At 61.7% G+C, this 112,169-nt stretch carries 111 protein-coding genes, 2 tRNA genes, 1 pseudogene and 1 riboswitch (2 of these 115 cut by a window edge); of the genes and pseudogenes, 58 read left to right on the plus strand and 56 right to left on the minus strand.

Going from position 1 to position 112,169, the window contains the following annotated elements; all coding sequences use genetic code 11:
- The 3 genes from OIM99_RS13060 to OIM99_RS13070 all read right to left on the minus strand — a co-directional run.
- Window positions 1–534, minus strand: the 5' portion of a protein-coding gene (locus tag OIM99_RS13060; protein WP_311850851.1) for a hypothetical protein. Its footprint begins 321 nt before the window's first position; the window shows 534 of its 855 coding nt (coding positions 1–534); its start codon is at window positions 532–534; the stop codon falls past the left edge of the window.
- Window positions 535–610: 76 nt separating this feature from the next.
- Window positions 611–1,897: an Nramp family divalent metal transporter gene (locus tag OIM99_RS13065; RefSeq protein ID WP_311850852.1), complete on the minus strand. Its 1,287-nt coding sequence runs from the start codon at window positions 1,895–1,897 to the stop codon at window positions 611–613.
- A 236-nt stretch (window positions 1,898–2,133) separates the two neighbouring features.
- Window positions 2,134–3,639, minus strand: a complete 1,506-nt coding sequence (locus tag OIM99_RS13070) for an MFS transporter (RefSeq protein WP_311850853.1) — start codon at window positions 3,637–3,639, stop codon at window positions 2,134–2,136.
- A gap of 93 nt (window positions 3,640–3,732) precedes the next feature.
- On the opposite strand from OIM99_RS13070, the gene OIM99_RS13075 reads away from it, so the two are divergent.
- Both OIM99_RS13075 and OIM99_RS13080 read left to right on the plus strand, forming a co-directional pair.
- A complete protein-coding gene (locus tag OIM99_RS13075; protein WP_311850854.1) occupies window positions 3,733–4,659 on the plus strand; it encodes a LysR substrate-binding domain-containing protein in 927 nt (308 codons plus the stop codon).
- A 438-nt stretch (window positions 4,660–5,097) separates the two neighbouring features.
- A complete protein-coding gene (locus OIM99_RS13080) occupies window positions 5,098–5,940 on the plus strand; it encodes a tetratricopeptide repeat protein (protein ID WP_311850855.1) in 843 nt (280 codons plus the stop codon).
- A 29-nt stretch (window positions 5,941–5,969) separates the two neighbouring features.
- Here the strand turns inward: OIM99_RS13080 and OIM99_RS13085 are convergent, their stop codons facing one another.
- The 3 genes from OIM99_RS13085 to OIM99_RS13095 all read right to left on the minus strand — a co-directional run bounded on the left by OIM99_RS13085 (window position 5,970) and on the right by OIM99_RS13095 (window position 9,969).
- The gene (locus OIM99_RS13085) at window positions 5,970–8,240 is read right to left on the minus strand and encodes an adenylate/guanylate cyclase domain-containing protein (RefSeq protein WP_311850856.1); all 2,271 of its coding nucleotides are present in this window, start codon (window positions 8,238–8,240) and stop codon (window positions 5,970–5,972) included.
- Window positions 8,241–8,248: 8 nt separating this feature from the next.
- Complete coding sequence (xth, locus tag OIM99_RS13090) at window positions 8,249–9,025, minus strand: exodeoxyribonuclease III (RefSeq protein WP_311850857.1); 777 nt, start codon at window positions 9,023–9,025, stop codon at window positions 8,249–8,251.
- A gap of 71 nt (window positions 9,026–9,096) precedes the next feature.
- Complete coding sequence (locus OIM99_RS13095) at window positions 9,097–9,969, minus strand: hypothetical protein (protein WP_311850858.1); 873 nt, start codon at window positions 9,967–9,969, stop codon at window positions 9,097–9,099.
- Window positions 9,970–10,106: 137 nt separating this feature from the next.
- Between OIM99_RS13095 and OIM99_RS13100 the strand changes: the two genes are divergently transcribed.
- On the plus strand, window positions 10,107–11,150 hold the full coding sequence (locus tag OIM99_RS13100; protein WP_311850859.1) for an AEC family transporter: 1,044 nt from the start codon (window positions 10,107–10,109) through the stop codon (window positions 11,148–11,150).
- A 241-nt stretch (window positions 11,151–11,391) separates the two neighbouring features.
- Window positions 11,392–11,901: a DUF1963 domain-containing protein gene (locus OIM99_RS13105; protein WP_409371514.1), complete on the plus strand. Its 510-nt coding sequence runs from the start codon at window positions 11,392–11,394 to the stop codon at window positions 11,899–11,901.
- Between the two features lie 11 nt (window positions 11,902–11,912).
- On the opposite strand, the gene OIM99_RS13110 is transcribed toward OIM99_RS13105, so the two are convergent.
- Window positions 11,913–12,731, minus strand: coding sequence for a helix-turn-helix transcriptional regulator (locus OIM99_RS13110; protein WP_311850861.1), 819 nt, complete (start codon window positions 12,729–12,731; stop codon window positions 11,913–11,915).
- A 136-nt stretch (window positions 12,732–12,867) separates the two neighbouring features.
- Here OIM99_RS13110 and OIM99_RS13115 point away from each other — a divergent pair, with 136 nt between their 5' ends.
- Window positions 12,868–13,572 (plus strand): class I SAM-dependent methyltransferase, encoded by a 705-nt coding sequence (locus OIM99_RS13115; protein WP_311850862.1) that lies wholly within the window; start codon window positions 12,868–12,870, stop codon window positions 13,570–13,572.
- Window positions 13,563–14,309 (plus strand): siderophore-interacting protein, encoded by a 747-nt coding sequence (locus OIM99_RS13120; RefSeq protein ID WP_311850863.1) that lies wholly within the window; start codon window positions 13,563–13,565, stop codon window positions 14,307–14,309. The genes OIM99_RS13115 and OIM99_RS13120 overlap by 10 nt, the downstream gene beginning before the upstream one ends.
- On the opposite strand, the gene OIM99_RS13125 is transcribed toward OIM99_RS13120, so the two are convergent.
- From OIM99_RS13125 to OIM99_RS13150, 6 genes are all read right to left on the minus strand, one after another.
- Window positions 14,276–15,517, minus strand: coding sequence for a UbiH/UbiF family hydroxylase (locus OIM99_RS13125; protein ID WP_311850864.1), 1,242 nt, complete (start codon window positions 15,515–15,517; stop codon window positions 14,276–14,278). The two genes, OIM99_RS13120 and OIM99_RS13125, sit on opposite strands and share 34 nt — an antisense overlap.
- A gap of 96 nt (window positions 15,518–15,613) precedes the next feature.
- Window positions 15,614–15,961 carry a PilZ domain-containing protein gene (locus OIM99_RS13130; RefSeq protein ID WP_311850865.1) on the minus strand — a complete coding sequence of 116 codons (348 nt, stop codon included), beginning with the start codon at window positions 15,959–15,961 and terminating at the stop codon, window positions 15,614–15,616.
- Between the two features lie 208 nt (window positions 15,962–16,169).
- Entirely contained in the window at window positions 16,170–16,658 is a 489-nt protein-coding gene (gene cynS / locus OIM99_RS13135; protein ID WP_311850866.1) for a cyanase, read from the minus strand.
- Between the two features lie 29 nt (window positions 16,659–16,687).
- Window positions 16,688–17,566 (minus strand): ABC transporter ATP-binding protein, encoded by an 879-nt coding sequence (locus OIM99_RS13140; protein WP_311850867.1) that lies wholly within the window; start codon window positions 17,564–17,566, stop codon window positions 16,688–16,690.
- Window positions 17,567–17,570: 4 nt separating this feature from the next.
- Entirely contained in the window at window positions 17,571–18,410 is an 840-nt protein-coding gene (ntrB, locus tag OIM99_RS13145) for a nitrate ABC transporter permease (protein WP_311850868.1), read from the minus strand.
- A gap of 4 nt (window positions 18,411–18,414) precedes the next feature.
- Window positions 18,415–19,785 (minus strand): CmpA/NrtA family ABC transporter substrate-binding protein, encoded by a 1,371-nt coding sequence (locus OIM99_RS13150; protein WP_311850869.1) that lies wholly within the window; start codon window positions 19,783–19,785, stop codon window positions 18,415–18,417.
- Window positions 19,786–19,940: 155 nt separating this feature from the next.
- Between OIM99_RS13150 and OIM99_RS13155 the strand changes: the two genes are divergently transcribed.
- From OIM99_RS13155 to OIM99_RS13165, 3 genes are all read left to right on the plus strand, one after another.
- Entirely contained in the window at window positions 19,941–21,839 is a 1,899-nt protein-coding gene (locus OIM99_RS13155) for a sigma 54-interacting transcriptional regulator (protein WP_311850870.1), read from the plus strand.
- A gap of 63 nt (window positions 21,840–21,902) precedes the next feature.
- Window positions 21,903–22,625 carry a phosphatidylcholine synthase gene (locus OIM99_RS13160; RefSeq protein ID WP_311850871.1) on the plus strand — a complete coding sequence of 241 codons (723 nt, stop codon included), beginning with the start codon at window positions 21,903–21,905 and terminating at the stop codon, window positions 22,623–22,625.
- Between the two features lie 8 nt (window positions 22,626–22,633).
- Window positions 22,634–24,322 (plus strand): FAD-dependent oxidoreductase, encoded by a 1,689-nt coding sequence (locus tag OIM99_RS13165; RefSeq protein WP_311850872.1) that lies wholly within the window; start codon window positions 22,634–22,636, stop codon window positions 24,320–24,322.
- Here the strand turns inward: OIM99_RS13165 and OIM99_RS13170 are convergent, their stop codons facing one another.
- On the minus strand, window positions 24,323–26,038 hold the full coding sequence (locus tag OIM99_RS13170) for a sulfate permease (protein ID WP_311850873.1): 1,716 nt from the start codon (window positions 26,036–26,038) through the stop codon (window positions 24,323–24,325). It abuts the gene before it with no gap.
- 143 nt (window positions 26,039–26,181) lie between these two features.
- Between OIM99_RS13170 and OIM99_RS13175 the strand changes: the two genes are divergently transcribed.
- The gene (locus OIM99_RS13175; protein WP_311850874.1) at window positions 26,182–27,156 is read left to right on the plus strand and encodes a quinone oxidoreductase; all 975 of its coding nucleotides are present in this window, start codon (window positions 26,182–26,184) and stop codon (window positions 27,154–27,156) included.
- 66 nt (window positions 27,157–27,222) lie between these two features.
- Entirely contained in the window at window positions 27,223–27,951 is a 729-nt protein-coding gene (locus OIM99_RS13180; RefSeq protein ID WP_311850875.1) for a transporter substrate-binding domain-containing protein, read from the plus strand.
- A gap of 9 nt (window positions 27,952–27,960) precedes the next feature.
- On the opposite strand, the gene rimO is transcribed toward OIM99_RS13180, so the two are convergent.
- The 7 genes from rimO to OIM99_RS13215 all read right to left on the minus strand — a co-directional run bounded on the left by rimO (window position 27,961) and on the right by OIM99_RS13215 (window position 35,522).
- Window positions 27,961–29,292: a 30S ribosomal protein S12 methylthiotransferase RimO gene (gene rimO / locus OIM99_RS13185; RefSeq protein ID WP_311850876.1), complete on the minus strand. Its 1,332-nt coding sequence runs from the start codon at window positions 29,290–29,292 to the stop codon at window positions 27,961–27,963.
- 140 nt (window positions 29,293–29,432) lie between these two features.
- Window positions 29,433–30,281, minus strand: coding sequence for an outer membrane protein (locus tag OIM99_RS13190; RefSeq protein WP_409371515.1), 849 nt, complete (start codon window positions 30,279–30,281; stop codon window positions 29,433–29,435).
- Window positions 30,282–30,515: 234 nt separating this feature from the next.
- A complete protein-coding gene (locus OIM99_RS13195; protein WP_311850878.1) occupies window positions 30,516–31,340 on the minus strand; it encodes an outer membrane beta-barrel protein in 825 nt (274 codons plus the stop codon).
- Window positions 31,341–31,600: 260 nt separating this feature from the next.
- Entirely contained in the window at window positions 31,601–32,290 is a 690-nt protein-coding gene (locus tag OIM99_RS13200; protein ID WP_311850879.1) for a porin family protein, read from the minus strand.
- Window positions 32,291–32,587: 297 nt separating this feature from the next.
- Complete coding sequence (locus OIM99_RS13205) at window positions 32,588–33,277, minus strand: outer membrane protein (RefSeq protein ID WP_311850881.1); 690 nt, start codon at window positions 33,275–33,277, stop codon at window positions 32,588–32,590.
- A 267-nt stretch (window positions 33,278–33,544) separates the two neighbouring features.
- Window positions 33,545–34,417, minus strand: coding sequence for an outer membrane beta-barrel protein (locus OIM99_RS13210; RefSeq protein ID WP_311850882.1), 873 nt, complete (start codon window positions 34,415–34,417; stop codon window positions 33,545–33,547).
- Window positions 34,418–34,574: 157 nt separating this feature from the next.
- Entirely contained in the window at window positions 34,575–35,522 is a 948-nt protein-coding gene (locus OIM99_RS13215) for a VOC family protein (protein WP_311850883.1), read from the minus strand.
- Window positions 35,523–35,663: 141 nt separating this feature from the next.
- Between OIM99_RS13215 and OIM99_RS13220 the strand changes: the two genes are divergently transcribed.
- Window positions 35,664–37,298: a hypothetical protein gene (locus OIM99_RS13220; RefSeq protein ID WP_311850884.1), complete on the plus strand. Its 1,635-nt coding sequence runs from the start codon at window positions 35,664–35,666 to the stop codon at window positions 37,296–37,298.
- A gap of 22 nt (window positions 37,299–37,320) precedes the next feature.
- Here the strand turns inward: OIM99_RS13220 and OIM99_RS13225 are convergent, their stop codons facing one another.
- Together OIM99_RS13225 and OIM99_RS13230 are read right to left on the minus strand one after the other, a co-directional pair.
- The gene (locus tag OIM99_RS13225) at window positions 37,321–38,025 is read right to left on the minus strand and encodes an alpha/beta hydrolase (RefSeq protein ID WP_311850885.1); all 705 of its coding nucleotides are present in this window, start codon (window positions 38,023–38,025) and stop codon (window positions 37,321–37,323) included.
- Window positions 38,026–38,115: 90 nt separating this feature from the next.
- A complete protein-coding gene (locus tag OIM99_RS13230; RefSeq protein WP_311850886.1) occupies window positions 38,116–38,997 on the minus strand; it encodes an alpha/beta hydrolase in 882 nt (293 codons plus the stop codon).
- 95 nt (window positions 38,998–39,092) lie between these two features.
- Between OIM99_RS13230 and OIM99_RS13235 the strand changes: the two genes are divergently transcribed.
- On the plus strand, window positions 39,093–40,100 hold the full coding sequence (locus OIM99_RS13235) for an NAD(P)-dependent alcohol dehydrogenase (protein WP_311850887.1): 1,008 nt from the start codon (window positions 39,093–39,095) through the stop codon (window positions 40,098–40,100).
- Window positions 40,101–40,158: 58 nt separating this feature from the next.
- Window positions 40,159–41,460, plus strand: coding sequence for a glycosyltransferase family A protein (locus OIM99_RS13240; RefSeq protein ID WP_311850888.1), 1,302 nt, complete (start codon window positions 40,159–40,161; stop codon window positions 41,458–41,460).
- A gap of 9 nt (window positions 41,461–41,469) precedes the next feature.
- Here the strand turns inward: OIM99_RS13240 and OIM99_RS13245 are convergent, their stop codons facing one another.
- Complete coding sequence (locus OIM99_RS13245; RefSeq protein ID WP_311850889.1) at window positions 41,470–42,411, minus strand: NAD(P)-dependent oxidoreductase; 942 nt, start codon at window positions 42,409–42,411, stop codon at window positions 41,470–41,472.
- Between the two features lie 153 nt (window positions 42,412–42,564).
- On the opposite strand from OIM99_RS13245, the gene OIM99_RS13250 reads away from it, so the two are divergent.
- Window positions 42,565–43,497, plus strand: coding sequence for a fumarylacetoacetate hydrolase family protein (locus OIM99_RS13250; RefSeq protein ID WP_311850890.1), 933 nt, complete (start codon window positions 42,565–42,567; stop codon window positions 43,495–43,497).
- Between the two features lie 198 nt (window positions 43,498–43,695).
- Here the strand turns inward: OIM99_RS13250 and OIM99_RS13255 are convergent, their stop codons facing one another.
- Window positions 43,696–44,625, minus strand: a complete 930-nt coding sequence (locus tag OIM99_RS13255; RefSeq protein ID WP_311850891.1) for a LysR family transcriptional regulator — start codon at window positions 44,623–44,625, stop codon at window positions 43,696–43,698.
- Between the two features lie 149 nt (window positions 44,626–44,774).
- Between OIM99_RS13255 and OIM99_RS13260 the strand changes: the two genes are divergently transcribed.
- From OIM99_RS13260 to OIM99_RS13280, 5 genes are all read left to right on the plus strand, one after another.
- The gene (locus tag OIM99_RS13260) at window positions 44,775–45,797 is read left to right on the plus strand and encodes a 2OG-Fe(II) oxygenase family protein (RefSeq protein WP_311850892.1); all 1,023 of its coding nucleotides are present in this window, start codon (window positions 44,775–44,777) and stop codon (window positions 45,795–45,797) included.
- 91 nt (window positions 45,798–45,888) lie between these two features.
- Entirely contained in the window at window positions 45,889–46,686 is a 798-nt protein-coding gene (locus tag OIM99_RS13265; protein ID WP_311850893.1) for an ABC transporter ATP-binding protein, read from the plus strand.
- Complete coding sequence (locus OIM99_RS13270) at window positions 46,683–47,468, plus strand: ABC transporter permease (RefSeq protein WP_311850894.1); 786 nt, start codon at window positions 46,683–46,685, stop codon at window positions 47,466–47,468. Before OIM99_RS13265 ends, OIM99_RS13270 begins: the two co-directional genes overlap by 4 nt.
- Before the next feature lie 21 nt (window positions 47,469–47,489).
- Window positions 47,490–48,503: an ABC transporter substrate-binding protein gene (locus OIM99_RS13275; RefSeq protein ID WP_311850895.1), complete on the plus strand. Its 1,014-nt coding sequence runs from the start codon at window positions 47,490–47,492 to the stop codon at window positions 48,501–48,503.
- Window positions 48,504–48,627: 124 nt separating this feature from the next.
- Complete coding sequence (locus OIM99_RS13280) at window positions 48,628–48,927, plus strand: DUF1330 domain-containing protein (RefSeq protein WP_311850896.1); 300 nt, start codon at window positions 48,628–48,630, stop codon at window positions 48,925–48,927.
- 10 nt (window positions 48,928–48,937) lie between these two features.
- Here OIM99_RS13280 and OIM99_RS13285 read toward each other — a convergent pair whose 3' ends face one another.
- From OIM99_RS13285 to OIM99_RS13305, 5 genes are all read right to left on the minus strand, one after another.
- Complete coding sequence (locus OIM99_RS13285) at window positions 48,938–49,897, minus strand: UDP-glucuronic acid decarboxylase family protein (protein ID WP_311850897.1); 960 nt, start codon at window positions 49,895–49,897, stop codon at window positions 48,938–48,940.
- 85 nt (window positions 49,898–49,982) lie between these two features.
- The gene (locus OIM99_RS13290) at window positions 49,983–51,020 is read right to left on the minus strand and encodes a glycosyl transferase family 90 (RefSeq protein ID WP_311850898.1); all 1,038 of its coding nucleotides are present in this window, start codon (window positions 51,018–51,020) and stop codon (window positions 49,983–49,985) included.
- A 67-nt stretch (window positions 51,021–51,087) separates the two neighbouring features.
- Entirely contained in the window at window positions 51,088–55,275 is a 4,188-nt protein-coding gene (locus OIM99_RS13295) for an autotransporter domain-containing protein (protein ID WP_311850899.1), read from the minus strand.
- A 283-nt stretch (window positions 55,276–55,558) separates the two neighbouring features.
- Complete coding sequence (locus OIM99_RS13300; protein WP_311850900.1) at window positions 55,559–56,023, minus strand: SRPBCC family protein; 465 nt, start codon at window positions 56,021–56,023, stop codon at window positions 55,559–55,561.
- Window positions 56,020–56,361 carry a metalloregulator ArsR/SmtB family transcription factor gene (locus OIM99_RS13305; protein WP_311850901.1) on the minus strand — a complete coding sequence of 114 codons (342 nt, stop codon included), beginning with the start codon at window positions 56,359–56,361 and terminating at the stop codon, window positions 56,020–56,022. The genes OIM99_RS13300 and OIM99_RS13305 overlap by 4 nt, the downstream gene beginning before the upstream one ends.
- Window positions 56,362–56,573: 212 nt before the next feature.
- Here OIM99_RS13305 and eno point away from each other — a divergent pair, with 212 nt between their 5' ends.
- The 9 genes from eno to OIM99_RS13350 all read left to right on the plus strand — a co-directional run bounded on the left by eno (window position 56,574) and on the right by OIM99_RS13350 (window position 62,912).
- Window positions 56,574–57,857 (plus strand): phosphopyruvate hydratase, encoded by a 1,284-nt coding sequence (gene eno, locus OIM99_RS13310; RefSeq protein WP_311850902.1) that lies wholly within the window; start codon window positions 56,574–56,576, stop codon window positions 57,855–57,857.
- A gap of 127 nt (window positions 57,858–57,984) precedes the next feature.
- A complete protein-coding gene (locus tag OIM99_RS13315) occupies window positions 57,985–59,034 on the plus strand; it encodes an alkene reductase (protein ID WP_311850903.1) in 1,050 nt (349 codons plus the stop codon).
- A gap of 198 nt (window positions 59,035–59,232) precedes the next feature.
- Window positions 59,233–59,535, plus strand: coding sequence for a hypothetical protein (locus OIM99_RS13320; RefSeq protein WP_311850904.1), 303 nt, complete (start codon window positions 59,233–59,235; stop codon window positions 59,533–59,535).
- 22 nt (window positions 59,536–59,557) lie between these two features.
- Window positions 59,558–59,851 carry a hypothetical protein gene (locus OIM99_RS13325; RefSeq protein ID WP_311850905.1) on the plus strand — a complete coding sequence of 98 codons (294 nt, stop codon included), beginning with the start codon at window positions 59,558–59,560 and terminating at the stop codon, window positions 59,849–59,851.
- A gap of 31 nt (window positions 59,852–59,882) precedes the next feature.
- The gene (locus OIM99_RS13330; RefSeq protein ID WP_311850906.1) at window positions 59,883–60,242 is read left to right on the plus strand and encodes a hypothetical protein; all 360 of its coding nucleotides are present in this window, start codon (window positions 59,883–59,885) and stop codon (window positions 60,240–60,242) included.
- Between the two features lie 42 nt (window positions 60,243–60,284).
- Window positions 60,285–60,782: a GFA family protein gene (locus OIM99_RS13335; RefSeq protein WP_311850907.1), complete on the plus strand. Its 498-nt coding sequence runs from the start codon at window positions 60,285–60,287 to the stop codon at window positions 60,780–60,782.
- A 69-nt stretch (window positions 60,783–60,851) separates the two neighbouring features.
- Window positions 60,852–61,733 (plus strand): AEC family transporter, encoded by an 882-nt coding sequence (locus tag OIM99_RS13340; protein WP_311850908.1) that lies wholly within the window; start codon window positions 60,852–60,854, stop codon window positions 61,731–61,733.
- Between the two features lie 93 nt (window positions 61,734–61,826).
- On the plus strand, window positions 61,827–62,402 hold the full coding sequence (locus OIM99_RS13345; RefSeq protein WP_311850909.1) for a TIGR00645 family protein: 576 nt from the start codon (window positions 61,827–61,829) through the stop codon (window positions 62,400–62,402).
- A 9-nt stretch (window positions 62,403–62,411) separates the two neighbouring features.
- A complete protein-coding gene (locus OIM99_RS13350; RefSeq protein ID WP_311850910.1) occupies window positions 62,412–62,912 on the plus strand; it encodes a GNAT family N-acetyltransferase in 501 nt (166 codons plus the stop codon).
- Here OIM99_RS13350 and OIM99_RS13355 read toward each other — a convergent pair.
- The 5 genes from OIM99_RS13355 to OIM99_RS13375 all read right to left on the minus strand — a co-directional run bounded on the left by OIM99_RS13355 (window position 62,909) and on the right by OIM99_RS13375 (window position 67,126).
- Window positions 62,909–63,610, minus strand: coding sequence for a class I SAM-dependent methyltransferase (locus tag OIM99_RS13355; RefSeq protein ID WP_311850911.1), 702 nt, complete (start codon window positions 63,608–63,610; stop codon window positions 62,909–62,911). The genes OIM99_RS13350 and OIM99_RS13355 overlap by 4 nt on opposite strands.
- A gap of 52 nt (window positions 63,611–63,662) precedes the next feature.
- A complete protein-coding gene (locus tag OIM99_RS13360; protein ID WP_311850912.1) occupies window positions 63,663–64,913 on the minus strand; it encodes an MFS transporter in 1,251 nt (416 codons plus the stop codon).
- Window positions 64,914–64,975: 62 nt separating this feature from the next.
- Window positions 64,976–65,497 (minus strand): CoA-binding protein, encoded by a 522-nt coding sequence (locus OIM99_RS13365; RefSeq protein ID WP_311850913.1) that lies wholly within the window; start codon window positions 65,495–65,497, stop codon window positions 64,976–64,978.
- A 13-nt stretch (window positions 65,498–65,510) separates the two neighbouring features.
- Window positions 65,511–66,305, minus strand: coding sequence for a hypothetical protein (locus OIM99_RS13370; protein WP_311850914.1), 795 nt, complete (start codon window positions 66,303–66,305; stop codon window positions 65,511–65,513).
- Window positions 66,302–67,126, minus strand: coding sequence for an enoyl-CoA hydratase (locus tag OIM99_RS13375; RefSeq protein WP_311850915.1), 825 nt, complete (start codon window positions 67,124–67,126; stop codon window positions 66,302–66,304). Before OIM99_RS13375 ends, OIM99_RS13370 begins: the two co-directional genes overlap by 4 nt.
- 55 nt (window positions 67,127–67,181) lie before the next feature.
- Between OIM99_RS13375 and OIM99_RS13380 the strand changes: the two genes are divergently transcribed.
- Together OIM99_RS13380 and OIM99_RS13385 are read left to right on the plus strand one after the other, a co-directional pair.
- Complete coding sequence (locus OIM99_RS13380; protein WP_311850916.1) at window positions 67,182–67,652, plus strand: PaaI family thioesterase; 471 nt, start codon at window positions 67,182–67,184, stop codon at window positions 67,650–67,652.
- A gap of 98 nt (window positions 67,653–67,750) precedes the next feature.
- Complete coding sequence (locus tag OIM99_RS13385; protein WP_311850917.1) at window positions 67,751–68,653, plus strand: GNAT family N-acetyltransferase; 903 nt, start codon at window positions 67,751–67,753, stop codon at window positions 68,651–68,653.
- 67 nt (window positions 68,654–68,720) lie between these two features.
- Here OIM99_RS13385 and OIM99_RS13390 read toward each other — a convergent pair whose 3' ends face one another.
- The gene (locus OIM99_RS13390) at window positions 68,721–71,132 is read right to left on the minus strand and encodes a heavy metal translocating P-type ATPase (protein WP_311850918.1); all 2,412 of its coding nucleotides are present in this window, start codon (window positions 71,130–71,132) and stop codon (window positions 68,721–68,723) included.
- A gap of 79 nt (window positions 71,133–71,211) precedes the next feature.
- Here OIM99_RS13390 and cueR point away from each other — a divergent pair, with 79 nt between their 5' ends.
- Entirely contained in the window at window positions 71,212–71,622 is a 411-nt protein-coding gene (gene cueR / locus OIM99_RS13395) for a Cu(I)-responsive transcriptional regulator (RefSeq protein ID WP_311850919.1), read from the plus strand.
- A gap of 4 nt (window positions 71,623–71,626) precedes the next feature.
- Window positions 71,627–72,457: an aminoglycoside phosphotransferase family protein gene (locus OIM99_RS13400; protein ID WP_311850920.1), complete on the plus strand. Its 831-nt coding sequence runs from the start codon at window positions 71,627–71,629 to the stop codon at window positions 72,455–72,457.
- On the opposite strand, the gene OIM99_RS13405 is transcribed toward OIM99_RS13400, so the two are convergent.
- Window positions 72,454–73,119 (minus strand): dihydrofolate reductase family protein, encoded by a 666-nt coding sequence (locus tag OIM99_RS13405; RefSeq protein WP_311850921.1) that lies wholly within the window; start codon window positions 73,117–73,119, stop codon window positions 72,454–72,456. The two genes, OIM99_RS13400 and OIM99_RS13405, sit on opposite strands and share 4 nt — an antisense overlap.
- Before the next feature lie 235 nt (window positions 73,120–73,354).
- Between OIM99_RS13405 and OIM99_RS13410 the strand changes: the two genes are divergently transcribed.
- Both OIM99_RS13410 and OIM99_RS13415 read left to right on the plus strand, forming a co-directional pair.
- Window positions 73,355–73,729 (plus strand): VOC family protein, encoded by a 375-nt coding sequence (locus OIM99_RS13410; protein WP_311850922.1) that lies wholly within the window; start codon window positions 73,355–73,357, stop codon window positions 73,727–73,729.
- Window positions 73,730–73,828: 99 nt separating this feature from the next.
- Complete coding sequence (locus OIM99_RS13415; RefSeq protein ID WP_311850923.1) at window positions 73,829–74,527, plus strand: glutamine amidotransferase; 699 nt, start codon at window positions 73,829–73,831, stop codon at window positions 74,525–74,527.
- An 82-nt stretch (window positions 74,528–74,609) separates the two neighbouring features.
- Here OIM99_RS13415 and OIM99_RS13420 read toward each other — a convergent pair whose 3' ends face one another.
- Complete coding sequence (locus OIM99_RS13420) at window positions 74,610–75,326, minus strand: riboflavin synthase subunit alpha (protein WP_311850924.1); 717 nt, start codon at window positions 75,324–75,326, stop codon at window positions 74,610–74,612.
- Between the two features lie 108 nt (window positions 75,327–75,434).
- Between OIM99_RS13420 and OIM99_RS13425 the strand changes: the two genes are divergently transcribed.
- Window positions 75,435–76,730, plus strand: coding sequence for an NAD(P)/FAD-dependent oxidoreductase (locus OIM99_RS13425; RefSeq protein ID WP_311850925.1), 1,296 nt, complete (start codon window positions 75,435–75,437; stop codon window positions 76,728–76,730).
- Between the two features lie 4 nt (window positions 76,731–76,734).
- On the opposite strand, the gene OIM99_RS13430 is transcribed toward OIM99_RS13425, so the two are convergent.
- A complete protein-coding gene (locus OIM99_RS13430) occupies window positions 76,735–77,640 on the minus strand; it encodes a LysR family transcriptional regulator (RefSeq protein ID WP_311850926.1) in 906 nt (301 codons plus the stop codon).
- A gap of 142 nt (window positions 77,641–77,782) precedes the next feature.
- Here OIM99_RS13430 and gstA point away from each other — a divergent pair, with 142 nt between their 5' ends.
- Window positions 77,783–78,424, plus strand: a complete 642-nt coding sequence (gene gstA / locus OIM99_RS13435) for a glutathione transferase GstA (protein WP_311850927.1) — start codon at window positions 77,783–77,785, stop codon at window positions 78,422–78,424.
- A 7-nt stretch (window positions 78,425–78,431) separates the two neighbouring features.
- Window positions 78,432–78,761, plus strand: coding sequence for a multidrug efflux SMR transporter (locus OIM99_RS13440; protein ID WP_311850928.1), 330 nt, complete (start codon window positions 78,432–78,434; stop codon window positions 78,759–78,761).
- A gap of 34 nt (window positions 78,762–78,795) precedes the next feature.
- Here OIM99_RS13440 and OIM99_RS13445 read toward each other — a convergent pair whose 3' ends face one another.
- Window positions 78,796–79,422 carry a glutathione S-transferase family protein gene (locus tag OIM99_RS13445; RefSeq protein ID WP_311850929.1) on the minus strand — a complete coding sequence of 209 codons (627 nt, stop codon included), beginning with the start codon at window positions 79,420–79,422 and terminating at the stop codon, window positions 78,796–78,798.
- A 127-nt stretch (window positions 79,423–79,549) separates the two neighbouring features.
- Here OIM99_RS13445 and OIM99_RS13450 point away from each other — a divergent pair, with 127 nt between their 5' ends.
- Together OIM99_RS13450 and OIM99_RS13455 are read left to right on the plus strand one after the other, a co-directional pair.
- The gene (locus OIM99_RS13450) at window positions 79,550–79,855 is read left to right on the plus strand and encodes a plasmid stabilization protein (protein ID WP_311850930.1); all 306 of its coding nucleotides are present in this window, start codon (window positions 79,550–79,552) and stop codon (window positions 79,853–79,855) included.
- Window positions 79,856–79,905: 50 nt separating this feature from the next.
- The gene (locus tag OIM99_RS13455; protein ID WP_311850931.1) at window positions 79,906–80,886 is read left to right on the plus strand and encodes an SDR family oxidoreductase; all 981 of its coding nucleotides are present in this window, start codon (window positions 79,906–79,908) and stop codon (window positions 80,884–80,886) included.
- Between the two features lie 20 nt (window positions 80,887–80,906).
- Here the strand turns inward: OIM99_RS13455 and OIM99_RS13460 are convergent, their stop codons facing one another.
- Complete coding sequence (locus OIM99_RS13460; RefSeq protein ID WP_311850932.1) at window positions 80,907–81,092, minus strand: hypothetical protein; 186 nt, start codon at window positions 81,090–81,092, stop codon at window positions 80,907–80,909.
- A gap of 215 nt (window positions 81,093–81,307) precedes the next feature.
- Between OIM99_RS13460 and OIM99_RS13465 the strand changes: the two genes are divergently transcribed.
- The 4 genes from OIM99_RS13465 (at window position 81,308) to OIM99_RS13480 (ending at window position 85,136) form a co-directional block, all read left to right on the plus strand.
- Window positions 81,308–81,685, plus strand: coding sequence for a hypothetical protein (locus OIM99_RS13465; protein WP_311850933.1), 378 nt, complete (start codon window positions 81,308–81,310; stop codon window positions 81,683–81,685).
- 96 nt (window positions 81,686–81,781) lie between these two features.
- Complete coding sequence (locus OIM99_RS13470) at window positions 81,782–82,774, plus strand: MerR family transcriptional regulator (RefSeq protein ID WP_311850934.1); 993 nt, start codon at window positions 81,782–81,784, stop codon at window positions 82,772–82,774.
- A gap of 43 nt (window positions 82,775–82,817) precedes the next feature.
- A complete protein-coding gene (locus tag OIM99_RS13475) occupies window positions 82,818–83,825 on the plus strand; it encodes an NAD(P)-dependent oxidoreductase (RefSeq protein ID WP_311850935.1) in 1,008 nt (335 codons plus the stop codon).
- Window positions 83,826–83,930: 105 nt separating this feature from the next.
- Entirely contained in the window at window positions 83,931–85,136 is a 1,206-nt protein-coding gene (locus tag OIM99_RS13480; protein ID WP_311850936.1) for an MFS transporter, read from the plus strand.
- A 5-nt stretch (window positions 85,137–85,141) separates the two neighbouring features.
- Here OIM99_RS13480 and OIM99_RS13485 read toward each other — a convergent pair whose 3' ends face one another.
- The gene (locus OIM99_RS13485) at window positions 85,142–85,516 is read right to left on the minus strand and encodes a chlorophyllide reductase (RefSeq protein WP_311850937.1); all 375 of its coding nucleotides are present in this window, start codon (window positions 85,514–85,516) and stop codon (window positions 85,142–85,144) included.
- Between the two features lie 101 nt (window positions 85,517–85,617).
- Here OIM99_RS13485 and OIM99_RS13490 point away from each other — a divergent pair, with 101 nt between their 5' ends.
- Window positions 85,618–86,187: a DUF2975 domain-containing protein gene (locus OIM99_RS13490; protein ID WP_311850938.1), complete on the plus strand. Its 570-nt coding sequence runs from the start codon at window positions 85,618–85,620 to the stop codon at window positions 86,185–86,187.
- A 7-nt stretch (window positions 86,188–86,194) separates the two neighbouring features.
- Window positions 86,195–86,410: a helix-turn-helix transcriptional regulator gene (locus OIM99_RS13495; RefSeq protein WP_311850939.1), complete on the plus strand. Its 216-nt coding sequence runs from the start codon at window positions 86,195–86,197 to the stop codon at window positions 86,408–86,410.
- A gap of 6 nt (window positions 86,411–86,416) precedes the next feature.
- Here OIM99_RS13495 and OIM99_RS13500 read toward each other — a convergent pair whose 3' ends face one another.
- The 5 genes from OIM99_RS13500 to OIM99_RS13520 all read right to left on the minus strand — a co-directional run bounded on the left by OIM99_RS13500 (window position 86,417) and on the right by OIM99_RS13520 (window position 92,434).
- Window positions 86,417–86,965: an EF-hand domain-containing protein gene (locus OIM99_RS13500; RefSeq protein ID WP_311850940.1), complete on the minus strand. Its 549-nt coding sequence runs from the start codon at window positions 86,963–86,965 to the stop codon at window positions 86,417–86,419.
- 143 nt (window positions 86,966–87,108) lie between these two features.
- Window positions 87,109–88,401, minus strand: coding sequence for a cytochrome c (locus tag OIM99_RS13505; protein ID WP_311850941.1), 1,293 nt, complete (start codon window positions 88,399–88,401; stop codon window positions 87,109–87,111).
- A gap of 5 nt (window positions 88,402–88,406) precedes the next feature.
- Window positions 88,407–88,940 carry a 2Fe-2S iron-sulfur cluster-binding protein gene (locus tag OIM99_RS13510; RefSeq protein ID WP_311852262.1) on the minus strand — a complete coding sequence of 178 codons (534 nt, stop codon included), beginning with the start codon at window positions 88,938–88,940 and terminating at the stop codon, window positions 88,407–88,409.
- Between the two features lie 8 nt (window positions 88,941–88,948).
- Window positions 88,949–91,768, minus strand: a complete 2,820-nt coding sequence (locus tag OIM99_RS13515; RefSeq protein WP_311850942.1) for a molybdopterin cofactor-binding domain-containing protein — start codon at window positions 91,766–91,768, stop codon at window positions 88,949–88,951.
- Between the two features lie 126 nt (window positions 91,769–91,894).
- Window positions 91,895–92,434, minus strand: a complete 540-nt coding sequence (locus OIM99_RS13520; RefSeq protein ID WP_311850943.1) for an NADPH-dependent FMN reductase — start codon at window positions 92,432–92,434, stop codon at window positions 91,895–91,897.
- A 184-nt stretch (window positions 92,435–92,618) separates the two neighbouring features.
- On the opposite strand from OIM99_RS13520, the gene OIM99_RS13525 reads away from it, so the two are divergent.
- The 4 genes from OIM99_RS13525 (at window position 92,619) to OIM99_RS13540 (ending at window position 97,097) form a co-directional block, all read left to right on the plus strand.
- Window positions 92,619–93,188, plus strand: a complete 570-nt coding sequence (locus OIM99_RS13525) for a peroxidase-related enzyme (protein ID WP_311850944.1) — start codon at window positions 92,619–92,621, stop codon at window positions 93,186–93,188.
- Window positions 93,189–93,337: 149 nt separating this feature from the next.
- Window positions 93,338–93,727, plus strand: a complete 390-nt coding sequence (locus tag OIM99_RS13530; protein WP_311850946.1) for a DoxX family protein — start codon at window positions 93,338–93,340, stop codon at window positions 93,725–93,727.
- A 22-nt stretch (window positions 93,728–93,749) separates the two neighbouring features.
- Entirely contained in the window at window positions 93,750–95,375 is a 1,626-nt protein-coding gene (locus tag OIM99_RS13535) for an acyl-CoA dehydrogenase family protein (protein ID WP_311850947.1), read from the plus strand.
- Between the two features lie 165 nt (window positions 95,376–95,540).
- On the plus strand, window positions 95,541–97,097 hold the full coding sequence (locus OIM99_RS13540) for a sensor domain-containing diguanylate cyclase (RefSeq protein WP_311850948.1): 1,557 nt from the start codon (window positions 95,541–95,543) through the stop codon (window positions 97,095–97,097).
- 7 nt (window positions 97,098–97,104) lie between these two features.
- Here the strand turns inward: OIM99_RS13540 and OIM99_RS13545 are convergent.
- Window positions 97,105–98,262, minus strand: a pseudogene (locus tag OIM99_RS13545) (multidrug effflux MFS transporter); the annotation flags it as partial.
- 358 nt (window positions 98,263–98,620) lie between these two features.
- On the opposite strand from OIM99_RS13545, the gene OIM99_RS13550 reads away from it, so the two are divergent.
- The 4 genes from OIM99_RS13550 to OIM99_RS13565 all read left to right on the plus strand — a co-directional run bounded on the left by OIM99_RS13550 (window position 98,621) and on the right by OIM99_RS13565 (window position 101,954).
- On the plus strand, window positions 98,621–98,788 hold the full coding sequence (locus OIM99_RS13550; RefSeq protein ID WP_311850949.1) for a Flp family type IVb pilin: 168 nt from the start codon (window positions 98,621–98,623) through the stop codon (window positions 98,786–98,788).
- A 366-nt stretch (window positions 98,789–99,154) separates the two neighbouring features.
- Entirely contained in the window at window positions 99,155–99,421 is a 267-nt protein-coding gene (locus tag OIM99_RS13555; RefSeq protein WP_311850950.1) for a hypothetical protein, read from the plus strand.
- Between the two features lie 108 nt (window positions 99,422–99,529).
- The gene (locus tag OIM99_RS13560) at window positions 99,530–100,234 is read left to right on the plus strand and encodes a class I SAM-dependent methyltransferase (protein ID WP_311850951.1); all 705 of its coding nucleotides are present in this window, start codon (window positions 99,530–99,532) and stop codon (window positions 100,232–100,234) included.
- Window positions 100,235–100,343: 109 nt separating this feature from the next.
- Window positions 100,344–101,954, plus strand: coding sequence for an EAL domain-containing protein (locus OIM99_RS13565; protein WP_311850952.1), 1,611 nt, complete (start codon window positions 100,344–100,346; stop codon window positions 101,952–101,954).
- Here OIM99_RS13565 and OIM99_RS13570 read toward each other — a convergent pair.
- Together OIM99_RS13570 and OIM99_RS13575 are read right to left on the minus strand one after the other, a co-directional pair.
- The gene (locus OIM99_RS13570; protein WP_311850953.1) at window positions 101,951–103,381 is read right to left on the minus strand and encodes a sulfatase-like hydrolase/transferase; all 1,431 of its coding nucleotides are present in this window, start codon (window positions 103,379–103,381) and stop codon (window positions 101,951–101,953) included. The two genes, OIM99_RS13565 and OIM99_RS13570, sit on opposite strands and share 4 nt — an antisense overlap.
- A 47-nt stretch (window positions 103,382–103,428) precedes the next feature.
- Entirely contained in the window at window positions 103,429–104,217 is a 789-nt protein-coding gene (locus OIM99_RS13575) for an alpha/beta hydrolase family protein (RefSeq protein ID WP_311850954.1), read from the minus strand.
- 105 nt (window positions 104,218–104,322) lie between these two features.
- Between OIM99_RS13575 and OIM99_RS13580 the strand changes: the two genes are divergently transcribed.
- Window positions 104,323–105,153: a helix-turn-helix domain-containing protein gene (locus OIM99_RS13580; RefSeq protein WP_311850955.1), complete on the plus strand. Its 831-nt coding sequence runs from the start codon at window positions 104,323–104,325 to the stop codon at window positions 105,151–105,153.
- Between the two features lie 40 nt (window positions 105,154–105,193).
- Here the strand turns inward: OIM99_RS13580 and metE are convergent, their stop codons facing one another.
- On the minus strand, window positions 105,194–107,563 hold the full coding sequence (gene metE, locus OIM99_RS13585; RefSeq protein ID WP_311850956.1) for a 5-methyltetrahydropteroyltriglutamate--homocysteine S-methyltransferase: 2,370 nt from the start codon (window positions 107,561–107,563) through the stop codon (window positions 105,194–105,196).
- Between the two features lie 102 nt (window positions 107,564–107,665).
- A riboswitch (cobalamin riboswitch) is annotated at window positions 107,666–107,899 on the minus strand.
- 230 nt (window positions 107,900–108,129) lie between these two features.
- Between metE and OIM99_RS13590 the strand changes: the two genes are divergently transcribed.
- The gene (locus OIM99_RS13590) at window positions 108,130–108,498 is read left to right on the plus strand and encodes a GCG_CRPN prefix-to-repeats domain-containing protein (RefSeq protein ID WP_311850957.1); all 369 of its coding nucleotides are present in this window, start codon (window positions 108,130–108,132) and stop codon (window positions 108,496–108,498) included.
- Between the two features lie 71 nt (window positions 108,499–108,569).
- On the opposite strand, the gene OIM99_RS13595 is transcribed toward OIM99_RS13590, so the two are convergent.
- The gene (locus OIM99_RS13595; RefSeq protein WP_311850958.1) at window positions 108,570–109,607 is read right to left on the minus strand and encodes a hypothetical protein; all 1,038 of its coding nucleotides are present in this window, start codon (window positions 109,605–109,607) and stop codon (window positions 108,570–108,572) included.
- Between the two features lie 67 nt (window positions 109,608–109,674).
- Window positions 109,675–110,034 (minus strand): helix-turn-helix domain-containing protein, encoded by a 360-nt coding sequence (locus OIM99_RS13600; RefSeq protein WP_311852263.1) that lies wholly within the window; start codon window positions 110,032–110,034, stop codon window positions 109,675–109,677.
- A gap of 135 nt (window positions 110,035–110,169) precedes the next feature.
- Here OIM99_RS13600 and OIM99_RS13605 point away from each other — a divergent pair, with 135 nt between their 5' ends.
- On the plus strand, window positions 110,170–110,904 hold the full coding sequence (locus OIM99_RS13605) for an SDR family oxidoreductase (protein WP_311850959.1): 735 nt from the start codon (window positions 110,170–110,172) through the stop codon (window positions 110,902–110,904).
- 114 nt (window positions 110,905–111,018) lie between these two features.
- On the opposite strand, the gene OIM99_RS13610 is transcribed toward OIM99_RS13605, so the two are convergent.
- A tRNA-Asn gene (locus OIM99_RS13610) sits at window positions 111,019–111,094 on the minus strand.
- Window positions 111,095–111,323: 229 nt separating this feature from the next.
- Between OIM99_RS13610 and OIM99_RS13615 the strand changes: the two genes are divergently transcribed.
- Window positions 111,324–111,397, plus strand: a tRNA-Cys gene (locus OIM99_RS13615).
- A 106-nt stretch (window positions 111,398–111,503) separates the two neighbouring features.
- On the opposite strand, the gene OIM99_RS13620 is transcribed toward OIM99_RS13615, so the two are convergent.
- A complete protein-coding gene (locus tag OIM99_RS13620) occupies window positions 111,504–111,932 on the minus strand; it encodes a hypothetical protein (RefSeq protein WP_311850960.1) in 429 nt (142 codons plus the stop codon).
- 136 nt (window positions 111,933–112,068) lie between these two features.
- Window positions 112,069–112,169: the end of an MFS transporter gene (locus OIM99_RS13625; protein ID WP_311850961.1), read on the minus strand. It continues 1,297 nt past the right edge of the window; 101 of the gene's 1,398 nt are visible here — the last part of the coding sequence; its start codon lies off the right edge, out of view; its stop codon occupies window positions 112,069–112,071.

Here is a 112,169-nt window from a genome sequence, read left to right on the forward strand (position 1 = left end):
GCCAAAGCCGGTTTCATAATCGACGTTCAAAGCCACCAGCATCGTGTCGGGCACGATCTCCTTGTCGAAGCGGGCGAAGAAGGATGTGACGAATTCGCTGGATCGCAGCCCCGCTATACCATCGATGCGCGCGAAGGTTGGCTTGACGCCAATTGTGAGACCGAAGCCATGTTCGTCGCGGCGCCACAGCCTGTATTTGAATTCGAGTTCCGCGCCTTCAGGCGCGATGGCGCCGCGATTGGGCAGGCCTGGAACGCCGGAGATGTCGTGGCGGGCGATGAAGAAACCGGGCGCGATGCGGAAATCATCCGTCACCGAATATTTCGCCGAGATGCCGCCGGAGAGTGCGGAATAGCGGCCGCGTGCCCGGCCCAAGCGGCCGAAGGCCGAATATTCGATCTCCAATTCGTCCTTGCCGCCGAAGTCGCTGCCTTCGGTAAAGCCGAACATATGTTCGCTGTCGATGTCGGCGGCTGCAACCGGCAGCGGGCCGAGGCAAAGGCTGGAAAGCAAGGCTGCGCGAAGTGAACGCATCGATAGGCACGTCTTTCCCGTGCCACCGGCAGGAGCCGGCAGAGCGGATCGTTGGTAGGGAAGGAAGCTGTGGCGGTTAGCCCGTCACGGCATCGAACAGGAGTTTGAAATTAAGGGCGAGGATGAGCGCCGCGATCGCGAAAGCGACAAAGGACAGCGCGCGCGGTGCGACGAGATCGCCCAGCATGCGGCGCGAGGCGGTGAACCACACGAGCGGTACCACGGCGAAGGGCAGGGCCAGACTGAGAATGACCTGGCTCAGCACAAGCAGCTTGCCAGTCAAGGCTTCGCCGGCCCAGATCGTAACGAAAGCCGCTGGGATCAGAGCCAGACCGCGCGTGATGAGCCGTCGCACCACCGGGCTCACCTTGAACTGGATGAAGCCTTCCATGACGATCTGACCGGCGAGCGTTGCGGTCACGGTCGAATTGAGGCCGCATGCCAGCAAGGCGATGCCGAACAGATGCGCGGCGAGCACCGTGCCGAGCAGCGGCGTGATCAGCCGATGCGCGTCTTGCAACTCGGCCACTTCATGATGTCCGCGCGTATAGAAGGTGGCGGCGGCGAGGATCAGGATCGAGCCGTTGATCAACAGCGCGAAGGCGAGCGCGATGGTCGAATCCCATACGGCGAATTTGATCGCTTCGCGCTTTTCAGGAACCGTCGGCCCGATCTGCCGGGTCAGCACCACGCCGGAGTGCAGATAGAGATTGTGCGGCATGACGGTCGCGCCGAGAATGCCGAGCGCGATGTAGAGCATTTCCGGATTGGTGGCGATATCGACGGTCGGGATCAGGCCTTTGGCGATGGCTGCCATGGAGGGCTGCGCCAGGATGAGCTGGCCGGCGAACGCCAGTGCGATGATGATCAAAAGCGCGATGACGAAAGCTTCGAGTTTGCGGAAGCCGAGATTTTGCAGCGCCAGCACGAGGAAGACGTCGAGGGCCGTCAGGATCACGCCGATGGCCAGCGGAATGCCGAACAGCAATTGCAGGCCGATGGCCGTGCCGATCACTTCGGCAAGGTCGGTCGCGACGATGGCCGCTTCCGCGATCAGCCAGAGCACGAAGGAAACGGAGCGGGGGAAGCGCTGGCGGCAGGCCTGGGCGAGGTCCATGCCCGTGCCGATGGCGAGGCGGGCCGAGAGCGCCTGCAAAACGATGGCCATCAAGCTGGAGAGGACCGCGATGAACAGCAAAGCGGTGCCGAATTGCGAACCGCCCGCCAAGGCCGTCGCCCAATTGCCGGGGTCCATATAGCCGGTGGCGACCAGATAGCCCGGGCCAAGGAAGGCAATGAACCGCCTGATAGCGGAACCCGATACCGCGACGCTGCCGTGGGATTCTGGGAGGGACGGGCGCATTCCAAAGCGCTGCGGGCCAGCGCCCGGTCCAAAACTTTCTGCCGAAGACATAAACCCAGAAACCCTCAAATTAGTGTCGTTCGATATGTAGCATAGGCTACAAATAGGGCGCAAGGCTTGAAAGTCTAGGGGTGGCAAAAAGTTTCACCACCGGCTGCGGCGGTTCTTGTATATGGAACAGCAAATGGCAGACGCGCGGCGGGGCCGGCATCTGCCATTTCGAGGGATGGAACGGATCAGGCTTCCGCTTGGGCGCACTGCGTCTTCGGCCGGGCACCGAAAGCCAGCAGGCTCAGGCTCGCCATGGCGAAGGCGCCCAGCACGCCATAAAGCATCACCCAGCCGAAACCGTCGATGAGAGCGGCTTGCAGACCGGCGGCGGGCAGGGTGCCGCCATGCAGCTTTCCGGCGGCCACCTCTTCGGCGAGGGCGCGCAAGGGTGCGCCCGTCAACGCGCCGCCGAGCTTGTCGCGCAGGGAAGCAAGCGTGCCCTCGGTGAGGATGAGCCCCATGACGGCGATATTGATGGCAAGCGTGATCATGCGCGCCGACAGATCGATGCCCGAGGCCATGCCGGCGCGTTCGCGCGAAACCGAGCCCGTGGTGGTGTTGGTCACCGGCGTATTGACGCTGCCAAGTCCGGCGCCGGCGATCGCCGCGCCGAAGAGGACCAGCGCGGCATTGGTCTTGAGGCCGAGGAACATGATCAGGAAGCCAAGCCCGATGATCGCCAGCGCGGCGGGAATGACGCGCGCCGCCCGATAGCGCAGCGCCAGCCATTCGCCGATCGGCGGGAAGATCAAGGTCGGCAGCGTATAGGCCAGGAGCGCCAGACCGGAAGCGACAGCGCTATAGCCGAGGCCGTAGTTAAAATAGAGCGGCAGATAGATCATGAACGGCCAGAAGGCGAAGTTCATGCCCATGCAGCCAAACAGCGCGCCGGAAAAGGCGCGAATGCGGAAGACCGAAAAGTCCACCATCGGCCGCTCGACTGTGGTTTCGACATACAGGAAGAGCGCGAAAGCCAACACCGCACCAGCGAGAATGGCCAGCGCCGTAAGGCTGCCAAAGCCGAGGCTGGCGCCTTGCGTGATGTAGAAGGCGAGACCGAAGACCGCGAGAGACAGTGTCACGATGCCGGCGAGATCGAGCCGCCCAGCGTCGGGATCGCGCGATTCCTTCACGGTGGCATAAGCCAGCGCGATGGAGACGATGGCGACAGGACCGTTGACCAAAAACACCCAACGCCAATTGGTGAACTCCACCAAGAGCGATCCGACCATCGGGCCAAAGCCGATGCCGGCGCCGGCGATGACGCCCCAGACGCTGAAAGCGATGCCACGCTCACGCGCATTTTCGAACTGATGCGAGATCACGGCCAAGGTGGCGATCAGCATCGTGCTGCCGCTCATGCCTTGCAGGGCGCGGCCGATGATGAGGGTGGCGGTGTCGGGGGCAAAGCCGCAGACCAGCGAGGTCAGCCCGAACAAGGCCGTGCCGATGATGAACAGGCGCCGCCGGCCGAAGCGGTCCGCCAGGGTGCCCGCCGCCATCAGCATGGTGTTCACGGCGATGGTGTAGGCGTTCATGATCCATTGCATGTCCGTAAACGACGTCTGCAAGGCGTTTTCGATGCCGGGCAGGGCGGCGGGCACGGCCGAAATCTCAAGGCCGAACATGAATGAGCCGAAACAGACGGCGACGAGCGCCGTCAGGCTTCTTCCAGAAAAACTTTGGGGCATGGGGTGGTCCTTTCGCCCTCGCATGTAAAACTTGGACGAAAGGACAGAAGCTGGCAGTAATAGAACCTTATGTCCTAAAAATTGGACGATGCGATGCTTGACCTCAACGATCTCAGATTATTCGTGCAAGTGGCCGATCACGGCGGATTCGCTGCTGCGGGGCGGGCCCTCGCCATGCCGAAGTCGACCTTGGCCAAGCGCATCGGCGACTTCGAGACCCGGCTCGGCCTGCGCCTGTTCCAGCGCCATGCCCGTCAGTTTGCCTTGACCGAGATCGGCCGTGAGCTTTACGAGCGCGCCCAGGCCATGCTGGTCGAGGCCGAGACGGCGGAGGCGTTGATCCAGGGCCGGCTGCATGAGCCAGCGGGCCTGGTACGGTTCACCGCGTCTGTCCTGGAAGCCCAAACCCTATTGACCGATCTGCTGCCGGAATTCGCCGTCGCCCATCCAAAAGTGTTTCTGGAGCTTGATGCCACCGATCGTCTCGTCGATGTCATCGAGGATGGCTTCGACTTGGCCTTACGTACGCACTACGGGCCCTTGCCGGATTCAAGCCAGGTGCAGCGGCGGCTTGGCGTCTCGTTCAACCATCTGGTCTGTGCGCCGTCCTATCTAGAAGGCCGGCCACGGCCCAACTCTCCGGCGGAGCTGGGCGGACATCTGGGCATCTGGTTCGCCTTGAAGACCAAGGCGCTGCCCTGGCGATTCTACGATGATCAGGGGCGGTCATTCGAGGATGCTGCCGCCATGCCGTGCTGGCGCTTTGTCTCCAACGATCCGGCGACCCTCTTGAATGCCGCCATCGCTGGGCTCGGCATCGCCTCCTTGCCGGCGCGCATGTGTGCCGGGGCGCTCGCCAGCGGCCAGCTCGTTCGCTTGCTGGAGGGCTGGCATCCAGGCGGCCCAACGCTGACCCTTTTGACGCCCCATCGGCGCGGGCAACTGCCGGCCGTACGGGCCTTGTCCGACTTTCTGGCGGCGCGGCTCACGCCCCTGTTGGCGAAAACGCATGTTTCCTAATTGTTTGGAAAGATGTCGCGCCACCGGCGCATGTTTCGCGGCAATGCGAAATCTAAGGTGAAGGAACCCTTTCGGATCGCAGCATCCCTGTTGCGTCCGTGCAACAGCCTGAAAATGATTCAGATTACGACGCGAAACGCCCTGATCTATGCCCCGTTTGTGCCATAAACCGCTCGCTAATCAGTAGGGTGCAGTGAGAGCGGTAGTTGATCGCATCGTCAAGGCAATGAAACACTCATTCGGCGCGGAATCGCGTGGCGATAGATCAATTGGAATTGGGACAGCGTTGATGGACGCGTGTGGGTTCAGCAAGACGGAGTTTCCTATTCGGTCCGGGCGCGAGGGATCGACCCGCGAAGGATCGGCCTTTGTGTCGCGCCGTTCTCATTTCATTGCGATGGGCTGGGGTTGGGTCAACGTTTGCGGGGATCTGCCATGATGGCTTTTCCGGCTCACCACTCCATCCGTTTCTATTGCAGCATCGCGCTGCTTGGCGCGTCGGTCGTCATTACGCCGGCTCGTGCGCTCGATTCCGAACCGACGCCGCCGGGCTCGGCCACCGCCGCTCTGCCGGTGTTCAAGGATCCGATGGCGGCGCTGCGCGAAGGTCTTGCTGGCTATCGCGCCGGCAATTTCGACGCCTCCGTACGCGCGCTGCGTTATGCTGCCGAAGGCGGTCAGTCGATGGCGCAATGGAAGCTCGGCCAGATGTACGCGGCTGGCGACGGCGTGCCCCACGACGACATCAAGGCCTTCCAATATTTCTCGCAGATCGTCGCCTCCTACGACGAGGACGCTTCCGACCCGCGCGAGATTCCGTTCGTCTCGAGCGCCTTCGTCTCGGTCGGCAATTACAATCTGCATGGCTTGCAGACGTTGAAGCGCAATCCGCGCCGCGCCTTCCAGCTTTTCCATTACGCCGCCACCAATTTCAGCGACGCCAACGCCCAGTACAATCTGGCGCGCATGTATCTCGACGGCGACGGCATCCCGGCCGATCCGCGCCAGGCGACCCGTTGGCTCAGCAACGCCGCCGAAAAGAACCACATGGAAGCGCAGGCGTTGCTGGGCAACATGCTCTTCCAGGGCCTCAACGGCCTGCCGCGCCAGCGCCATCGCGGCCTCATGTATCTGACCCTGGCGCGCGAAGCGGCGGGCGACCGGCCGGAGAACCGCTGGATCGTCGATCTCTACGACACCGCGATTCGCACCGCCGATGACTTCGACAAACAGGCGGCGCATATCGAGCTGAGCCGCCAGCTCGCCAAGCGCTCCCGTTAAAAAGCGCTCCCTTTAATTCATTCGTTTTATCAAGAGCCTCCGGGCGACTTCTCGCCCTCGATTTCAATGGCTCGTCCGTCACCGATCTTGCCGCTGATCTTCTTGTAGAACGTGAGATAGCGCGCGCCATCCGGCGTTGCGACCGCCGCAGCGATACGTTCAGGCAGATCGGGCGCGCCACTGGCGAGACCTTGCAGCACCGCCGCGTGCAACGTCGCGAAGCGCTGGAAATCCGCGCCGAGCTGGTCCTGCCGGCCATGCAGGGCATAGAGCGGCTGCGGCTCGCTTTTGCCCTTCAATGCAAAGGCGCCGAGTTCGACAAACCGATGCGCTGACGCGGCGGCCCGGATTGCCGCCGAGGCGACGATCGATACGCCCAATTCCTTGGTCGCCGTCTCCAGCCGCGCCGCGACATTTACCGGATCGCCGACGATCGAATAATCGAAGCGCTGGTCCGATCCCATATTGCCGACGAAGACCGGTCCGGCGTTGAGGCCGATGCCGACGGCCAGCGGCACATGCGAACGGCCTTCGGCCTCGGCCTGTGCCTGCAACACCGCGTCGATGTCGGGAATGGCCGCCTGCATGGCAAGCGCCGCCGCGCAGGCCCGGTCGGCATGATCGGTCACGATCAGCGGCGCATTCCAGAACGCCATCAGCCCGTCGCCGATATACTTGTCGATCGTGCCACGCTCAGCGAGTACGGCGCCCGTCAGCGGCGTGTGCAGGGCGTTGAGAAAACGCACCACGCCCTCGGCATCGAGCGTCTCGGCACGCGCGGTGAAATCGCGCGCGTCGGAAAACAGGATCGACACCTCGCGCGTATCGCCGCCGAGTTTGAGGCGGGACGGATCGGCGGCGAGCTGTTCGATGACGCTGGGGCTGAGATAGCGCTGGAAGGCGCCGCGCACGAACCGCTTCTCCTGTTCGCTCTGCCGATAGACGACGAAGGTGACGCCGAGATAAGTGGCGATCCACGACGCGCCGGGAATGACCGGATCGAACAGCAGGTCTTCGTAGCGGAACAGATACCAACTGCCGAGCACACAGACGCAGAGCAGTAGGAAAGCGGCGAGCGCCGCCAAAGTCGGCGGCAACCGTCGTGCCAGGAAGGCGACGGCGAGGCCGCCGATGAGCAAAGCAATGGCTTCGGCGCCCAGCATCCAATCGGGCCGCGCCAGGCGCGAGCCGGTGAGTGCATGTTCGATCAGCTCCGCATGCACTTCGACGCCGGGCACCGCACTGTCGATCGGCGTCGAGCGCAAGTCGGAGAGGCCGGCGGCGCTCGAGCCGACGAGCATGATGCGCCCCTCAATCTCATCGCGATCGACGCCGCCTTCCAAAATCTTCCACACCGGCAGCACGCGGCCCGGCTGCGATCCGGCGAAACGGATGCGCACGCCGCCATCCCGCTCGGTGGGGATTTCGGCATCGCCGATCTTCACGGCGACGATGGAGGTGCGGCCGCCGAAATTGGTCTCGCCCGAGGCATTGCTTGCCTTGATGACCGGCGTGTCGGTGCGGAAGGCGACGCGCAGCGCTTCGCCGGCGAGGCTCGGCACCAGGGTTTTCTCCGGCCCGTCGCCGATGGCGAAGACCAGCGGCACGCACCGCAGGATGAGATCGACATCGGGGATGTAGTTGATGGCGCCCATGCCGGCGGCCGCTTCGCGCAGATGCGGCAGCGGCAGGATCATGCCGCGAAAGAACGGTAGCGCCGCCGTTGGATCATCACCCAGGCGGACGAATTGCGTCTTCATCGGCGCGCTGACGTCGGAAGGACGATTGGTCAGCGCCATGCCGATCACCACCGGCTGGTCGCGGAAGGCTTTTTCAAGCGGGTCGGCGTCGAGCGTGCCGCTGTCGGCGAGCGTCTTTTGCAGCGCATCGCGTTCCGGCGAAGCTGGCAGCAGCGACAGCACTTCGCGGGTCGCGAGCCGGTCGGGCTCGGCGAACAGGCTGTCGTAAGCGACGACGGCGGCACCTTGTTCTATGAGTTTGTTCGTCAGCTCGGCGAGCCGCTGACGCGGCCACGGCCATTGGCCGAGGCGGGTAAGAGAAGCATCGTCGATATCGACGATGCGCACCGGCAGATCGGGCGACCAGGGGCGCGGCGCGAGCTGCTGGAATTCGTCGAAGACGATGTTGCGCAGGCGCTCCACCGGCCGCGTGCCATTGAGCAACACGCCGACGATGAGCCCGATGATGACCGGCGTCAGCCCGACCAGCCACAGCAATCCGCGTCGCGCCGTCTTGCGGCCGGTGGCCTCCGTCGCGCGCGCTGGCTGTGGCTTTGCCAATCAGGGCCTCAGTTGAGTTCGATGCGCACCGGCACGTGGTCCGATGGCTTTTCCCAGCCGCGCACATGTTTGTCGATCGTGGCGGAGGAGAGACGGTCGGCCGCCTGCGGCGACAGCAGCAGATGGTCGATACGGATGCCGTTGTTCTTCTGCCAGGCGCCGGCCTGATAATCCCAGAAGGAATAGAGCCCGGCTTCGTCGGTCGTGGCGCGCACCGCTTCGGTGAGGCCGAGATTGATCAGCCGGCGAAAGGCGGCGTGGGTCTGCGGCAGGAACAGCGCATCGTTGACCCAGGCTTCCGGCGTCTTGGCGTCTTTGGCCTCGGGGATGACGTTGTAGTCGCCGGCCAGAACCAGCGGCTCCTCGTAGGCGAGCAGGGATTTGGCGTGGCGGGCGAGGCGATCCATCCAGGCGAGCTTGTAGGCGTATTTCTCGGTGCCGACCGGATTGCCGTTGGGCAAATAGATCGAGGCGACGCGCACGACGGTGTCGCCGTGCGGCACGATTGCTTCGATGTAGCGCGACTGCTCGTCCGCATCGTCGCCCGGCAGACCGCGCGTCACCTCGATGGGCGCCTTCGACAGAATGGCGACACCGTTGAACGTCTTCTGGCCATGCACGGCCGCGTTATAGCCGGCGCTCTCGATCTCGGCCCTGGGGAAGGCGTCGTCGGTGCATTTGATTTCCTGCAGGCACAGGACGTCGGGTTCCTCTTCCTTGAGATAACGCAGGAGATGATCGAGGCGCTGACGCACCGAATTGACGTTCCAGGTGGCTATGCGCACAGGCGAAATTCCGGTTTCTGTTGGTCGAGATTCTAGAGTTCGGGCGAGTGTAGCCGGTTGCGCCGCGCCTTTCAGCCCCAGCGCCGATGCGCCCACATCCATTGTTCGGGGTGGGCGCGTACGGCGTTTTCGATGGCACGGTGCAAATTGGCGGTGGCGGTGGCCACATCCGCGTCGATATCGTCGGTGACCGGCACTTCGATGCGGATCAGGCCGGCACGGAACCGCACGCCTGGCAGCCGCACCACCCATCCCGCGAACAGGGGGATGCCAAGCCGTCGGGCGGCGATGGCCGGAAATGGAGAACTGGGGGCCGGCCGGCCAAAAAACGGCACGGGCAGGCCGAAATTGTCGCGCAGATCGACCATGGTGGTAATGGCGCCGCCATGGCGGGCATGTTGCAGCAGCTTGCGGGCCGCGCTCTCATGCTTGGCGATCAGGCCGCCGGGATAGAACGGCGCCCGCAGGCGGTAGACATAGGCGTCGATCAAAGGATTCTTGATGCGCTGGAAGACGCCAGCCGTGTTTGCCCCCGTCACGACCAGGCTGGCCGAACCGAGTTCCCAATTGCCCAGATGAGGGGCGCAGGCGATGAAACATCTGTCGGCTGGGAGCAGATCCGAGAATTTACTTTCAAGCTCAAGCCGACCTTCGTCCATGATGGTCTTGAGATGGAACGCCTCGGCGAAGACCCGGCCGAGATTGTCCCACATGGCCCGCACGATCGCCTCGCGCTCGGCCTCGGTCTTTTCCGGCAGGGCAGCTTGCAAATTGGCAAGTGCCCGACGGTGCCGGCTCGACCAGGGCGCGAACATCCGCCAGCCCCAGCCCATGGCGTTGGAAGCGGTTTCCAGCGGCAGCGCCCGCACGAGCGCCACCATGGCCCGGAAACAGGCATATTCAATGCGATGCTTGAAGCGAGGGGCGGGCGGAGGCGTGGACAAAGAGGGCGGCACCGGGGTTCGCGGCGTGCCGCGTTGACTCGATTTCGTCAAATCCATAACGGTGAGCGGAATCGCGCACAATATGCGCTCTCAGCGCTTTTTGTGTCGGCCTGGATAAATACATCGGAAACAAGCGTGTGCGCGACCGCCTGATCCACGTTTTTGTGCCTCTGGCCGGCTTCGCGGCGCTCGTCGGGGTGGGGCTTTTCGCCCCCAAACTGGCCGATGTCCTCAATCTGGCGCTGCCCTTTTTCGGGCTGATCGTCATCGGCTACGTCTGCGGAAAGCTGTGGGATATTCCCGAGGCCGGCCTCGCCTGGATGAACACGTTCATCGTCTATGTCGCGCTGCCGGCCCTGTTCTACAATCTGATCGCCGCCACGCCCATCGCCGAACTCGCCAATTGGCGTTTCATCGCGATCACCACGAGCTGCACGGCGCTGGCCTATGCCTTCGGTTTCGGCGTCGGCTGGTTCGGCAGCGGCCGCCGCCTGGAACAGGCGACGATCCAGGGCGTCGCCTCGGGCTATTCCAACGTCGGCTATATGGGACCGGGGCTGACGCTCGCGGCCTTCGGCCCGGCCTCGGTGGTGCCGACGGCTTTGATCTTCGTCTTCGACTCGACCTTCTTCTTCACCATCGTGCCGTTGCTGATGAGCCTGTCGGCCGGCAGCCACGCGACCAAAGCTGAAACCGCCTGGCTGATCGCCCGGCGCGTCTTCACCCATCCGTTCAACGTGGCCACCGCACTCGCCATCTTCTCGGCGGCGACGCAGATCCATCCGCCCGTGCCGGTCGAGAAACTGCTCACCTTCCTGCAAAACGCCGCGGCCCCTTGCGCGCTCTTCGTCATGGGCGTGACGGTGGCGCAACGTCCGGTCAGACGCATCTCCGGCGAAATGCCGCTCTTGCTTCTGTGCAAGCTGGTGCTGCATCCGTTGCTGGTGTGGGTCGCCATGTCGCTGCTCGGCGACTTCGGCCGCGTGTGGACCTTCACCGCCGTGATGATGGCGGCGCTGCCGCCGGCGCTGAACGTCTTCGTGATGGCGAGCCAGTACAACGTCTATGTCGAGCGCGCCTCGAGCCTGATCATGGCCGGCACGATGATCTCGGTGGTGACGGTGACGGGGCTGCTCTATCTGATCGCCGTGGGCGGCGTGCCGTATCGATTGTTTGGGTAGGGAACCCTCGGCGGATCGGCGAATTGAGGTTATTCGATCCTCAGCTTTGAATCCGCAAAGGGATATCGCGCGCGTGACCCCGGCCGCCCAAACAGTTCTCGATCAACTGCAAGGTCAATTGCGTTCCGCTTCCGTAGCGACGGCTGGAGGATTTCGGCCATCGGAGGATCCGGTCACGTCATGGTTTTGTCGTGGGGTCGGCCATCGCGGCGAAGGGCTTCCTGAATGGAAGGGCGAAGCGATGTTCCCACTCTTGCAGGTTCGCATCGACGAGCTGCCCTATGTGCCCGAACAACTCAAGCACGTGTCGCTCCTGGTTCTGTTTCATAATCTGCGCAGCCATCCGTTCGACCTGCCGCACGGCGATGGCTGGTTGATCCGAGAATATACGACGACGGACAATCTCGTTCCGTTACCCGCTCTCGATCATCCCTATAAAGCCTTTCCTATTCGCTGGTCGCGCATCGATGATGATGCACCGGGATGGGAAGACGCTTGGAGCCTGCTCGATTTGTCGGCTGTCAATGAAGACGACAGCGCGTCAGACGCTTTCTTCGGCGGGTTCAATCGCTATTCCAACACCAAGGTCGGCGGCTATCCGAAAGAAATCCAACACGCCGTTGGCCTGAATGATTTTGTCTTTCAGGTCGGGTCGGAAGAGAAGGTCAACTGGATGTGGGCCGACAATGGCATCGGCTATTTTTTCCGCTCGTCGGCGGGAGAGTGGCGATGGTCCTGCCAGTTTTACTGACAGCGCGAACGCTATGACCGTCCAGAGTGCCGCTCCACCATATATCGCCCCGGCGATGTACCAAGCGCCTTGCGGAACATGGTCACGAAACTGGGCATGCTCTCATAGCCGAGATCGGCCGCGACCTGCTGAATGGAGGCGCCGCCGGCGAGCCATTTGACGGCGAGCATTACGCAGAGCTGCTGGCGCCAGCGGCCAAAACTCATGCCGGTCTCTTGATGGATGAGCCGTGCCAAGGTGCGCTCGCTCAAGCCGGCGCGCTTCGCCCAGACGGCGAGCGTGGCGCGATCCGCCGGCGCGTTCATCATCAGGTCGATGATCCGGCGCAGACGATGATCGTTGGGCATCGGCAGATGCAGATCCTCGATCTGGGCGACGGCGAGTTCATCGAGCAGGACCGACACCAGGCGGGAGTTCGCTCCGCCTTCCTCATAGAGCAGCGGCAGATTCGCGGCGCGGGTCAAAAGCGCGCGCAGCAGCGGCGTCACCGACAAGGCGCAGCAGGTGCGCGGCAGGTTTTGGCCGACGGCCGGATCGACGAAACCGTTATAGCCTTCGAGCGCGCCCGCCGCCGTGGCCTTGACGGCATGGAGCGCGCCGCCGGGAATCCAGACGGCGCTGCGCGGCGGCACGATCCATAGCCCGCCTTCCACCTCGCAACTCAGCGCGCCGCGCTGCACGAGAATGATCTGGCCCTTGGCGTGGCTGTGGAAGCCGAGTTCGATGCCGTCGAAATCCTCGGTCACGAAACCATAGGTGACGACCGGGCGCGGCACGTCGTCCGGCTCGATCCAGTCTGACGGTTTGGAGAGTTCGGTCAGGATCGGCATGAGCGGCCTTCGCGTTTCGGTTTGGCAGAATTGAATAATATTCTGTCTGAATTTCGGAATGACGCCAAATATGCGGTCTCTTATCCCTTTGCGGCCAGCCGGTCGAGACCCACCGGCGCACGCGAAAGGACATGCCGTGAACTCACTGACCGAGGGCCTTGTCGCTGATACCCTGGACAAGCTGCACCGGGACGCGGAGGCCTGCGACCGCGAACATATCGAAGCGATGATGGCGGTCATCGAGGTACCGGGCGGTTCGCCCGAACAGGCGATCGCTGGCATGTTGGCGCAAGAGCTGGTGGATTATCGGCGTGTCTATCGCGACTATGCCGCCAATTTCCTGGCCGTCTCGCCGAAATACGGCCGCTTCCTCTACGCGATCGCGCGCGCCTGCAAGGCGAGGCGGGTCGTCGAGTTCGGCACCTCAATGGGCATTTCGACCATCTATCTCGCCGCCGCGCTGCGCGACAACGGCGGCGGTCACCTCATTGGCAGTGAGCTTGAAGGCGCCAAGGTGGCGCGGGCGCGCGCCAATCTGGCTGCCGCCGGCCTGGACGATCTGGTCGAGATTCGCGAAGGCGATGCGCTCGAAACGCTCAAGGATGTCGACGGCACGGTCGATCTGTTGCTGCTCGATGGTGCCTTCTCGCTTTATCTGCCTGTGCTGAAAATGATCGAGCCGAGGCTGTCGCCCGGCGCGGCGATCCTCGGCGAAAATGCTTTCGACCCAGCCTATCAGGACTACGTCCGCAAGCCGGCGAACGGCTACCTCTCGCGCGCGCTCGCGCTGGACGAGGGACGTGGCAACGAATTCACCGTGAGGACCGCACGATGCTGCTGAGAGAAGCCCCAGAACGTGCCACCACCAAAACGCCTGGCCGGCTGAGCCGCGCACTGCTGCGCATGCTGATGAAACAGGCGACCGTCGTTGCCAGCGAGCCGTTGAGCGACCGCTTCGCGCTGATCACGCTTGAAGGCAAGGCATTGCAAGACGTCACCTGGGTGCCCGGGCAGAAAATCCAGATCGCGATGGGCTCGGCCTTCGTCGCGCGCACCTATACGCCGATGGATTGGAACACCGTGGCCGGGCGTACTCGTATTCTTGCCTTTACGCATGGTGAGGGGCCAGGCAGCGCGTGGGTTCGTAACGTTCGACCGGGGGATGTGTGTGATCTCTTCGGACCGCGCAGTTCACTTGACGTGCGCCAGACGACCGGGCCGCTGGCCGTCTTTGGCGACGAGACGTCCATTGGGCTCGCTTATGCGTTGCTGCGCCAGGATCGCACGCGATCGGTCATGTGCCACTTCGAAGTGGGAGATCGCGAAGGCGCATCGCAGCTTCTCGAAAAGCTTGAGATCGGTCCGGCCGCCTTGTTCGAACGACAGGGCAACGGCACGCATATCTTGGAGATGGAGGCCGCGCTCCAAGCGCAGGTCGACGACGGCGCCACCTTCGCGCTGACCGGACAGGCCGGCACCATCCAGCGGCTCCGCCAAGGCCTGAAGCGGCAAGAGGTGCCAGCGGCGCGCATCCTCACGAAAGCCTATTGGGCGCCCGGCAAGACAGGCCTGGATTGAGCGCGCTGATCAGGCTGGCGCATCACATCCGGCGCGCCCACACCTGGCAGCACACCCTCGCGCATAGCGAAGCGACGCAGCGGCGCGATGGTGGTGAGCGCAGCCATGCCGGCGGCGCGCAATATATCGACAGGCAGGAAGCCAGCGAGCAAAGTGCGGTCGAGGAGATCGACGGCGATCTGGCGTGACAGCACGTCGCCGTGGCGCGCGCGTTCATAGGCGTCGAGCACATGTCTTGCGCCCGCATCGTCCGGCTGCAAGCGTTCGATATATTCGGCGAGATGGGCGACGTCGCGCAGGCCCAGATTAAGGCCTTGCGCGCCAATAGGCGGAAACACATGCGCGGCTTCGCCGACGAGTGCCAGACGCGGCGCAGTCATCGCGCGCGCGCTCAGACCCTGGATCGGAATGAAGGCGCCGCGTCGCGCCAAAGTGATCTTGCCGAGCAGATGGTAGCTCTGCTTTTCGATGGCACGCGCCAGGTCCGCATCGCTCAACGCGCGCAACTGGTCGGCGTGTGCCGGTCGCATCATCCACACCAGGCTTGAGCGATGAGTGGAGGTCTCGGTGGCGGGTAGTGGCACGAAGGTGCAGGGACCCTCGCGCGTATGAAATTCCGTGGAGGCATCGCCATGGGCGATGGCGTGGTCGAGCAGGGCAGTGAAAGCCACTTGCGGATAGGCCCATTCGCGCACGCCAATGCCGGCCGCCGCGCGGGCCGGCGACGCCCGCCCGTCGGCCGCGACGACGAGCTGCACCTCGATCGTCTCGCCGTTGGCGAGGCCGACGCGGCAGCACTCGGCTTCGAAATCATAACCGGTGACGAGATCGTGCCGGCGCCGGACGTTGGGCTCTTCCGCCAATGCGGCTTCGAGTGCGCGGGTGAGGTCGGCATTCTCGATGTTGAAGCCGAATTGCTCGAGCCCTGTTTCGCTGGCTTTGAAATCCGTGGGCCGATGGGCGAAGAGTGAGCCGGTATCGTCGACGATGCGCATGGTGGCGAGCGGCGCCGCACGCGGCGCGATCCTGTCCCACACGCCAAGTGCTGCGAGAAACCGCACCGAGCCGTCAAACAGCGCCACCGTGCGCGCGCTTAGCCTATCGTCGGCGGGGCCGGCGACGACGATCCGTTTGCCGAGGCGCGCCAGGGCCAGGCCGGCAGCGAGGCCGGCCGGTCCTGCTCCGGCGATGAGAATATCCGCGTCCATGCCCCAGACTTAAAGCCTCAGGTCGCCTTTGGCGAGCCGGCATCAAGTCGCGGGGACAGCGGAAATTTGGGGCGACCCGGAAAAGGGCGCTGGAGATTATAGAAACCAGTCCTCCAGTCGTCTCCTGAGCATGCGCCGCTCTTCCTCCAGCGAGTGTATGCGGCGGGCCGCTTCGAACGAGATCACATTCGAGCGGCGTTCGGTAAATTTGATGCCGGCCCGGGTCTCGTTGAGCCAAACCATTTGTGCCGGTCGACTTTCGCCTTGCTTGTGAATGGCGATTTCGAAAGTGCCCGGAAGGTTCGAGGTATTCGCCATCGCGATCAATGCGCCGTTATGAGATAAATCGCGGACTAGGCATTCCAGGGTGGAATTTCGTTGGTTGAATGCGATCAAACCGCGAAGATAAGTCCGTCTGCGTTGCTGCTGCCTTCTATCCCCCATGCCCTTGATCCATTTCGCTACGCTCGTGTTGCGATAGGTTCATCTGAGCAACAATCGGGCCACGATCTGTTAAGGATATTTGGCTGCTCGGTGCCGTTCCCGACGCTAAACTGTGGTGCGCAACCACGACACAACGTTTTGCCACATGCCCCTGGTTCCCGGATCACGCTTCGCGTGTCCGGGAACCAGGGGCATGTGGTAGAGCTTGCTAGGCTTCCTTGAAGCCGTAGTCGGGAATGCCCTGTTCGTTGCCGTAATATTTATAGGGCAGGAACTTGCCGGACATGCCGATTTTCACGCGGTCGCCCTTCGGATTGGGTTCGCGTTCGAATTCAATGTTGAAATCGATCGCCGACATGATGCCGTCGCCGAATTCTTCCTCAATCAGAGCTTTCCAGGCCGGGCCATTGACCATCACCATTTCATAAAAGCGGTAGATCAGCGGATCGGTCGGCGGCATCGGCGTGCCGCCGCCGCGATAGGGCACTTCGTTGAGCATGCGCTTTTCGTTCTCGCTCAAACCGAAGAGCGTGGCGGCTTTCTCGGCCAAGGGCTTCACCAGTTTCATCTGGCCGAGCAGGGCGCCGATGACGAGCACTTCCGACATGCCGCCGATTTCCGTGGTGATATACTTCCACGTCCAGCCCCTTTCGCGCTTGATGTCGAGAATTTTCTCGGTGAGTTCTTCGCGTTTCATGGATGTCTCCTTGTGAAGTGAAAGTTTTTTTACGCAGGAATGCGTAAGGGGATGGGGCTGCCCGCAGTCGGCTGCACGACGGGCGGATGTTTCTTGTCGTAACCGATGGGCTTCTCGTCGCGGAACGTGCGCGAACGCGTGACGAGGAAGTCGATGAGGTGATTGCGCAGCGGGTAATAGTCGGCGGCTTTGTGCAGATCGATGCGGCGGCGCTCGCGCGGCAGCGGATTGGCGACTACTTCCGCTACCATCGCTTCCGGCCCATTGGTCATCAGGATGATCCTGTCGGCCAGAAAAATCGCTTCGTCGACGTCATGGGTGATCATGAAGGCGGTCTGGCCGGTGTCAATACAGATGCGCCGCACCTCGTCCTGCAAGGAGCCGCGCGTCAGCGCGTCGAGCGCCGAGAACGGTTCGTCCATCAGCAGGATTTTCGGTTCGATCGACAAAGCGCGGGCGATGCCGACGCGCTGCTTCATGCCGCCGGACAGTTCCGCCGGCCGCTTCATCTCGGCGCCCTTGAGGCCGACCACGTCGATGAAGCGCATGGCATGGGCATTGACCTGTTCGCGGCTCCAGTCGCGCCATTTCGAGGCCACCGCATAAGCGACGTTGCCGAGCACCGTGCGCCACGGCAGCAGCGCATGGCTCTGGAAGATCACGGCGCGATCGAGCGACGGGCCTTCGATGGCGTGGCCATCGACGACGGTGACGCCGGCATCGGGCAGTTCGAGGCCGGCGAGCGTGTTCAACACTGTCGTCTTGCCGCAACCGGAATGGCCGATGATGCAGGCGAACTCGCCTTTGCCCATGCGGAACCAGAAGTCGTCGAAGATCGTCGTCGTGCCGCCGCCGGCTTTCGGATAGCGCCGGGCGATGCCTTCGATGGAAATGAATCTGTCGTTCACGGCCTCACTCCGGATAGGTGACGAGCCGGCCGACGAAGGCCAGGATTTGATCTAACATCATGCCCATCAGGCCGATGACGAGGATCGAGATGATGACATTGGTGATCGACAGATTGTTCCATTCGTTCCACACGAAATAACCGATGCCTGTGCCGCCCACGAGCATTTCAGCGGCGACGATGACGAGCCAGGCGATGCCGATGGAAATGCGCATGCCGGTGACGATGGTGGGCGCGGCGGCCGGCAGGATGATGGTGAAGGCCTTGCGTAAAGGGCGCACTTCCAAAGTCCGCGCCACGTTCAGCCATTCCTTGCGGGTCGAGGCGACGCCGAAGGCGGTGTTGACCAGCATCGGCCACACCGAACAGATGAAGATGACGAAGATCGCCGAGATCGACGAGTCCTTGATCGTATAGAGCGCCAGCGGCATCCAGGCGAGCGGCGAGATCGGTTTCAAAATCTGGATGAACGGATTGAGCGCTTTGTTCATCAGGGGCGACATGCCGATCAGAAAGCCGATCGGCAGGGCGACGAGCACGGCGATCGTATAGCCGGTCAGCACGCGCAGCAGCGAATAGGCGAGCTGGATGCCGATGCCCTTGTCGTTGGGGCCGCGATCGTAAAACGGCTCCTTCAGATGTTTCCAGATTTGCGAGCCGACATCGAGCGGGCCGGGCATGGCGGATTTGCCCTGCGTCGTCGTCACGCCCATCAGGCGCGCATATTCCGGATCCATCTGCTCGACGGATTTCGTGCCCTGGGTGCCAAGCTGCCAGACGAGCAGGAAGCCCGCCAGCAGCAGCACCGAAACGAGCAGGGCGCGTGCATTGAGAGACAAAGTCATCGGCTCAACTGCGCTTGATGGCGAAACTGTTGATATATTCGGTGGGCTTGGCGGGATCGAAGCTCTTGCCCATCACGACGATCTTCTTGGAGCCGGGTGTTGGCGGCGCAAGACCCGCTTCCTGCATCAGTTTCGCCGTATCAGTTTCGAGGAACACCTGCGAGGCCACGGCCTTGTAATCGACATCGCCCTTGATCTGGCCCCAGCGCTTCATCTGGGTCAGAATCCACACGGCGAAATCCTGCCAGGGGAAGGGATCGAAATCGATGCGCTTGGGATCGCGCTTCACTTGGCCCAAACCATCCGCATAGGTGCCGGTCAACACCTGTTCGACCACGGTGACGGGCTGATTGAGATAATTCGCCGGTGCAATCGCCTCGGCGATCTGCTTGCGGTTCTCGGCCTTGGTCGCGAAAGCGGTGGCGTCGATGATCGAGCGCAGCAGCGCCGCATAGGAATTCGGCGCCTGGGTGATGAATTCGCGCGAGGCGGCGAAGGCGCAGCAGGGATGGCCGTCCCAAATCTCCTTCGAGAGGATGTGAATGAAGCCGACACCGTCATAGACGGCGCGCTGGTTTACCGGATCGGGCGCGAGGAAGCCGTCGATATTGTCGGCGCGCAGATTGGCGACCATTTCCGGCGGCGGCACGGCGCGGATCTGCACATCGGTATCGGGATCGATGCCGTGCTCGGCGAGATAATAGCGCAGCAGATAGTTGTGCATCGAATAGTCGAAGGGCACGGCGAATTTGAAGCCCTTCCACGATTTCGGATCGCGCTTGTCCTTGTGTTTCATCGCCAGCGTGATCGCCTGGCCGTTGATATTCTCCACCGCCGGCATCGTATAGGGGATCGGGTTCGAGCCGATGCCAAGCGAGATCGCCAGCGGCATGGGCGAAAGCATATGCGCGGCGTCATATTCCTTGTTGATGGTCTTGTCGCGGATCACGGCCCAGCCGGCGGCTTTGTTCACCTCCACGTCGAGGCCGTGCTTCTTATAGAACCCCAGCGGATCGGCCATGATGATTGGCGTGGCGCAAGTGATCGGAATGAACCCGACCTTGAGCGCCTTCTTCTCCAGGCCGCCGGTCTGGGCGAAGACCTCGGTCGCGGCGGCGATCGGGAAGATCGACGAAAGAACGGTGGCGGCTGTCGAAGTGCCCACGGCATCGAGGAAGCGCCGGCGTGACAGATCGTTGGGGAAGATCGCCTTCATCACCGCCGTTTCGACGGTGCGGCGATAGCTCTCTTCCGGCGCCGCATCGGCCGGGCTGCAGGTGAGTTCAGCGTCATGCGCTGCCTGGGAGACATGGCGGCCGCAGCCGCAGCCGGAAAGTTTCGAAGTCGCGTCGAACGGGTTCTTGAACAAAGCCATGGTTGCGCTCGCCTTCTGAGAAATCTGCCTCCCAAACGAGCAACCGGTGTGCCAGATCGAGCGCGCTTGCGAAAATCCAGTGGGCTGATGCACTTAGCGCTGGAAAGCGCCGTGACGGACTGGTACGGAATTTCGTAGTCTTACGAGATTGCGCAATGAACATACGAAATATCGTAGATCTGCCCGATGCCCATCCGGAGGTCTCTCTCGGCCTCGCTTTCGAGCACGGCGCCGAGCCGGTACTGGTGATCGATCCGCTGGAGGATCGGATCATCGACGCTAATCCGCGCGCCGCCGCATTGCTCGGTTACGGCCGATCGGACTTGCGCAGCATGCGGGTGAGCGCGCTGCATCCCGGCCAGCTTCCGGCGCTCATCGTCTTCAGCCAGGCGGCGCTATTGAAAGGCCGCTACTGGACCCAGGCCCTGTCGCCGCGCCACGCCGACGGCAGCCAGCTCAGTCTCGAATATTCCGCCGCCGTTCTGCCGACCTCGGCAGGCCAATGGTTGCAGATCGCTTTACATGACATCGTCGAGCGCCAGCGCCGCATGGTCGATCAGGAGGCCGATCTGTTCATGCGCAGCGGCATTGCCGAATGGCAGCGCGCCGAGCGTTTCTTTCAGGATATCGAACGCGAGAACCGGCTGATCCTACGCGCGGCGGGCGAGGGCATTTATGGCGTCAATGCCGAGGGCATCACCACCTTCGTCAATCCCGCCGCCGAGCGCATGCTCGGCTGGACGGCGGAAGAGCTCGTCGGCCGCGACATGCACGCCACCGTCCATCACACCCACGCGGACGGTCGCCACTACGTCAATCACGATTGCCCTATTTATGCGGCCTTTCGCGACGGCACCGTGCATAAGGCTGATACGGAGGTATTCTGGCGCAAGGACGGCACGCCGTTCCATGTCGAATATACCTCGACGCCGATCCGCGAACGTGGCGGCCTGCTCGGCGCGGTGATCGTCTTTCGCGATATCACCGTGCGGCGCGAAAGCGAGGAGCAATTGCGCGGCGCGCTCGCCGAGGTCGATCATCTGCGTGAACGCCTGGAGCGCGAAAACGAATATCTGCAGGAAGAAATCCGCATCGAGACGCGCCATCGCGGCATCATCGGCCGCAGCGCCGCCCATCAGAAGATCATCAGCCAGATTGAACTAGTGGCGCAGACCGATGCCACGGTTCTGATCACGGGCGAATCCGGCACCGGCAAGGAGCTGATCGCCCGCGCCATTCACGAGGCGAGCCGCCGCTCGAGCCGCCCGCTGATCCGCGTCAACTGTGCCGCTATTCCCAGAGAATTGTTCGAGAGCGAGTTCTTCGGCCACGTCAAAGGCGCGTTCACCGGCGCCATCCGCGATCGCATCGGCCGTTTCGAACTGGCCGATCAGGCGACCCTGTTTCTCGACGAGGTCGGCGAAATCCCGCTCGAACTACAAGGCAAGCTGCTGCGCGTCTTGCAGGAAAAGCAGCTCGAACGCGTCGGCGAGGAACGCACGCGCAATGTCGACGTGCGCATCATCGCGGCCACCAATCGCTCGCTCAAGAGCGACGTGAAGGCTGGGCGCTTCCGCGAGGATCTTTACTACCGCCTCGACGTGTTCCCGATTGAATCGGTGCCCTTGCGGGAGCGGCTGGAGGATATTCCGCAGCTTGCCCAGCACGCGCTCGAAGGGGCGATCCGCAAGCTCAATCTGCCGCCGATCACGCTCACCAAGGCCGATATCGACCGCCTGATGCGCTATGACTGGCCGGGCAATGTGCGTGAGCTGGAAAATGTCATCGAACGCGCGGCGATCCTGGCGTCCAACGGCCGCCTGCGTATCAGCTTGCCGGAAGCGCGGGCCGGGCAGGGCGCCTCGGTACCACAGCCTTCACAGGTGCGTCTGGTGCGCGAGGACGAGCGCAAGCAGCGCGATCGCGACAATATCGTTGCGGCACTGAATGTGGCGGGTGGACGGGTGTTCGGCGCCGATGGGGCGGCGGAACTGCTTGGCATCCGGCCGACCACTTTGATTTCGCGGATGAAGGCGTTTGGCATCAAGGTTTAAGCGCGCGGCTTGCGCAAAGCCGCGAAGCGCCGCACCTTGCCCCTTGCTTTACACCCGATGCTCATGACCGACTCATCATCCTCTCAACGCGGCCTGGCCTGGCTGGTTCATATTTTCACTGCGTCCGGCGCCGCCTGCGGCTTCCTGGCGCTGGAGCGCGCGGTGGCGCAGGATTTCGTCAGCACGTTTCTATGGCTCGCCGTGGCTCTGGTCATCGACGGCATCGACGGCACCTTCGCCCGTGCCGCACGAGTGCGTGAAGTCCTGCCGATCATCGATGGCGATACGCTCGATCTGGTGGTCGATTTCCTCACCTATGTGGTTGTGCCGGTGGTGGTTCTGGTGCATGCGCCGCTCTTGCCGCGCCCCTGGGCTCTGACATTGGCGGTTATCATCCTGATCGCCTCGGCGCTCTATTTCGCCGATGGCCGCATGAAGACGCCGGACAATTGGTTCCGGGGCTTTCCGGCCATCTGGAACGTGCTGGTGTTCTATCTGCTGGTCTTCCAGCCGACGGCGCCCGTGACGGCCCTGATCGTTCTCGTCGCAGTCGTCCTGATGTTCGCCCCCATCGTCTTCGTTCACCCGATGCGGGTGAAACGCCTGCAATGGCTGACCGGCGCGGTGCTGCTCGCGGGGTCGGCGGCCGCCGGTCTCGAGCTGGCGACGAATTTCGCCGGCCCCTGGTGGAGCCGGGTGGTGCTGCTGCTCGGCGCTGCTTATGTCATCCTTCTGCCGCTGACCCGTGGTTCGGTCTGGGCGGAAAGCAAAACCGTGAAAGAGTAGAGGCTTGGATGGAAGAGACGGTCGCCGCGAAGTCGCATCCCCGCTCGGCGCAAATGTATCCGGTCCTGCCGCCGGCCGACATCGACCGCTTGCGCCGCTTCGGTTCGGCCGCGTCCTATCGCGCCGGCCAGTGTGTCGTCGCCGCCGGGCAGGTTTCGCCCGGCGTCATCGTGATCCTTTCCGGCGAGCTTGAAATCACCCGCGCCCGCTATGGCGGCACCGGCGCTCACATCGTCACCCACGGCGCTGGCGAATTCATGGGCGAACTTGCCCAGCTTTCCGATCGGCCTTCGCTGGTCAATGCGACGGCGGCAAGCGATGTCGAAGCGCTCGTCATCGTCTCGGGCCGGCTGCGCGATCTGATGGTGCAGGAGGCGAATTTGGGCGAGCGCGTCATGCGCGCTCTGATCCTGCGCCGGGTCGATCTGCTTGAAAGCGGCGGCAGCGGTCCGATTATCGTCGGTCGTCGCCACAGCGGCGACGTGCTGCGTCTACAAGGCTTTCTCACGCGCAGCGGTCAGCCGCACGGTGTCTTCGATCCGGAGGAGGATACTTGCGCCGCGACATTGATCGACCGCTTCAAGGTCGATGAGCACCATCTGCCGATCGTGCTGTGTCCGGACGGTCGCCTGCTGCGCAATCCAGCCGACAGCGATTTGGCGCGCTGCCTGGGGCTGGTGCGCCCCATCGATCCCGACAAGCTCTATGACGTGGCCATCGTCGGCGCCGGGCCCGCTGGCCTTGCGGCTGCGGTCTATGCGGGCTCCGAAGGACTGTCGGCCATCGTGCTCGATTGCCGGGCCTTCGGCGGTCAGGCCGGGGCCTCGGCGCGGATCGAAAACTATCTTGGCTTTCCCACGGGCATTTCGGGCTTGGCGCTGATGGCGCGCGCCTACAATCAGGCGCAGAAATTCGGCGTGGAAATGGCCATTCCCGATGAGGCCTGCCAGCTCAGCCTGTCGCGCGATGCGGAGCGCCATTTCGTTCTCGGCGTCGATGCCGACGAAAAGGTCCGTGCCCGGTCGGTGGTCGTTGCCTCCGGCGCCAGCTATCGCCGGCTCGATGTCGCCAATCTCGCCGAGTTCGAAGGATCGTCCGTGCATTATTGGGCGTCGCCGATCGAGGCGAAGCTCTGCGCCAATCAGGAAGTGGCGCTCGTCGGTGCTGGCAATTCAGCCGGGCAGGCGGCGGTCTATCTCGCCAGTCAGGTCAAGAAGGTCTCGCTGCTGGTGCGCGGCAAGGGGCTTGAAGCGACCATGTCGCGCTATCTCATCGATCGCATCGAGGCCCAGCCCAATATCGAGGTTCATGTCCAGACCGAGGTGATCGGCCTTTCCGGGCAGAACGGCAGCCTGGAGAGGATCACCTGGCGGGATCGAGAGACCGGCGAAACCGACACCTGCGCGATTCCTCACCTGTTCCTGTTCATCGGCGCCGAGCCCAACACCGATTGGCTGGCGGATGCCGGGATCGAGCGTGATGGCAAGGGATTCATCCGCACCGGCGCCGAGGGCTTCCATCCGCTGGAGACCAACCAGGCCGGCGTTTTCGCCATCGGCGATGTCAGGGAGGGGTCGATCAAACGTGTCGCCGCCGCCGTGGGCGAGGGGGCACAGGTGGTGGCGGCGCTGCACGCCTTTCTGGCGCAGCCTGAACCGGCGGTCGCGGATGTAACGGTCTCCGTCGCCGTGCGGTAATCAGGCTGATACGGCGACCAGCTTGAGCGCCCGCTCATGCGCTTCTGCCACATCGGGCGCATAACGAACCAGATGCCGCGACAGGCCTGATGACAGCAGCGAGCGGCGCACCGCCCGCGATGCGCCGGCGATGAAGACCGGAGCGCCGCGTCGGTGGCTCTTCTCGGCGAAGGCCACCAGGATATGGGCGCCCGAATTGTCGGCGAAAGGCACGGCCGACAAATCGAGAATGATTGCGCGTGGCGTTTCGCCAAGCCGCGACAACACCGCCGACACCGTGCCGGTAGCGCCGAAGAAGAAAGGTCCGGCGATCTGGAACGTCAATATGCCGTCGGAGGGGAAGGCCTCATGCGCTGCGCCACCATTTTCGGCGCCGTTCTCCGCCGTGGCATCGCCCAGCAGTTTCACTTCGGTCGTCACTTCGACGAACTGCGACATGCGGTGCATGAACAGAATGGCGCCGAGCACGATGCCGACGGCGAGACCTTCGGTGAGATCGCGCACGCAGGTGAAGAGGAAGGTTGCAAGCAGCACGGTGGCTTCGCCCCGGCTGGTGCGCAGGATGGCGCGGAACTGATCGAATTCGATCATGTTCCAAGCGACGGTGAGCAGCACGGCCGCCAGAACCGCCAGCGGAATGTAATAGGCGAGCGGGGCGGCAATCAGGATGAACAGCAGCAGGAACAGCGCATGCAGGATGCCGGCCACCGGCCCGTGCGCATGGGCGCGGATATTCGTGGCGGTGCGGGCGATTGTGCCGGTGGCGCACAGGCCGCCGAACAAGGCGCTGGCGATATTGGCCCAGCCCTGCGCCACCAATTCGCAATTGGAGCGATGCCGGCGCCCGCTCATGCCGTCGGCGACCACGGCTGAAAGCAGGGATTCGAAGCCGCCGAGAATGGCGATGGCGATCGCCGAGGGGATGAGTTCCAGCAGCAGACCGGGCTGCACATCGGGCAGCGCCGGCGCCGGCAGGCTCGAGGGCACGCCGCCAAACTTGGTGCCAATGGTCTCCACCGGGAGACCGAAGGCCCAGGTGATGAGCGAAGCGAGAAACACGGCGACGAGCAGGCCGGGCAGGCGCGGCGCCAGCCGCCGCAGTGCCAGGATGACGCCAAGACTGCCGAAGCCGAGCAGCAAGGTCTGCCAACTGATTGTCGGCAGGGCCGAAAACAGCGCCGGCATTTTGGCGACCAGCGCCGCCGGTTCATGAGCCAGCGACAGGCCCAGGAAATCCTTAATCTGGCCGGCGCCGATGATGATGGCAATGCCGGCGGTGAAACCGACCGTCACCGGATGCGGGATGAACTTGATATAGGAGCCGAGCCTGAGATAGCCGATGGCCAGCAGCAGAAAGCCGGCCATGATGGTGGCGGCGAGTAGGCCCTGATAGCCGAAGCGCTCGATGGTGGTGGCGACCAGCACGATGAAGGCGCCGGCCGGGCCGCCGATCTGAAAGCGGCTGCCGCCCAGGGCTGAAATGATGAAGCCCGCGACGATCGAAGCATAGAGGCCGTGTTCCGGCTTCGCGCCCGAGCCGATGGCGATGGCCATCGACAGGGGCAAGGCGACGATGGCGACCGTCAGCCCGGCGATGGCATCGGCACGCAACCCCTTGAGCCCGTAGCCCTCGCGCCAGACGGTGACCAGTTTTGGCGTGAACGAGTCAGCACTGTCGATGGGGGACCGGGGCGGGGAGAAGGTGGCGAACGTCATGGGAGCGTATCGTATCTCGGGTTGAAAATCCTGGGCTGCTGATTCCGTCGGATAGACGGAAGGATGGCATTGTAGGATTACCCCTGTCATCGTTTAAGATGGGCGGGAAGCGGCACAGCGTCGCGTGATGCGGGAGCAGCAGGATGGTCAAGGCGGTCATGGTCCACGAATATGGTGGGCCGGAAGTGATGAAGATCGAGGATGTCGAAGTGGGCAAGCCTGGTCCTGGCCAGGTGAAGGTGCGCAATAAGGCCATGGGTCTCAATTTCATCGATACATATTTTCGCAGCGGCCTCTACAAGGCGCCGTCGCTGCCGTTCATCGCCGGCAACGAGGCGGCAGGCGAAATCATCGAAGTCGGCAAGGGCGTGCGTGGCTTCAAGGTCGGCGATCGCGTCGGCTATGTCTCCTCCCTCGGCAGCTATGCCCAGGAACGGCTGATCGACGCGCGCATCCTCGTCAAACTGCCAAAAAAGATTTCCTACGAGACGGCCGCCGGCATGATGCTGAAGGGCCTGACCGCGCAATATCTGCTGCGCCAGACGTTTCGCGTGAAGCGCGGTAACGTCATCCTGGTGCATGCGGCCGCCGGCGGTGTCGGTCTGCTGCTCTGCCAATGGGGCAAGGCGCTTGGCGCCACGGTGATCGGCACGGTCGGCTCGAAGGAGAAAGGAGCGCTCGCCAAGAAGGCCGGTGCCAAGCATATCATCTATTACAAGGACGAGAATTTCGTCGATCGCGTGCGCGAGATCACCAAGGGCAAGCTCTGCGATGTGGTCTACGACGGCGTCGGCAAGGACACGTTCCCCGCTTCGCTCGACTGTCTGAAAAAGCGCGGCATGTTCGCCTCGTTCGGCTCTTCCTCCGGGCCGATCGAAGCTTTCAACATCGGGCTTCTGGTGCAGAAGGGCTCGCTCTTCGCGACGCGGCCGACGCTCTACGATTATGCCGATACGCCCGCGCGGCTCGCCGCGATGGCGCGCGATCTGTTCAGCGTCGTGGCGCGTGGCAAGGTGAAGATCCCCGTCAACAAGCGCTACAAGCTGCAAGACGTGGTGGCGGCGCATGAGGCGCTGCAAGGCCGCCAGACGACGGGCTCGACCATCCTCATTCCTTAAGCAATGACGACGCGGCCGGGCCTCCGGCTGCGTCTCCAGAGGCGAGGCGCACGGAGGGAGAGTGGTTTGCTCAATCGGTCGTTCGTGTCTGTTTTGCTGGCGGCTGTTATGACGGTATCCGCGCGAGCGGGCGATTCCGTTACGATCGCCTACAATAATCTGCTCCCGCCGTTTTCTGAGTTTCGAGACGGCCAGGCAACTGGGCTTGTCGTCGACATCTTTCGTGCTGCGGCAGAGCGTGCAGGCTATGACGTGGAATTCCTCCCCGTGCCGCTGGAGCAAATGGAAGGGGTCCTCAAAGACGGCCGGGTCGTGGCTTCTATGCCAATGGCGGCAAGTGCGGATCGTCGCGAGCGACTTGATTTCAGCCAGGCGCTACTCGTCACCGGCGGTGCGCTTTTCGTTCGCGCACCGGAGGAGACGCCAAAAGATCTGCAAGCTCTTACCGGCAAGATCGTCGTTACTCCGCGCACCGGGCCTCTGGCGGCCTACATTCAAAAGACAGCGCCGGGCGTGACACTCGTCGTAACAGAGGACTATGAGGCCAGTCTGGCGCAGCTTGCGAGCGGTCAGGCCGCGGCTGCTGCGTTGAACTATCAGACCGGGGCCATACTGGCGCGCCGCTTGTATCCCAGCCAGATCACCGAACCACGTTCGATGTTTCTCGAGCTGCCTTTCACCGCTGCGGTTTTGAAAGGGCAGAATGCGGCATTCTTGGCGAGATTGAACAGCGGTCTTGAGGCGATCCGCGCCGATGGAACGTGGGAGCGCCTGAGCAAGAAGTGGGTGGAGTGACCGCTCGGATCAGCTCGCCACGCCATGCAGATCGTAAGCGTCCGCGCGTTCGATCTTGACGCTGACGATATCGCCGACGCGCAGCGGCCGGCGTGACGCCACGTAGACCTTGCCGTCGATCTCCGGCGCATCGGCCTTCGAGCGGCCGACCGCGACGCTGGGACCAGCATGATCAATGATCACTTGCAGACGCTTGCCGACCTTGTTGCGCAGAATGCGGCTGCTGACCGCCTGCTGCTTTTCCATGAAGCGGCGATAGCGCTGTTCCTTCACCTCGCCCGGCACTTCGGGCAGGCCGAGATTGTTTGACGGGGCGCCAGCCACCGGCTCGTATTTGAAGGCGCCGACGCGGTCGAGCTTGGCCTCGCCCAGCCAGTCGAGCATCATTTCGAAGTCGTCTTCGGTCTCACCCGGAAAACCGACGATGAAGGTCGAACGAATGGCGAGGTCAGGGCAGGTCTCGCGCCACTTGTGGATGCGCTCCAACGTGCGCTCCTGATTGCCCGGCCGCTTCATCGCTTTCAGCACGCGTGGCGAGGCGTGCTGGAAGGGAATGTCGAGATAGGGCAGCACCAAACCTTCCGCCATCAGGTCGATGACCTCGTCGACATGCGGATAGGGATAGACATAGTGCAGGCGCACCCAGGCGCCGAGGCTGCCGAGCTCGCGCGACAGGTCGAGAAAGCGGGCGCGCACGTCACGGTCGCGCCAGCGGCTCTCGGCGTATTTCACGTCGATGCCATAGGCGGACGTGTCTTGCGAGATGACGAGCAATTCCTTGACGCCGGCTGTGACCAGTTTCTCGGCTTCGCGCAGTACGTCGGCGGCGGAGCGCGACACCAGTTTGCCGCGCAGCTTGGGAATGATGCAGAAGCTGCAGGTGTTGTTGCAGCCTTCCGAAATCTTCAGATAGGCATAGTGGCGCGGCGTCAGCTTCACGCCCTGCGGCGGCACCAGATCGGTGAACGGATCGTGGGCCGGCGGAGACGCGGTATGCACCGCCTGCACCACGCTCTCATAAGCCTGTGGTCCGGTGATCGACAGCACGTTGGGAAAACGGTTGGAGATCGCCTCGGGCTCGGCGCCCATACAGCCGGTGACGATGACCTTGCCATTCTCGGCCAGCGCTGCGCCGATCGCTTCGAGCGACTCCGCCTTGGCGGAATCGAGAAAGCCGCAGGTATTGACGATCACCGCATCCGCCCCGGCGTGGGACTTGGTCAGTTCATAGCCCTCGGCGCGCAGGCGCGTGATGATGCGCTCGGAATCGACCAGCGCCTTGGGGCAGCCAAGCGAGACGAACGAGATTTTGGGGGCGGGGCGTTGGGCGACGTCGGACATGGGCGCACCGCTTGCCATGGCCGGATGGCCAAAACAAGCCGGCAGAACAACTTAACTCGCTTGTTGGAGCTTCTAAAAAGGAAAACCCGGCCGTAAGGCCGGGTTTCCAGATCGTGGAGCGCCGGGGCGCCCGACCAATCTCAGTATTTGGCGACGACCGCGCCCGCCGGACCGCCGAAGCGGTAGTTCAGGCCCACGCGAACCGTATGGAACTTGAAGTCCTGCGACAGCAGTTCCCGGTAATTGGCGCCCGGAGGGGCGAAAGTGCTGCCCGGCCGATAGAACGAGGCATAATCGACGCGGCCAAGATCGGTATAAAGATACTCGAGCTTGATGCTCCAGTTCTCGGTAATGGCCTGTTCGACACCACCGCCGATGGTCCAGCCGGTTTTGGTGCGCGAGAACGAGGCGCCTTTGCTGTAGCCGTTGCTGCCCAGCACGCTCCAATCGCCCTTGACGCCGCCGACCGCGAGGCCGCCGGTGATGTAGACCAGGGTGCGATCGAAGGTGACGCCGAGACGTGGCCGCACCGTCAGGAACCAATCGGTCTTGGCGCTGCGCATCCAGGTATAGGTCGGCGGTCCCGGAGGTGTGGGCGCGCCAAAAGTAGTCGAATTGCCTTTGATACCAGCGGCATTGATGTCGACTTCAAGACCCGCGACGAACGAGTTCATCTGGTAGTTGTAGCCGATCTGCGCGCCGCCCAGAATGCCCGACGGATTGGTCGTGCCATTGCTGAGAGCCGCCCAACCCGCCTGGAAAGCGGGGGCTTCCACCGCCCAGCTGCTGGTCGGATCTAGGAAGGTCCGGGTTTTCGATTGGCCCCAGCCGTAGCCGATGTTGGCGCCGACGTAGAAGCCGGTCCAAGTGAAGATCGGCACCGCATAGACCGGAGCCATTGGCGCGGCCCTTCGCGGAAGGTCCGCAGCCTGGGCGCTGGCGGCCGCTAGCCCCAATAGTGCGACCGACCCGAGAAGCAGATGACGCATAAGTTCCCCCTCAGTCCAAGAGAATGGAAAAACCCATCAACTCGTAAAGCCCTCAGGTCGGAGGTTAGACGTGAGTCGGGAGACCGTAAATCTGCGCATGGCGGCCATGCGTAATTTTGCGGGAAATGTGGCGAGAAAGACACATATGTAGTCGAAATACGACACATTAACGCCCAAAGAAAAACCCGGCCGCTAGGGCCGGGTTTCTGAAATGCTAGCGCCGAGGCGCCGAGTTTAGTAGCTGGCGACGACCGGGCCAGCCGGGCCGCCGAAGCGGTAATTGATACCGGCGCGGACGACGACAAAATCATTGCGGCGGCTGTTGCTGTTTGGCAGGAACAACGTGTTGGTGCCGAGATTAAACACGGCAAAGTTATTGTTGTTGTTCCGGTTCATGCCAATGTAGAGCGCTTCGATCTTGGCGCTCCAGTTGTTCATGAAGGCGTATTCGACACCGCCGCCGACCGCATAGCCGACGCGCGAGTTGCCGCCGCCATAGGCAAGACCGCCGGTGGCGTACACCAGGGTCCGATCGATCGCGAAGCCGAGGCGGGCACGCACCGTACCGAAGTAGTTTTGATTTGAGCCAGTACCGCTGACGACAGTCGCCGGCGGTGCAGCGAACGCCAGGCCGGGCGCGCCCGTGAAGATGTAACCGGGGAACGGCGTGACTTGGCCGTTACGGCGACTCAGGTTGGCGTACTGGATGTCGGCTTCAAGACCGCCGACAAAGCTGCTGTTGAACTGCCAGTTGTAACCGATCTGGGCGCCGCCGATGAAGCTGCTGCGGTTGTTGCCGTTGTTAGGAACGGTCAGCACACCATTGGTGCCAGCCGAGCCGATGACCGAACCTGCCGGCAAGAAATAGGTGCTGCCGCCATTGTTATTCGTGGCGAAGCCGCCGCCGGCATTGAGACCGACGTAGAACCCAGTCCAAGTGAAAAAAGGCGCAACGTAAACCGGCGCAGGAGCCGGAGCGCGGCGCGGAAGATCCGCTGCCTGAGCGCTACCGGCAACAAGCCCGAGCAGCGCAACCGAACCAAGTAGCATATGACGCATGATATTCCCCTCCGCTGGAGTTGGAAAAGATGGACCAAAACACCAAAAAGCTCTGGAGAAATCCTAGTCCTGTGGAGGGAGGCCGTAAATCTAAACTTGGCAGATTGAGGCCGTTTTCAAGGCAGTGTGCCTCTTTAGGTACACATTCATCCTGCCTACGATGCATAATGCCTGGTAAATGAGCGGCAAATAGGTAAGAAAAAACCCGGCCAAGAAGGCCGGGTTTTCAATGCATTCAAGGCGAAGCTACCCGAAAGATCTCAGTATTTTGCGACCACCGGGCTGGCGAAGCCGCCGAAGCGATAGCTCAGGCCGACGCGCACGGCGTTTTCCTTGAAGCGGGTGTTGGCCGCGCCGAAGGGGAAGAAGCTGGCGGTGTAACGGCCGTAGTCGGTGTAGCGGTACTCGGCACGGATCGACCAAGTTGGCGAGAAGGCGTATTCGACGCCACCGCCTAGGGTCCAGCCGGTGCGGGTCGACTGGTTCGACAGAGCGAATGGCGGGATGAAGACTTCGTGCTTGAGGCCAGCGAAGGCGACGCCGCCGGTGACATAGATCAACGCACGGTCGAAGCCGACGCCGAGGCGGGCGCGCAGCGAACCTTGCCACGGCACCGTGGTCTTGAACGTGTTGATGCCGATCGTGGTCGAGCCCTTCAGGCTCGTAGCTTCGATATCGCCTTCGACGCCAGCGACAATCGAACCGAATTGCAGGTTGTAGCCGGCGTGGAGACCACCGACGACGCCATTGGCATTGTAGGTCAGGCCACCGAATTCCGTGCGCCCCCAACCACCGCCAACCTGCGCACCGACGTAGAAGCCGGTCCACGTGAAGATTGGGGCAACATAAACCGGAGCTGGCGGAGCAGCACGGCGCGGAAGATCGGCCGCCTGAGCACCACCAGCCACAAGCGCGAACGCGGCAACCGAACCTAGAAGCAAATGACGCATGGTATTCTCGCTCCAGAAAGAGGGACGGAAAGGGCCCCACCAGCCCTGAAAACTAGCTTCAAGCTAGAGAGAGTCCGGCAAATCGTAAATTGCAAGATGGCGATCATGCGTCATTTCCAAAGCGCTGTTGCTGAAATGACACGAAACGAAATTTGGCTGCTTATGCAATAGGTTGGGGTTGCGGTTTTTGTGATCAAATTGCCACAAGGGCGGGCTGCGCTGCCCTTCAAATAGGCAAAAGAAAACCCGGCCGCGAGGCCGGGTTTTCCAAACCAGACGCCAGAAGCGTCTTGGATATTAGTACTTGGCGACGACCGGGCCGGCCGCGCCACCGAAGCGGTAGCTCAGACCAACGCGCACGGCGTTTTCCTTGAAGCGGGTGTTGGCAGTGCCCAGCGGGAAGAACGCGGTGTTGTAACGGCCGTAGTCGGTGTAGCGATATTCAGCGCGAACCGACCAGTTGTTGTTGATGGCGTATTCGACGCCAGCGCCAACCGTCCAGCCAGCGCGGGTCGTGCTGGTGCCGAAAGCGAACGGCGGGATGATGATGTCGTGCTTGAGCTGAGCAATCGCGACACCGCCGGTGGCGTAGATCAGCGCGCGGTCGAAGGCGACGCCGACGCGAGCGCGAACCGAACCCTGCCACGGAGCGCGGGTCTTCAGGAGAACGCCCGGGAAAGCGGTCGAGCCCTTGAGCGAAGTGGCTTCGATGTCGCCTTCAACACCGGCAACGATCGAACCGAACTGCATGTTGTAACCAGCGTGCAGACCACCGACGACGCCGTTGGCGTTGTAGGAGATGGCACCGATTTCGCTACGGCCCCAGCCGCCGCCGATCTGCGCACCGACGTAGAAGCCGGTCCAGGTGAAGATCGGAGCAACATAGATCGGAGCCGGCGGAGCAGCGCGGCGCGGAAGGTCAGCGGCCTGAGCGGCGCCAGCGACGAGCGCGAAAGCGGCAACCGAACCGAGGAGAAGATGACGCATTGTGCTTATACCTCTGAGTAAAAGAGAATCGGAAAAGTGGCCCCAAAACGAAACCCCGAAACCTGGCGGGACCCTAGAGAGAGTCGGCAGTTTCGTAAATCGAAACTTGGCCCTCCGGTGTCATTTTTAGGGCTGTGTTGCGGTAAAGTCACAGGTGGCGATAAGTCTTAAAAATCAGTATATTATGATCAGGCTGGCCATAGTAAAAACACCGCGCGGAAAGCGCGGTGTTGGGCCTTAAGTCGATGCTTGAAAAGAACGGACGCGCTATTGGGCGAAGATGCCCTGGCCGATGCCGCCGAAGCGGTAGTTGAGGCCAGCGCGCAGGATATGCATACGGTCTTCATTGCGGTTGACCAGCAGATATCCAGGGTTGGTCGGATTGACCAGCATCCGCGTGCCGTGATCGATGTTCACGTAGAGATATTCGGCCTTCAGGCTGATATTGTTGGTGAAGGCGTATTCGAGACCAGCGCCTGCGGCCCAGCCGAAATTGCTGCCTCCGTTCTGCGTCACGAACGGTCCGCCGGTCATAGCGCCGTTGGTCGTGAACATGGCGGAATTGGACGTGCCGGTACCGCCATAGGCGAGACCCGCCGTCACGTAAGGCAGGGCGCGATCGAGCGCGACGCCGACGCGCGAACGCAAGGTGCCGAACCATTCGCTGCGATTCTGGCCGAAATAGGCGAAGCCGTTCGAGCCGGTGAACGGGCCAGCACCGCCGAGCGGCACGAAGGCGGTGCCGAAGCCGCCGCTGCGGTTGCGGCCGCGCCAGTTGATATCGGCTTCCGTACCGATCACCACGCCGTTGTTGAGCTGCCAGTTGTAGCCGGCCTGGATGCCGAACGTGCCGCTGCTGCCCTTGACGCCATTCGAATTGCCGATCGCCGGCAGGGCCGCCTGCGGGAACGCGCCAGGCGTCAGGAATGAGCCCGACGGAAGAATGCCGTTGCCGTTGCTGCCCGTGAAAGCCATGCCGGCGTTAATACCGGCATAGAAGCCGGACCAGCTGTTAGTGGAGACCGGCGCATACATGGGCGTCGGCGAATAAGGTGAGCCACGCGGCGGCAAATCGGCGGCGTTCGCGCCAGCAAAAGCAAGAACGGAAAGAGCGACGCCGCCCAGGAACGCATAACGCATGATACTGACCCCATAAGCCGGACAAAACGCTGCCGGCACAACTCGTTTACGGGATCAGTAAGGGTCGTAAAGGTTACTGAATTCTTGCTGAGACGGAGGGTATTGAATCGTTATCGTTGACGCGGAGTTAATATCCCCGCGCCCTGTCAGCCCCACGTCAGCTGGCGAGTTTTTCGGCGATCACATCCTCACAGCGCGCGTTGCGTTCGGCGATCGCCTTGCCTGACATGGCGTGGGTCGCCGCTGCGGTCGGCACCACTTTGTTGCCGGCCCAGGCGCAGGGGCGCAACGGTTTGGCGCGCCAGAAGTCTGCGAAATGCTCCTGATAATCGTCGCCAACCTGATCGACATCGGTCGTATATTCGGTGACGAAGCCGTTGGGGTCGACGAAATAGGCGAAGATGTTTTGGCCGGGCCCCGCGTGGCGGCCCACGCCCCAGCCCAGTTCATGGCCGGCCATGCGCACGCGGCCGGTGCCGCGCATCAGCCCATCGAAATCGTACATTTCATAGGCCATGTGATTGAGCGAGGGGCCGCCATGCTTGGCCAGTGCGATCGAATGATGATTCCGCGAACAGCGGATGAAGCTCATAATGTCGGTGGTGTCGGAATGCCGGAAGCCGAGCGTGTCGAGATAGAAGGCCATCTCGGTCGGAATGTCTTCCGAATTGAGCACGACATGATTGATGCGCCACGGCCGCGCCGGATCGACAGAGGTCACCGCATGGCTGTCGACATTACTGGAGACGCGCATCGTGTGGCCATCGGGCGAGCGCATCTCGAAACCATAGCCGCCGCCGTCCTGCGCCGGCAACGCCTGCGGGGTGGCGAGCACGGTCACGCCATTGGCGATGGCATGTGCATGCAGCCCGTCCACCGCCGCTTTATCCGCTGCGGCGAAATTCAAGGCGACGAGCCCGGCTTTGGGGCGCTCATGCAGGGTGAGAACGTGATGATCGGGGCCGGTCGCGCGCAAATGCATTTTGCCGCCATCGCGGGAGACTTCATCCAGCGCCCAGACGTCCCGATAATATTTGGCGCTTTCCTCGAGATCGTAGACGGCAACCTCGAGCCCGCGCATTCCCATCACTTTTGGCTGTGCCATCTTAATCTCTCCCTCATCGTACCCGGCTTCCCGCCGGCTTTGTGCGAGCTTAGCGCCAATCGCCCGCCGGCGCTATCGGCGCCCCGCGATTGTCGGTAGTCTTGTAGACCAGAATCCAACGGATCACGATAGAGGCGCACCATGTGGTACGGCGTTGAAACGGGTAGGCGATCGGACCGCGTCTGGCCGCGTGCGGCCCTCCTGATCGCGGTTCTCTTCGCCGGCTTTTCTGCGCCGGCGCGGGCGCAGCAGGATGTGGTCCTCGAAAACCAGACCTATGACGACGGCGGCAAGGCCAGCATTGCGTTTCGCCGGATCGAATTCATCGGCACCAATCTCAATCGCGAGGAGGTGACCAAATTGTTCAGCGGGGGCACATCGAGCGCGGAGGCCGCCGCCATCGCAAGCAAGCTCAAGGCCGCGCGCATTGCCATTCCCTCCGTGGTGATCACCGCCAAGGACTCGCGCATGACGCTGGCCGATTTCGTTGCCAGCGATGTCGATACCGGCAAGGTGAAACAGCTTTCCATCGGCTCTTTCGACAGTTCGTTCGCCGACAAGCCCGGTGGCGAACTGCGCTTTAAATCGGGGGCGTTGCAGCTCGATGGCGCCAATATCGCGGGCCTCCTGCAAGCGATCCGCGACAACGATCTGAAGAAGGGCATGGCGCAATTCACCCGCTTCTCCATGCGCGATGTCGAGGGGCAGGGGCCGGACAAGGACACGCCGCTCGACGCACCTGGCGGTAATTTGACCAAGGTCAAAATCGCAGTGGTCGGTGCCGATGCGACTTTTGACAATGGGTTGCCGCTGCGGCTTGCCGCCAAGGCGGATAATATCGTGGTCGAAGTGCCACCGTCGTCCGATGGCGCCATCAAACTGAAGGAAGTCGGCATTGATCGCCTCGATCTGTCCTTCGGCTTTTCCGGCACCTACGATCCGGCCAAGCGGGCCTATGGTCTCGACGATCTGACGGTTTCGGGCGCCGATCTCGGCACGTTGGCGCTCAAAGGACGCTTTACCGGCATCGACCCTGGAGCCTTCTCGAGCGAACAGAGCGAGCGCATCTTTGCCTTGCTGGGAGCGGGCGTCGCCGCCGTCGACATGAAATTCACCAACGGCGGGCTTGCCGAAAAAATCCTGCAGGAGGCGGCGCGGCAGCAGAAGCAGAGCGTGGCGGAGCTGAAGAGCGATTTGGCGAAGGCGGCTTCGGTCATTCCGCTTCTCCTGGGCGGTGAGGCCAATGGACTGAAGATCGCCGAGGCGCTGGCGCGTTTCGTCGACGATCCAAAGCAGCTCGCTGTGTCGATCTCAGCGAAAAAGGGCTCGCTCAGTTTCGTCGATCTGCTGAGCATTCGCGATCCCGCCTCGCTCTTCGCCGTGGCCGATGTGCAAGTGACAGCCAATCAAGCCACAGCCAATCGAATGGCGGCGAATGATGCGCCCGCAACCGCGCCGCAGGATCGACCGCTGACCGGCGCCGCCGCCTGGCAGAAACTGATTGGCAATTCGATCAGCGGCAAGGACGAGGACGGCAATCCGCTGGCTGAATATTACTTGGCCGATGGCACGGTAAAACAGCTTGCCGATGACGAGACCGCCACCGGCAAATGGGTCATCAAGGGCGAGAAAGTGTGCTTCACGTTTCCCGATGACGATGAGGACGAAGAGGCCTGCTACAACGTGACGGTGGATGGCACCGTCGCGACCTTCGCCGACGACAACGGCTCAGGCCGCCGCTATCAAATTCTGCCGGGCAATCCGAAGCGGCTTTGAAGCCGGATCATGCCCGGCAATCTTAGACCTTGATTTCCATCCAATCGCGCAGCGCCTTGGTGAAGGCGGCTGGCTGTTCGACGGAGACGAAATGGCCGCTGTCATCGATGACGACGAGGCGTGAGCCGGGCACGGCTTTCGCCATCTCCTCATGATGCTCGGGCGGGCTCCAGGCATCTTGCCGGCCGGCGAGGAAGAGGGCGGGGCAACGGATCTGCTGCAACACCGGCCGCGCATCGGGCCGGTTGATGAGCGCGCGGATCTGCTTCTCGTGGATTTCCGGCGTCACGCTCAGGATCATGTCGCGCAGCGGCTTCATGAAGGCTTCGTCGCCTTGGCGCGCCGGGTGGATCATCGGTGGCAGCCAGGAATCGGCGAGCCCTTCCATGCCTTTGTCGTAGGCGAGCTTGATGATCGCTTCGCGCTTTTCCAATTCGCCCGGCGCCAGCGGCGGCAGGCCCGTGTCGAAGGCGCAGAAACGTTCGATCCGCTCGGGCGCCTGCCGGAACACTTCGAAGGCAACACGGCCCCCCATGGAGAAGCCTGCGACGGAGAATTTTTCAGGAGCCTGTTTCAGGACATGTTGCGCCATCGCCGGGATGGAGTCGAAGCCGAAGAAATCGAGCGATTTCACTTCGCAGATGTCGGCGAGATCGGCGATCTGCGTGGCGAAGATGCGGGCATCGCACAGCAGGCCGGGCAGGAGATAGAGAACGGGTTTGCTCATGAAACTCTCGAAGGGCGCTAAAAGGTTGGGGGCTTTTAGCACGCGCGGGCGCCCGGGCAATCCCTGGGGCGCTGTGGGCGATACCCCATACTATTGCGCCAAGAAATCCTCGATCAGCCCCGCCAAGGCTTGCGGCGCATCGTGATGAACGTTGTGGCCGGTATCGGGCATCTCGATGCCATGGCCATGGCGCAGGTGCTTCAGGCGCCAGTCGAAATTGCCGTGTCCTTCGCGCGGCGCTTTCTCGAACCGGTCGCCTGCGGCAATCCACAGAGCCGGCGCTTCGACCTTTTCCCAGCACGCCGCCCATTCGTCGAGCCGATGTAAGGTCGGAAAGGGGCGACGATGTTTGGGATCGAAGGCAAAGGCGACATGGCCGTTGACGGGACGGGCAAGGCTTTGCGCCAGGAAAAGCGCCTTGTCGCGCGGCAGGCGTCGATTGGCGGCCATCAGCCGATCGGCCATTTCAGCGACATTGGCGTAGACGCGTTCCTTCGGCATCTCCTTCAAGCTGTCGAGCCATTTGCCGATGCGCGTGGGTGCCTCTTGTGCCGATGTATCGCGCATGGCGAAGCCATCGATGGAGACGAGGCGGCGTACCCGTTGCGGCCGGATGCCGGCATAGATCGTCACCAGATTGCCGCCGAGACTGTGGCCGACGATGTCGATTGGCTGATCGGGTGAGATGGCTTCGACGATCGTATCGAGATCGGCGAGATAGTCGTGCAGCCAATAGCCCTGCGGCGCCCAGCCGCTGCCGCCGTGGCCGCGCCAATCCGGCGCGATAACCTTTCGGTTTTGCGCCATGGCATCGACGAGAAACTGGAACGTGCTGGACGCATCGAGGAAGCCGTGCAGCATAAGCAGGGGCGGCTCATTGCCTTCCCATTCACGCAATAGGATCGCTAAGCCTCTGACATCAAGATGCTGCGTACGCGAGACCCGCCGTGGTGCGTAAATTTCGTTCGTCATGTCCAACCTTGAATTGTTTGGACGCACCATGGCAGAAGCGCCAAGTCTCTGCTATAGCGCCATCAACATTAAGTTCGAGGGGGGATCGAGACCTCATGCGCGCCTATCGCATTCCGCAGCTCACCGGCATCCAATCGCTGACCCAGGTGGAGGAAGCGATGCCGAAGCCGGCACATCGCCAGATCCTGGTGAAGGTGATCGCGACTTCGCTGAACTTCCGCGATCTGGCGCTCGTCTCCGGTGGCTATCGCGGTCCGATCGCGCCGAACGTCGTGCCGCTCTCCGATGGCGCGGGCGAAGTGATCGAGGTCGGCCCGGGCGTGCAGCGTTTCAAGGTCGGCGACCGGGTGGCCAGCTGTTTCTTTCAACGCTGGTTTGGCGGCCTGGCCGATGCGAACAGTCCGGGCAGCGCGCTCGGCGGTCCCATCGATGGCATGCTGCGTGAATATGCGGTGCTGGAAGAAGAGGGCGCGGTCGCGATCCCCGCACATCTCTCCTATGAAGAAGCGGCGACCTTGCCCTGTGCGGCGGTGACCGCCTGGCATGCGATGGTCGAACATGCGCATCTCAAGGCCGGCCAATGCGTGCTGGTGCAGGGCACCGGCGGCGTGTCGATTTTCGCGCTGCAATTCGCGCGCATGATGGGTGTGCGGGTCATCGCTACATCGTCGAGCGAGGATAAGCTGGCGCGCGCCAAGGCGCTTGGTGCCAGTGACGGCATCAACTATCGCACGCATGAGGCCTGGGATGAGGCGGCACTCGCCTATACCGGCGGGCGCGGTGTCGATCAGGTCGTCGAGGTCGGCGGTTCCGATACGTTCAGCCGCTCGCTGAAGGCGATCCGGCCCAATGGTTTCATTTCGTTGATCGGTGTTCTCACGCGCAATGCGGAAATCAATCCGATGGCGATCCTCGCGAAGCGCGCCAATGTGCAGGGCATCAGCGTCGGCTCGACGCAAATGTTCGAGGCGATGAACGCGGCGATCAGCGTCAATGGCCTAAAACCGGTCATCGACCGGGTTTTCGGCTTCGACGAGGCGAAGGAAGCCTTCGCCTATCTTCAGTCGGCGGCACATTTCGGCAAAGTGGTGATCAGAGTATAGTCGTCTTTGAGCAAGACACTCGGAAAGCAAGACACTCGCCTGAAATGAGGGCATACGAATGTCGCCGCTGTTCAGTATTGTTATTCCCACCCGCAATCGGGCGGACACGTTGCGTTATACCTTACAGACCTGTCTCGAACAGGATTACGACGATTATGAAATCGTCGTCTGTGATAATTCTGATAATGACGCAACCGCAGAACTGATAAGCGAAATCGCTCACGTCCGCATCAAGTATGTAAAGCCTCCTGAGGCTCTCGCCATGAGTGCGAATTGGGAGCTTGGTGTTAGTTCTGCCAAGGGGCGCTACGTGACCGTACTCGGGGACGATGACGGTCTTTGCTCTTATGCCTTACGTGAAGCTGCGGCTTTGATCGCACATTTTGGCGATGTCGATGCGCTTCGTTGGGGCCGCTGCATATACACTTGGCCGTCCTTGCGCGTAGCGAGATGGGCTAACCGCCTTTGGGGAATAAATCTCGTCAAGTCCGTCGAGCGCGTCGATATGCATGAGCGATTGAAGCGGGCCGCCAAAATCGAGGTCATGCCTGACTCGCTGCCAATGATCTATTGTTCATTCGTCAACCGGCGAATGCTGGAACAACTCCGAGAATTGACCGGACAAGTCTTTGGGCACCGTATTCCGGACATTTATTCCGCCTACGCCATTGGTTTTCTGGCGCGCGATTGTCTCGATCTCGCTGTTCCCTTAAGCGTCGCCGGGATTTCCCATAACAGCAATGGTATGGCGCAGCTTTACGATCCGGACGCCAAGGAGATTGTCGAAGATTTCACCAACCTCAATGCGCGCGCCGGATTGACGTTTCATCCCGCGGTCCCGCAAGAAGATACGGTTTGGACCCCGATCCATGACGCTTATCTATCGGCGCGCGATCGCCTCTTTCGTAATGATCCGCAATTCGATCTCGATCTGCGCGCCATCCTGTTACAGCATCGCAATTCCATCCCGTTGAAGCCGGAGGAGCGACGACATCGCCTCATCGAGGCGGTTCGCGTTTCCATTGCACATGATGCGGAGCTATTGGCATGGTTTGATGCTTTGCCGGCGAAAGGCGACGTGGACTGGGCCGAATTGACGCCGACATCATTTGGTCTTCACGGCACTTCGCTTTCGCTCGACACAAGCCGCATTGGCGTTGCCAATATTCTTGATGTCGTTCGCCTAGTTGGCGCACTGGTCGGAGACGATGGCAAGCCATTTCACTATCCGGCGACGACTGTCCTTGAGCCCATTGTCACGGAGCCGACTGCTGTTGTGGAGCCGCCTGTAACGCCGATTGCTCCGCCACCGCCGGCTTTGCGCCGTTCATGGTTGCAGCGATTATGGGTCTCCAGGTAGTCGACGGGACTAGGCAATCTCATGCAGATGGGCCGAGCCGGCAGCTTGGCTTGCCATGTGTTCGCGCCAAAAAGACAGCGCATCGGCGAGATTGTCACGCCGGCTTTTTGTGGGTGCCGGACATTTGAGCTCGTTGCGCAAGCGACCGACATCGGCGACGATCCGCAGTGGTTCATCGCGATCAGGCAGGGCGCCAAACCGGACGAGTTCCGGCCGTCCGGCGATATCGGCGATTTCGCGAACGATATCGGCGACGCGGATACCTTCGCCCGTAGCTATGTTGATGATACCGGAGACGTCGCTGGTGGTGAGCGCCGCGAGCGCGGCGCCCGTGTCACGAATATCCATGTAGTCGCGGATTGCCTTGCCGCTTGAAACAGCAGTCGTCCGTCCGGCCAAGAGCGCGCGGGCCACAGACGCAACCAGTCGGTTTGGATCTTCGAAAGGCCCGTAAAGATTGAAAAGTCGTGCCCAAGCGACGGAAATGCCGATTTCAGCCGCGTATTTTTCCAGCACGCGGCGCACGCTGTCCTTGGCGACGTCGTAGAGCGTGTGTGAACCGCTGGGCGTCGTGGCTTCTCGGCACAACCCATCGGCCGGCCATTGGTATTCGTAGCATGAGCCGACCATACAAATCCGTTGCGTACCTTTTTCTGCGCAGGCGCGTGCGAGAGATAGCGAGGCGGCAACCCAGTCGAGATTGTCGGGATCCGTCCAGAATTTGCCGGCCTCGACGGTCCAGGCCAGGTGCAGCAAGATGTCGGGCCGCACGGCGGCGCCGATACGGGCTGCCACGGCCGGCTGGATGAGGTCGTCGTTGATCCAGCGGATACCGGGATGTTCGATGGAACGCAAACGCCCCGCGGCGATCACCTCGTGACCTGCGGCTGCCAAATGACCAATCGTATGTCGGCCAACGAAGCCACTTGCGCCGGTTACGAGTATGCGCATTCTTCGCATCTCCATCCAGAACCAATTCCCAGCGTAATGGTCGGAACCATCGCCGTCCATCCGACGGCAGACCCATGTATCACAATACGGCGCGCTTGACTCGTTCCGAGAGCCATGAACTATCGCCGCCAAACCGAATTCAGGGAGGATATGATGACCGATTATCGCCTGCTGACATTTCAATCGGCACAAGGACCGCGCGCCGGCATCGCCGTTGGTGACGTCTATGCCGATGTGGCTGAAGGCACGGGCCGTGCCGCCGATGCCAGCATGCTTGGCATTCTGGAAGATTGGGCCGCAGCGCAAGGCCGGCTGTCGGGCTTGGCCGACAAGGTCACCAAGGGCGGCGTCAAAACCATGCCGCTGGCTTCCGCGCACTATCTCGCCGCCGTGCATTGGCCCGTCGCCATTTATTGCGCCGGCGCCAACTATGCCGATCATGTGCGTCGCATGGCCGAGCGTTCTGGCCTGCCGCAGGAACCCAATCCGAAGGAGGCCGGCTCCACGGCCTGGCATTTCCTCAAGCCGGCGCGCACCGCCGTCGGCCACAACGAAGAGATTTCGACCGTATCGAAGTCGCTCGATTGGGAGGCGGAACTCGCCGTCGTCATCGGCAAGGGCGGTAAGAACATTCCCCTCGACAAGGTCTACGAGCATATCGCCGGCTACACCTGTGCCAACGACGTCTCGGCCCGCGATCTGTCGCGCCGTCCGAAAGTGGCAGCCGGCACGCCGTTCAGCTTCGACTGGATCGGCCAGAAATGTTTCGACGGTTCCTGTCCGCTCGGTCCCTGGATTGTGCCGGCGTCGCAGATCAAGGATCCGATGAACCTTGCCATCAAGACCTTCATCAACGACAAGCTGCAGCAGAATTCCAATACCAAGGAAATGATCTTCAACATCGCCGATCAGGTGGCGCAGATTTCGTCGCGCATGACCCTCTATCCCGGCGACGTCGTGCTCACCGGCACACCGAGCGGCACGGGCGCTGAGGAAAACAAATTCCTCAAGGCGGGCGATGTGATGCGGGTCGAGATCGAGGGCATTGGTTCTCTGACCAACCGGGTGAAGAGCATCACCGGCTGATCAAACAAATACGCCAGCCCGCGATCGACACAGAGCGGGCTGGCGCAATGCCGGCGGAGAGCAATGCCGGTGTTATTCTCTTAGACCATGACGACGAAATGCGGCCTGTGCGCTGGCGCACATCGGCCAAAACCGTCTTATGGTTACGAGTGTCCTGGCTTTCTATGTCCGCAGTGGTGAACAGAGACTTATCGCTCGTCAGCGCGCGTCCGAAAACGACATGCTGTTCCAGGAGCGTTTGCGCGTCCAATCCGCCATGAAGCTTTGAAATAGCCGCACCTTGCTCATCAGTCGGGACGGGGGATAGAGCAGCCAGACCGGCCGCTCCGGCACGGCGAAATCCTCCAGGATGACTTCGAGTTTGCCGTCGCGAATATCGCCGCCGACAAAATACAGCGGCAGCATGGCGATCCCGACGCCCGTTACCGCCGCTTGTCGCACGGCGGGAATGCTATGGGCGACGAAAGTGCCGGTCACTTTCACCGGCTGGATGGGATCGGCGAAACGCCAGATGCGGTCGGGCGCCAGGCGGGGGCTGATGAGACAATTATGGCGGATGAGTGCGTTGGGCGTTTCCGGCCGGCCATATTGTTCGAGATAGGTTGGGGCCGCGCAGACGACCCATTGCAGCGAGCCGAGCTGTTTGGCGACATAGGGCGAACCGTCTTCGAGCGGCCAAAGTCGGATCGCCACGTCGAAGTCACCATCGTTCAGGCTCAGCGCCTTGACGCCGGAGTCATAGACGGAAACCACGATATGGATCGTCGGATAGGTCCGTGCGAATTGCGCGATGGCTTCGGCCAGATGGCCGCCGACGAAGGCGCGGGGTGCCAGAATGCGCAACGTGCCATGCGGGCCGCTTTGCAGAGTTTGCGCGGAGGCATTGGCTGCTTCGAAGTCCGTGAGGATTTTTGTGCAGGACTCGTAATAGGTCTCGCCGATTTCGGTGAGCGAGACCTTGCGCGTCGAGCGGTTGAGCAGGCGCGAACCAAGAAACGCTTCAAGGTCCATCATGTGCTTGGAGACGGCAGCGCGGGACATGCCAAGCTCTTCCGCCGCGGCGCTGAAGCTGCCTCGGCGTGCAATGCACACGAACGTTTCAATCAGACGGAAACGGTCGACGCTCATCGCGATTGTTCACGTTCTCTGAACCGCCGATCACGTCTCACGGTACTTCTCTCACTCTCCCTATTGGCTGACAGTATCCAGGCCAAAAGCAAGATTCAAGCCAGCGTCGGGCGGCTGAATCCTTGCGATTCAAGGAAATGGAGAGGCGCATGCTGCCGACCGCACGGAAACTCGATTTCGCTGATGTCCCCGTCATCGATCTGACTGACATTCATTCGAGCGATCCGGCACGCCGGCGTATTCTCGCGGATCGCCTGGCGGATGCCTGCGCGCGCGTCGGTTTCATGTACGTGATCAATCATGGCATTTCGGAAGAGGAAATCGATCTGATCTTTCAGACCGCCAAGGATTTCCATGACCTGCCCATCGACGCCAAGATGGAAGTGTCCCTCACCAAGAACAATCACGCCCAGGGCTATCTGCACGGCAAGAGCAAAGGCACCGGCACCAATATCGTCGAAAACCTGCAAGAGGCTTTTCAAATTCGTCGACCACTGGCGAAAGACGATCCGGATCTGCTCGCCGGCCGGCCGCTGCACGGCGAGATTCCGTGGCCGTCGGCCATGCCGGATCTCCAGCCGCGCATGATGCGGTTCTTCGATCAGGCCGACGGGTTGGGTTATGCGCTGCTGTCGCTATTCGAGGAGAGCTTGGGTTTCGAGCTGGGCCGCCTGCGTGGATATTTCACCAAGGATATGAACTCCCTGCGCTTGCTGCATTACCCGCCGCAGGCGCCGGATCAGGAAGGCGAACATCTGGGCGCGCGGGCGCATACCGATACCAATGCCTTCACCATCCTCGCGCAGGATCCCAATGGCGGTCTCGAAATCCGCAATCGCGAAAGCGAATGGGTGGCCGTGCCGCCAATCCCGCATACGCTCGTGCTCAATGTTGGCGAGGTCCTGAAGGTCTGGACGGATGGCGTGTTCTCCTCGACCGTTCATCGCGTCATCAATCGCTCGGGCCGCGAACGCTATTCCATTCCCTTCTTTATGTATCCGAGTTTCGACGCGCTGATCCAGCCACTGATCGCCAATCCAGATCCGAGCAATATCGCGCCGGAAAATCTGCACACCTCCATGCCGCGCGACAAGCCCTTCATTTATGGGGAGTTCAAGTCTCGCAGTACGGCACGAATTATGCCTGGTAACATCAAGACAGGAGCCTATTAGGCACGATCTCGCCTCTCAGCTTCCGTCATTGTCAAATCCAGGTGGTGAATGGTCTATGGCCGATGTCGCGATACATCCAAAGATAACGCTAGTGCCTAAAGCCACGGATTCCGCAGCGCCTCTCGTCGCGATCAAGAATTTGGTCAAAACCTATCATTCGGCGCGCGGGCCCATCACCGCGCTGTCGGATATCGATCTCGACATTGCCAATGGCCAGTTCGTCAGCATCGTTGGCCCCAGCGGTTGCGGCAAGAGTACGCTGCTCAAATGCATTGCCGGGCTGGAACGGATATCAAGTGGGGGCATCACCGTCGCCGGCAAAACCGTGTCGGCGCCACCTGATGATCTCGGCATTGTGTTCCAACGCGATGTGCTGCTCGACTGGCGCACCGTCATCGACAATGTGTTGATCACCGCCGAATTTCAGAAGATCGCGCGGGCGAGCATGATCGAGCGCGCGCGGCGTCTGCTCGACAGCTTTGGGCTCGGGGATTTCGAAAACCGCTATCCTTGGGAATTGTCAGGCGGCATGCGCCAGCGCGTCGCCATCTGTCGCGCTCTACTGTGCGATCCGAAATTTCTGCTGATGGACGAGCCGTTCGGTGCGCTCGACGCACTGACGCGCGACGAACTGAACATGCAATTGCAGGAGTTGTGGACGCGCGATCGCAAGACCATCGTCTTCATCACTCACGGCATTGATGAAGCGGTCTTTCTCTCGGATCGCGTGATCGTCATGGACCGCAATCCCGGTCGAATTATTCTCGACCTGGCGATCGATCTGCCACGTCCGCGCTCTTTCACGGTGCGCGACACCAGCGCCTTCACCCATTTCACGGCCATCGTGCGTCAGACCATGGTGGATGCCGGCATCCTGAGGGGCAAATGACATCGCAATCCATCAAATCGCGCGCTGTCGACAGTCTTTGGGTTGTCGGCGTTTTCGTCGCCGTCTGTGTCGTCTGGGAAGCGGCGGTCAAGCTTTTGAACCTGCCCTTGTTCGTCTTGCCGCCGGTCGAGGCGGTCATCCAGGATTTCCTTTCCGATCCCAGCCTGTTCGTGACCCACGCCATTTATACGATCGGCGTAGCACTCACCGGCTTTTTCATCGCGGGAGTCGTGGGCCTGCTGCTCGCGGTCGTCATCGTCTCCTCGCGCATCCTGGAGCGCATTCTGCTGACCTTTCTCGCACTGCTGCATAGTGTGCCGAAAGTGGCGCTGGCGCCACTCTTCGTCATCTGGCTTGGAACCGGCTACCAGCCGAAGATCGTCATCGCGGCGCTCATGTCGGTTCTGGTGATCGTTGTCGATGCGGTGGCGGGTTTGCGGTCTGTTGATCCAGAAATGGTCAACCTTGCCAAGGTTCATCATGCCTCGTCGCCGGCGATCATGTTCAAGATCCGCTTTCCCAATGCGTTGCCGCATCTGTTCGGTGCGTTGAAGGTGGCGATATCCTTGTCGTTGATCGGTGCGATCGTCGGCGAATATGTCGGTGGCCAGTCGGGTCTTGGCTATCTCATCCTGATCGCGCAAGGGAGTTTCGACACACCGCGCGCCTTCGCCGCCGTTCTCTTCCTCAGCGTCATCGCCACGGTGCTCTTCTATCTCGTCGTCTTCGCCGAAAGTCTTCTCGTGCCCTGGCACGTGTCGCAGCGCAGCCGTACGCCCTGAAGCAGAAAGGAGACAATCGTCATGCCGTTTCTTTCCAAGCCGTTTCTTTCCGTCTCGAAACATCTGCGTACGGCCTTCGTTGCGGCAGCGCTCGCCTGGAGCGGCCATGCCAGCGCGCTTGAGCGATTGACGGTCCAGACCGCGTTCTATCCGCAGGGCCCGCAGGCCTATTTGTTCCTTGCCAAGCATAAGGGCTGGTTCGAGGCGGCGGGGCTCGATGTCGAACTGCTGGATGGCCGCGGCTCGAACTTTTCGATGCAGGTGGTGAGCAGCGGGCATGCGGATGTCGGCGAGGGGCAGCTCGCCCCCATCGTTCCGGCGCGAGACAAGGGCGCCAAGGTCAAAGCCATCGCCGAATGGTATAAGAAAGACGGTCCGGCTATTATCGTCCCAGTCGACTCCGGCATGACCAAACCAGCAGATTTGAAGGGCAAGAAGGTCGTCATCATCGCCTCCGGTCCCTGGCCGCCGCTGCTGAATTCCTTCTTCGCGCAGTTCGATATGAAGCCAAGCGACATGCAATTGATGTATGTCGAATCCACGGCCTTGTTCACGACCTATGCGATCAAGCAAGCCGATGCCATGCTGACCGTTGATCTGGCTTATACCGAGGCCAATCCGCTGCGTGCGTCCAATTTGATTTCCTCGCTCGACTTCGGCGTAAAACTTCCTGGCAATGGGCTTTACGCGACCGAGGAAACGATCGCCAAACGCGGCGACGCCCTCAAACGGTTTATCGAAGTATGCGCGCGTGCCATGGCTTACATTTATGATGGCCACGAGGAGGAGGGGGCGCGGGCGATCCGCGCTCAGCGGCCCAATACCAAGCTTTCGGCCGAGCATATCCTCGAACAGATCAAGTTCTTTCAATCCCTACGTTTTGCGCCGTCCGGCGAGGGCAAGCCTGTCGGCTGGCAGTCGCCGCAGGATTGGCAGGAACGTATGGCCTATGTGAAGGCCGCAGGAATCGTGAAGACCGACCATGCGGGCACTGACTTCTTCACCAATGCCTTTACTGAGGGGCTGCCGCGTTAAGACCAGAGCGTTTTCGAGCGAAGTGGATACCGGTTCGCGTGAAGAAAACGCGTCAAAACAAAAGCTGAAGCCTTTCACCGTTCAATGAAACGGTGAAAGACTCTGGACTTCAAGGAATCTTGCAATGAGCGCTTTTGTAATCGGCGAGGTTGAAATCGTTCGCCCGGAAGGAATGAAGGGCTACGGTCCGATGGTTGCTGCGTCCATTGAGAAGTTTGGCGGCCGTTATCTGGCGCGCGGCTCGAAGCCTGAGGTGCTGGAGGGCGGGCCTGCCCACAATATCCTGATCATCGAATTTCCGGACATGGATAGCGCCCGTCGCTGGTATGCGTCGTCGGACTATGCGGCGGCAAAGACGATCCGTCTGGGATCGTCGAATCTGCGGCTGATTCTCGTCGATTCTTTCGTCAAGCCAGCGACTTGAGCAGACGGCTTCACCTTTCCTGTGCTAGCGGCAAGCTAAGATGTTTCTCGAAATAAGCGATGGTCTTGATCAGGCCTTCGCGCAAAGCGACGCTGGGTGTCCAATCGAGCCGTTGCCGAGCCTGGTCAATGTTGGGTCGGCGTTGACGAGGATCGTCGCTCGGCAAGGGTCTATGTGTGAGCTTCGAATTTGATCCGGTGATGTCGATGATCAATCCGGCCAGTTGGCGGACGGTGACCTCGTCCGGATTGCCGAGATTGATAGGCCCGGTAATGTCGGAGCCGCTTGCCATCAGACGCATGAGACCTTCGATCAGATCGTCGACATAGCAGAACGAACGGGTCTGGAGCCCGTCGCCGTAGAGCGTGATGTCCTCGCCCTTGAGCGCCTGCAGGATCAGATTGGGCACCACGCGCCCGTCATCGGGCAACATGCGCGGTCCGTAAGTATTGAAAATGCGGGCGACCTTGATCGGCACCTGATGCTGACGATGGTAGTCGAAGAACAGGGCCTCCGCGCAACGCTTGCCCTCATCGTAGCAGGCACGCTGGCCGATCGGATTGACGTGTCCCCAATAGCTCTCGGGCTGCGGATGCTGTTCGGGATCGCCATACACTTCCGATGTGGAGGCCTGCAGGATTTTGATGTTTCGCTGGCGCGCCAGGTCGAGCATGTTGATCGCGCCGATCACGCAGGTCTTCGTCGTCTCGATCGGGTTGAACTGGTAGTGAACGGGAGAGGCGGGCGCGGCCAAATTGTAGATTTCATCGACCTCCACGGTGAGTGGAAGGACGACGTCATGGCGCAACGGCGTGAAACGTGGCTCGTTCGCCAGATGTGCCAGATTGCGCTGCGTGCCCGAAAAGAAATTGTCGACGCAGATCACATGATGACCCTGGGCCAGCAGGCGGTCGCAGAGATGAGAGCCGAGGAAGCCGGCCCCGCCTGTCACCAGGATTTTCTTACTCATTCCGTCAGGGGCGCCTTCGTCTCGAAACAGAATTTCAGAATAGAGTGAGAGCTTAATGGCGATCGGTTTCCCCGCCAAATCGTGCCTATCGAACGCGGATCAGTTTTTTCTCTGGTGAGACATTATGCATTTCCAGGGTTCTGAGCATGTAGACGGGGAGACCCTTGAGGAAACCCCACAGGCGCTCCTTGCCGCGTTGCGCGATCGCTGTGGCTTCCGCGGGATGATCGAGCACCCAGGAAACGCGTTCCGCCACATCGCTCATGTCGCGGGCGATAGGAACATAGTGCTTCCAGGGGCGGAGCAGGTGCGTATAGGCGAGTTCCCGCCCTGATGGCACCTTGAGGACGAGGATGCCCGCCAGATGTTTGTGGCATGTGCCCCAGGAGCCCGCATTGCCCGGCAGATCGAGATACATCTGGAAATCGGCGAAGCGGCTTTCCGGAACAAAATCGGCATAAACATCAAGGTCATGGAGCAGGGCGACAGCCTCGTCCTCGCCAGCACCCACCCATTGCACGAGTTTGGAAATGCGACAGTCGGCTTTTGCGCCCACGGCGGCCGCTACCCGCAGGCAGGCGTCAACGCGATAGTTGGTGCGCAGTTCATCAAGCGATCGGATCCAGCCGCCACTGGTGGTCGAACCGCGCCAAAATAGGAGCGGCTGGCGGTTGCTGAATGTCGTTTCGAAATCGCCGTCTGTTTCAGCGGCCCCATAGTCGCCGCGCTCGAAGGATCGGCGGGCTTCCAGCAGATAGAGATCGGGAAACAGCGCCCAGTCTGCATCGGCCGGCCGGTCGAAAGACAAGGCGCAGGCGCCGCCAACATCGGACAGATTGAACCTCAGAATGAACGGCGAACGTTTCGCATAATCGGCGAGATAGGGGCCCAAGACGCTGGTGACGTGAAGGATTCGCCCCTTGAAATTGCCGAAGAAGGGAGCGTTGTCGACATCAGCCGAAACCTCGACCTCGACCACCGGTATCTGGTCATCGCTCGCGTGGGCGTTGCTGATCCGTATGTCTTCAGACGGCAGATCAAAGGCTTGCGTGAGCTTACCCAGCCGCAGGCCGATGTGGGCGAGCTGATGCTCTAAATCCGCCCACTCATACAGCTGACCCACCTGTTGCTCCCACGCCACGTGATGCCGGCAGCTATCCTACCGGCCTCCGGTCGGGCGTCCAGGGGCATCAGAAGCCCAGTCTGATGCCGCCCCGGAAGGTGTGGGATTGAATGCGGCTGTTGGCGGCGCTGAGCTGATATTCGAGATCGAAGCCGAGCGTTTCCGTTTTCGCTCTCAGCCCCACCGCCATCATCATCTGGCTGTTGGCCAGGGTCTGTTCGGTGATCGTATAGACCGGCCCGCCGAGCAGATCCGCATAGGTGAGGTTCTGGCTATAGGCGCCGCCCATGCGGGCGCGGTATTCGAACCGGCCGAGCAGGGTGAGCATGCCCCAGGTCATGGGGATGTCGTAGCTGGTGCGCAGGCCGACGACGCCGCGCAGGGTTTGCGTCGACAGCTTCTGGAACGACAGCGCCCAGATCGGCGATCCGGTTTCCGTATAGGGGTCGAGTTCCAGCCGTGTCGCGTCGAGCCGCAGATAGGGCGCGAGTTTCCACGGCCCCCAGCGCTCCTCGCGCACCAAGGCCAGCGAACCGAAGAGCTGCTTCGTATTGCGGCTGCCCATGACGTAGAGGCCGGGCAGGGTGACGTAGCGCTGGGAATCGATCGAGCCGCGGCCATAGCCGGCGATCATGTCAATGAAGGTGGCCGACATGAGTTTATAGCTGGCATAGAAGGCGATATTGGCATTGCGCGCATCGGTGCGCGTGCCGTCCGTGCCGATGCGGGTCTGATCGGTGCCGAAGCCCACCGCGATACCGGCCTTCAGGCCATCGAACAGTTTGGTGTCGATACCCAATGTCACGCCGGCGGTGGTGAACTTGTTCTCAAAAAGGCCCATCTGCAATTGCGTGCCGAAACTGACGGCGCCGCCCATCCAGATGTGGAAGGGAACGTCCGATCCTTTGCGCTTGGCCGGCGGCGGGGTCGGGAAGGCGGATTTGATGCCGCGCTGGCCTTCGGCATAGGCGAGGTAACCGCCGTTTTCACGCGCCGTATCGGCAAAGGCCGATGTGCCGGGCGGGATGTTGCTGGGGCCGCTGAAGCCGATGCCCATGCTGACGGGCTCGGGATCGTCGTCATCGTGCAACCGCTCGAGGCGCTGGGTGATGTTGTCCATCTGCGCTTCGGCGAAGCGTTGCGACGAGGTCACCTGTGCATGGACGATGCCGCGCACGTTGGGATCGAGCGACGGATCGGGCCGGGCGTTGACGGTGATCACGACACCAGCCGATGTCGTCGCCGCATTGTTGATGTCGCCGCTGTAGGCGGCGGTGAACGTATGGGCGCCGTTGGCGAGCGACTTGGTCGTGAAACTGGCGACGCCTCCTGCAACGGCGACCGTGGCCAGCGCCGCACCACCGTCACGGAAGGTGACGGTGCCGGTGGGCGTGACGCCGGTCACGGTGGCGGTGAGTGTCACCGGCAGGCCAAACATGATGCTGGTGGCTGAGGCCGTCAGCATCACGGTGGTCGTTGCCTTGGTAATCGTGAAACTCTGCGTCACTGCGGTTGCGGCCGCGAAATTGGCGTTGCCGGGCTGTGTCGCGACGATCGAACACTGGCCGACGGCGAGCAGCGACACGCTCGATCCCGCCACACTACAGGTGGCGGGCGTCGAGGAAGCGAAGGTGACGACGAGGCTGGAACTGGCCGTCGCCGATACGGTGAACGCGCCGGAGCCGATGGCACGGTCGGTGAGGGCGGCGAAAGTGATGGTGTTGGTGCCGGGGGTGATCGTGAAACTCTGCACCACGGGAGTTGCCGCAGCGAAATTGCCATTGCCCGGCTGCGAAGCAGTGATCGAACAGGAGCCTGCCGCCACGAAGGTGATGGCACTGCCGGCGACCGTGCAGGTCGCGGTCGTCGTCGACGTATAGATGATGGCGAGGCCGGAACTGGCGGTGGCGGTCAGAGCCGGCGGCGGGCTGGTGAAGGGTGTGTTGGCGAGTGCCGGGAAGGTGATCACATTGACGCCGGCAGTGATCGTAAAGCTCTGCGTCACTGGCGTGGCGGTGGCGAAATTGGCATTGCCGGCTTGCGACGCCGTGATGGAACAGGCGCCCGCCGCCACGAAGGTGATGGCGCTGCCAGCCACCGTGCAGGTCGACGTGGTGATCGACACATAGGTGACGGCGAGGCCGGAGCTAGCCGTCGCCGACAGAGCCGGCGGCGGGCTGGTGAAAGGCGTGTTGGCGAGCGCCGGGAAGGTGATGGTGTTGACGCCGGCGGTGATGGTGAAGCTCTGCGTCACTGGCGCGGCGGCGGCGAAATTGGCATTGCCGGCCTGCGATGCTGTGATCGAGCAACCTCCGGCGGCGACGAATGTAATGGTGCTGCCGGCGACCGTGCAGGTCGATGTGGTGATCGACACATAGGTGACGGTGAGGCCGGAGCTGGCTGTCGCCGACAGAGCCGGTGGCGGGCTGGTGAAAGGTGTGTTGGCGAGCGCCGGGAAGGTGATGGTGTTGACGCCGGCGGTGATGGTGAAGCTCTGCGTCACTGGCGCGGCGGCGGCGAAATTGGCATTGCCGGCCTGCGATGCTGTGATCGAGCAACCTCCGGCGGCGACGAATGTAATGGTGCTGCCGGCGACCGTGCAGGTCGATGTGGTGATCGACACATAGGTGACGGTGAGGCCGGAGCTGGCCGTGGCGGCGAGCGCCGGCGGGGGGCTGGTAAAGGGCGTATTGGCTGGCGCTGGGAACGTGATCGTGTTGACGCCAGCGGTGACGTTGAACGTATGTGTCACGGGCGTTGCAGCGGCGTAATTGGCGTTGCCGGGTTGTGTCGCGCTGATCACGCAAGAGCCGACGGCAACGAAAGTGAGGGTGCTGCCAGACACCGTGCAGATGCCTGTCGTGCTTGACACATAGGTGATGGCGAGGCCGGAACTGGCAGAGGCGGTCAGAGCCGGGGGCGGGCTGGTGAATGGTGTATCCGCCAATCCGGGAAAGGTGATCGTATTGGTTCCAGGGGCGACGGTGAAGGTCCTTGTCACCGGCGTAGCTGTCGCATAGCTGGCATTGCCGGCCTGCGAGGCCGTGATGGAACAGGTACCTCCGGCGACGAAGGTCAGCGTGCTGCCGGAGACCGTGCAGATGCCCGTGCTGTTTGACGCATAGCTGACGGTGAGGCCGGAGCTGGCCGTGGCGGCGAGCGACGGCGGCGGGCTGGTGAACGGCGTGTTCGGCGGCGTCGGGAAGGTGATCGTATTGGTGCCGGGCGTGACGTTAAAAGTGCGCGTCACCGGCGTCGCGGCGGCGAAATTGGTGTTGCCGGCCTGTGAGGCGGTGATCGAGCAAACGCCACCGGAATGGAAAGTGATAGAGCTGCCGGAGACCGTGCAGACGCTTGAACTGTTGGACGCGTAGGTGACCGTGAGCAATGACGACGAGGTGGCATTCAGGCCCGGGGGCGCACTGGTATAGGGTGTGTCGGGTGGGGTCGGGAACGTAATCGTCTGCGAGGCCTGATTCACGGTGACGCCAACGGTTCCGCTGCTCGTCAGATTCTGCGCGTCACCGCTATAGGTGGCTGTGATGGTGTGCGATCCGACCGGAATGCTGCTGGTGTTCAGCGTCGCCGTGCCGGCGGAAACAGGGACAGCGCCGAGCGTCGTTGCGCCGTTGGTGAACGTGACTGTGCCGGTCGGTGAATTGCCCGTGACAGTCGCCGTGAGCGCGACGCTTTGATTGAAGGACGACGGATTGGGGCTGGCACCCAGCGACGTGGTGCTCGCGGTCGGACCGCCGCCCGAATAGGTGATCGTAATGACGCCGCTGTAGGTGACGGTGATGGGCGTGCCGAGCGCATTCAGATTGAACACGGGTATGGATTGAATCTGCAAGGCACCGACATCGGCGGCCGTTGTCACATAGGAGGCCGTGCAAGTCGTCGTTTGATTTGTCGCGCCGCTGAATGGTCCGGGGCAGGAGGCGCCTGACAGCGGGATCGCATTGTCGGAGACGGTCAGACCCGAAATGACATAGCCACCGGAATTGAAGACATAAGTGAAATGGATTGTCTGGCCGGCGCCGCTGAATGTCGTAGGGCTGGGCGTGACACTGACGATCGATTGCGCGGATACCGGAGAGGCGACAAGCGCGAAGGCCAATGTCAGCGCGCTGAGCAGTAAAGCGGAGAGCAGGCTCGCCGCTTTCGCTCGTGTGTTTCTTTCCTTCGATAGCAGGCAACCGAATACGCCAGCGATCCGTCTCGCAAGCGAGACGCCCCAAATCCGATCGGTCAACATGTGCAGCCCCAATCCGCCACCCCTGGCGGGTCAGCCCCTGAAATCAGTGGCTTCGCTTAGAAGACTATGGGGCCCCTGGGGATTCCGCCAGCGCACAAGCAGGTGGTTAATGGATTACGAATAGATGTGTTTTTTCAGTCACATATATCGCGTAAAGACCGTTCTGGTGTGAACTTTTGCGGCCCAAGCCGTTTTCTCCGCAAGACCAGTAAGCTCCGGGCAAAAAGCATGGCGATTTGCCCGGAATTCGTCTTGAGGCATTGTCTGAGTATTTGATGATCTGTCAGGCTGGCACCGGTGCGGCCAGCGAGGCGCCGAGCTTGTCCATCAGCCAGTTGGTGCCGTGCTCGCGCCCCTTGGCGCCATCCGGGCCATCGAAATAGGCGCCTTGTTCGGTGAGCTTCAGCCTGGTCTTGGTGCCTTCAGCGAAGATTTCGATGGCTGCGAGCGAGACGGACATGCGTTCGCCGTTGATCTTCATTTCGTAGGTATAAATGATACGCTGGTTGGGCTCGATATCGTAGTAGAGACAGTCGAATTCCGTCTTCCGGCCGTCCGGCCAAAGACCAGCCTGGGTTTCGTGGCCACCGATGCGAAAGTCGAAGGATTGACCGGAAGCGATGACGTCCTCCGGGCCGCCGAACCACATGGCTTTGGCTTTCTCGTCAGAAAAAGCCTTGAACACCCGCGCGGGCGTCGCGTCATAAATGCGTTCGATGACAAAGGTCGAATGATAGATACCAGTCATTGCTCATCTTCCTCTTTGGTGACATCGAGATAGGCGCCGAGTCTGTCGAGCCGCTTTTCCCAAGCGGTGCGGCGTTGGGTGAGCCATTGTTCGGCCGGGTGAATCGCATTGTGATCGAGGTTGCAGGTGCGTGTGCGCCCGACCTTCTGCGAACGCACCAGCCCGCTCGCTTCAAGCACCGCCAAATGCTGCACGACGCCGGACAAGGTCATGGCCAGCGGCTCGGCCAATTGGCTGACCGAAGCAGGCCCGCGACTGAGCCGTTCGACCATTTGCCGCCGCGCCGGGTCGGCGAGGGCATGGAAGACGGCATCGAGCTTTTCTTGATACTGAAGCATTCACTTAAGTATCAAGCGAGCCGGGATTTGGCAAGCCCATTCCTTCAAGGACCGCTGTCATGTGATCGATAACGAGGGGAAATAAGCCTTGAATCGGCGGCGTATCGATCCGTTTTCAACTGGTTAGGACACTTTGGGCTGAGCCGCCCTTGTGCCCAGGGGCCGAAGCGCGCTACGTCCCGCCCGAACTTCATTTCCCGCAAGAGGACTCTATGACCGCCATCCTTGATGTGACCGCCCGTGAAATCCTCGACAGCCGGGGCAATCCGACGATCGAAGTCGACGTGATCCTCGAGGACGGTTCGTTCGGCCGCGCCGCCGTACCGTCGGGCGCCTCCACCGGCGCCCATGAGGCCGTGGAATTGCGCGACGGCGACAAAGCCCGCTACGGCGGCAAGGGTGTGCTGAAGGCGGTCGAAAACGTCAACGACGCGATCTACCAGGCGATCTCCGGCCTCGACGGCGAGGATCAGGTGGAGATCGATGAGACCATGATCGCCCTCGATGGCACGCCCAACAAGGCAAAGCTCGGCGCCAATGCCATTCTCGGCGTCTCGCTGGCTGTTTCCAAGGCGGCGGCGGAATCGGCTGGCCTGCCGCTCTACCGTTACGTCGGCGGCCCGTCGGCTCGCGTCCTGCCGGTGCCGATGATGAACATCGTCAATGGTGGCGCCCATGCTGACAATCCGATCGACTTCCAGGAATTCATGATCCTGCCGGTTGGCGCGCCGACCTTCGCGGAAGCGGTGCGCTGGGGCGCGGAAGTGTTCCAGGTGCTGAAAAGCGGTCTGAAGAAGGCCGGGCATAACACCAATGTCGGCGACGAAGGTGGTTTTGCGCCGAACCTGCCGACCGCCGAAGCCGCGCTCGACTTCTGCATGAAGGCCATCGCCGATGCCGGCTTCAAGCCGGGCCAGGACATCTACCTCGGTCTTGACTGCGCCTCGACCGAATTCTTCAAGGACGGCAAGTATCACTACGAAGGTGAGGGCAAGACCCGCTCGATCGCCGAACAGGTGGCCTATCTCACCAAGCTCGTCGGCGATTATCCGATCGTCACCATCGAGGACGGCATGGCCGAGGACGATTGGGCCGGCTGGAAGCAGCTCACCGACGCCATCGGCAAGAAGTGCCAGCTTGTCGGCGACGATCTGTTCGTCACCAATGTTACGCGCCTGTCGCGCGGCATCAAGGAAGGCGTCGGCAATTCCATCCTCGTCAAGGTCAACCAGATCGGTTCGCTCACCGAGACGCTGGCGGCGGTCGATATGGCGCATCGTGCCGGCTATACGGCGGTGATGTCGCATCGCTCCGGCGAGACCGAGGATTCGACCATTGCCGATCTCGCGGTGGCCACCAATTGCGGGCAGATCAAGACCGGTTCGCTCGCTCGTTCCGACCGCACCGCAAAGTATAACCAGCTCATCCGCATCGAGGAAGAGCTCGGCAACCAGGCGCGCTACGCCGGCCGCGCCGCTTTGAAGGCACTGGCCTGAACCCGCAAACCTCTCTCTTCACGCGAAGTGTGACCGCTTCGCGTGAAGAGATGCCTTAAAAGACGAACATTGATGCTGAACGATGCTGGATTGCGATCCAGGATCATCGCGCTCCACCGGAGGACCGATGGCTGACCTGTTTGCACCCTTGCGCCTCGGCGCACTCGATCTTCCCAATCGTATCGTCATGGCGCCGATGACGCGCTCGCGCGCCGATGCCAACGGCGTGCCGCTGGATATTGTCGCCGAATATTACGCGCAGCGCGCCTCCGCCGGTCTGATCGTCACCGAGGCGATCTACGTGTCCGCTATGGCCAAGGGTTATGTGCGCACGCCGGGCCTCGTCACGTCAGAGCAAGTCGCCGCGTGGAAGAAAGTGACGCAGACAGTGCATGGCAAGGGCGGGCGGATTTTCGCGCAGCTCTATCATACCGGTCGTGTCGCTTTGCCCGATTGGCTGCCAGGCGGCGTCGCACCTGTCGCGCCGTCGGCCATCGCCATCAACGGCACCAATCAGACCGACGAAGGCAAGAAACCGTTCGTCATGCCGCGTGCTCTGGAGACCGATGAAATCGCCGGCGTCGCCGCCGAATACGGACAGGCAGCGCAACGCGCCATGGAAGCCGGCTTCGATGGCATCGAAGTGCATGCCGCCTCCGGCTACCTGATCCATCAATTTCTCGACGCGACCATCAACACCCGCACCGACCGTTATGGCGGTAGCGCCGTCAATCGCGTGCGTTTCCTGCGCGAAGCAGTGGAGAGCGTCGTCGCCGTGGTCGGCAAGGATCGTGTTGGCGTGAAGATTTCGCCGCGCATCAAGTTCAACGATGTCGTCGAGCCCGACGCGGAAGAAGTCTATCCGGTGGTGGCACGCGAACTGTCCGAATGCGGCATCGCTTATCTGCACGGCGCGCGCCAGGGTGCCTACGAGGTGCATAACCTGCGGGCTCTGTTCAGCGGCGCCTATCTCGCGGGCTCTGGTTTCGACTTCGAAAAAGCCAATGACGCCATCGTGTCCGGCACCGCCGATGCGGTGGTCTTCGGTAAGCCGTTCCTCGCCAATCCCGATCTGCCGCGCCGCTACCGGGAAGGGCTCGATCTGGCGCAGCCCGATCAAGGCACCATCTATTGGGGTGGCGCGAAGGGCTATGTCGACTATCCCGCGCACATGTGAAGCTTTAACCATCGCGCGCTTGTGATGGGACGTCTCTGATCCAGTCAGCCGCGAATGGCGTAAGATGGATGGCTCTATAGCGTTTTCGAGCGAAGTGGAGACCGGTTCGCGTGAAGAAAACGCGTCAAAACAGGAGCATGAAGTCTTTCGCCGTTTAATGAAACGGTGAAAGACTCGAGGGCGAATCTGGAGGAAGCCATGAAGACATTTGCCTATGTCCTGGCGCTTGGGATGCTGATCGCTCCGACGGGCGTGGCGATGGCCCAGGGCCGCCCCCTGTCGACGGCCATGACCTGCGCGCAAGCTGCCGGCATCGTCAATGCACGCGGTGCGGTGGTGATGAGCACTGGTCCTTATACCTATGACCGTTATGTACAGCATCGCGGCTTCTGCACGCCGACCGAAACGACGAAACCGGACTTCGTGCCGACCCGCGACAATCCTACGTGTTTCATCGGTTACAGGTGTATCGAGATCACGCGCGGCGGGCGCCGGCCCTGAGAAAGGCCGAGAGGAGGATAATATGAAACGGATCATTCTCACCGCTGCCGTCATTTTGACGACTTCGACCGCGCTGATGGCGCAAGGGCGGCCGGATTCACTGATGATGACCTGCGCGCAGGCCGCGGGCCTCGTGCGCAGCAACGGCGCTGCCGTCGTCGGCTCTGGGCCGAGCCTCTACGATCGTTATGTGAGCAGCAGAGCGTATTGCACGCCGATGCAGTATATTGATCCGGCATGGGTGCCGACTCGCGACGTTCAGGCTTGCAATATCGGTTACCTCTGCAGGGAACGGGCGGTCGAATACAACCGTTAGAACAGAAGTTAGTGGTCCAGGAGCGAAGAAAATGAAACGGCTTGTTGCGGTTCTTCTGCTGACATCGGCTCCTCTGGTTTCCGCCTCGGCGCAGGGCTGGCAGTTCGACTATATGAAGCAGCCGCGTCTCAGCGGTGGCGCCATGAGCTGCGCCCAGGCGGCGGGCGCTGTCCAGCAGTATGGTTCGGTCATCATCTCGAGCGCCCGTTCGCGGCGGATCGACCGTTTCGTGTCGAGCCAGGCCTATTGCACCAAGGAAGAGGTGACGATGCCGGACTGGATCGCCACCCGCGACAACGCGCAATGTTTCGTCGGCTACCGCTGCGCCGACAACCGCTATCCCGACCCGCCGTCGGGCGGCGGCTTCAACTGGCGCTTCGATCAGTGGTAGTGCGCTCGCAGGCTTGACCTCCTCGAGACAGGAGACTTTGACATGCCTGTCCGGCTGAAAGGCGCCTGCCATTGCCGCGCCGTGACGTTCGAAGTGGATAGCCACACGCCGGCACCCTTCATGCTCTGTTACTGCTCGATCTGTCGCAAGCAGCAGGGCGGCGGCGGGTTTGCCATCAATCTTGGCGCCGATTCCCGCACGATGAAGGTGACGGGCAAGCGGCATCTCGGCGTGTACCAGGCCGAGATCCAGGATGAGGAACACGAGGCCTGCGAAGTGTCGTCCGGGCAGCGCAATTTTTGCAAGAAATGCGGCGCTGCCCTTTGGCTCTATGATCCGACCTGGCCGGACCTCATCCACCCCTTCGCATCGGCGATCGACAGCGCGCTGCCCCGGCCGGTCGAAAAGGTCCATATCATGCTCAAGTACAAAGCGAGCTGGGTGGAGCCCGATGTTGCTCCGGCGGACAAGGTGTTCGAAGCCTATCCCGAGGAATCGATTGCCGATTGGCATAAGCGAACCGGCATGTGGGTGGACTGATCGGGAAGCAGGCATGAGGCCAAGCCCCTTGCCGTGAAGCCCTATGCCCGTTAGGGCAGGGGCAATCCGATGCAAATCTTCTCCATTCTCCTCGACGTCGTCGGGCCGGTCTTCTTGATCGCCTTCGTCGGCTATCTATGGGCCCGGGCGGGCAAGCCGCTCGACGGCACATTCGTGGCCGTCCTGGTCAATACCGTTTCGACGCCGTGCCTGGTCATCGACACGCTGACGCGCTCCGGGCTTACCTTCTCGATTCTGGGTACGGTGGGGCTGGCAGCGGTGCTGACCCTGCTGATCTCCGCCGGCCTCGGCTATCTGCTGGTGCAGGCGATGGGCGGCAAGGTGCAGACCTATCTGCCCTCAATGATCTGGTCGAACGGCGGCAACATGGGTCTGCCGATGAGCCTGTTCGCCTTTGGCGACAAGGGCTTGGCGCTGGCTATCGGCTTTTTCGCCCTCTCTAGCATGACCAATTATACCTTCGGCCGTGCCATCGCCGCTGGGGGGATGAAATTCACCGATCTGGTGCGTATGCCGATCATCTGGGCGATCATCATCGCTTTGCTGCTGATCTGGACCGGCCTGTCGCTGCCGCCCATCGTGGCGCGCTCGCTCAATCTGCTCGGCGGCCTCACCGTGCCGTTGATGCTGATGTCGCTGGGCTATTCCCTGGCCAGCCTGCGCATTGCCTCCTGGCAGCGCAGCCTCGTCTTCGCGCTTGCCCGTCTCCTGGGCGGCTTCGCTATCGGCTGGGGCGTGGCGCTGCTGCTGGGCCTCGAGGGCGTGGCGCGCGGGGTCGTCGTCATTCAGTCGGCCATGCCGCCGGCGGTGCTCAACTACCTATGGGCCGCCACCTATGGCAATGAACCGGAGGAGGTGGCCGGCATTGTCGTTCTGTCGACCCTGATCTCGGTGGCCTTGCTGCCGGTGTTTCTGTGGACCGTCATATAGTTACGTAGTTTTACGGGGTTTACATGACGCGCCCTCTCGGCACCATCCCCGCGCCGACGTCCCCCGCCGGCCGCCTATCAGTTAGAGGACCCTATGGCCACGCCCACGCCGACCATCGAACAGAAGCAGCTTCGCACCTTACCCTGGATGATTTTCGGCAGTCGCTGGCTGCAACTGCCGCTCTACCTCGGCCTGATCATCGCCCAGGTCGTCTACGTGATTCTGTTTATGAAGGAACTCTGGCATCTCGTTACACATGCTACATCTTTTAGCGAACAGCAGATCATGCTCGTGGTGCTGGGCCTGATCGACGTGGTGATGATTTCCAACCTGTTGGTGATGGTCATCGTCGGCGGTTACGAGACCTTCGTATCGCGGCTCAATCTCAGCGGCCACCCGGACGAGCCGGAATGGCTGAGCCACGTCAATGCCGGCGTGCTCAAGATCAAGCTCGCCATGGCGATCATCGGCATCTCCTCGATCCATCTGCTGCGCACCTTCATCGAGGCTGGCAATCTTGGTCCTACAGGCCGGACGACGAATTTCACCGAGACCGGCATCATGTGGCAGACGATCATCCACGCCACTTTCATCATCTCGGCCATCGGCATCGCCTATGTGGAGCGCTTGTCGGCCGACGCCTACTCACGGAACGGCTCGTCCCACTGAGCCGGGCCGATGCAGGCGCAATGGACGGCATTGACCGCGGCCGATCTCGACGAGGTCGGCCGTCTCTCCGCTGCCCTGCATCCCGGCCTGCCGGAGCGCCAAACGGTCTTCGCCGAAAAGATCGACTTGTTTCCGGTGGGCTGCCGCAAACTTGTGAAGGAGGGGCGGCTGCTCGGCTATGGCATCACCCATCCCTGGCGCCTCGACGACATTCCAGCCCTCGACAGCTTTCTTGGGGGTTTGCCGCCGGCGCCTGATTGTCTCTATGTGCATGACGTCGCCATCGATCCCGGGGCGCGCGGCCACGGCGCGGCCGGTCATCTGATCGCCGATCTCAGAGCGCTGGCCACGAGCCAATCGCTCCGCAAGCTCGCCTGTGTCTCGGTCTATGGCACCGACGTGATGTGGTCGCGCTATGGGTTTCGCACGCGCAAGGTGGAGGCGCTCGCCGACAAGTTGGCGGGCTATGGCGAGAGCGCCAAATATATGATCGCGGATGTTGAGAGCTAGGCGTAGCCCACCCAGCCTCTGAAACTCAGGCCGGCGTAGAATAAAGCGACGTTCGAGAACCCCGCGTCGCGCAGCAGCGCTTCGTCTTCTTCTGGCGACAGAATGGAGAGCTTGGTGGCCATCGCCCGCTTGGCGTTTTCAGCATTCGCAGGATCGGTTCCGCTGAAGGCGATCTGGCGCGCGATCCACATCGATCGATCGGGTTCGGTCTGCGCAAAACTGATATGCGCCACGACGAACGGGGCACCTGGCGCCAGACGGCGATGGATTTCTCTCAAGGTTTCGAGGCGTTGATCGCGGGCAACGAAATGCAGCGTCAGCAGGCAGGTAGCGCCGTCGAATGGACCCTTGGGCGCCGTGTCAATGTACCCTTGATGAAAATGGATCCGCGCCACGTGTGGCGCCACTATCTGCTGCGCCACCTGAAGCATGTCGGCTGACGGGTCGACGCCGTCGAATGTCCAACCGGGATGATCGTCGGCCAGAGCCTTCAACTCCAAGCCGCCACCAGCGCCCAACACCAGAACCCGTCCCTGCGCGGAGACACGCTCCGCCAATAGCATCGAGGTCATGCGCTGAAGGCCGGCGAAGCCTGGCACTTGCCGGGGCGGTCCCTCGGCATAAGTCCCCGCGTGGGCCGCGTTGAAAGCGGCTGAAGCGGGACTGTGCGCCTCCGGCGAATGGTTATCGCTCATCATGTAACTATGATTGTTACATTTGAGGGGCGGCTGTCAACCACTGATCAGTGGCTCACGCCTGTGGCTGCGCCGCAGGCTTGCGCACCAGCAACAAGACGAACGGGATCGCCGCTAGCAGCACGGCGGTGAGGCCGGTGGCCGGTAGGCCGCTCCAGTCGATCAGCGGGCCGGTGACGAGAGCGGCGAACACGCTCGTTGCGCCGGCGCAACTGTCGTTGACGCCGATGGCGCGGCCGCGATGTTCGGCCGGCGCGTGGTCGGCGATCAAGGCCGTCGCCGCCACATTGGCCGCCGCCCAGCCGATGCCGACGAGGAAGGTGCCTAACGTCACGCTCCACCAGGCTGAAGTCAGGGCCAGTAGGAGCGCGCCGACGATGGTCGTCGCCACGCCGGGAAACATCACCGCTTCGCGGCCGAAGCGGTCGGCGAGGCGGCCGAGTGGAATGGTGAAGCCGAACATGCCGGCCGAATGAAACATGTGCGAAATGGCGATGGCGAGCAGCGAATGTCCATGATGGTGCAGCACCAAAGAGGTGAGCACCATGACAATAGACATATTGCCGTTGGCGGCGCTGTTCGAAACGGTCGCGATCAGCAACCGACGGTCGGCGAACAGCAGGCGCGAATTGAACGGCTGCGCGGCGGCGCGCTCCAACTGCGGCGGCGGTACATAATCGGGATAATATTTTTGCAGGTTCATGCCGATCTCTTTCGGATCGGGCCGCACCAGATTGGCGATGATCATGCCGGCGACGATGACGATCGGCAGCATCAGCCACGGCAGACCGAGCGGATCTTGCCCGAGGCGCGGCGCCACCGCATCGGAGATCGAGATCAGGATCGGCGCGAAGGCGAGGCCGACGAGGGAGCCGAGCGCCACGAAGCCAAGCGCTTGTGCGCGCATACGCGGCGGATACATGTCGGCGGCGGCGACGCGCAACTGCTGCGAGGCATTCATGCCCATGCCGAAGATCAGCAGGCCGATTGCGAAGATGACGATGCTCTGCTTGTTCATCGCCAGGAACAGGATCAGGCAGCCACAGAACGCCAGGATCAGGCCGAGCTGAATGCCGGGCTTACGGCCGTAAGCGTCGGTCACTTTGCCGGCGGGATAGGCGACGAGAAAACGGCTGAGACCGATCAGGCTGACGGAAAGGCCCGCGAGGCTCGCTGAGCCGGTCAGCTCCATCACCATCAGCGGCCCAAAGCCATAGGCGAACTGCATGCCCGTGCCGGTGAAGGATTGCGTCAGTGCGAACAGGGCCGTGTTGCGGCGGATGAGCGGCGGAATCTGATGGTACATGGTGCCCCTGCGTTTCCTCTATTTTTGTTTCTTGGATGTTTTTCTTTATGCTTTGAGCGTCGTCATCGCCGGTCGATGGTGAATTTCTGGAAGCCCCGTGCCAGCGCCGGTTTCTTGGATGAGAGTATGCGCGAGTTGACGCCCGTCCAGCCGATCTCGCCGGAGAGGCGGCCGTATTCGATTTTCGGACAGCGATTCATCACCACTTTCACGCCTTTGGCTTCGGCGCGCTCGGCCGCTGCATCGTCGCGTACGGAGAGCTGCATCCAGATCACCTTCGGCAACGGATCGAGCAACAAGGCCTCGTCGACGGCGGCGCCGGCCTGCGCCGAATTGCGGAAGATGTCGACCATGTCGATCGGTTCGGACACATCCTTCAGGCTGGCATAGCAGGGCGCCCCCAGCAGCTCCTTGCCGGCGAGGCCGGGATTGATGGCGATCATGCGATAGTCGCGCCCGAGCAGATATTTGAAGACGAAATAGGATGGGCGCGCGTCATTGGCCGAGGCACCGACCATGGCGATCGTCTTCACGCTTTTCAGAATGGTGCGGATATAGTCGTCGTCGTAACGGTCGTGGTTCATGGGTCTCTATGTGTCACTGATCGCGCATGACGAAAAGCGCGATCTTCCAACCGCTCGTTTCCTTGGCGAAACACAGGCCCGACGGCGTCAGTTCATTGAGGCCGACCTGGTCGGAATAGCCGATGCCGCCCTGGGGCAGGGCAATGGCATACCAGCCGTCGGGCGGCGGCTGATCGAGGTCGGTCATGAAGGGAGCGATCTGACCGGCCGGCAGCCGCGCCGCTTCCGGCGCATCGGCGGCGGGCTTCGCCCGCAGCACGAGTTCTTCGGTGGTGACGCGCAGATTTTCCTTGTCGATACGCGTTGCGCGCACCGCGGCTTCCGCCTTGGCGCGATCGAAGATCGGCCATGCGGGTAGGCAGGCAAGGCCCGGCACGTCGGGATGGGCGCCGATGCTTTCGGCTTCGAGCGCCGCGGCGATGAGGCCGGTCACCGTCTCCTTGCGCAGATCCTCGGTGATTTCGTTCTTCGCCATGCCGGCGCAGCACAGGCCCTGGCGAATGCGCTCGACGGGCGAGAGGTTTTGCGGCGCCTGGCGGATGCCGCGTTTGCCGGGCGCGCAGGATACGAGCGGATCGATCGGACAGGTGATCACTGCGACATTGGCGGATAGCGCTTTGAACAGCGGATCGAGATCGCTGTTGCCGACGCTTTCCTTCAATGTGACGATCAACGCCGTGAGATCGGGATCGCCGGCCGCTGAATGGTCGAAGGTTACGGGTGTGGGGGCGTAGGCGCGTGGGGCCTGCGCGTATGCTGCGCTAGCCAGCATCCAAGTTAAGCCGACAAGCAGAGCAAGTCTTTTCACCTTTTGCTCCACTCCGGCATGCGTTTCTCAATGAAGGCGCATACGCCCTCGGCCGCATCCGCATGCAGCATGTTCTCGACGATGACGCGGCTGGTGTGCGCATAGGCTTCCGCCAGCGGCATCTCCAACTGCCGAGTGAAGGCGCGCTTGCCCAATGTGATGGTGGAGCGCGGTTTTTCGGCGATCTTATGCGCCAATGCGATGGCTTCGCTCAGCGCCGTACCCTTCGGCACCATGCGATTGACGAGGCCGATGCGCGCCGCTTCGCCGGCTTCGATCAGATCGCCGGTGAGCAGCATCTCCATCGCGTGTTTGCGCGAGACATTGCGCGACAGGGCCACCATCGGTGTGGAGCAGAACAGGCCGATGTTGACGCCGGGCGTGGCGAATTGCGCGTCTTCGCCGGCGATGGCGAGATCGCAGGCAGCGACCATCTGACAACCGGCGGCGGTGGCGACTCCCTCGACGGCGGCGATCACCGGCTGCGGCAAAGCCACGATCGCCTGCATCATCGTCGCGCACGAGCCAAACGTCCGTTCGAAGAAGGCGCGCCCGCCGTCGTCGTCGCCGCGATGGCTGGTCAGTTCCTTGAGGTCATGGCCCGCACTGAACGCCGGTCCCTCGGCGGCCAGAACAACGACCCGCGCCTTGTCGTCGGCGGCGATGGCATCGAAGGCCTGTTGCAGGGCGGCGATGGTGGCAAGCGAGAGCGCATTGCGACGCTGCGGGTCGCTCAAGGTCAGAATGGCGACTGGCCCGTCGTCGCGGCGGCGCAGCGGCGCTGGGCTGAGGGCTTGATCCTTCGTCAGGGTTGTGACCATGGCCGATTCCGGGTTTGGTTGGAGGACAATCTAAAGCAGGGCAGCGGATACGGCCATGGATCAAGTCGCCTCGCGGCGCAAAATGACGGCAGCGGAGATCGACGCCTTCATTCAGCGGCATTTTCCCCAGGCGGGAATGGGAACTGGGTTCCGTATCGAGGCGGTGGAGCCCCTGTCGGCCACTTTGCGGCTGGTCTATTCCGACCAGCATTTGCGCCCCGGCGGTACGATTTCCGGCCCGGCCATGTTCACTTTGGCTGATTTGGCCATGTATGTCGCGATTTTGGGCGAGATCGGCGTCGGCGACGATCCCGAGCAGGCGGGCCTCAGCGCCGGCGCGCTGTCGGTCACCACCAATCTCAATATCAATTTCCTGCGCAAACCGGCCCAGCGCGACCTGATCGGCACCGCCCGCCTGATGAAGCTCGGCCAGCGCCTGGCCGTCGGCGATGTCTGGATGACGAGCGAAGGCGAGAGCGATCCGGTCGCCCACGCCACCGCCACTTATTCGGTGCCGCCGAGGTAGCTTCAGAAGGCTTCGCGCAACTCGGGACGGCAACCAAGAATGGCTGCTATAATTGGCGGCTCGCGTTCGATCGAGAAGCCTTTCGCGGAAATTGTCCAATGTCGCTTGTTTACAGATCAGCGCGGGCAGACGATTTGGCGAGAGCCGAAGCGCTCGTGGTGGCTAGCATCAACGATCTCACTGTTCGGCATGGCTTTGGCCCGATGGCGACGGCCAGCCCACCCAACTTCCAGTTGTTCTCGCTCAAGGACGACCCTGAAGGCCTTTGGGTCGCAGAGGACGACGGGAACATTCTTGGCTTCGCCTGGAGTTGGGTTTGCGGTGATGTTTGGTTCCTCGCCCAGTTGTTCGTCGATCCGGCCCAACAGGGCCGTGGCATCGGAAACGCTCTGTTGGAACGAACCATGGAGCACGCCCGCAAATCGAGGGCGGCTCACAAAGCGCTGATTACTTTCACCTTCAATCGTGTCTCGCAGGGCCTTTACATAAGGCACGGCCTTTTTCCCAAGATGCCGATTTACTTTTTCAATGCCGCGCGCGAGCGGGTGGCAAAGGAGTTGCCGGAAACGTCGCTGCGCGCCGTTATGATCGACAAGAGCGTTGCGACCATCGCAAAACTGATCGAGATCGATTCCATCGCCATCGGCACTTCGCGAGAGAAGCATCACCGCTATTTGCTCGATGATCCCGCAAGCACAGGGTTCTTGCTTTACATCGGCAGCGACTGCATCGGTTACGGTTATATTGCCGCCAATGGACACGTTGGCCCCGTCGCGGTCATGCGCGCCGAGATGCTTCGCGATGCCTTTGCGACGGCGCTGAAGCTGGCGGCAGATCGCCCGACGGAAAAGATTTCGGCCTTCCTGCCAGGCACCTGCGATGGCGCGCTCAGCCTTGCAGTCAATCAGGGTATGCGCATCAGCTTTCCCATGTTGCTGATGGCATCGCCGGGCTATGGCGATTGGACGCAATATCTGCCGCGAAACCCGGGTTTTATGTAGTCACCAAGCTGGTGCGGCGATCTGGAATAGCCCGCTCCCCGACGAGCATCGGGGAGCGGGATCGATGTTATGGCAGCTTCGTCGCCCGCAACCGCGCCGCGTTCATGATCACGCTGACGGACGACAGTGCCATGGCGGCGGCGGCGATCACCGGCGAGATCAGGATGCCGAAGGCCGGATAGAGAATGCCGGCCGCGACCGGCACGCCGAACGCGTTGTAGACGAAAGCGAAGAACAGGTTCTGCTTGATGTTGCTCATCGTCGCTTGCGACAGCGCGCGGGCACGCACCAGGCCGGTGAGATCGCCGTTGAGCAGAGTCACGCCGGCGCTCTGAATGGCCGCATCGGTGCCCGTGCCCATGGCGATACCGACATCGGCGGCGGCGAGCGCGGGAGCGTCGTTGATGCCGTCGCCGGCCATGGCGACGATACGGCCTTGGCTGCGATAGCGCTCGACGATGCGGCTCTTGTCCTGCGGCAGCACTTCGGCTTCCACATCGGTCAAGCCGAGTTTCGCCGCGACCGCCTTGGCGGTGGTGCGGTTGTCGCCGGTCAGCATGACGATCTTCAGGCCCGCTTCGCGCAGCGCCTTCAGAGCCGCCGGCGTCGAAGCCTTCACCGGGTCGGCGATGGCGAAGATGCCGGCGAGCTTGTCGTCGACGGCGGCGAAGATCGCCGTGGCGCCGTCGACGCGCAGCTTTTCGGCCTCGGCCGCCAGCGCTTCGATGCCGACACGCAACTCCCCGAAGAAGAGCGCATTGCCGAGCGCGATCCGATGGCCATCGACGGTGCCGATGGCGCCCTTGCCGTTGGGCGAGTCGAAGTCGCTGACCTTGGCGAGCGCGATGCCGCGTTCCTGCGCTGCCTTGACGATGGCCAGTGCGAGGGGGTGTTCGCTCGAGCGTTCGACGCTTGCCGCCAGGCGCAGCAGTTCGGCTTCGTTGAAGCCTTGGGCTGGCACGATGGCGGTGACGGCAGGCTTGCCTTCGGTCAATGTGCCGGTCTTGTCGATCACAAGGGTGTCGACCTTCTGCAGCCGCTCCAGCGCTTCCGCATTCTTGATCAACACGCCCGACTGCGCGCCACGGCCGACACCGACCATGATCGACATGGGCGTGGCGAGGCCGAGCGCACAGGGACAGGCGATGATCAAAACGGCGACCGCCGCGACGAGTCCGTAGGAGAAGCGCGGTTCCGGCCCCCACACCGACCAGGCGACGAAGGCGACGAGCGCACAGAAGATGACGGCCGGCACGAACCAGCCCGATACCTGGTCGGCGAGACGCTGGATTGGCGCGCGGCTGCGCTGCGCTTCCGACACCAGTTGCACGATCTGCGACAGCATGGTGTCGCGGCCGACCTTGCGCGCTTCGATATGCAGCGCGCCGCTTTGGTTGAGCGTGCCGCCGATGACGCTGTCGCCGGTGGTCTTGGTCACCGGCATGGATTCGCCCGTCACCATGGATTCATCCACCGCGCTGCGGCCTTCGCTGACCGCGCCATCGACCGGCACCTTTTCACCCGGCCGCACGAGCAGCACGTCACCGACGACGATTTCGTCCAACGTCACTTCCTCGTCGCTGCCGTCGGCCTTGATGCGACGGGCCGTGCGCGGTGCCAGATCAAGCAGCGCGCGGATGGCGCCGCCCGTGGCGTCGCGGGCGCGCAGTTCGAGCACCTGGCCGAGCAGCACCAGAACGGTGATGACGGCCGCGGCTTCGAAATAGACCGCGACCGCGCCGTCATGGCCACGAAAGGCCGGCGGGAAAATCTGCGGCGCCAATGTCGCGATGATGCTGTAGCTCCAGGCGACGCCCGTGCCCATGGCGATCAAGGTGAACATGTTGAGATTGCCGGTGCGCACCGATTGCCAGCCGCGCACGAAGAACGGCCAGCCAGCCCACAGCACCACGGGGGTTGCCAGCGCGAGCTGAATCCAGTTCGAGCGCTGCATGCCGATGTCATGGGTCCAGCCGAACAGATGGCCGCCCATTTCCAGCGCGAACACCGGCAGGGTCAGCACCAGGCCGATCCAGAACCGGCGGGTCATGTCCTTCAATTCGTGGTTCTCGACCGGCTCGGAGGAGACCATGAGCGGTTCCAGCGCCATGCCGCAGATCGGGCAGGAGCCGGGGCCGACCTGGCGCACCTCCGGGTGCATCGGGCAGGTGTAGATGTCCGTCTCGGAGCCGGCGGGCTTGGGCTGCGGCTTCGGGTCGAGATAGCGTTGCGGATCGGCCTCGAACTTGGTCTTGCAGCCGCCCGAGCAGAAGAAATAGGGCTGATCCTTATAGGTCGCCTTGTGCTTAGCAGTGGCGGGGTCGACGGTCATGCCGCAGACCGGATCCTTCACTTTGCCGTCGTCAGCCTTGGCCGGGGCCGGGCCGCAATGAGAGCAGGCGGGCGCCGCGGCGCCATGCGAATGGCCGTGGTGATCGTGGTTATGATGTTGGTGTTCTTGATGATTGTGCGTGGCCATCAGGGAATCCTTGATTACAAGTCCCAGGCAAGTTACACCTTCCCACGATGGGAAGGTCAACGGGTATATGGAGTTTGTCGTGAATATTGGCCAGGCCGCTGAACATTCCGGTGTCAGCGCCAAAATGATCCGCCATTACGAGTCGATCGGCCTGCTGCGGCCGGCCGCCCGGTCCAGCAACACCTATCGCCAATATGGCGAGCAGGATGTGCACGAACTGCGCTTCATCGGCCGCGCCCGCTCGCTTGGTTTCTCCATGAAGGAAATCGGCGAGCTTCTGTCTCTGTGGCGCGACCGTGAGCGCCCGAGCGGTGACGTGCGCCAGGTGGCGGCACGCCATCTCTCTGACCTGGAGGGCAAGCTCGCTGAAATGCAGGCCATGGTGACGACCCTGCGCAAACTCATTCATGCCTGCCATGGCGACGAACGGCCGGATTGTCCGATCCTTGAGGATCTCGCCGGAGCGCCCGCGCGCCGTTCGCTCAGCTAACACTATGGCTACTCCCAAGGCTGACTATGATTTCTATCTCGACCTGTGGCGCCTGAAACAGGACGGCGAAGCCTTTTCCACGCACAGCAGCCATCTCATGTCGGTGCGCGACAGCAACGGTGAGCCGGCCATGCTGAAACTGCCGTTCGAGAAATACGAAAAAGCCGGCAGCGTATTGATGCAGTTCTGGGCCGGGGAGGGCGCGGCGCGCGTTCTCGGCGAACATGAGGGTGCATTATTGCTCGAACGCCCAGAGGGCGTTCTACGGCCGCTCTCGCAGCTCGTGCGTGAGGGACGTGACGACGAAGCAACCCGCATCGGTTGCGATGCCATCGCTGCTTTGCATCAGCCACGTAGCGCCGCCCGGCTGGAGGCGGTACGGCCGCAATTGGTCGAGCTCGAACCGTGGTTCGCCGATCTTTTCCCGGCGCCGCAAAAATATGGCGAGCCTTTCGGTCAATCTCTGGTCGTCGCCAAGGAACTGCTTGCGGCGCAGATCGAAATCGTGCCGTTGCACGGCGACGTGCACCACGACAACATCATCGATTTTGGCGAACGGGGCTGGCTGGTGATCGATCCCAAGCCGCTGATCGGCGATCGCGCTTTCGATTACGCCAATCTGTTCTGCAATCCCGATCTGGCGACTGCGACCGATCCGCATCTGTTCAAGGCGCGTCTCGCACGCATTTGTGCCCAGGCAAATATCGAGAGACAACGGATGTTGCGTTGGCTTGTCGCCTGGACGGGCTTGTCGGCCGTCTGGTTTCTCGATGACAACCAGACCGCCGATATCGACTTGGGTGTGATGAAGCTGGCCTTGGCCGAACTCGGTTAGGCAAACTCCATCAGTCCGCGCCGCCGCGCCAGTTCGGCTTCGCTTGGGTGTTCGAGCGAGAACGAACCGGTCTCTACTTGTCCATCCGGCAGGTAGGTCATCATCACCACGCCATTGGACGAGATGCGCGAATCCGCGAGCCGCAGTCCGGCTGGTGTCGTGCCGGCGCCGAACAGCCGCTTGCCATCGCCGAGAATGACCGGGAAGACCAGCAGCGACAGTTCGTCGACCAGGCCATGCGCGAACAGGGTTTGCAAGAGATCGCTCGATCCCTGCACCAACAGGTCAGGGCCGTTCTGCTTCTTCAACTGACGCAGATTGCCAACCACGTCGCGACCCAGCGCACGGCTGTTCGTCCAGGTCAGTTCGGGCTCCGACCGCGTGGCGACATATTTGGATACCCGATTAAACAGAACGCCGATTTCGTTGTCGACGCCGACATAGGGCCAGTGGGCGGCAAAAATATCGTAGGTCTTGCGGCCGAGAAGCAGGTCGAACGGCCGTGCGTAGATGTCGCCGATGAAAGTCCCGACATCCGTATCGAACAGCGGTGCGCACCAGCCACCGTGAACGAACCCGCCGACCGGATCCTCATGCGGGCATCCGGGACCTTGCATCACGCCATCCAGGCTGATCAGTGTTGAAGCAATGATCTTTCTCATGGTTCCGCGCTTTCCAATTCGAAGAGGCAGATGCCTGTTTCAAGGACGCGCGAAACCGCCGCAATCCGACAGGCAAATCTCCCGAAGGGCAAAAATTTTCGCTCTTCGCGAATGGTCGTCAGACTAAGTGGCCCTCCTGCCAATAGCTGACAGCAATCATCGCTAGCTTCCGCAGTGCCCCCGGTCATTCGCCAGACATGTGTCTCAACAATGTCCGAAACAAGAGGAGGGCCTGATGAATCATCCCAATTACCTGTTGCTTTATGTCGAAAATCCGGAAGCCTCCGGTCGCTTCTACGCAGATTTACTTGGCGCGACGCCGGTCGAGAGCAGCCCGACTTTCGTGCTTTTCGCCTTGAAAACGGGCTTGATGCTGGGTCTGTGGTCGAAACATACGGTTGCCCCGGCGCCGCAGGCGGCAGCGGGTGGCGCGGAAATCGGCTTGCGTGTCGCCAACGACGACGAGGTTAACGGCGCCTATGCCGACTGGACCGCGCGCGGCGTGCGTATCGCACAAGAGCCGACACGGCAGGAGTTCGGATTGAATTTCCTGGCGCTCGACCCCGATGGTCATCGCCTGCGCGTCTACGCTCTGTCCGACGCTGCGTGACAGGGAGGATGATATTCGCGCTGCATGTCGCAGCCGGCCGTGCTGGCCTCTTGACGCTCGCCGGCGTAAAGCTGCCGGCGTCGCGCTCATGAGGATGAAATGGCAAAGACGGCAGTCGCGGTCAGGCACGTTCATTTCGAAACGCTCGGTACGTTCGAACAGGTCCTTGCGGATGCAGGTTATGATCTCAATTACCTTGATGCCGGCCAGGACGCGCTGACCATCGATGCAACGAAGCCCGATCTGCTCGTCATGCTCGGCGGGCCGATCGGTGTCTATGAGACGGATATCTATCCGGTGCTGCGCGATGAACTGGCATTGATCCGCGCGCGTCTTGCCAGCGGCAAGCCGCTTATCGGCATTTGTCTGGGCGCGCAGCTCATCGCGGCGGCGCTTGGCGCCAAAGTGGCGGCGACCGGCATCAAGGAGATCGGCTTTTCGCCGCTCACGTTAACGGAGCAGGGCGCTAAGAGCCCGCTGCGTCATCTCGACGGCGTACATGTGTTGCATTGGCATGGCGATGCTTTCGCCATTCCGCACGGCGCTGCTCATCTTGCTTCGACTCCCGTGTGCGCCACGCAAGCCTTTGCTCTTGGATCGAACGTGCTCGGTCTGCAATTCCATCCGGAAGCCGACACGACTCACGATCTCGAACCCTGGCTGATCGGCCACGCGGCGGAGCTGGCCGGCGCGAAGATCGATCCGCGTGTGATCCGTCAGGATGCGCGTCGCCACGGACCGGCGCTCGCCAAGGCGGCGCGCGCCATGTTCGCCGAATGGCTTGCGAGCACTACTTAGAGCAAATCGCGTTTCGATAGAAACGCGATTTTTCAAGGGCGCGTCTTCTTAGTGTTTGATAATCCCATCAAACACTGAAACGCTATTTGGGTTTCGCTTCGATCTGCACTGGGGCTTGAATGAAGTCTTCAAGCTTCAAGCCTTTTTCAGCGAGCAAAGCTTCGAGCACCGGCTGCAATTTGCCGAGGCTCTCCTGCACGGCGTCACGCATCGTATCGACCACCACCTGCGTGTTGCGTTCGATCTCGATATTGACGCGATCGCCGGCCAGCTTCTCCTCGAACGTGGTCATGCGCCGCGTCTCGGGAATGAGCCAGACTTCGAACCAGCCTTCGCTCTTGTTGACTTCCGAAACGGTGAGGCTCGCGCCATTGATCGCGATATAGCCCTTCGGAAAAATATAGCGGCGGAACTGCGGTGGAATGGCAATGCGCAGCAGCTTATTGCCTTCGGCGGTGGCGACGCTCTCGATCGGCGTGGAGAAATCGATATGGCCCGACATAGGATGGCCACCGATCTCCGCACCGTCCTTGGCGGCGCGCTCCACGTTCACCCGAGCGCCGGCCGCCACAGCGTCGAGAGTGGTGACATTCAGGCTCTGCAGGATGACGTCGAAACTGGCGCTGTCGGCCGACAGCAATTCGGTCACGGTCAGGCAGACGCCATCCACCGACACGCTGGCGCCGATGGCCAGCCCTTCGCTGAAACCCTCGGGGAAATGCAGTTTGAAGGTGCGAATTTCGTCGTGATCGTCGATCGCGGCGATGGTCGCCATACCCTGGATAATGCCTGTAAACACGCTGCGTCCTGTCGGTTTCAGTCCCTCTGGGCGCCTTAAAGCACAAACCGGCGCGCGGCGCACCCGGTCGTGCTAGCATGGCTCGGGTGCGATCACGAAAGGACGATTATGGCGCGGCCGCGCGTGGTTATCGTAGGCGGAGGTTTCGGCGGTCTGACGGCGGCCAAGGCGCTGCGCAAACTGCCGGTCGATGTCATTTTGATCGATCGGCGCAATTATCACCTGTTCCAGCCCTTGCTCTATCAGGTGGCGACGGCGGCGCTGTCGCCTGGGCAGATCGCCCAGCCGATCCGCGCGGTGCTACGGCGCCAGGCCAATGCCACCGTTCTGCTCGACGAGATCGTCGGCATCGATACGGCGCGCAAGGTGGTCTTGGGCCGGCAGGCCGGTGAGATTGCCTATGACACGCTGATCCTCGCCAGCGGCGCGACTCACGCCTATTTCGGTCACGACGAATGGGCTGAGGTGGCGCCGGGCCTGAAAACCCTCGACGACGCCACCGCCATCCGCCGCAGTATTCTCGAAGCCTTTGAACAAGCGGAACTGGCGACCGATCCGGTGGTGCGCGACGCCTTTCTCACTTTCGTGGTCATCGGCGCGGGGGCGACCGGCGTCGAAATGGCCGGCGCCATCGCCGAACTGGCACGGCACACACTGGTCGATGATTTCCGCCATATTGATCCGACGTCCGCGCGGGTGGTGCTGATCGAGGCGGGGCCGGGCGTGCTGCCTGCCATGGCGCCCAATCTGGCCAAGGCGGCGCAAGCGGGGCTCGAACGGCTGGGCGTCGATGTAAAATTGAATCTTGCGGTGACGGGTTGCTTTCCCGATCGCGTCGAAGCGGGCACGACCACCATTCCCTGCCGCACCATTGTCTGGGCCGCCGGTGTCAAGGCCTCGCCGATCGGCGCCTGGCTCGGCGGTGGCGTGCCGCTCGATCGCGCCGGCCGCGTCGAAGTTTCCGGTGATCTCTCGGTGCCGGGCCATCCCGATATTTTTGTCGTTGGCGATGCGGCGCGGGTGATGACCGCTGACGGCAAGCAGGTGCCGGGCATCGCGCCCGCCGCCAAGCAGCAAGGCGCCTATGTCGCCGCCCTGATCGGCGCGCGGCTTAAAGGCCGCACGCTGCCGGCCTTTCGCTATGTCGATCGCGGCAGTCTCGCCACCATCGGTCGCGGCGAAGCGGTGGTCGATCTTGGCTGGCTTCGCTTCAAGGGTTTCCTGGCCTGGCTGTTCTGGGGCCTTGTCCACATCTTCTTTCTGATCGACTTCCGCAATCGCCTCACGGTGATGTTCGATTGGGTCTGGTCCTATGTCGGCTTCGGCCGCAACGTCCGCCTGATCACATCGGGCGGCCGCGCGCCCGAAGCGAAACAGCCAACGCGTTCCGATCCGGTTGCTTGAGCGATCAGAACCTGCGCCCCTCGAAGAGATCGCGTTCGCGGACGAAACTCTCGCCGACGAGATCGAAGAAGGCGCGCACGCGCGCGGTCTGTTTCAGATCGACATGGGTGACGATCCACAATTCGCCAGCGATCTCGGCGATCGGCGTGGTGAGCGCGCGGGCAAGGCCAGCTTCGCTGTCGCCCAGATAGCAGGGTAGGAGGGTGATGCCGACGCCGGCCTTGGCGGCGATGGACTGATTGACCAGACTGTTGGAGCGATAGACGAAAGCCGATGGCGACACGTGTTCGCCGAGCCAGTCGGCAGCAGCGATGCCCGCGATCCCGGCTTCCCAACCGATCACCGCGTGGCGGTCGATATCATCTGCACCGTGCAGCGCGCCGTGGGCTTCAAGATAGTCCGGCGCCGCATAGAGCGCCCAGGCCATATCGGCCAGTTTGCGCCCCCATAATTCGCCTTCCTTCGGCCGGACGGGGCGGAGCGCGATGTCGGCCTCGCGCCGCGACAGGCTGAGCACGCGGTTCTCGATGACCAGCTCGACGACGATGCCGGGATGGACGCGCCGGAAGCTGGCCAGATGGCTGGTGAGGCGGCTGTAGGCAAGGGTTTCCGACGAGGTGATGCGCAATTGCCCGGACAGGCGATGGTCGCCGCCGACAATGTCGCGGTCGAGCGCCAGCGCCTCGTCCTCCATCCGCTCGGCGCCCGCCGCCATGCGCGCGCCAGCCGGCGTCGTCTGGTAGACGCCGCCCGGCAGCCGTTCGAACAGGCGCACGTCGAGCCGCGTTTCCAGCGCCTTGAGCCGCCGGAAAGCGGTCGAATGATCGATGGCGAGGGCCTGGGCCGCTTGCGTCAGGCTGCCAGCCCGGTGCACTGCCAGAACCAGTTTGAGGTCGTTCCAGTCTTCCACAGGCTCCGTTCTAGCAGAGCATCGGCTTGCAGTCATGCAAACAGGACTGGCAAAAATCCAACGAGTATTGCGTTCATGCCGGCTCCATATTGCGGACCGACCGATCGCGCCATCGCGGCGCCTCTCGCAAGGATAAGACCCCATGAAGCTCTATTACGCCCCCGGAACCTGTTCGCTCGCCCCGCATATCGTCGCCAATGAAGCCAAGATCGCGCTCGACCTGGAACGGGTCGATCTCGGCAAGACGCCGCGGCTAACCAGCAGCGGCACCGACTATGCGAGCGTCAATCCCAATCTCTATGTCCCGGCGCTGCGGCTCGATGACGGTGCTGTCCTCACCGAGGGCGTCGCCATCATGCAATATCTGGCTGACTATGAGCCGGAGAATAAACTCGTACCGCCGCCCGGCACATTGGCCCGCGTCCGGCTGGAGCAATGGCTCGTCTTCATCAGCTCCGAACTGCACAAGATGTACAGCCCCTGGCTGTTCCATCCCGAATACGGCGCGCAGGCGCAGGAGGTGGCGCGCGGCAAGCTCGCCCAACGGCTGGCCTATGTCGATGCGCAGCTCGCCACCAACGGACCGTTTTTGCTCGGTTTGGATTTCTCGCCCGCCGACGCCTATCTGTTCACCATCGTCGGCTGGTCGCAATTCACCAAGATCGATCTCTCGCGCTTCACCTATCTGCGCGCCCTGATGGATCGCGTTGCCGCGCGCCCTTCGGTGCGGGAAGCCATGCTGGCGCAAGGCCTGCAAGTCAAAGATCCTGTGGTCGCGGCGTGAGGGCAGAATGACACAGAGCGCTGCCTGGCTCTGGCTCGTCGTCGCGGGCCTCTGCGATGTTGCTTGGGCGATCGCGATGAAATATGCGCAAGGTTATACGCGACCGGGCTGGACCCTGCTGTCGCTCCTCTTGCTGGGCATCTTCGTCTATCTCCTGGGCCGCACGCTCGACGTGTTGCCGGTCGGCACCGCCTACGCGGTGTGGACCGGCATCGGCGCCGTCGGCACGGTGGTGATGGGCGTGTGGCTGTTCGGTGAAACCCTGCATCCCCTGCGGCTTGCCGGTGTAGCTTTGGTCGTCGCCGGCATCGTCGCGCTGAAATGGGCGCCGGCTTAGAGCAAATCGCGTTTCGATCGAAAGGCGATTTGGCTCAGAAGCTCATTGGCGTGACGTCTTTCGCGGCCGTGCCTTCCCGCTCCATCGCGCGTTGGAAGGCCGGCCGTGTCATGCAGCGGCCGAGATAAGCTTCAAACACGGGTGTCGCCGGCATCGCTTTCAGAATGTTGATGCCGAAGTGAATGCCAGACGCCAATTGCGTATCGACGGCGGAGAACGTATCGCCAATCGCGAAAGGATGTCGCGCGAGCTGTTTGTCGAGGTTGGCCATCATGTCGTCGAAGGAGCCGAAGGAGAAGGCGCTCGGCCGATAGTCCATGTTCTGCGCGTGTGCCGCCAGACAGGGATCGAAGACGGAATCACAATAGACGATCCAGGTCAGAAACGCGCTGCGTTTGGCATCGCCGGGCAGGGGCGCCAGTCCGGCCTGCGGAAAGACCTCGGTCAGATACTGGCAGATTGCGGCGCGTTCGGTGACGACCGTGCCGTCATGGTCGATCGCCGGCACTTTCTTGTTCGGTTGAATGGCGCGATAGTTCTCCGGCACGCCGCCCGGTTGACGGATGTCGATGACCACAGGCTCATGGGGAATGCCGAGTTCTTCCAGCAGCCAATGAACGCCGGTCGATCGGGAAAATGGCGTGAAGTAGAACTTGAGCATCTGGTCCTCCTGCGCTCGGTGATGGAACCTAGCCACCTCCTGCCGTCAGGATGTGTCAGGAGGCATTGGGGAACCGTTCATAAGGCGTGGAGTTGGGTCCGTATCGGATCAGCCACAGGAGCGAACCATGCCCAGAGGCGATAAGGACAAATACACCGACAAGCAGAAGCGCAAGGCTGAACATATCGAGGAAGGCTACGAGAAACGCGGCATTCCCGAGGATGAGGCCGAGCGACGCGCCTGGGCCACCGTCAATAAGGAAAGTGGCGGCGGCAATAAATCAGGCTCTGGCCGTGGGGTCCCCGACACGAAAGTCGCGGCCCGCAAGGGCGGGCGCCTGGGCGGGAAAGCCGCGGCGCGCCGTCCTGCCAGTGCGCGATCGGCTTCGGCGAAGAAGGCGGCGGCCACGCGCAAACGCAATCAGGCTGGCTGATCGCATCTTCGGTAAAGACGAAACGCTGCTCTGTTCACGGAGATCGAGCGATGACGACGACTTCGATTGTGAAGGCGACAAAAAAGCAGCGCGCCATTCAAAAGCAGGTCGATGCGGTCGATGAAGCCCGCACCAAGGATCGCCAAAAGGTGGATCAGCCGGCCGCCGTGCAAGCCGGGGCCCGCATATATCCGGCGCCGCCTTTTCCTAAGCAGCATTTGCCAAAGCCTGGCCATGAAACCCATGTCGATCCAGCGCCGCTTTACGATGCGCCTTATTACACGGGATCCGGGAAGCTGCATGGCAAGGTGGCGCTGATCACCGGCGGCGATTCAGGTATTGGCCGCGCCGTGGCGGTTCTGTTCGCACGGGAAGGCGCCGACGTCGCCATTGGCTATCTCTCGGAACATGAAGATGCAAAGCAAACGAAGGCTGCTGTCGAAGCCGAGGGACGGCAATGTCTTCTGTTGCCTGGCGATGTCTGCCGCCGCGATTATTGTGACGATGCCGTCCTGCAGACGGTCAAACGTCTGGGCCGGCTCGATGTTTTGGTCAATAACGCCGCCTTTCAGATTCATGTCGCCGCGTTCGAGGATCTCACCGCGGAACATTTCGATATGACTCTCAAGACCAATCTCTACGGCTATTTTTATATGGCTCAGGCCGCCGTCAAACATATGCGATCGGGCGCCGCGATCATCAACACGGGATCTGTCACGGGTATCGAGGGGAGCAAGGAATTGCTCGATTATTCTATGACCAAAGGCGGTATTCATGCCTTTACGCGGGCCCTTGCCGCCAATCTCGTCGAACGCGGCATACGGGTGAATGCCGTGGCGCCCGGGCCGGTGTGGACGCCGCTGAATCCGTCGGACAAAGAAGCGAGCGATGTTTCCATGTTTGGCGCCAAAACCCCGATGAAGCGACCGGCGCAACCGGAGGAAATTGCGCCCGCTTATGTCTTTCTCGCTTCACCGCAGTGCTCCAGTTACATCACAGGAGAAATTCTGCCGATTATTGGTGGTTACTGAGTCCTTTAGCAGACGGCATTTTACGGTTTCTGCTGTGTCGATGTATTTGTATCGACTGGGGAACCATGGCGCGAGTTCGACACCCCGTAAATTTCCGCCGCGAACCAAGCCATTAATGCGAGAACGAGGCTGCCCAGCAGAATGGCGAGCACGCGCATGCCTTTGCTGCCCTGTCGTGCGCGGATGGGGGAGATGCGAAAAACCAAAGCTGCCTCCTCAGGCTGGGATTGTCAGCTCGATCGCGCGGCGCGCGATATAAAAGCCAACAGGCATCAGTGGCGATGGTTCCGCAAATCGGCAAAGCAACACATCTGCGGCGCTTTCGCCACGCATGTGGCGTCGTTCAATTCAGATTCCTGTCGGAACGATCATGGACTGCCGGAGTTTGCTTCGGGGCGGGTGGCAACTAGAGGAGGCCATCATGCGCCTTACAACAGGGATGGCCCTAGCGGGCACCATGTTTTTGATCGGCACCGGTGCCAGTATCGCACAGGAAGTCTATGTTCAGCCACGGCAGCGAACGATCGTCCGGGAATATATTCAGGTCGATCCGTACAATCAGCGGACGGTCGTGCTGGAGCGCGAATATATTCGACAACCGTCCATGGGGCGGCCCGTAACTGTCGCGCCTTATTCCAACGAAATGATCGACACCACGCCACGCCCGCCGCGCAACATCCGCAACATCGAGGCGGTGGACCCGTCATCACCCTACCTGCGCGATCGCCCGGTCGTCATCGAACAACGCCGTGTGATCGTCGATCCCAATGACGGACATGTTGTCGAGGTTCTGGAATAGACGAATATTGAGCCGGCGCGAGGTACGCGCCGGCTTTTGTGGTCGTCACTGGATATTTGAACGTTTGCAGCCTAGACGTTCGATAAACCGGCGGACGTGGCGCTTGACCCCCCACCTGGTGGAGGTTCTAGGACGGCGAGCGAGACGAACCACAGCGAGAAAAACTACACCATCGGCGAGTTGGCCAAACTCAGCGGCGTGTCGGTGCGCACAATTCGGTTTTATTCTGACCGGAAATTGTTGCCGCCGCGCCTGCGCAGCGCGAGCAATTCCGACGACGATGTGGCCCGTCTCGATCTCATCCGAGCGTTGCGGCAAGCCGGCATTGGTCTTGAGGCCATCGGCAAGCTGCTTGCTCGGCGGCTACCGCTCCGGCAGGTTCTTGAAATGCGTTTACAGACGCTGGAGGCGGAAATGCGCGCGCAGCGTCGCATCGCCGCCACCCTGAGAGCTGCCTTGCGGACAGCCGATCCCACGGAAGCCGATCTCAGGAGACTCTGGACCATGACCCATCTTTCGCAAACCCAGTTCCACGCCGCTGTCGAACAATTTTACGACAAGGTCGCGGCTGGCGCGCATATCGACGATGCCTGGAGGCAGCAGATGGTCGATGCCGCCACGCCGACATTGCCGGACGAACCGACGCCGGCGCAGATCGATGCCTGGAACGAGATCATGACGATCCTGTCGGACGAGTCCTACCTGGCGGAAATCAAAGCTGGCGCCCAGACGATGTGGACCAAGGATTTCGATCCCAACGTCTATGCCAAGGCGGCCAATGCGACTTTCGACGATGTGAAGGCGGCCATCGCGCGCAAGGACGACACAAAAGGCGAGACAGGCCTGCGAATCGCGCGCGCCTGGCTCGAAGCTTCCGCGCAAGCCATGCAGCGAGAACCGGATCACTCGCTCATCCAGTGGCACCTCGATCAATATCGCCGGCATCACGATCGCGCCGGACGTTATCAACAACTGCTGGCGATCCTGCGTGGCGACGATCCATCCGACGCGTTCAGCAATGAGTGGTTGTGGATCCACACCGCCATGGGCGTTTTGCTTGGCAGGAACGACGAAAGCGGCCACGCATAATATATGCATGGCCGTCCCACATCATCCGCGCTAATCCTGGCCGATGAAGGACAGCCCAAAGATCATTCTAGTAACCGGCAGCGCCGGCCATCTCGGCGAAGCGCTGGTTCGGACGCTTCGGGTGCGGGGAATGCCCGTGCGAGGCATTGATATCAAGTCGTCGGCCTTTACCGATCACGTAGGCTCCATCCTGGATGCCGCTTTCGTGCGGGATTGCATGAAGGGGATCGGCACGGTTCTGCATGCCGCGACTCTGCATAAACCGCATGTGGTCACCCATACGGCGCAGGACTTTATCGACGTCAATGTCACCGGCACGTTACGGCTTCTCGAAGAAGCCGTAACGGCGGGTGTCGAAGGTTTCATTTTCACCAGCACGACGAGTACCTTCGGAAGCGCGTTAACGCCAGCACCGGGGGAGCCCGCCGCTTGGGTAACCGAGGGGGTAACCCCCGTACCCAAGAACATTTATGGCACGACCAAACTGATGGCTGAGACGCTCAGCGAATTGTTTGCACGCCGGCATAAGCTGCCGGTGATCGTTCTGCGCACGTCGCGTTTCTTCCCGGAGGCCGATGACGATGCCGCCATGCGCGCGCGTTTTGATCTCGACAATGCGCAAGCCAACGAATTGCTGCATCGCCGCCTCGATATCGCCGATGCGGTCGAGGCCCATCTGTGCGCTGCCGAGCGAGCGCCAACAATGGGCTTTGCCCGCTACATCGTTTCGGCGACGAGCCCGTTCGGCCAGGACGATCTCGCGGATCTGCGCCAGGATGCGGCTGGCGTAATGCGGCGGCTTTATTCCGATTGCGCGGCGCTTTATGCAAAAAAGGGCTGGCATCTCTTTCCGTCGATTGACCGGGTCTATGTCAACGACCTGGCGCGGCGCGAGCTCGGATGGAATCCCAGCTATAATTTCGCCCATGTGCTGGAATGCTTACGAGAGGGCCGCGATTTTCGCAGTCCGCTCGCCGTGGCCGTTGGCAGCAAGGGCTATCACGACAGAGTCTTCGAGGAGGGGCCTTATCCCGTGGCGGGGGGCGGGTAGGGCTCCCGCACACAGGGCTGCCCTGCGCCGGCCGCTCGCCTGCTGACAGAAATCTGGTTTAGGCTGCGCTATCCTTCCCTGATCGCAGTGTAGTCCCTGAACCCAATGCCGTCCTCCCGCTTTTTCTATGGCTGGCTCGTCGTCGCGGCGGCCTTTGCCGTCACTTTTGTCGGCTTTGGCTGCGCCTATGCGTTCAGCGCTTTCATGGAGTCCCTGCAACGGGATTTCGGCGCCTCGCGCGGATCGGTGTCGCTGGTCTTTGCTTTCGCCGGGTTTCTCTATTTCGCGCTTGGCATCGTCAGCGGCCCGCTGGCCGATCGCTGGGGCGCGCGACTGTTGGCGATTTTAGGCATGGTCCTGGTCGGTCTTGGCCTCATTCTGGCGTCCTTCGCGCGCACCATCACCGAGGTCTATGCGGCCTACAGCCTGGGGATCGGCGTCGGTGTCGGCGCCGCCTATGTGCCGGCGGTCGGCGCCGTGCAGCGCTGGTTCGTGCGTCGCCGCGGCTTTGCCTCCGGTCTGGCGGTGAGCGGCATTGGCGTTGGAACGCTCGTCATGCCGCCGCTGGCGGCGCTGCTGATCGGCACCTTCGGCTGGCGACAGGCCTATCTCGTTCTCGGGATCATGGCTTTGATTATCGGTGTCGGCATGGCGCTGTTCATCGTCGACAATCCCAAGGATCGCGGCTTGTCACCGGATGGCGAAGCCGCACCAGGCAGTGGGGTAGGCCCGGTGCAAGGCTTTGCCGTGGCCGATGCTGTACGCACGCCGCAATTCCTAGGCCTTTATGCCGCTTGCCTCATCTGTGCCTTCGGCGTGTTCGTGCCCTTCGTCCATCTCGTGCCGTATGCGCTCGATCACGGCATTGACGCGTCCTCGGCTGTGCTGCTGATCGGCGCCATTGGCGTGGGCAGCACGGCCGGGCGTTTCTTTCTTGGCGGGCTCGCAGATCGGATGGGGCGGCAGTCCTTCTTGCTTGCCACCTTCATCGCCATGGCGGCGACATTGGCGATCTGGGCGGTCGCGACGAGTTTCTGGCCCCTGGCGCTTTTCGCACTGCTGTTCGGCGCCGCTTATGGCGGCTGGGTCGCCATTCTACCCGCCGTGGTGATGGACCATTTCGGCGGGCGTAATGTCAGCAGCCTGATCGGCATTCTCTACACCAGCGTCGCCTTCGGTACGTTGATCGGTCCGAGCGCCGCCGGCTTCATCTTCGACATCAACCACAGCTATCTGTTACCGATCCTCGCCAGCGTCGCGGCCAATGTCATCGCGGCTTTCGTCGCCTGGTCGGTGTCGAAGCGAGGCTGAGGCGATCAACGCCCCAGCGAACAGCCGGCGCGCTTGATCATGTCGTCGACGAGCAGGGGCGTGGCCGGCGTCTCCACCGCATTGCCTTGGCGCGTGGCCGCTCTAAGAGCTTGATGAGCGGCACGGTCGTTCAAGGTCAGCGGTCCCTGGCAGGTGGCGCGGGTGCCGACCGCCTTCACCAGGATGCCGGTGGTTTCACCGACACCGGCGAGATAGGCGAGCAGGATCTGCCGGGCCGTCGCTTCGTTCGGCGCCTTCTCAAGCATTTCCATGACCTGCGCGACGGAAATCTCGCCGCGCGATGTCGAGGGCGCGGCCTGCGCGGACGCGAAAATGCCGGTGGCGAACAGGGCAGCAATAACGAGGACGCGACAGGCCATACATCTTCTCCGTTTCGGTGTCGGAGACGTATTGCGGAAAAAATTTATTGTCAAACGATAATTTATAGCTATAGATCAGAAATCATCTGATTGGAGCCACCATGTCCACCGAAGTCCTCTCCGACAATGTCCGTGCCCTTCGCCTCGCGCGCATCCGCCGCCTGAGCCGGATTTTGGCTATGGCCTGTACCGCCACCTCGATCCTGCTCACGGTGGCCTTGCTGGTCTATTGGACAGTGACACCGACACCGGCCCTGTTGAGCGCCCAAGCGGGCGTGAGCCACGGCTATACGATCGAACTCGGCTTCACCATCCGCGTGCTGGCTTTCCTCATTTCCATGGTGCCGCTGGGCGCGCTGATCTATGGCCTGATGCAGGCACGACATTGCTTCGCCGCTTTCGCCGCCGGCCGCATTTTTTCGGCTGAGAGCGCTGGCCGTCTACGCAATTTCGCCATGGCCATCATCGCCTCGGCGCTGTTGAAGCCGCTCGCCGGGGCGGCACTCTCGGTGTTGTTGAGCTGGCATGGCTCGCCCGGCACCAAGTCGCTTGTTTTCAACATCGGTTCGGACACGGTGCTCGGCCTGATCTTCGGCGGCACTGTTGCGTTGATCGCCTGGGTCATGCGGGAAGCCATGACCATCGCCGATGAAAACGCCCAATTCGTCTGAGGCCGCCATGCCCATCAAGGTCAGGCTCAATGTCATGCTGGCGGAGCGCAATGCCAAGTCGAAAGACCTGGCCGAATATGTCGGCATCACCGAAGCCAATCTGTCACTGCTGAAACAGGGCAAGGTGAAAGGCGTGCGCTTCGAGACATTAGAGCGCATCTGCCAGTTCCTCGGTTGCCAGCCGGGCGACCTCCTGCGCTATGAGGAAGACGGCGAGGGATGACGCGGCCTAGAAGCGGCCGCCGACGCCACCCAGGCTCATGCCGCCAAAGCCGCCTCCGCCACCACCGCCGCCCCGGCCGCCGCGACCTCCGCTGAAGCCCGTCGGCGCGCTCTTCTGCTCCGCTGCCGTGGCGGTCGCCAGTTCGGCGCTGGTGACGCTGCAACTGCCTTTCCTGTCATAGCGGGCGAAGAACATGCCGCGCTGACCGATGAAGGATTGCCGGCTGATCCGGCCTTTCGCATCGGCGCCGAAAAAGCCGAACTCTGCCCGTTCGAACAGCGGACTTGCCCGCCGGATGGTGCCGAACTCCCGTTCGTCGATATAGCCATGCCGCTTGACGTCGGCCTGGTTGAACAGACGGGTGAGATAGGCCTTCCATTGCTCGCAGGTGTAGACGCCGCCTTGGCCGCCCCAATCGGAAGCCGTCGACAGCACGATGTCCTTCGGGCTTGCGCCAAATACGTCGTCGCTCTTGCGCCGATCCTGGGCGTTGGCGCTCGTGAGCGCGAGAGCGGATAGGGCCACGGCGACCGTCGTTTTTTGAAACGTTCTCATCTGCACTCTCCCGCATCAACCTCGGAGCGGAGCTTGGCGAAAATCGCGTCAGACTTGTGGCAGTTTTCCGAAAAGATGGGAACGGCAGATTAAGAAACGTTAAGGCGGGTGGCGACGCACGTGTCCGCCACCACCCGTAAGGCCTAATGCCCTTTACGAATCTCCGCCACATCCTCCGCCTTCACGTTGGGCGGCTCGCCACCCCAGGTGGCGCGCATCCAATTGGCGAGGTCGGCCATCTGGCGATCGTCGAGCACATCCTTGAAGGCCGGCATGGGCTGCATGCGTTCAAGCCCCGGAAAGCGGCGGGCCGGAATGCCGTTGAGCGTCGTGTGGATCAGGTTGCGGGCACTTGTCAGGCGCAGCGAGGCATTGGTGGCCAGAGGCACCACCACATGGGGAATGCCTTGCCCCTCGGCACCGTGACAGGCGGCGCACAGTGCCACATAGGTGCCACGCGCCGCGGTCGCCACTTCGGCCGCAACCGGCACCGGCTTGGGCGGCGCCGGCGGTGTTGCGTCCTTCGGCAGGGCATCGAGGCCGAAGAGATAGGCCGACATGGCGTCGAGATCGTCCTTGGTCATGTACTGGGTCGAGAAATGCACGACCTCATACATCTGATTGGTCATCGCGCCTTGTGCCGAGAGACCGGAATTCATGAAGCCGGCCAGAAGTTGCGGCGTGAACCCCATGCGCGTCAGGCCGTCCTTGGTGATGTCAGGCGCGAACAGGCCTTCGAGCAAGGCGCCTTTCAGATAATCGCTCGGGATCATGCCCTGGGTGAGGTTGCGCGGCGTGTGACATTCGCCGCAATGGGCCAATGCATCGACCAGATAACGGCCGCGATTCCACACGTCGGAGCGGGCGGCATCCTTCGTCTGGGTCTCGCTTGGCAGATTGAGCAGGTTCCAGAAGGTCAGGCCTTGCCGGATGTTGAAAGGGAAGGTGAGTTCGTTGGCCGGATTGGCCACTTTCATCGGCGGCCGGCTCATCAGATAGGCATAGACCGCGTCCACGTCTTCCGGCGTCATCTTGCGATAGGAGGCATAGGGCATGGCCGGATAGAGATGGCGCCCGCCCTTGCCGACGCCGTCGCGCACGGCGCGATGAAACTCGGCCCGGCTCCAATTGCCGATGCCGTTGTCAGGATCGGACGAAATGTTGGTCGAATAGATCGTGCCGAACGGCGTCTTGAACGGCAGGCCGCCGGCCCAGGGCGCGCCGCCCGTCGTCGTGTGGCAGGCATAGCAGTCGGCAGCCACGGCGACATAAGCGCCACGCTGCGCCAGGCTCTTCATCTGGTCGGGCAACAAGGGCTGATCGATGTCCTTGGCCACCACGCTCTTTTCGAACAGGCCGGCGAAAATGCAGCCCGCGAGAACGGCGCCACAGACGATCAGCAGGATTAATACCCCCAGCAGTTTTCTTGCGCGCATGATCGTCAGGCTTTCACGAGGCCGGGAGTTTTCAGGATGACGTCACGCACCGCTTCGAAATAGCGGACATAGCCGGTGCAGCGACAGATGTGCTTTTCGAGCGCCTCGCTGATCGTCTGTTCGAGATCGGCGCGCCGCACCGGCTTGCGCTTCAGCTCATCCATCAGCACGGTCGCGCCGGTGACGAATCCGGGCGTACAGTAGCCGCATTGAAACGAGAAATGTTCGATAAAGGCCTGCTGCACTGGCGACAAAGCGGTGATCGCTCCCGAAGCATCGCGCGTCGCATGGCCTTCGACCGTGCGCACCTTCTTGCCGGCGAACCAATGAGCGCCGGTGATGCAGGTGCGCATTTCGCGCATGGCGCCGTCGTCGCCATCGACGATCACCGTGCAGGCATGGCAGATGCCCTGGCCGCAGCCCATGCGCGAGCCGGTGAGATTGAGATATTCGTAGAGGAAGTCTTGCATCATCATCGTCTCCGGCACGTCGATCGGATCGATGGTCTTGCCGTTGACGGTCAGAGACAGTTTGCGCATCGCGAGCGTCATGACAGCGCCCCCCTGATTTTATCAGATGTGATCGGCAGGTCGTAGAACCGTTTGCCGATGGCATGGGCGATCCCGTTGGCGATCGCCGGCACGATGGCAATCATCACCACTTCCGCGATGCCCTTTGGCGGATCGGTCGCCGAGAGAGGCGGCAGAATTTCCGATGTCTGCGACCACACCGCCACGTCGGCGGAACGGGGCAGTTCATAGCGGTTCCAGTTCCACGTGCCATTGCCGGGACCATCCTCGTAGAGCGGTAGATATTCTTTCAGTGCGTGACCGATGCCCATGGCGATGCCGCCTTGGATCTGTCCCGACACCAGTTCGGGCACCACCTGCGTGCCGCATTCCATGATCGAATGATGCGAGAGCAGGGTGACGTCGCCCGTCGCCGTGTCGACCACCAGTTCGGCCAAGGTCGCCATCGGCGCATAATAGGTGACGCCGGCATTGTTGCGCTGGGTCGGCGGATAGGTGATCGAAGCGCGCTCGACGAACTGCCAGCCGGCCAATGTCATCAGCGCCTTGTTATCGGCGCTGGCGCCATCGCCATATTTAACCGCCAGGGCATCGATCGGCAGTTTGCGCCGGCTGCCGGCGATATCGAATTCCGCTTCCGCCCATTGCCAGCGGTTGAACGTATGTACGGTGACGCCGGTGACGAGGCCGAGGCGATGCGCTTCCGCCGCCACCTGTTCGAACGTAAGCGCCGGCAGGCCGCCGGCGTTGATCACGCCGCCATCGAGCCGCAAATCCTCGCGCCGCACGGAATAGGGCGCGATCACGCCGCCGCCGATGCCGCGCGACCACAGCGATTGCGCGGCCGGCCAGATGGCGAGTTCGAGCAGAGTGCGTGCGGCTTCGCGTGTCGCATGGCCGAGATAGTAGACGCTGTTGGTGGCGCTCATCGGCGACGTAAACGTCGGCGTCCAACGCGGGCTCTGCTTGCGCTTGTCTTCTTCCGCCTGCGCCATCGTATAGGGCTCATCGGTGGTTTCGAGTGGCATCTGTGGCCACTCGACCTTGCCGTATTCGGTTGCCTCCGGCGCCTTGCCGAGAATGTCGCGCACCATGATGGCTTGCGATGTCGTCGTGCCCGTGCCGATCTCATGCGCCACATGGGCGAAGGTCAGCTTTCCTTTGGCATCGAATTCCAAAGTGGCGAGGGCCGCTTCGGCGCCGGTGCCATAGTCCTTTTGCACGTGACCGTAGCCGACGCCATATTTTTTGCCCGGATTGGCCGCTTCGTAAGCGGCCTTTTTCTTCGCCTTCTCGGTCCACAGCGGATGCCGGCGTGCCTTGGCAAGAATTTCCTCGTTGCGCAGCGCGCCGGCGGGGATCGCGCCTTGCGTGTTTTTCATGCCCGATTTGAAGACATTGCGCAGGCGCAGTTCGATCGCGTCCATGCCCAACAGTTCGGCCGCCTCGTCGATCATCATTTCCGTGGCCGACATCGATTGCAGTGTGCCATAGCCGCGCGTCGAACCGGCATCGACTGCGCGGGAGGCCAGCGCCACGGCGGAGAAATCGCTCTTCGGCAGATAGTAAATCGATTGCGCCGCCGTCGCGCCGACGAAGGCGACGGAGAAGGAGAAGTTCGCGCGTCCGCCGCCATCGTTCTTGAAATGGCCGCTCATGGCGCGGAACTTTCCCGTCTTGCGGTCGATCGCCAGAGCATTGTCCATCCAGAAGGCATGACGCTTCAGCGCCATCTGGAATTGCTCGTAGCGATCGTTGGCTAAACGGACCGGCCGCCCATCGCCATAAAGCGCGGCGACGACACAGAAGAACGGGAAGATCGAATGGTCCTTGGTGCCGTAGCCTACCGTATAACCGACCTTGAGATCGATTTTCTTGAGCGGGAATTTCGATTTCGACACCAGGGTTGCCGCCACCTCCGCCACTTCATAGGGCGACTGCGTGGCGATCATCGCATGCAGAATGCCGGTCGAGGGCTCGTACCAGACATTGCCATTGTCCGGCTCCATCGCCGAAGCATCGACCGACTGCGAGAAATATTGATGCTTCACCACCAGCGTATCGGCACCGGCGCTGTCGATGTCTTTCTTGATCTCCTCGGCGGCGGTCATGCCGCGCGCCATGGCATCGCCATCGCCTGGTTTCGGCCAGGCGGCCTCGTCGCCGTTGAAGCCCGCGAAGATCACCGTGTCCTTATAGGGCGAATAGCGGTCTTCGGCGTCCGGCGTGCCGCCGTCGATGCGCACATAGCGTGAGGCGCCATAATGCGGCGGATGGGAATAGGGCGCCTCGGCACCGTAACGCACCACTTTGTCGTTGAAACGCAGCAGACGCTTGGCCGCGTCATAGCGGGCGAAATCGCGATAGATCAGCATCGCAACCGGCTGGCCGAGCAAGCGCGGGTTCTGTCCCTTGGGCACCAGAAAGACGTCGCCATAGAAGCCGGGCACGGGGATGACGATGCCATCGGCAATCAGATCCTCGTGCAGCACCAGCCTGTCGGGCTTCAGGTCGTCGCCGAGCAGAGAGAGATCGACGCTGTCGAAAACGCGATCGACGCGGGTCGCATGCAGCAGGAAGGCGTGCGACTGCTCCTTCGGCCATCCCTCGAGATCGCGTGCGCGATAGTCGCGAGAAAATGTCTTCTCGCCGGTAACTTTGGCGATCGCATCGAGACGGTATTTCGGGCGCCCGTCGGCTTTCAGCCAATCTGGTCCGGGGCGGGGCGGCGTCTCGATGAGTTGCGCCTGCGCGGATGGGAGGAATGACACCTCAATGGCGACGCCGGCCGCCACGCCGGCCTTGAGGATGTCCCGGCGAGAAACATGGGCCTTCATCGTTTCCACCCCTGGAAAGATTGCCGCTACCTAACGGTCCATATGACCAAGCCTCAGTTTAGGACACTCTTTTGAAAAGATACAATGAAGGATCGATGAGACGTTGGGAGGATTGCATTTCTTGGTTCACGCGTCGACAAAGGCGGCGAATTTGTCGACGAATCCCTGCAGAAAGCCGCGCGTTGAGTCGTTGGTGATCTGAAAGTCGTCGCTGATCAGATCGGGCTTGTATTGCAGATAGACCTCCGGCTGCGCCATGACGCGCAGATCGAGCACGGGCAAGAGGCTGCGCAATTGCGATTGCGCTACCGCCGTGCCAGCCGCGCCACCGGACGCGCCGGCCATGGCCGCCGGTTTTCCCCGCCAGACATTTTCGGGATAGGGCCGCGTGCCCCAGTCGAGCGCATTCTTCAACACGCCGGGAATCGAGCGATTATATTCCGGAGTGATGATCAACACACCATCGCATGCGGCGATCGCTTGTTTGTAAGCGGCCGCGGGCATCGGCTTTTGCGCCAATAGATCCTCATTATAATGGGGAAGCGCGGAAATATCGATAAATTCAAACTGTAATTTTCCAGTAGCCAGCCGTTCAAGCGCGCGGGCGAAACGCTGATTGATCGAACCGTGGCGAAAGCTGCCGACGAGAACCGCGATCTTTTTCATGACACCCTCCAGTATTAACCAAGCGATGGCATAGGCGGCCGCAAGCCGTCGATGATCTTACAGGTCTGGCGTCGCTTGTCGAAGGCACCGCCGATTAGTTCATGATCGACTATTGGCGGATTGCGCCGCCGATCCGGTCGGGTGCGATTGAGTGCATGAGTCGCGGGCGCGCGGAGGCCGATCCATGTCCACCCATCCTATCAGCCGCTTTCCGGTGCCTGAACTGTCCGATATCCCTCCTGACATTCTGGAGCGGCTCTTGGCGGTTCAAGAGAAGTCGGGCTTCATTCCCAATGTCTTTCTCGTTCTGGCGCATCGGCCGGACGAGTTTCGCGCTTTCTTTGCCTATCACGACGCGCTGATGGACAAATCAGGTAATCTGACCAAGGCCGAGCGCGAGATGATCGTCGTGGCGACGAGCAATGCCAACCAGTGTCAATATTGCGTCATCGCCCATGGCGCCATTCTGCGTATCCGCGCCAAGAATCCGCTGATCGCCGATCAGGTGGCCGTCAACTATCGCAAGGCTGACATCACCGATCGCCAGAAGGCCATGCTCGATTTCGCCTTCAAGGTGGCCTTGGAAGCCTATGCGGTGGAGGAGGCGGATTTTGCCGCGCTGGCGCGCCACGGGTTTACCGACGAGGACGCCTGGGACATTTCGGCCATCGCTGCCTTCTTCGCGCTCTCCAACCGCATGGCCAATGTCACCCGCATGCGGCCGAATGCCGAGTTTTATACGCTTGGCCGTTGAACTGGCTGAGTTTAGGCAAACGGCGGCGGGCATTTTGCCCAGGCATTGTGGCAGGCGGAGAGTCAGCGCAAACTGGAGTTGCAGGGCCTCCGATTCCCGGGTCGGCACACATGCCGCTGGGACGCTTTTCGGCCTGAAGAGGAGGGAATATGGAATTCACCTTTCTTCGCCCCTGGGCGCCGCAGCTTCTGAGCATCGTCCGCATCATCGCCGCCGCGACTTTCATAACCCACGGTCTGATGAAATATTTCGGCTGGCCGGCACCATTCCCCGCGCCTCTGACCTTGCCTTTCTACATTGCCGGCGTGCTGGAAATCGTCGGTGGTATTCTCCTGTTGATTGGTCTGTTCTCCCGGCCGGTGGCCTTCATCCTCGCCGGTGAAATGGCCGTCGCCTATTTCCTCTATCATGCGCCGCGTGGCTTCTTCCCCGTGCTCAACGCCGGCGAGGCGGCGATGCTGTTCTGCTTCATCTTCCTCTATATTGCTGCTGCCGGTCCTGGCCCCTGGAGCGTCGATGCGGCGATGCGCCGGGAATAGGCGAGAGCGTATGGAGTGACGCGTGGCCACACGCAAACCGATAACGGCACTCGATACCCATGAGGTGACGAACCAGCCGCCGCCGCTGGAAGGCATCGATCTTTTCAGCAGCGATCGCGCCTTGGTGGATGCGGTCACGAAAGCCGGCGAAAGCGGTCATGCCGAACGCTTGTCGCGATTTGGCCGCCGCGCCGGATCGGCCGAGGTCATCGGCTGGGCGCGCGATGCCGAGCGTTCGGTGCCGGTGCTGGAGAGTTTCGATCATTACGGTCAGCGCATCGATGAGGTGCGCTTTCATCCCGCCTATCATCACCTGATGGCGCTCGGGCTCGACAACGGTATCGCGGCGTCGGCCTGGGACGGCACCTCAAACGGCCATGTGGTTCATGCGGCGCTGAGCTTCATACTCGGGCAGGTCGATGCCGGCGTCATCTGTCCGATGACGATGACCTGCGCCTCCGTCGCGGCGCTGAAAGGCGACGCGGGCGTCGGCAGCGAATGGGCGCGGCGTGTGCTCGCCAGTCGCTACGATCCGGCCTCCAAGCCGGCTTCGGAAAAAGCCGGCGTCACCATCGGCATGGCGATGACCGAGAAGCAGGGCGGTTCCGACGTGCGCGCCAACACGACCCGCGCCGAACCGCTCGACGTGAGCCGCGACACATTTGCGTTGACAGGCCACAAATGGTTCTGCTCGGCGCCTATGTCCGATGCCTTCCTGACATTGGCCTATAGCGACCGGGGACTCACCTGTTTTCTTGTGCCGCGCTGGCAGCCGGACGGCGAGCGCAACGCCGGCTTCCGCATCATGCGGCTGAAGGACAAGCTCGGCGACCGTTCGAATGCCTCCTCGGAAATCGAATATCACCATGCCTTCGCCTGGCGCATCGGCGAGGAGGGTCGTGGCATTCCCGCGATCATGCAGATGGTGCAACACACGCGGCTCGATTGCGTCATCGGTTCGGCTTCGACCATGCGTGCCGCCTTGGCGCAGGCGCTGTGGCATGCAGCACATCGCTCGGTCTTTCAGAAACGGTTGATCGATCAGCCGGCGATGGATGCTGTCTTGGCCGATCTGGCCATTGAGAGCGAAGCTGCGACCGCTCTAGGCTTCCGCCTTGCCGTCGCTTTCGACACGCGCGAACCGCTCGCTCGTCTGCTGACGCCGATAGCCAAATATTGGATCTGCAAGCGCACGCCAGGCTTCGTCTATGAGGCGATGGAATGTTTGGGTGGCGCCGGTTATGTCGAGACCGGCCCGATGGCGCGGCTGTTTCGCCAATCGCCGCTGAACGCGATCTGGGAAGGGTCAGGCAATGTCATTGCGCTGGATGTGGCACGCGCGATGGAGCGCGAGCCCGAGGCTGTCGCCGCCCTGAAGGACCTGTTCGCTACGGCGCGCGGGCTCAATCCCATCTATGATGCCGCGCTAGCGACGCTGGAGGGAACGCGGGCCGACGAAGCCAGCGCCCGCCATCGCGTTGAGCGCATTGCGCTTTTGGCGCAGGCGGCGATTCTTCTGGCGGCGCAAAATCCGAACGCCGAAGCTTTCTGCCGTTTGCGCCTTGAACATCCATCCTTCGCTTATGGCGGTTCCGCAGCTGAGATCGAAAGCCGGGCGATCATTGATCGGGCGTTGCCAGTTGTGTGAGGAAGGCCGGGGGAGCGTTAATGCGCGGCGGCGTTCGCGCCGTTTGGAAAGAATGCGTTAACCGAAGTCGATCGCCTGGGTCGCTGGCGGGATAGTCAAAACGGGCAAATGGGTGTCCACTATGACGCTCCTTTATGTTTTGTTTTTATATTTTGATTGATGACCATGTCGATTGAGGCAAGATCTCTGCTGGGCGATCTCCGGCTGGCGCGCAAAATCACCGCGATCCGGCTCCTGGCGGTCGTCGCGATGGCGGGGCTGATAGCCTTCTTTGCTTATGTGATTTTCGACGCCAGACGCGATGCGGAAGTGGCGGCGCAGCAGGCAGCGACGAGCCTGACCACGGCCATCGCCCAGGATATTTCAAGAAATTTCGAGTTGTATGGCCTATCGTTGCAAGGCGTCATTCAAGGCTTGAAGAATCCCGCCATCGCCGAGGCATCGCCGGAACTGCGGCAACTGGCGCTTTTCGACTATGCGTCGAAAGCGCGTTATCTCAATCGTATCGTTGTCATCGACGCGAACGGTCGCGCGATCGCGCAATCGCAAGGCGACGTTCTGCCGAAGGAAAATTTCGCCGACAGGAACTATTTTAAAGTTCAGCAGCGGGCGAACGATGACATTCTTTATGTCAGCGAGCCGTTGCAATCGCGGATCGATCAGGACTGGATCATTGTCGTCAGTCGCCGCATCGCGAACGCCGACGGGTCCTTCGGGGGCGTGGTGGCGGGTAGTGTCAGTCTGGCTTATTTCCAAGCCCTTTTCATGAACCTGAACGCCCACAAGGATGATGCGTTCGCCGTTCTCAGTTCCGACGGCGTTTTGATCAGCCGGCAACCCTTCAGTCTGATGGACATAGGCAAGCGTCTCGGTCAGACGACGCTGCTGCGGGCGATTGAGAACAAGCAAACGGCGATCTTCACGGCCGCCTCGCCGATCGACGGCATGGAACGATTGTACGGAGCGGCCAGAGTGCCGAACCTTCCGCTCATCGTCACCTATGCCATGCCGGAGAAGCGCATCTATACGGCATGGCGGCAGAAGGCGCTGACCTTGAGTGCCATGGTGCTGGGCCTGTGCGCGGCGCTGGCGGCGCTTGGCCTCATGCTCCTGCGCGAGTTCAGGCTGCGCCGCAAATTCGAGATCAAGCTTGCCGCTGCCGCTGGCCACCTCAAAGCGTTGTCGCGCATCGACCAGTTGACGAAATTGCCCAATCGGCGCGCCTTCGACGAGCGAAGCGCGCTCGAATGGCGGCGTGGCGCGCGTGAGAAAAGCAGCCTGTCGATCCTTGTCATCGATGTCGATCATTTCAAGCAATATAACGACCGCAACGGACATGTGGCCGGCGATATGGCTTTGGCCGTCGTCGCCCATTGCATCAGAAAACATATCAAGCGTCCGGCGGATTTCGCCGCCCGATATGGCGGCGAGGAGTTCGCGGTTCTACTGCCTTCGACGGCGCCCGAGGGCGCGGAAAAGGTCGCCGAAGATATTCGCCGGTCGGTCCAGCTCGCGCATCTGTCCAATCAGATCGTCGAACCTCTGTCGGTGAGCATTGGCGTGACGATGGTCACGCCAATGCCCGGCATATCGTTTCAGGACGCGTTCAAACTGGCCGATGAAGCGCTCTACGGCGCCAAAACGATCGGTCGAAACCGCGTGGTCTTCGTTCCGGCCGACGGCGCAACGCGGGCCGCGACCTCCACGAATACGCCGGAGTGATCCCTCGCTAGAGAGGCGTCTTGCGTGCCTTCGGCTTGATCAGCCAGACGGAGGCGGCGCAGCCAAGGCCTGACAGCGCGATCACGCCGGCCACCGGCCAGGGCGTGCCGTCGGCGAAGGCGCCGACAAGCGCAGAACCGACGATGCCGCTGCCGTAGTGAATGGCGCCGACAAGGGCCGAGACCGTACCGGCACGCTCGGGAAAATCCGCCAGCGCACCAGCGATCGAATTGGCGACGATGAAGCCGGTCGCCGAGACGAAAACGAACAGCGGTAGCACCAAGCCCCAGAGACCGCCCCAGCCGGTCCAGGCCATCACGGCCATGACGATGCCGGCCAAGGCGGCGGTCTTGGTGCCATGGGCCAGAAGACGCGCGCCGCCGAAGCGCGCGACGATCCGCGAATTGACCAGGTTCGTCGCCATGATGCCGATGATGCCGATGCCGAACAGCAGTCCGTAGAGCTGTGGCGGCACGTGGTAATAGCTGATGTAGGCGAAGGGCGTGCCGGCCACATAGGCATACATGCCGGCGTAGAAGAAGCCGCCGGCACCGGCATAGCCGAGCACCTGCCGCTGGCGCAGCAGCTCGCCGTAACGGGCGAAGGACTGCTGCAGCGGCTCGCGGTTGCGCCGCTTGGCCGGCAGCGTCTCCGGCAGGGTAAACAGAGCCATGAGCGTCAGCAGGCCGACGCCGACCAGCGTCCAGAAGATCGCGCGCCATCCGGCGACGGCGAGAATTTGCCCGCCGACGAGCGGACCGATGAGAGGAGCGATCGCCATCACGGTCATCAGGGTCGAGAGCATCTGCGCGGCGCGATTGCCGTCGTAAAGATCGCGCACCATGGCCCGCGACAGGGCGACGCCGGCACAGGCGCCGACCGCTTGGACGACCCGCCAGAAAATGATCGTGGATGCGCTGTCGGACAGCGCGCAGCCGGCCGAGCCGATAATGAAAAGGACAAGCCCGACGGCCACCGGCAGGCGACGGCCGTAGCGGTCGCCGATCGGCCCCCAAAGCAATTGCCCGAGGCTGAAGCCGACGAGATAGCCGGAGATCGTCAGTTCGATCGTCCCGGCGCTCGCGCCGAGCGCTCGGCCCATGGCCGGCATGGCCGGCAGATAAAGATCGGTCGAGATCCAGGCGAACCCCATCAGGGCGCTGAGGACGGCGAGGACGCGCTAGCTCCGATTGGCGATCGGGCCGCTGGGGACGGCGGAACGGGAGGTGATGGGCGCGGCGACCGTAGGAATGTCGCGATCGGCCGGGGCGAGGAGCGTTTTCATCGCTCCAGCGCGCGTTTGGAGGCATTCAACATCGGATATCTCCTGCCAGACGGCAAAATCAGCCTGGCGAGGGAGGAAATAAGGCGTAATCGTCCAACTGATTAGCCGCATAATCGGACATGCGGCTATGATCCGCATTCATGAATTGCTTGAAAGCTTTCGGCTGAATTTAGGGTTCGGTGAGGAAATTCTGCTTAGGTTGCAATGGGTCAGAGGCCCGGCGCCTTGGGGATGCATCATGAAATTCGTTCGGCAATTCATTCGCGATGCACGCGGCGCTACCGCCATTGAATATGGCCTTATCGCCGGACTGATCGCCGTCGCCATCATTGGTGGGGTCAGCATGGTCGGTTCGAAGGTTCAGGGCCAATACAATGCCATCGCCAATAAGATGAACGTCATGTGATGACGTTCGCTTCAGCCTGAGGTCTCGCTTCGCCCGGTGGTGGCGGAGGCATCCGTGCGGGCTTCGATGGCTTCGATCACCGACATCATGTCGAGCCGGCCGTTCCCCAGCGCAACGCTCTCGCCATAGAGATCGCGACTGACGTCGAGAAGCGGTGTGCCATCTGGACGGAATGGCGCGGACCCGTTCGATTATCAGGCGCGCTTTCTAGTGGGCGAACGTTGCCTACCAGTCGACGGAAATTCCGTCGAGATAAAGGGGCAATGAGCCTGGATTACGAATTGGCTCACAGTTGGCGCTGATCGAGGACAAGAGTGCCGGAAGGGTGCTATCTATCGACCGTAGTGCGCTAAGGGGACCTTACTCATGCATATGGCGATGGTGATCGGTGGCGGTATCGTTCTGCTCGGCCTGTTTCTGCTGTTCGGCAAATTATGGGGCGAGACCCTGCCGAATATGGCTTGGGCCGCCAAGCTCTTCGTCCCGGTCTGGCTCGTCGTCGCGCTCGTCAATATGTGGGTCGGCGTGACCAAGGCCGGCTATTCCGTGCGTGACGAACTGCCCATTCTGGTGATCGTGTTCGCCATTCCCGCCGCTATAGCCGCCGCCGCGATCTGGCGCCTGGCGCGGTAGCCAGCCATGCGCGCCGGGCAGGGCGCCTGTGCGGGCTTAAAGTTCGTTTGTCGACGTGGGGTGATTGGTTCAGCACGGGAGTATACTGCCGATCCAGGAACCTGAGCCATGACCGCCGACGCCGCCGCGAAATTCGATCCCGCCCGCGCTGCCGAATATGAAAAGCAGAGCCGCATCGCGCTGGCCGGTTACGAAGCCTGTCACGATCTGGCGGCCTGTCTGTTGGCGGCATCCTTGGGTGCGGGGTCCACGGCGACCATTCTGGTGGCGGGCGCTGGCGGTACGGCCAATGAGATCGTTGTCGCCGGCCGGCTCGAACCGAACTGGAGTTTCGTCGCGGTCGATCCCTCCCATCCGATGCTCGATCTGGCCATCTCGCGCATCGAGGCTGCGGGCCTCATGGATCGCACCGAGGTCGTTGTCGGCGCGGTGGCCGATCTGCCCTCCGATCGCCAGTTCGACGCGGCGACGCTGATCGGGGTCCTGCATCATCTGCCTGGCCGTGAGGCCAAACAGGCGATCCTGCGCGACATCGCCACGCGCCTGAAGCCGGGTGCGCCCTTCATTCTCGCCGGCAATCACTACGCCTATGCCTCGCAGCCCCTGATGATGGCGGCCTGGGCGCAGCGCTGGCGCATGAACGGCGCCAGCACTGAAGAGATTGAAAGCAAGCTCGGTAAGATCCTGCAGGGTGCCGATCCACCGGCCTCCGAACAGGTCGTCGTCGACTTGCTGGCGGAAGCGGGCTTCGACAAGCCGCTGCGCTTCTTTTCAAGCCTGTTCTGGGGCGCCTGGATCACCAAGCGCGGCTGATCACCTTTCGGTCAATTTGTGCGGGAAGCCAATAGGTGCGACTGAAAATTTTAATGGAAATTCAATGACCATAGCCTGAAATCCTCGCCAAAGGGACAGGTGGCTGGACATGGACGCGCGGCGCTTCCGCATCATCGCGGCAGCCATTCTGCTTGGATTGCTCGGGGCGATCATCCCGATCGCCGCCATGGCCTATATGTCGTGGCGTATTGCCGTCGGGAAGGAGCAGGACGCGCTGAACCTGCTCGCGAATCAGGCGATCGAACGCGCCGCCAATACGTTCAAGGACGCCAGACAGGCGCTTGATGAGATCAAGGCCGCGGGTCTGCCACCATGCTCCGACGCGCATATCCGGCACATGCGCATGATCGCCATCAACACGCCTTCGGTAGAGGAAATCGGCTATTTCGCCGACGGTCTCCTGAAGTGCACGTCATGGGGGATGACCGAGGGCGCCATCCCGCGCACTGCGGTCGACTATACGACCCCGGATGGACTTGGGGTCAGCATGCGGATCGAGCCGCGCGTCAGCCGCGGCAAGCCGATGACCGCGATCTATGCCGGCGACTACAACGTATTGATCGCGCCCTCGCGTTTTGTCGACATTCTGCTGGAAAAGGACGTGTCGTTGGCGCTGGCCAACGAGGAAGGCGCCTTGATCAATGTTTTGAACGCGCCGGATGCCGGCCTTGTCAAAGGCCTGTTGGGCGAGCCGAAAAAGGGCATGACCGATCAGGCCCTTTATGCGGTCGCGCATCATGATGGGCTCAGGGCGATCGCGATGGAGCCGCGCACCCGTCTCGCCGACCGGTTGCACGGCGAACGGTTGTTTCTGCTGCCGGTCGGCGCGTTCATTGCCGCCTTCATCGTCGGCACGGTGGCCTGGTTCTCACGCAAACGCCTGTCGCCATTGGCCGAACTTGAGATCGCGGTGCGCAAGCGCGAGTTCATCGTGCGCTATCAACCGATCGTCGAATTGAAGAGCGGCATCTGTATCGGAGCCGAAGCCCTGGTGCGGTGGAAGCGGCCCGATGGCTCGCTGGTGTGGCCCGATCTGTTCATACCCTTGGCGGAGGAGAGCGGCCTCATTCTGCCGATCACCGATCAGGTGGTGGATGCCATCATCGCCGATCTCAGGCCGACCCTCGTCGGTGACAGAACCCTGCATATCGCCATCAATCTGTCCGCCGCCGATATCACCTCCGGCCGCATCCTCGATGTGCTGACAGAGAAACTACCGCCGACGGGTATCCGCCCTGCGCAAATCTGGCTGGAAGCGACGGAGCGCGGCTTCATCGATATCGAAGCGGCCAAAGCCACGCTCGCCAAGGCACGGGCACTCGGCCATTCGGTGGCGATCGATGATTTCGGAACCGGCTATTCCAGCCTGCAATATCTGCAAGGCTTGCCGCTCGACGCGTTGAAGATCGACAAGTCCTTCATCGACACGGTTGGCCGCAACACCGCCACCAGTTCGGTCACGTCCTATATCATCGACATGGCTCGCACGCTCGGCCTGTTCAGTGTCGCCGAAGGCATCGAAACGGCAGAGCAGGCCGCTTATCTGCGCGCCCATGGCGTCGACTTCGGGCAAGGCTGGCTGTTCTCCAAGCCGCTGTCCGCGCCGGATTTCATTACTTACCATCGCAGCACGAAACAGAAATACGGTGCGGCGCCGGAAGTCATTCAGGTGGGTAAAACAGGGCTGCCCGCCGCCTAATGCGGCTTCGGCGGCGGTTCGACACCGAAGTGATCGGCCAGTTGCGCGCCCGTGGGACCTGCGGTGTTCGACTTCGGATCGATCGGCAGCATGGTGTCATTCCATGTCTTATATTCCGCAACCATGCGCTCGAACATCGCCGGCTCGCGCATCTTGTGGTTGGCACGCTCCATCGGATCCTCGACGACGTTGAACAGGAATGTGTTGTTCTTGATCTTCAGATATTTCCAGTCGCCGTCACGCATCGCCTGCTGTTCCAGGTTTTTATAACGCCAGAAGAACTTGCGCGGTGTGACGGGCGCGGTGCCGGCGAGCGTCTGTACGAGGCTCACCCCGTCCATAGGATATTTAGGATCGGGCGCGGTCTTGGCGAGTTCCAGGAAGGTCGGCATCCAGTCCATGCTGATGATGGTCTGTTCGCTCGTCTTGCCGGCGGGAATGCCGCGCGGCCAGCGCACGACGGCGGGGATGCGCACGCCGCCTTCCAGAAGTTCGGTCTTGCGGCCGGAGAACGGCCAGGTCTTGGCGAAGCGTTCGCCGCCGTTGTCGCTTGTGAAGACGACAAGGGTATTATCGGCGATGCCGTTGGCATCGAGCGCGGCGAGCACGCGGCCGACTTCCGCATCGAGCGCGACCATCATCTCGGCATAGGTCTTCATCGAGCCGGCGTCATATTGGGCGAGGCCACGAATGCGCTTCGATTCAGCCTCGTCGCCGGGGCCCTCCCACGGCCAATGCGGCGCGTTGAAATGCAGACTGAGGAAGAACGGTTTCTGCGCCTTCGCATAAGCATCGATGACGGACGTGGCGCGCTTGCCGAGCAGGGAAGTCAGATAACCGACCTCATGCACCTTGACGTCGTTCTCCCATAGATCATGGGTGTCGGTCGCCGGGCCGCCGCTCTTATGGGTGAAGTAATCGACCGCTCCACCCCGGAAACCATAGAAATGATCGTAGCCGCTCTGCAACGGGCCGAAGTCCGGCAATTTGCCGAGATGCCATTTGCCGATGAGTGTCGTGCCATAACCGGCTTTGCGCAGCAGCGAGGGTAGGGTGGGGTGATCCGGCGGTAGGCCGACATGGCGGTCGCCGAGGCTCGCCAGCGGTTCTTCGAGGCCGATCGGCAAGCGATATTGATAGCGGCCGGTGATCAAGGCCGTGCGCGTCGCCGAACAGACCGCGGAATTGGCATAGGCTTGCAGGAAGCGCATGCCGCCCGCCGCCATCTTGTCGATATTGGGTGTCTGATATTCGGTGCGGCCATAGCAGGAGAGATCGGCATAGCCCATGTCATCGGCCATGATGAAGATGATATTCGGCGGCCGGTTCTCCTGCGCCGAGGCGAGGCCGCCTTCCACCGCCAGGGCCAGCGAGCCGGCGGCGCCGGTTTTCAAAACATCGCGGCGTGAAACTTTGGACCCAGTCATATCCTATCCTCCCTGAAGTCGCTTCCGTTCACCAAATTGGCGACGGTCTAGGTGTTCTCGATCAAAATCTTGGCGAGCTGTTCCGGCTCGTCGACCATCACATCGTGGCCGACATTCAGTTCATAGGTCTTCCAACCGGCGTCCTTTGCCTTTTTCAGGCCGGTATCGAAATGCGGTTGCTTGAAGGAGGCGGCGCGGATGTAGGTTCTCTTGGCGACTTTGTTGCGGGCGCCAGTGAGTTCAAGCGGCATGAACGAAACGCCCAATGGCTGCGGCGTCATTTTGGCATCGACCCAGGCCTGCCGCTCAGGTTTCACGTGGAAGAATGTTGCCTTTGGTACGCTACGGCTGACTTCACCACGCTCCCAAGCGGCGTTGAAATCCGCGATGCCTTGCGGTGTCTGATAATCGAGCACTTTCTGTCCGCTCTCTGGCATGAAGGCGTCGAGATAGACGATGCTGGAGACCTGCGGCAGAACCTTCTCGATCGCTCCGGAAACAGGCCAGCCGCCATAGGAATGGCCGACGAGGCAAACCTCCTTCGGATACTCGAAGGCGAAGACATTGACCACGTCATCGATATGCGTCTTCAGGGTGATGTCGCGGCTCATGAGATGCGAGCGTTCGCCAAGTCCCGTGAGCGTCGGTGTGAAGACGTGATGTCCCTGTGCCGTCAGGATGTCGCGCACGAGTGTCCAGCACCAGCCGCCATGCCAGGCGCCATGCACGAGAACGAACGTTTTGGGGGAACGGGGTGGGGTTTGCGCGCGTGCTGCTCCGGCGGAAAGAAGGCCAGCGGACGCGAGACCAAAATGGCGTCTTGATAGTTGAGCCACGACATCCTCCCCGAAAAAATTGCCTGCGCACTGGTCGCTTCGAGCCCTGGTCCGTGCAAGGCAAATTGCGCTAATGTGCCGCCAGGCGGCACGCGGAGGGATTGGATGCCTACAGCGGAACAGGTGCGAGCGCTTTACCGTGGCCTCGATATCCTCGAATTCTTAGGGACCGAAGGGCCGTCCAGCCTGCATCAGATTCATCTCGGCACGCGATTGCCGAAGAGCTCTCTGCGCCGTTTGCTGGCAACCTTGGTCGAGCGCCGGTTCGTGCGTGTCGGGCTCACGGATGGCATGTATCGCAGCAACATCGCCACGCTGCAGGCCGTCAATCCGCGCGACAGTGTTCTCATCGGCCGCCTCGTCGAGGTGGCGCGTCCGCATATGCTGGAATTGACCCAGAACGCGCGGTGGCCCGTCAATCTGCATTTCTTCGTCAATGGCCGCATGCGCGTCATTGAAACAACGCACGGCCGCAGCCCATTTGCCCATGCGGCTGGCGGCGATATCGAAGTGGACGTGAACATCTTCGTGGCGGCGAGCGGATTGGCCTATCTCGCTTGCTTGAAGGAAAGCGAGGTTCTCGACATCGTCAAGCTGGTTCAGGATGACGAAATGGCCTCCGCCGAGCGTTACGGGATAACGCCGAAGATGCTTAAGACCATGTTGGATCAAGTCCGCAACAGCGGCTATGGGATGCGCAAAGCGCCGCAATTGCGCAAACTGGATCGGCGGGCGATAGCGGTCGCAGTCCACAGCGGACAACGGCCAGTTGGCGCTCTTGCCATCATCTGGCCGAAGAAGCTGATGGACGAAGATGAGTTCGCGGCCCTGCATCTGGAGAAACTGCAACGCGCTGCCGCCGCGATCTCGACGCAACTCGCGTCGCCGGCGCGGGCGTCGACGCGCGCTCGATCATCCGGCGCGATACGACCCTAGGGGGAATGCACCGAGCGCCACGCGCTCGGTGCGGTTTTGCTCACTGCGCCGCTTGCGCCACATTGGCGCGCAGCCGTCGCGCCGCCTCGACCATGTTGACGAGGGCAGGGCGTACCTCGTCCCATTTGCGCGTCTTCAAGCCGCAATCGGGGTTGACCCAGAGCTGCCGGTCGGCGAGTTGCTCGCGCGCCAGCGCCAGCAGTTGCACCATCTCGATCGTGTCGGGCACGCGCGGCGAATGGATGTCGTAGACGCCCAAGCCGATCTCGTTCGGATATTTGTAAGTCCGGAACGCGTCGAGCAGTTCCATCTTCGAACGCGACGTCTCGATCGAGATGACGTCTGCATCCATCGCCGCGATCGCAGCGATGATGTCGCCGAATTCCGAATAGCACATATGGGTGTGGATTTGCGTCTCCTCGGCGACACCGGAGGAGGTCAGCCGGAAGCTTTCCACCGCCCAGTCGAGATAGGTCTGCCAATCCGCCTGGCGCAGCGGCAAGCCCTCGCGCAGCGCCGCTTCGTCGATCTGGATCATTTTGGCGCCAGCCTTTTCTAGATCCTGCACTTCGTCGCGGATGGCAAGCGCGATCTGCCGGCAGGCGGTGCTGCGCGGAACGTCGTCGCGCACGAACGACCAGTTGAGAATGGTCACCGGGCCGGTGAGCATGCCCTTCATCGGTCGGTCGGTGACCGATTGCGCATAGAGCCACCAGTCAACCGTCATTGGCTTCGGCCGCGATACGTCGCCGAACAGGATCGGCGGGCGCACATAGCGCGAGCCATAACTCTGCACCCAGCCATGCCGCGTGAAGGCGAAGCCTTCAAGCTGTTCGCCGAAATATTGCACCATGTCGTTGCGCTCGAATTCGCCATGCACCAGCACGTCGAGGCCGATCTCTTCCTGCCAGCGGATGGTGCGCTCCGTCTCTTCGCGCAGAAACCGTGTGTAGTGCGCATCGTCGAGCGCGCCCTTGGCATGAGCCGAGCGAGCCTTGCGGACATCGGCCGTCTGCGGGAAGGAGCCAATGGTGGTCGTTGGAAACAGCGGCAGGTTGAGGCGTGCGTCCTGCACGGCCTTGCGGCGCGCAAAATCGCTCGGCCGCCGTTGCATGGCGGCATCAACGGCCGCGACGCGACTTTGAACGGCCGTGTCGTGCACTTTCTTCGACGTAGCGCGGCGCTCGGCCGCCGCTGCTGATGCGTCAAGCTCCGGCGCCACCGCCCTGCGTCCACTCGCCAAAGCCCGGCCGAGCACGGCGAGTTCGCCCATCTTCTGCACCGAGAACGCCAGCCACGATTTCAGGTCGGCATCGAGATCGTTTTCCTGTTCGAGATCGATCGGCACATGCAGCAGCGAGCAGGATGGCGCGATCTGGATATGATCGGTGCCACGTTGCGCGACGGCACGTTCGAGACGATCGAGCAGTTTCGGCAGATTGGCGCGCCAGATGTTGCGCCCGTCGATTACGCCCAGCGACAGCACGAGACCTCGCGGCGCTTTGGAGAGCGCGGCATCAAGCTGTTCCGGCGCCCGCACCAGATCGAGATGCAGGCCAGCGACCGGCAAATGCAGCGCCAGGTCGAGCGCATCACCGAGCCCACCGAAATAAGTGGTGAGCATGATCTTTAGCTTCGGCAAAGCATGCGCGAACGTGCCATAGGCCTGGCGCAACGCCTCGCGTGTGGCTTCGTCGAGATCGGTGACGAGGCACGGTTCGTCGATCTGTACCCAGGCAGCGCCATTGGCGGCGAGCCGACGCAACACGTCGACATAGACCGGCAGCAGGCGGTTCAGGAGCGACAAGGGATCGAGCGTCGGATCCTGGCTCTTTCCAAGCTTCAGATAAGTGACGGGGCCGAGCAGGACAGGGCGGGTTTCATAGCCGAGCGCCTTGGCCTCGCGATAGTCGTCGACCGGCTTGGTCGAGGCGAGGGTGAATTGCTGATCCTTGGAAAATTCCGGCACCATGTAGTGATAATTGGTGTCGAACCATTTCATCATCGCCTGCGCCGGCACGCCATGCGCCTCGCCGCCATGATGGCCATGCGCGCAAGTTTCCGCGTGAATATCTTTTTGCGTGCCGCGCGCCATGGCGAAATAGGTGTCGAGCGACACTTGGCCGCCGTTCCAGCCATAGATGGCGGGAATGGCGCCGACCATGACGCTGGTATCGAGCACGTGATCGTAGAGCGAGAAATCGTTCGACGGGATATTGGTGATACCCTGCGATTTCTGGCGCGCCCAATTGGCGGCGCGCAGACCCGCCGCCACGGTGGCGAGCGCCGCCGCGTCGGATTGGCCCGACCAATAGGATTCGAGCGCGGCTTTCAATTCGCGTCGCGGACCGATCCGCGGCACGCCGAGCGTGCTGACAGCAAGAGAACCAGCAAGAGAAGAAACAGACATCGGCTTAACCCCAAAATGTTGGGGGCAAAGGCCGAGCGGACGCATGCAGAGACGGGCGCGCGTGCGCCCGATGCAAGCGCACCACCGGGACACCCCGCCCAGGGACGACTATTTTGTCGTGGCAGGTCTCCTGGCTCACGGGTCTTCGCTCACCGTCCGGCCTTCCCGAGACTTTCGCCCCAGTGACGCAGATGGACGGTGGCTCGCCGCTTACAGTTGCGGGGGCAGCTCCGGCTTCGCCCCTCGCGCTTCGATCGAAACGCGAGACCTCACCGGATTCCCTCTTAGCTCTGGCGCCCATGACAGGCCCAGAGAACCACGACGGCGGGAGAGTGAATGGGCTTCTGCCCAATGTCAAGATGATATAAAGATATACTTATGTTGGCATGTTATAAGGCGGTCAACCACGCTGCTGATAATTGCAACGGATCGGCCCGACTCTCGATTATGGTAGGGAAGGCCGTTGGCGAGGAGGAGCGCGATCGGATCGGGAGCCGAAGGGCTTCAGGTTCTGTTCATGTTTCCAGGCGCTTATATGGGCTGTTTTTATTAATGGAGCTTGCGAAATGAAGCTTGCGATTGGCGCCGCGATTCTCTGTCTCGGCATGGCCTCGGCCGCTCAGGCGATGCCGAACGGTCTGCCGACCACCGACGATTCCCTCATCACCAATGTGGCCATGGGCTGCGGTCCCGGCTGGACGCGCAACGCCTATGGCCGCTGCGTGCCCTTCCGTGGCGGCTTCGTGCCGCCGATGGTACGCCCCGGCTTCGGTCCGGGACCGGGCTACGGGCATCGCCCTGGATTTGGCCCGCGTCCGGGCTATGGCCCGAGGCCTGGCTATGGAGCCGGCCCGCGTCCCGGCCGCCCCGGCATGGGCGGCCCAGGCCCGCGGCCGAACTTCGGTGGCCCGACCACGCGCCAACTCGGCCGCTAAGCGTTTCCAGAAATGAGAGAGCCCGTCGCCGATCATCGGCGGCGGGGTTTTTATTTTTGCAAAGATCGTGTTCAGGCTGGCTGAGCCTTCTTATCCGTTGCGAAAAGATTCAAAGATCGTCGAAGCGTTGCGACTAACTCGGATTTGAATTGGTCTGGCTGGTCGATAGACCAAAGAACAGTGGTGCAATGGTTCGTATCAAAGTGCGTCTTGGCTTGGTCAAATTTTGATCGTTCGCACAGATATATCACCGGCTTCCCCAAGCCTTCCGCGTAGCCGGCCTCCCAGTAGGCTCCTGAATTGTCATGCGTCAAATCGACAAGGACAAAGGCAGCATCGCGTATCTGTTGTCGAAGAATGTTATCTATCACGCCAGCGCGAGCAATATCCCTTAAATCCACTAAGTCGAAATTAATGCCAGTTTGAACTGCGGGCTTCGCGACTTTTGCGATAAAATTATCAAGGACAACATCGCCAAATTTCATTGCGATGAAGCCATATCGCCCAGCAACATGACCACGTAATTCCGCTTGATAACGCGTCCAACCTTCAAGAGTCAGAATGTAAGGATAACGAAAGCGCATCTGTATCGGGTTGTTCGCGTCTGCCAACTGGGTAGTGCCAGCTTTGCGGATAATATTTCCGTCTTCCAACTCTTTTCGGAGTTGTGAAAACATTTGCATGTCATAGGCTCCGGCACAGGCCATTATTTTTGGGGAATCTATCACGATGGCTTCGCCAGTCTTAGATTGGTAATCACCAATTATGCGAATTAAATTGGTTGCTTGCTCTAATGGGTTGGGCAGTCGTGCATTGGGCACAAAGCGTTCCATCCATTCTTGAGTCACTATGACGGCGCCATTGCTTCGATCAGCAATACTTAACTGATGTGACAGGGTGGCGCGTTGGAAAAGCGACAGCTCTTCGCGACTGGCATTGAAGAAGCTTATTAGAGCGGATCGGGTGATCTCGAAGCGCCCGCAAATCTCACATTCAAAACCGGAGCGATCTCCAGTTGTCTGATATTCGGAACATCCGGTGCCGTGAGCATTACGACATACTGGACAAACTCCGTTCATTTCTTCCCCCATAGCATGTTCATTAAACACTCTGCTGTCCGATAGGAGCATCTATTTGAACGATGGCTCCTGAGCCAGCCTCACTCGCCACGACCAATCACCGCCCCTTACCGCTCCACGCCTCCCGCTGCGCGAATACACGCGTAACCTCGGCCATGTTTTCCGTGCCCCACGTGCAGAGCGGCACGAGGGCTTCGGACAGGCTGTGGCCGAGCGGTGTGAGGGCGTAATCGACGCGTGGCGGCACCTCCTTGTAGTCGGTCCGCTTCACGAGATCGTCGGCCTCCAGTTCCTTGAGCTGCTGGATCAGCATTTTGTCGCTGACATCGCGTATGGCGCGTCGCAGCTCGCCGTAGCGTGTCGGGCCGCCCTGGGCGAGGAAGTACAAGATGAGCGGCTTCCACTTGCCGGCAATGACCCGCAGGGTGGCGTCGAGGCCGCAGGTGAAGCCGGGCATGGTCGGGCTGCAATTGACGGACGGAGGAGGGGCGGAACGATCTGATGACATTTCTGGGCACTTACCAAAAGGTGCATACTTGTCGATAAGTGGGTAGCCCGCCACGTGAGTGCAACCTCAATGAAGGAGCACGTCATGAGCAGGCTAAAAGGTAAAACAGCGGTGGTGACCGGCGGCGGCAGCGGCATCGGATTGGGCGCCGCCAAACGGTTCGTCGAGGAAGGTGCGTTCGTCTATCTTTTCGGACGGCGACAGGAGGCGCTCGATGCCGCCGTGGCGCAGCTCGGTCCCTCGGCGCGCGCCGTACGTGGATCGGTAACCGATCTCGCCGACCTCGATCGGCTGTATGCGACGGTGAAGGCCGAACGCGGCAAGCTCGACATCGTGTTTGCCAATGCTGGAACCGGATCGTTCGCACGGCTCGGCGAGATCACGACCGAACATTACGATCAGATCTTCGACATCAACGTAAAAGGCTTGGTGTTCACGGTGCAGAAGGCTTTGCCGCTGATGACGGCGGGATCGTCGATCATCCTCACCGGCTCGAGTGCTGGTGTGATGGGGACGCCGCAGTTCAGCATCTACAGCGCGACGAAGGCGGCGATCCGCAATCTGGCGCGCAGTTGGGCGCTCGATCTGCGCGAGACCGGCATCCGCATCAACGTGCTGTCGCCGGGGCCGATCAAGACCGAGCTGGCGCTCGAAGTGCTGGGCGAGGAGGGCATGGATGCGCTCGGCGCCACAACGCCGCTCGGGCGCGAGGGCGATCCGAAGGAGACGGGCGCGGTGGCGGCATTCCTCGCCTCGTCCGACAGCAGCTTCATGACCGGCGGCGAGGTTTTCGTCGACGGCGGCCTGGCGCAGGTCTGAGGTTCAGCGCGAGGGCTTCGGTGTCGCGATCGAAGCCCTCGATGCGCCACGGCGAACACGCTGCTTCCCGTGAGAGAACAGTCGGCTTGGCGCGCTTTATCTTAGGAAAAAAGCTGGCTCCCCGAGCTGGACTCGAACCAGCGACCATTCGATTAACAGTCGAATGCTCTACCAACTGAGCTATCGGGGATCAGGTCCCTGCGGACGCCGCTGCGTATAGCAAGGCGCGCGCGAAATGCAAATGCAAATCGGTGCGCAAGATGGGGATTATCCAAATTCATGTGTCGATTGAATGTCCTCGCCCGTGAACAATCGGGATTTGCCGGCAGATTGCGGAAGAAATTGCCATAAAGCCTTGCCGTGGCACCGAATCCTTTGCTAAGAGCGCGGCTCCGGCGCGGCCTTTGGGTCCCGGGTGAGGCCTCGTGGCGGAGTGGCTACGCAGAGGACTGCAAATCCTTGTACGGGGGTTCGATTCCCTCCGAGGCCTCCAAACTCTCAATGTCTTGATTTATAATAGATTTTTTGCGACTCACGCCGCAAATGTCGCCACCGTCCGGCTCACGCCGGGCGGCGACATTGATTGAGTCGTCAGCCAGCTAGAACAGGCTGTCGAGCGTTTCGCGGGCCGGCGCCACTTCTGGTTGCTTGGCGGGGCTCGCTTCCGGCTGATCCGTAACCGGCAGTTGCAGCACCGTGGCGAATTGTCCGGAACGCAGTTCCGTGACGAGGACGATCTGTCCGTCCGACAGTTCGAGCGCGTCATGGTGGCAATTCGGCTGTTCCATATTCACCTGGCGGAATCTCGCCGAGGCGCTGCCCGTTTTTTTCGTCGAGAAGAGCCCGCGCTCGAACTCGACATTTTTATCGAAGGCGATTTCAGTCCCTGGCAGCAGGCATACCGCTGTTTCGGGATCGCCGACGGCGGCAAAACCGCGGGTTGTGGTGTTGGGGAAGCGCGTTGACGTCAACCGCTCGCCGACCTTGGCCGGACGAGACGCAACAGAATGCAGGCTATAATCGCACATGAGATCATCTCCTTTGTAAAAGCTAAAACAGCCCCCCAGGAGACTCGCACACACACTGGCGATGGAATGAAGGTAGCAAGCAATTGCGCGCCAAATGCGGCGGTCCGATTGTTTCGCTAACCGTCTGTCACGATTCTCATTCGCCCGGCTGAGGTTCAGCCAGCGTGCGCGCCTGGCCGATGGCCGCCAGGATGAGGGCAGCGAGCATCAAGACTGCCGCCACCGCGAAGGTGGCGC

Origin of the sequence: Methylocella sp. CPCC 101449, from assembly GCF_031921685.1 — a bacterium.
In the GTDB taxonomy this organism is placed as follows: Bacteria; Pseudomonadota; Alphaproteobacteria; order Rhizobiales; family Beijerinckiaceae; genus Terripilifer.

Excerpts from the sequence above, each read along its gene's own strand:
- OIM99_RS13065 (WP_311850852.1), bottom strand. The coding sequence starts at position 1,897 with ATGCGCCCGTCCCTCCCAGAATCCCACGGCAGCGTCGCGGTATCGGGT.
- OIM99_RS13070 (WP_311850853.1), bottom strand. The coding sequence starts at position 3,639 with ATGCCCCAAAGTTTTTCTGGAAGAAGCCTGACGGCGCTCGTCGCCGTC.
- OIM99_RS13075 (WP_311850854.1), top strand. The coding sequence starts at position 3,733 with ATGCTTGACCTCAACGATCTCAGATTATTCGTGCAAGTGGCCGATCAC.
- OIM99_RS13080 (WP_311850855.1), top strand. The coding sequence starts at position 5,098 with ATGGCTTTTCCGGCTCACCACTCCATCCGTTTCTATTGCAGCATCGCG.
- OIM99_RS13105 (WP_409371514.1), top strand. The coding sequence starts at position 11,392 with ATGTTCCCACTCTTGCAGGTTCGCATCGACGAGCTGCCCTATGTGCCC.
- OIM99_RS13110 (WP_311850861.1), bottom strand. The coding sequence starts at position 12,731 with ATGCCGATCCTGACCGAACTCTCCAAACCGTCAGACTGGATCGAGCCG.
- OIM99_RS13120 (WP_311850863.1), top strand. The coding sequence starts at position 13,563 with ATGCTGCTGAGAGAAGCCCCAGAACGTGCCACCACCAAAACGCCTGGC.
- OIM99_RS13125 (WP_311850864.1), bottom strand. The coding sequence starts at position 15,517 with ATGGACGCGGATATTCTCATCGCCGGAGCAGGACCGGCCGGCCTCGCT.
- OIM99_RS13130 (WP_311850865.1), bottom strand. The coding sequence starts at position 15,961 with ATGGGGGATAGAAGGCAGCAGCAACGCAGACGGACTTATCTTCGCGGT.
- cynS (WP_311850866.1), bottom strand. The coding sequence starts at position 16,658 with ATGAAACGCGAAGAACTCACCGAGAAAATTCTCGACATCAAGCGCGAA.
- ntrB (WP_311850868.1), bottom strand. The coding sequence starts at position 18,410 with ATGACTTTGTCTCTCAATGCACGCGCCCTGCTCGTTTCGGTGCTGCTG.
- OIM99_RS13150 (WP_311850869.1), bottom strand. The coding sequence starts at position 19,785 with ATGGCTTTGTTCAAGAACCCGTTCGACGCGACTTCGAAACTTTCCGGC.
- OIM99_RS13155 (WP_311850870.1), top strand. The coding sequence starts at position 19,941 with ATGAACATACGAAATATCGTAGATCTGCCCGATGCCCATCCGGAGGTC.
- OIM99_RS13160 (WP_311850871.1), top strand. The coding sequence starts at position 21,903 with ATGACCGACTCATCATCCTCTCAACGCGGCCTGGCCTGGCTGGTTCAT.
- OIM99_RS13165 (WP_311850872.1), top strand. The coding sequence starts at position 22,634 with ATGGAAGAGACGGTCGCCGCGAAGTCGCATCCCCGCTCGGCGCAAATG.
- OIM99_RS13170 (WP_311850873.1), bottom strand. The coding sequence starts at position 26,038 with ATGACGTTCGCCACCTTCTCCCCGCCCCGGTCCCCCATCGACAGTGCT.
- OIM99_RS13175 (WP_311850874.1), top strand. The coding sequence starts at position 26,182 with ATGGTCAAGGCGGTCATGGTCCACGAATATGGTGGGCCGGAAGTGATG.
- rimO (WP_311850876.1), bottom strand. The coding sequence starts at position 29,292 with ATGTCCGACGTCGCCCAACGCCCCGCCCCCAAAATCTCGTTCGTCTCG.
- OIM99_RS13190 (WP_409371515.1), bottom strand. The coding sequence starts at position 30,281 with ATGCGTCATCTGCTTCTCGGGTCGGTCGCACTATTGGGGCTAGCGGCC.
- OIM99_RS13195 (WP_311850878.1), bottom strand. The coding sequence starts at position 31,340 with ATGCGTCATATGCTACTTGGTTCGGTTGCGCTGCTCGGGCTTGTTGCC.
- OIM99_RS13200 (WP_311850879.1), bottom strand. The coding sequence starts at position 32,290 with ATGCGTCATTTGCTTCTAGGTTCGGTTGCCGCGTTCGCGCTTGTGGCT.
- OIM99_RS13205 (WP_311850881.1), bottom strand. The coding sequence starts at position 33,277 with ATGCGTCATCTTCTCCTCGGTTCGGTTGCCGCTTTCGCGCTCGTCGCT.
- OIM99_RS13210 (WP_311850882.1), bottom strand. The coding sequence starts at position 34,417 with ATGCGTTATGCGTTCCTGGGCGGCGTCGCTCTTTCCGTTCTTGCTTTT.
- OIM99_RS13215 (WP_311850883.1), bottom strand. The coding sequence starts at position 35,522 with ATGGCACAGCCAAAAGTGATGGGAATGCGCGGGCTCGAGGTTGCCGTC.
- OIM99_RS13220 (WP_311850884.1), top strand. The coding sequence starts at position 35,664 with ATGTGGTACGGCGTTGAAACGGGTAGGCGATCGGACCGCGTCTGGCCG.
- OIM99_RS13225 (WP_311850885.1), bottom strand. The coding sequence starts at position 38,025 with ATGAGCAAACCCGTTCTCTATCTCCTGCCCGGCCTGCTGTGCGATGCC.
- OIM99_RS13230 (WP_311850886.1), bottom strand. The coding sequence starts at position 38,997 with ATGACGAACGAAATTTACGCACCACGGCGGGTCTCGCGTACGCAGCAT.
- OIM99_RS13235 (WP_311850887.1), top strand. The coding sequence starts at position 39,093 with ATGCGCGCCTATCGCATTCCGCAGCTCACCGGCATCCAATCGCTGACC.
- OIM99_RS13240 (WP_311850888.1), top strand. The coding sequence starts at position 40,159 with ATGTCGCCGCTGTTCAGTATTGTTATTCCCACCCGCAATCGGGCGGAC.
- OIM99_RS13245 (WP_311850889.1), bottom strand. The coding sequence starts at position 42,411 with ATGCGCATACTCGTAACCGGCGCAAGTGGCTTCGTTGGCCGACATACG.
- OIM99_RS13250 (WP_311850890.1), top strand. The coding sequence starts at position 42,565 with ATGACCGATTATCGCCTGCTGACATTTCAATCGGCACAAGGACCGCGC.
- OIM99_RS13255 (WP_311850891.1), bottom strand. The coding sequence starts at position 44,625 with ATGAGCGTCGACCGTTTCCGTCTGATTGAAACGTTCGTGTGCATTGCA.
- OIM99_RS13260 (WP_311850892.1), top strand. The coding sequence starts at position 44,775 with ATGCTGCCGACCGCACGGAAACTCGATTTCGCTGATGTCCCCGTCATC.
- OIM99_RS13270 (WP_311850894.1), top strand. The coding sequence starts at position 46,683 with ATGACATCGCAATCCATCAAATCGCGCGCTGTCGACAGTCTTTGGGTT.
- OIM99_RS13275 (WP_311850895.1), top strand. The coding sequence starts at position 47,490 with ATGCCGTTTCTTTCCAAGCCGTTTCTTTCCGTCTCGAAACATCTGCGT.
- OIM99_RS13280 (WP_311850896.1), top strand. The coding sequence starts at position 48,628 with ATGAGCGCTTTTGTAATCGGCGAGGTTGAAATCGTTCGCCCGGAAGGA.
- OIM99_RS13285 (WP_311850897.1), bottom strand. The coding sequence starts at position 49,897 with ATGAGTAAGAAAATCCTGGTGACAGGCGGGGCCGGCTTCCTCGGCTCT.
- OIM99_RS13295 (WP_311850899.1), bottom strand. The coding sequence starts at position 55,275 with ATGTTGACCGATCGGATTTGGGGCGTCTCGCTTGCGAGACGGATCGCT.
- OIM99_RS13300 (WP_311850900.1), bottom strand. The coding sequence starts at position 56,023 with ATGACTGGTATCTATCATTCGACCTTTGTCATCGAACGCATTTATGAC.
- OIM99_RS13305 (WP_311850901.1), bottom strand. The coding sequence starts at position 56,361 with ATGCTTCAGTATCAAGAAAAGCTCGATGCCGTCTTCCATGCCCTCGCC.
- eno (WP_311850902.1), top strand. The coding sequence starts at position 56,574 with ATGACCGCCATCCTTGATGTGACCGCCCGTGAAATCCTCGACAGCCGG.
- OIM99_RS13315 (WP_311850903.1), top strand. The coding sequence starts at position 57,985 with ATGGCTGACCTGTTTGCACCCTTGCGCCTCGGCGCACTCGATCTTCCC.
- OIM99_RS13320 (WP_311850904.1), top strand. The coding sequence starts at position 59,233 with ATGAAGACATTTGCCTATGTCCTGGCGCTTGGGATGCTGATCGCTCCG.
- OIM99_RS13325 (WP_311850905.1), top strand. The coding sequence starts at position 59,558 with ATGAAACGGATCATTCTCACCGCTGCCGTCATTTTGACGACTTCGACC.
- OIM99_RS13330 (WP_311850906.1), top strand. The coding sequence starts at position 59,883 with ATGAAACGGCTTGTTGCGGTTCTTCTGCTGACATCGGCTCCTCTGGTT.
- OIM99_RS13335 (WP_311850907.1), top strand. The coding sequence starts at position 60,285 with ATGCCTGTCCGGCTGAAAGGCGCCTGCCATTGCCGCGCCGTGACGTTC.
- OIM99_RS13340 (WP_311850908.1), top strand. The coding sequence starts at position 60,852 with ATGCAAATCTTCTCCATTCTCCTCGACGTCGTCGGGCCGGTCTTCTTG.
- OIM99_RS13345 (WP_311850909.1), top strand. The coding sequence starts at position 61,827 with ATGGCCACGCCCACGCCGACCATCGAACAGAAGCAGCTTCGCACCTTA.
- OIM99_RS13350 (WP_311850910.1), top strand. The coding sequence starts at position 62,412 with ATGCAGGCGCAATGGACGGCATTGACCGCGGCCGATCTCGACGAGGTC.
- OIM99_RS13355 (WP_311850911.1), bottom strand. The coding sequence starts at position 63,610 with ATGATGAGCGATAACCATTCGCCGGAGGCGCACAGTCCCGCTTCAGCC.
- OIM99_RS13360 (WP_311850912.1), bottom strand. The coding sequence starts at position 64,913 with ATGTACCATCAGATTCCGCCGCTCATCCGCCGCAACACGGCCCTGTTC.
- OIM99_RS13365 (WP_311850913.1), bottom strand. The coding sequence starts at position 65,497 with ATGAACCACGACCGTTACGACGACGACTATATCCGCACCATTCTGAAA.
- OIM99_RS13375 (WP_311850915.1), bottom strand. The coding sequence starts at position 67,126 with ATGGTCACAACCCTGACGAAGGATCAAGCCCTCAGCCCAGCGCCGCTG.
- OIM99_RS13380 (WP_311850916.1), top strand. The coding sequence starts at position 67,182 with ATGGATCAAGTCGCCTCGCGGCGCAAAATGACGGCAGCGGAGATCGAC.
- OIM99_RS13385 (WP_311850917.1), top strand. The coding sequence starts at position 67,751 with ATGTCGCTTGTTTACAGATCAGCGCGGGCAGACGATTTGGCGAGAGCC.
- OIM99_RS13390 (WP_311850918.1), bottom strand. The coding sequence starts at position 71,132 with ATGGCCACGCACAATCATCAAGAACACCAACATCATAACCACGATCAC.
- OIM99_RS13400 (WP_311850920.1), top strand. The coding sequence starts at position 71,627 with ATGGCTACTCCCAAGGCTGACTATGATTTCTATCTCGACCTGTGGCGC.
- OIM99_RS13405 (WP_311850921.1), bottom strand. The coding sequence starts at position 73,119 with ATGAGAAAGATCATTGCTTCAACACTGATCAGCCTGGATGGCGTGATG.
- OIM99_RS13410 (WP_311850922.1), top strand. The coding sequence starts at position 73,355 with ATGAATCATCCCAATTACCTGTTGCTTTATGTCGAAAATCCGGAAGCC.
- OIM99_RS13415 (WP_311850923.1), top strand. The coding sequence starts at position 73,829 with ATGGCAAAGACGGCAGTCGCGGTCAGGCACGTTCATTTCGAAACGCTC.
- OIM99_RS13425 (WP_311850925.1), top strand. The coding sequence starts at position 75,435 with ATGGCGCGGCCGCGCGTGGTTATCGTAGGCGGAGGTTTCGGCGGTCTG.
- gstA (WP_311850927.1), top strand. The coding sequence starts at position 77,783 with ATGAAGCTCTATTACGCCCCCGGAACCTGTTCGCTCGCCCCGCATATC.
- OIM99_RS13440 (WP_311850928.1), top strand. The coding sequence starts at position 78,432 with ATGACACAGAGCGCTGCCTGGCTCTGGCTCGTCGTCGCGGGCCTCTGC.
- OIM99_RS13445 (WP_311850929.1), bottom strand. The coding sequence starts at position 79,422 with ATGCTCAAGTTCTACTTCACGCCATTTTCCCGATCGACCGGCGTTCAT.
- OIM99_RS13450 (WP_311850930.1), top strand. The coding sequence starts at position 79,550 with ATGCCCAGAGGCGATAAGGACAAATACACCGACAAGCAGAAGCGCAAG.
- OIM99_RS13455 (WP_311850931.1), top strand. The coding sequence starts at position 79,906 with ATGACGACGACTTCGATTGTGAAGGCGACAAAAAAGCAGCGCGCCATT.
- OIM99_RS13465 (WP_311850933.1), top strand. The coding sequence starts at position 81,308 with ATGCGCCTTACAACAGGGATGGCCCTAGCGGGCACCATGTTTTTGATC.
- OIM99_RS13475 (WP_311850935.1), top strand. The coding sequence starts at position 82,818 with ATGAAGGACAGCCCAAAGATCATTCTAGTAACCGGCAGCGCCGGCCAT.
- OIM99_RS13480 (WP_311850936.1), top strand. The coding sequence starts at position 83,931 with ATGCCGTCCTCCCGCTTTTTCTATGGCTGGCTCGTCGTCGCGGCGGCC.
- OIM99_RS13485 (WP_311850937.1), bottom strand. The coding sequence starts at position 85,516 with ATGGCCTGTCGCGTCCTCGTTATTGCTGCCCTGTTCGCCACCGGCATT.
- OIM99_RS13490 (WP_311850938.1), top strand. The coding sequence starts at position 85,618 with ATGTCCACCGAAGTCCTCTCCGACAATGTCCGTGCCCTTCGCCTCGCG.
- OIM99_RS13495 (WP_311850939.1), top strand. The coding sequence starts at position 86,195 with ATGCCCATCAAGGTCAGGCTCAATGTCATGCTGGCGGAGCGCAATGCC.
- OIM99_RS13500 (WP_311850940.1), bottom strand. The coding sequence starts at position 86,965 with ATGAGAACGTTTCAAAAAACGACGGTCGCCGTGGCCCTATCCGCTCTC.
- OIM99_RS13505 (WP_311850941.1), bottom strand. The coding sequence starts at position 88,401 with ATGCGCGCAAGAAAACTGCTGGGGGTATTAATCCTGCTGATCGTCTGT.
- OIM99_RS13510 (WP_311852262.1), bottom strand. The coding sequence starts at position 88,940 with ATGCGCAAACTGTCTCTGACCGTCAACGGCAAGACCATCGATCCGATC.
- OIM99_RS13515 (WP_311850942.1), bottom strand. The coding sequence starts at position 91,768 with ATGAAGGCCCATGTTTCTCGCCGGGACATCCTCAAGGCCGGCGTGGCG.
- OIM99_RS13520 (WP_311850943.1), bottom strand. The coding sequence starts at position 92,434 with ATGAAAAAGATCGCGGTTCTCGTCGGCAGCTTTCGCCACGGTTCGATC.
- OIM99_RS13525 (WP_311850944.1), top strand. The coding sequence starts at position 92,619 with ATGTCCACCCATCCTATCAGCCGCTTTCCGGTGCCTGAACTGTCCGAT.
- OIM99_RS13530 (WP_311850946.1), top strand. The coding sequence starts at position 93,338 with ATGGAATTCACCTTTCTTCGCCCCTGGGCGCCGCAGCTTCTGAGCATC.
- OIM99_RS13540 (WP_311850948.1), top strand. The coding sequence starts at position 95,541 with ATGTCGATTGAGGCAAGATCTCTGCTGGGCGATCTCCGGCTGGCGCGC.
- OIM99_RS13550 (WP_311850949.1), top strand. The coding sequence starts at position 98,621 with ATGAAATTCGTTCGGCAATTCATTCGCGATGCACGCGGCGCTACCGCC.
- OIM99_RS13555 (WP_311850950.1), top strand. The coding sequence starts at position 99,155 with ATGCATATGGCGATGGTGATCGGTGGCGGTATCGTTCTGCTCGGCCTG.
- OIM99_RS13560 (WP_311850951.1), top strand. The coding sequence starts at position 99,530 with ATGACCGCCGACGCCGCCGCGAAATTCGATCCCGCCCGCGCTGCCGAA.
- OIM99_RS13565 (WP_311850952.1), top strand. The coding sequence starts at position 100,344 with ATGGACGCGCGGCGCTTCCGCATCATCGCGGCAGCCATTCTGCTTGGA.
- OIM99_RS13570 (WP_311850953.1), bottom strand. The coding sequence starts at position 103,381 with ATGACTGGGTCCAAAGTTTCACGCCGCGATGTTTTGAAAACCGGCGCC.
- OIM99_RS13580 (WP_311850955.1), top strand. The coding sequence starts at position 104,323 with ATGCCTACAGCGGAACAGGTGCGAGCGCTTTACCGTGGCCTCGATATC.
- metE (WP_311850956.1), bottom strand. The coding sequence starts at position 107,563 with ATGTCTGTTTCTTCTCTTGCTGGTTCTCTTGCTGTCAGCACGCTCGGC.
- OIM99_RS13590 (WP_311850957.1), top strand. The coding sequence starts at position 108,130 with ATGAAGCTTGCGATTGGCGCCGCGATTCTCTGTCTCGGCATGGCCTCG.
- OIM99_RS13600 (WP_311852263.1), bottom strand. The coding sequence starts at position 110,034 with ATGCCCGGCTTCACCTGCGGCCTCGACGCCACCCTGCGGGTCATTGCC.
- OIM99_RS13605 (WP_311850959.1), top strand. The coding sequence starts at position 110,170 with ATGAGCAGGCTAAAAGGTAAAACAGCGGTGGTGACCGGCGGCGGCAGC.
- OIM99_RS13620 (WP_311850960.1), bottom strand. The coding sequence starts at position 111,932 with ATGTGCGATTATAGCCTGCATTCTGTTGCGTCTCGTCCGGCCAAGGTC.